The sequence below is a fragment of the Streptomyces sp. NPDC037013 genome (assembly GCF_055607265.1).
Map to the genome: position 1 here is coordinate 560,398 of NZ_JBVJRV010000001.1, position 115,343 is coordinate 675,740.

At 72.2% G+C, this 115,343-nt stretch carries 90 protein-coding genes, 1 tRNA gene and 1 riboswitch (2 of these 92 only partly in view); of the genes, 45 read left to right on the forward strand and 46 right to left on the reverse strand.

Going from position 1 to position 115,343, the window contains the following annotated elements; translation table 11 throughout:
* The 4 genes from ACZ7DY_RS02275 to ACZ7DY_RS02290 form a co-directional block, all read left to right on the forward strand.
* Positions 1-3,665: the final stretch of an SDR family NAD(P)-dependent oxidoreductase gene (locus ACZ7DY_RS02275; protein ID WP_471128896.1), read on the forward strand. Its footprint begins 8,461 nt before the window's first position; only the last 3,665 of its 12,126 coding nucleotides appear in the window; its start codon lies off the left edge, out of view; its stop codon occupies positions 3,663-3,665.
* 17 nt (positions 3,666-3,682) lie between these two features.
* A complete protein-coding gene (locus tag ACZ7DY_RS02280) occupies positions 3,683-8,833 on the forward strand; it encodes a type I polyketide synthase (protein WP_471128899.1) in 5,151 nt (1,716 codons plus the stop codon).
* A gap of 80 nt (positions 8,834-8,913) precedes the next feature.
* Positions 8,914-11,865 carry a helix-turn-helix transcriptional regulator gene (locus ACZ7DY_RS02285; protein WP_471128902.1) on the forward strand — a complete coding sequence of 984 codons (2,952 nt, stop codon included), beginning with the start codon at positions 8,914-8,916 and terminating at the stop codon, positions 11,863-11,865.
* 84 nt (positions 11,866-11,949) lie between these two features.
* Positions 11,950-12,222 carry a DUF3253 domain-containing protein gene (locus ACZ7DY_RS02290; protein ID WP_471128905.1) on the forward strand — a complete coding sequence of 91 codons (273 nt, stop codon included), beginning with the start codon at positions 11,950-11,952 and terminating at the stop codon, positions 12,220-12,222.
* 102 nt (positions 12,223-12,324) lie between these two features.
* Here the strand turns inward: ACZ7DY_RS02290 and ACZ7DY_RS02295 are convergent, their stop codons facing one another.
* The 5 genes from ACZ7DY_RS02295 to ACZ7DY_RS02315 all read right to left on the reverse strand — a co-directional run bounded on the left by ACZ7DY_RS02295 (position 12,325) and on the right by ACZ7DY_RS02315 (position 30,923).
* Complete coding sequence (locus ACZ7DY_RS02295; RefSeq protein ID WP_471128908.1) at positions 12,325-13,770, reverse strand: NAD(P)/FAD-dependent oxidoreductase; 1,446 nt, start codon at positions 13,768-13,770, stop codon at positions 12,325-12,327.
* A complete protein-coding gene (locus ACZ7DY_RS02300; protein WP_471128909.1) occupies positions 13,767-14,243 on the reverse strand; it encodes a nuclear transport factor 2 family protein in 477 nt (158 codons plus the stop codon). Before ACZ7DY_RS02300 ends, ACZ7DY_RS02295 begins: the two co-directional genes overlap by 4 nt.
* A 36-nt stretch (positions 14,244-14,279) precedes the next feature.
* Positions 14,280-14,714 (reverse strand): nuclear transport factor 2 family protein, encoded by a 435-nt coding sequence (locus ACZ7DY_RS02305; RefSeq protein WP_471128912.1) that lies wholly within the window; start codon positions 14,712-14,714, stop codon positions 14,280-14,282.
* Positions 14,711-25,891, reverse strand: a complete 11,181-nt coding sequence (locus tag ACZ7DY_RS02310) for a type I polyketide synthase (RefSeq protein WP_471128914.1) — start codon at positions 25,889-25,891, stop codon at positions 14,711-14,713. The genes ACZ7DY_RS02305 and ACZ7DY_RS02310 overlap by 4 nt, the downstream gene beginning before the upstream one ends.
* 88 nt (positions 25,892-25,979) lie before the next feature.
* On the reverse strand, positions 25,980-30,923 hold the full coding sequence (locus tag ACZ7DY_RS02315; protein ID WP_471128916.1) for a type I polyketide synthase: 4,944 nt from the start codon (positions 30,921-30,923) through the stop codon (positions 25,980-25,982).
* Positions 30,924-31,237: 314 nt separating this feature from the next.
* Between ACZ7DY_RS02315 and ACZ7DY_RS02320 the strand changes: the two genes are divergently transcribed.
* A complete protein-coding gene (locus ACZ7DY_RS02320) occupies positions 31,238-32,488 on the forward strand; it encodes a cytochrome P450 (RefSeq protein WP_471128918.1) in 1,251 nt (416 codons plus the stop codon).
* A gap of 60 nt (positions 32,489-32,548) precedes the next feature.
* Here the strand turns inward: ACZ7DY_RS02320 and ACZ7DY_RS02325 are convergent, their stop codons facing one another.
* Positions 32,549-33,346: an AfsR/SARP family transcriptional regulator gene (locus ACZ7DY_RS02325; RefSeq protein WP_471128921.1), complete on the reverse strand. Its 798-nt coding sequence runs from the start codon at positions 33,344-33,346 to the stop codon at positions 32,549-32,551.
* On the reverse strand, positions 33,343-34,119 hold the full coding sequence (locus ACZ7DY_RS02330) for a thioesterase II family protein (RefSeq protein WP_471128923.1): 777 nt from the start codon (positions 34,117-34,119) through the stop codon (positions 33,343-33,345). The genes ACZ7DY_RS02325 and ACZ7DY_RS02330 overlap by 4 nt, the downstream gene beginning before the upstream one ends.
* Positions 34,120-35,082: 963 nt before the next feature.
* Here ACZ7DY_RS02330 and ACZ7DY_RS02335 point away from each other — a divergent pair.
* Positions 35,083-36,462, forward strand: coding sequence for a phenylacetate--CoA ligase family protein (locus ACZ7DY_RS02335; RefSeq protein ID WP_471128925.1), 1,380 nt, complete (start codon positions 35,083-35,085; stop codon positions 36,460-36,462).
* A gap of 2 nt (positions 36,463-36,464) precedes the next feature.
* On the opposite strand, the gene ACZ7DY_RS02340 is transcribed toward ACZ7DY_RS02335, so the two are convergent.
* The 9 genes from ACZ7DY_RS02340 to ACZ7DY_RS02380 form a co-directional block, all read right to left on the reverse strand.
* The gene (locus tag ACZ7DY_RS02340; RefSeq protein ID WP_471128927.1) at positions 36,465-37,457 is read right to left on the reverse strand and encodes an esterase/lipase family protein; all 993 of its coding nucleotides are present in this window, start codon (positions 37,455-37,457) and stop codon (positions 36,465-36,467) included.
* A gap of 75 nt (positions 37,458-37,532) precedes the next feature.
* A complete protein-coding gene (locus ACZ7DY_RS02345) occupies positions 37,533-38,129 on the reverse strand; it encodes a GNAT family N-acetyltransferase (protein WP_471128929.1) in 597 nt (198 codons plus the stop codon).
* 73 nt (positions 38,130-38,202) lie between these two features.
* Entirely contained in the window at positions 38,203-38,700 is a 498-nt protein-coding gene (locus tag ACZ7DY_RS02350) for a DinB family protein (RefSeq protein WP_471130195.1), read from the reverse strand.
* Between the two features lie 71 nt (positions 38,701-38,771).
* Positions 38,772-39,416, reverse strand: a complete 645-nt coding sequence (locus ACZ7DY_RS02355) for a class I SAM-dependent methyltransferase (protein ID WP_471128931.1) — start codon at positions 39,414-39,416, stop codon at positions 38,772-38,774.
* Positions 39,417-39,533: 117 nt separating this feature from the next.
* Positions 39,534-42,101, reverse strand: a complete 2,568-nt coding sequence (locus tag ACZ7DY_RS02360) for an ABC transporter permease (RefSeq protein WP_471128934.1) — start codon at positions 42,099-42,101, stop codon at positions 39,534-39,536.
* A 93-nt stretch (positions 42,102-42,194) separates the two neighbouring features.
* Positions 42,195-42,983 carry an ABC transporter ATP-binding protein gene (locus ACZ7DY_RS02365; protein ID WP_471128936.1) on the reverse strand — a complete coding sequence of 263 codons (789 nt, stop codon included), beginning with the start codon at positions 42,981-42,983 and terminating at the stop codon, positions 42,195-42,197.
* A gap of 306 nt (positions 42,984-43,289) precedes the next feature.
* The gene (locus ACZ7DY_RS02370) at positions 43,290-43,967 is read right to left on the reverse strand and encodes a response regulator (protein ID WP_471128939.1); all 678 of its coding nucleotides are present in this window, start codon (positions 43,965-43,967) and stop codon (positions 43,290-43,292) included.
* On the reverse strand, positions 43,964-45,595 hold the full coding sequence (locus ACZ7DY_RS02375; RefSeq protein WP_471128941.1) for a sensor histidine kinase: 1,632 nt from the start codon (positions 45,593-45,595) through the stop codon (positions 43,964-43,966). The genes ACZ7DY_RS02370 and ACZ7DY_RS02375 overlap by 4 nt, the downstream gene beginning before the upstream one ends.
* A 168-nt stretch (positions 45,596-45,763) precedes the next feature.
* Positions 45,764-46,393 carry an SUKH-4 family immunity protein gene (locus ACZ7DY_RS02380; protein WP_471128943.1) on the reverse strand — a complete coding sequence of 210 codons (630 nt, stop codon included), beginning with the start codon at positions 46,391-46,393 and terminating at the stop codon, positions 45,764-45,766.
* 307 nt (positions 46,394-46,700) lie between these two features.
* Between ACZ7DY_RS02380 and ACZ7DY_RS02385 the strand changes: the two genes are divergently transcribed.
* Complete coding sequence (locus ACZ7DY_RS02385) at positions 46,701-47,612, forward strand: glutaminase (protein ID WP_471128945.1); 912 nt, start codon at positions 46,701-46,703, stop codon at positions 47,610-47,612.
* 52 nt (positions 47,613-47,664) lie between these two features.
* On the opposite strand, the gene ACZ7DY_RS02390 is transcribed toward ACZ7DY_RS02385, so the two are convergent.
* Positions 47,665-48,225: a hypothetical protein gene (locus ACZ7DY_RS02390; RefSeq protein ID WP_471128947.1), complete on the reverse strand. Its 561-nt coding sequence runs from the start codon at positions 48,223-48,225 to the stop codon at positions 47,665-47,667.
* A 327-nt stretch (positions 48,226-48,552) separates the two neighbouring features.
* Here ACZ7DY_RS02390 and ACZ7DY_RS02395 point away from each other — a divergent pair, with 327 nt between their 5' ends.
* Both ACZ7DY_RS02395 and ACZ7DY_RS02400 read left to right on the forward strand, forming a co-directional pair.
* Positions 48,553-48,960, forward strand: coding sequence for a YciI family protein (locus tag ACZ7DY_RS02395; RefSeq protein ID WP_471128948.1), 408 nt, complete (start codon positions 48,553-48,555; stop codon positions 48,958-48,960).
* A gap of 364 nt (positions 48,961-49,324) precedes the next feature.
* Positions 49,325-50,032 carry an HNH endonuclease family protein gene (locus ACZ7DY_RS02400; RefSeq protein ID WP_471130197.1) on the forward strand — a complete coding sequence of 236 codons (708 nt, stop codon included), beginning with the start codon at positions 49,325-49,327 and terminating at the stop codon, positions 50,030-50,032.
* Between the two features lie 701 nt (positions 50,033-50,733).
* Here the strand turns inward: ACZ7DY_RS02400 and ACZ7DY_RS02405 are convergent.
* Positions 50,734-51,615, reverse strand: a complete 882-nt coding sequence (locus ACZ7DY_RS02405; RefSeq protein WP_471128951.1) for an NmrA family NAD(P)-binding protein — start codon at positions 51,613-51,615, stop codon at positions 50,734-50,736.
* Between the two features lie 105 nt (positions 51,616-51,720).
* On the opposite strand from ACZ7DY_RS02405, the gene ACZ7DY_RS02410 reads away from it, so the two are divergent.
* Entirely contained in the window at positions 51,721-52,458 is a 738-nt protein-coding gene (locus ACZ7DY_RS02410; RefSeq protein WP_471128953.1) for a TetR/AcrR family transcriptional regulator, read from the forward strand.
* Here ACZ7DY_RS02410 and ACZ7DY_RS02415 read toward each other — a convergent pair.
* A complete protein-coding gene (locus tag ACZ7DY_RS02415; protein ID WP_471128956.1) occupies positions 52,455-53,105 on the reverse strand; it encodes an NADPH-dependent F420 reductase in 651 nt (216 codons plus the stop codon). The two genes, ACZ7DY_RS02410 and ACZ7DY_RS02415, sit on opposite strands and share 4 nt — an antisense overlap.
* 73 nt (positions 53,106-53,178) lie before the next feature.
* Between ACZ7DY_RS02415 and ACZ7DY_RS02420 the strand changes: the two genes are divergently transcribed.
* Both ACZ7DY_RS02420 and ACZ7DY_RS02425 read left to right on the forward strand, forming a co-directional pair.
* Positions 53,179-53,574 carry a winged helix-turn-helix transcriptional regulator gene (locus tag ACZ7DY_RS02420; RefSeq protein WP_471128957.1) on the forward strand — a complete coding sequence of 132 codons (396 nt, stop codon included), beginning with the start codon at positions 53,179-53,181 and terminating at the stop codon, positions 53,572-53,574.
* Positions 53,575-53,863: 289 nt separating this feature from the next.
* Positions 53,864-55,495: an amidase gene (locus ACZ7DY_RS02425; protein ID WP_471128959.1), complete on the forward strand. Its 1,632-nt coding sequence runs from the start codon at positions 53,864-53,866 to the stop codon at positions 55,493-55,495.
* A 33-nt stretch (positions 55,496-55,528) separates the two neighbouring features.
* On the opposite strand, the gene ACZ7DY_RS02430 is transcribed toward ACZ7DY_RS02425, so the two are convergent.
* Entirely contained in the window at positions 55,529-56,692 is a 1,164-nt protein-coding gene (locus ACZ7DY_RS02430) for an FUSC family protein (RefSeq protein ID WP_471128961.1), read from the reverse strand.
* Between the two features lie 207 nt (positions 56,693-56,899).
* The gene (locus tag ACZ7DY_RS02435; RefSeq protein ID WP_471128963.1) at positions 56,900-57,763 is read right to left on the reverse strand and encodes a SigB/SigF/SigG family RNA polymerase sigma factor; all 864 of its coding nucleotides are present in this window, start codon (positions 57,761-57,763) and stop codon (positions 56,900-56,902) included.
* A gap of 198 nt (positions 57,764-57,961) precedes the next feature.
* Here ACZ7DY_RS02435 and ACZ7DY_RS02440 point away from each other — a divergent pair, with 198 nt between their 5' ends.
* Positions 57,962-58,135, forward strand: coding sequence for a CsbD family protein (locus ACZ7DY_RS02440; protein WP_471128965.1), 174 nt, complete (start codon positions 57,962-57,964; stop codon positions 58,133-58,135).
* 76 nt (positions 58,136-58,211) lie between these two features.
* Here the strand turns inward: ACZ7DY_RS02440 and ACZ7DY_RS02445 are convergent, their stop codons facing one another.
* Together ACZ7DY_RS02445 and ACZ7DY_RS02450 are read right to left on the reverse strand one after the other, a co-directional pair.
* On the reverse strand, positions 58,212-59,855 hold the full coding sequence (locus ACZ7DY_RS02445) for an ABC-F family ATP-binding cassette domain-containing protein (protein ID WP_471128966.1): 1,644 nt from the start codon (positions 59,853-59,855) through the stop codon (positions 58,212-58,214).
* Positions 59,856-59,931: 76 nt separating this feature from the next.
* Positions 59,932-61,581: an ABC-F family ATP-binding cassette domain-containing protein gene (locus ACZ7DY_RS02450; protein ID WP_471128967.1), complete on the reverse strand. Its 1,650-nt coding sequence runs from the start codon at positions 61,579-61,581 to the stop codon at positions 59,932-59,934.
* A 353-nt stretch (positions 61,582-61,934) separates the two neighbouring features.
* Here ACZ7DY_RS02450 and lipB point away from each other — a divergent pair, with 353 nt between their 5' ends.
* Positions 61,935-62,588, forward strand: a complete 654-nt coding sequence (lipB, locus tag ACZ7DY_RS02455) for a lipoyl(octanoyl) transferase LipB (protein WP_471128969.1) — start codon at positions 61,935-61,937, stop codon at positions 62,586-62,588.
* 84 nt (positions 62,589-62,672) lie between these two features.
* Here the strand turns inward: lipB and ACZ7DY_RS02460 are convergent, their stop codons facing one another.
* Both ACZ7DY_RS02460 and ACZ7DY_RS02465 read right to left on the reverse strand, forming a co-directional pair.
* Complete coding sequence (locus tag ACZ7DY_RS02460; RefSeq protein ID WP_471128971.1) at positions 62,673-63,599, reverse strand: cation diffusion facilitator family transporter; 927 nt, start codon at positions 63,597-63,599, stop codon at positions 62,673-62,675.
* Positions 63,600-63,699: 100 nt separating this feature from the next.
* Positions 63,700-64,791, reverse strand: a complete 1,092-nt coding sequence (locus tag ACZ7DY_RS02465; RefSeq protein WP_471128974.1) for a mechanosensitive ion channel family protein — start codon at positions 64,789-64,791, stop codon at positions 63,700-63,702.
* A 441-nt stretch (positions 64,792-65,232) separates the two neighbouring features.
* Here ACZ7DY_RS02465 and ACZ7DY_RS02470 point away from each other — a divergent pair, with 441 nt between their 5' ends.
* The 12 genes from ACZ7DY_RS02470 to ACZ7DY_RS02525 all read left to right on the forward strand — a co-directional run bounded on the left by ACZ7DY_RS02470 (position 65,233) and on the right by ACZ7DY_RS02525 (position 77,053).
* Positions 65,233-66,366, forward strand: coding sequence for an ROK family transcriptional regulator (locus ACZ7DY_RS02470; protein ID WP_471128976.1), 1,134 nt, complete (start codon positions 65,233-65,235; stop codon positions 66,364-66,366).
* 68 nt (positions 66,367-66,434) lie between these two features.
* Entirely contained in the window at positions 66,435-67,691 is a 1,257-nt protein-coding gene (locus ACZ7DY_RS02475) for an ABC transporter substrate-binding protein (RefSeq protein WP_471128979.1), read from the forward strand.
* Positions 67,688-68,632 (forward strand): carbohydrate ABC transporter permease, encoded by a 945-nt coding sequence (locus ACZ7DY_RS02480; protein ID WP_471128980.1) that lies wholly within the window; start codon positions 67,688-67,690, stop codon positions 68,630-68,632. Before ACZ7DY_RS02475 ends, ACZ7DY_RS02480 begins: the two co-directional genes overlap by 4 nt.
* Complete coding sequence (locus ACZ7DY_RS02485; RefSeq protein WP_471128983.1) at positions 68,625-69,482, forward strand: carbohydrate ABC transporter permease; 858 nt, start codon at positions 68,625-68,627, stop codon at positions 69,480-69,482. Before ACZ7DY_RS02480 ends, ACZ7DY_RS02485 begins: the two co-directional genes overlap by 8 nt.
* Positions 69,483-69,518: 36 nt before the next feature.
* Positions 69,519-70,535, forward strand: a complete 1,017-nt coding sequence (locus ACZ7DY_RS02490) for a Gfo/Idh/MocA family protein (protein ID WP_471128986.1) — start codon at positions 69,519-69,521, stop codon at positions 70,533-70,535.
* On the forward strand, positions 70,532-71,563 hold the full coding sequence (locus ACZ7DY_RS02495; protein ID WP_471128987.1) for a Gfo/Idh/MocA family protein: 1,032 nt from the start codon (positions 70,532-70,534) through the stop codon (positions 71,561-71,563). Before ACZ7DY_RS02490 ends, ACZ7DY_RS02495 begins: the two co-directional genes overlap by 4 nt.
* A 123-nt stretch (positions 71,564-71,686) precedes the next feature.
* Positions 71,687-73,213 carry an MFS transporter gene (locus ACZ7DY_RS02500; RefSeq protein ID WP_471128990.1) on the forward strand — a complete coding sequence of 509 codons (1,527 nt, stop codon included), beginning with the start codon at positions 71,687-71,689 and terminating at the stop codon, positions 73,211-73,213.
* A gap of 11 nt (positions 73,214-73,224) precedes the next feature.
* A complete protein-coding gene (locus ACZ7DY_RS02505; RefSeq protein ID WP_471128993.1) occupies positions 73,225-73,587 on the forward strand; it encodes a MarR family winged helix-turn-helix transcriptional regulator in 363 nt (120 codons plus the stop codon).
* A gap of 106 nt (positions 73,588-73,693) precedes the next feature.
* Positions 73,694-75,052, forward strand: coding sequence for a radical SAM protein (locus ACZ7DY_RS02510; protein WP_471128996.1), 1,359 nt, complete (start codon positions 73,694-73,696; stop codon positions 75,050-75,052).
* A gap of 78 nt (positions 75,053-75,130) precedes the next feature.
* Positions 75,131-75,240: riboswitch (SAM riboswitch) on the forward strand.
* Between the two features lie 45 nt (positions 75,241-75,285).
* The gene (locus ACZ7DY_RS02515) at positions 75,286-75,594 is read left to right on the forward strand and encodes a hypothetical protein (protein WP_471128998.1); all 309 of its coding nucleotides are present in this window, start codon (positions 75,286-75,288) and stop codon (positions 75,592-75,594) included.
* A 136-nt stretch (positions 75,595-75,730) separates the two neighbouring features.
* Positions 75,731-76,465: an SDR family oxidoreductase gene (locus tag ACZ7DY_RS02520; RefSeq protein WP_471129000.1), complete on the forward strand. Its 735-nt coding sequence runs from the start codon at positions 75,731-75,733 to the stop codon at positions 76,463-76,465.
* Positions 76,466-76,498: 33 nt separating this feature from the next.
* A complete protein-coding gene (locus tag ACZ7DY_RS02525) occupies positions 76,499-77,053 on the forward strand; it encodes a GNAT family N-acetyltransferase (RefSeq protein WP_471129003.1) in 555 nt (184 codons plus the stop codon).
* Positions 77,054-77,071: 18 nt separating this feature from the next.
* On the opposite strand, the gene ACZ7DY_RS02530 is transcribed toward ACZ7DY_RS02525, so the two are convergent.
* Positions 77,072-78,598, reverse strand: coding sequence for an amino acid permease (locus ACZ7DY_RS02530; RefSeq protein ID WP_471129006.1), 1,527 nt, complete (start codon positions 78,596-78,598; stop codon positions 77,072-77,074).
* A gap of 85 nt (positions 78,599-78,683) precedes the next feature.
* Complete coding sequence (locus tag ACZ7DY_RS02535; protein WP_471129007.1) at positions 78,684-79,676, reverse strand: hypothetical protein; 993 nt, start codon at positions 79,674-79,676, stop codon at positions 78,684-78,686.
* Positions 79,677-79,922: 246 nt separating this feature from the next.
* Here ACZ7DY_RS02535 and ACZ7DY_RS02540 point away from each other — a divergent pair, with 246 nt between their 5' ends.
* Genes ACZ7DY_RS02540 through ACZ7DY_RS02550 form a run of 3 tightly spaced genes read left to right on the forward strand, consistent with a single transcriptional unit; the run spans position 79,923 to position 84,015 of the window.
* A complete protein-coding gene (locus ACZ7DY_RS02540) occupies positions 79,923-81,383 on the forward strand; it encodes an FGGY family carbohydrate kinase (RefSeq protein ID WP_471129009.1) in 1,461 nt (486 codons plus the stop codon).
* A complete protein-coding gene (locus ACZ7DY_RS02545; RefSeq protein WP_471129011.1) occupies positions 81,383-82,798 on the forward strand; it encodes an FAD-dependent oxidoreductase in 1,416 nt (471 codons plus the stop codon). The genes ACZ7DY_RS02540 and ACZ7DY_RS02545 overlap by 1 nt, the downstream gene beginning before the upstream one ends.
* Positions 82,795-84,015: an NAD(P)/FAD-dependent oxidoreductase gene (locus ACZ7DY_RS02550; protein WP_471129014.1), complete on the forward strand. Its 1,221-nt coding sequence runs from the start codon at positions 82,795-82,797 to the stop codon at positions 84,013-84,015. Before ACZ7DY_RS02545 ends, ACZ7DY_RS02550 begins: the two co-directional genes overlap by 4 nt.
* Here the strand turns inward: ACZ7DY_RS02550 and gap are convergent.
* Positions 84,012-85,016: a type I glyceraldehyde-3-phosphate dehydrogenase gene (gene gap / locus ACZ7DY_RS02555; protein ID WP_471129016.1), complete on the reverse strand. Its 1,005-nt coding sequence runs from the start codon at positions 85,014-85,016 to the stop codon at positions 84,012-84,014. The genes ACZ7DY_RS02550 and gap overlap by 4 nt on opposite strands.
* A 110-nt stretch (positions 85,017-85,126) precedes the next feature.
* Here gap and ACZ7DY_RS02560 point away from each other — a divergent pair, with 110 nt between their 5' ends.
* The 3 genes from ACZ7DY_RS02560 (at position 85,127) to ACZ7DY_RS02570 (ending at position 88,711) form a co-directional block, all read left to right on the forward strand.
* A complete protein-coding gene (locus tag ACZ7DY_RS02560) occupies positions 85,127-85,588 on the forward strand; it encodes a MarR family winged helix-turn-helix transcriptional regulator (protein WP_471129019.1) in 462 nt (153 codons plus the stop codon).
* 204 nt (positions 85,589-85,792) lie between these two features.
* A complete protein-coding gene (locus ACZ7DY_RS02565; RefSeq protein WP_471129020.1) occupies positions 85,793-86,980 on the forward strand; it encodes a thiolase family protein in 1,188 nt (395 codons plus the stop codon).
* Positions 86,981-87,193: 213 nt separating this feature from the next.
* Complete coding sequence (locus ACZ7DY_RS02570) at positions 87,194-88,711, forward strand: long-chain-fatty-acid--CoA ligase (RefSeq protein ID WP_471129023.1); 1,518 nt, start codon at positions 87,194-87,196, stop codon at positions 88,709-88,711.
* A 37-nt stretch (positions 88,712-88,748) separates the two neighbouring features.
* Here the strand turns inward: ACZ7DY_RS02570 and ACZ7DY_RS02575 are convergent, their stop codons facing one another.
* Together ACZ7DY_RS02575 and ACZ7DY_RS02580 are read right to left on the reverse strand one after the other, a co-directional pair.
* Positions 88,749-90,851 carry an MDR family MFS transporter gene (locus ACZ7DY_RS02575; RefSeq protein ID WP_471129025.1) on the reverse strand — a complete coding sequence of 701 codons (2,103 nt, stop codon included), beginning with the start codon at positions 90,849-90,851 and terminating at the stop codon, positions 88,749-88,751.
* 122 nt (positions 90,852-90,973) lie between these two features.
* Positions 90,974-91,504, reverse strand: coding sequence for a DUF309 domain-containing protein (locus ACZ7DY_RS02580; RefSeq protein ID WP_471129027.1), 531 nt, complete (start codon positions 91,502-91,504; stop codon positions 90,974-90,976).
* A gap of 108 nt (positions 91,505-91,612) precedes the next feature.
* On the opposite strand from ACZ7DY_RS02580, the gene ACZ7DY_RS02585 reads away from it, so the two are divergent.
* Positions 91,613-91,686: transfer RNA gene (locus ACZ7DY_RS02585), tRNA-Pro, on the forward strand.
* Between the two features lie 67 nt (positions 91,687-91,753).
* Here ACZ7DY_RS02585 and ACZ7DY_RS02590 read toward each other — a convergent pair.
* Complete coding sequence (locus ACZ7DY_RS02590; protein WP_471130200.1) at positions 91,754-92,662, reverse strand: GlxA family transcriptional regulator; 909 nt, start codon at positions 92,660-92,662, stop codon at positions 91,754-91,756.
* Between the two features lie 153 nt (positions 92,663-92,815).
* Between ACZ7DY_RS02590 and ACZ7DY_RS02595 the strand changes: the two genes are divergently transcribed.
* Positions 92,816-93,409 (forward strand): MBL fold metallo-hydrolase, encoded by a 594-nt coding sequence (locus tag ACZ7DY_RS02595; protein ID WP_471129029.1) that lies wholly within the window; start codon positions 92,816-92,818, stop codon positions 93,407-93,409.
* 34 nt (positions 93,410-93,443) lie between these two features.
* Here ACZ7DY_RS02595 and ACZ7DY_RS02600 read toward each other — a convergent pair whose 3' ends face one another.
* From ACZ7DY_RS02600 to ACZ7DY_RS02625, 6 genes are all read right to left on the reverse strand, one after another.
* Positions 93,444-94,208, reverse strand: a complete 765-nt coding sequence (locus ACZ7DY_RS02600) for a metallophosphoesterase family protein (protein WP_471129032.1) — start codon at positions 94,206-94,208, stop codon at positions 93,444-93,446.
* Positions 94,205-94,459: a hypothetical protein gene (locus ACZ7DY_RS02605; protein WP_471129034.1), complete on the reverse strand. Its 255-nt coding sequence runs from the start codon at positions 94,457-94,459 to the stop codon at positions 94,205-94,207. The genes ACZ7DY_RS02600 and ACZ7DY_RS02605 overlap by 4 nt, the downstream gene beginning before the upstream one ends.
* Entirely contained in the window at positions 94,456-95,142 is a 687-nt protein-coding gene (locus tag ACZ7DY_RS02610) for a nucleotidyltransferase family protein (protein ID WP_471129036.1), read from the reverse strand. Before ACZ7DY_RS02610 ends, ACZ7DY_RS02605 begins: the two co-directional genes overlap by 4 nt.
* Before the next feature lie 211 nt (positions 95,143-95,353).
* Positions 95,354-96,163 carry an SDR family oxidoreductase gene (locus tag ACZ7DY_RS02615; protein WP_471129038.1) on the reverse strand — a complete coding sequence of 270 codons (810 nt, stop codon included), beginning with the start codon at positions 96,161-96,163 and terminating at the stop codon, positions 95,354-95,356.
* A gap of 154 nt (positions 96,164-96,317) precedes the next feature.
* Positions 96,318-96,806, reverse strand: a complete 489-nt coding sequence (locus tag ACZ7DY_RS02620) for a DUF5709 domain-containing protein (RefSeq protein ID WP_471129040.1) — start codon at positions 96,804-96,806, stop codon at positions 96,318-96,320.
* Between the two features lie 137 nt (positions 96,807-96,943).
* Positions 96,944-98,092, reverse strand: coding sequence for a glutamate--cysteine ligase 2 (locus ACZ7DY_RS02625; protein WP_471129043.1), 1,149 nt, complete (start codon positions 98,090-98,092; stop codon positions 96,944-96,946).
* Between the two features lie 127 nt (positions 98,093-98,219).
* On the opposite strand from ACZ7DY_RS02625, the gene ACZ7DY_RS02630 reads away from it, so the two are divergent.
* The 4 genes from ACZ7DY_RS02630 to ACZ7DY_RS02645 all read left to right on the forward strand — a co-directional run bounded on the left by ACZ7DY_RS02630 (position 98,220) and on the right by ACZ7DY_RS02645 (position 100,980).
* Positions 98,220-99,185 (forward strand): LLM class F420-dependent oxidoreductase, encoded by a 966-nt coding sequence (locus ACZ7DY_RS02630; protein ID WP_471129045.1) that lies wholly within the window; start codon positions 98,220-98,222, stop codon positions 99,183-99,185.
* A 37-nt stretch (positions 99,186-99,222) separates the two neighbouring features.
* Positions 99,223-99,651 carry a hypothetical protein gene (locus tag ACZ7DY_RS02635; protein WP_471129047.1) on the forward strand — a complete coding sequence of 143 codons (429 nt, stop codon included), beginning with the start codon at positions 99,223-99,225 and terminating at the stop codon, positions 99,649-99,651.
* A 176-nt stretch (positions 99,652-99,827) separates the two neighbouring features.
* Positions 99,828-100,211: a hypothetical protein gene (locus ACZ7DY_RS02640; RefSeq protein WP_471129048.1), complete on the forward strand. Its 384-nt coding sequence runs from the start codon at positions 99,828-99,830 to the stop codon at positions 100,209-100,211.
* An 82-nt stretch (positions 100,212-100,293) separates the two neighbouring features.
* Positions 100,294-100,980: a DUF6766 family protein gene (locus ACZ7DY_RS02645; RefSeq protein WP_471129051.1), complete on the forward strand. Its 687-nt coding sequence runs from the start codon at positions 100,294-100,296 to the stop codon at positions 100,978-100,980.
* Position 100,981: 1 nt separating this feature from the next.
* On the opposite strand, the gene ACZ7DY_RS02650 is transcribed toward ACZ7DY_RS02645, so the two are convergent.
* The 7 genes from ACZ7DY_RS02650 to ACZ7DY_RS02680 form a co-directional block, all read right to left on the reverse strand.
* Complete coding sequence (locus ACZ7DY_RS02650; RefSeq protein ID WP_471129053.1) at positions 100,982-102,034, reverse strand: iron-containing redox enzyme family protein; 1,053 nt, start codon at positions 102,032-102,034, stop codon at positions 100,982-100,984.
* Positions 102,031-102,300: a CDGSH iron-sulfur domain-containing protein gene (locus tag ACZ7DY_RS02655; RefSeq protein ID WP_471129055.1), complete on the reverse strand. Its 270-nt coding sequence runs from the start codon at positions 102,298-102,300 to the stop codon at positions 102,031-102,033. Before ACZ7DY_RS02655 ends, ACZ7DY_RS02650 begins: the two co-directional genes overlap by 4 nt.
* Positions 102,284-102,985 carry a HemK2/MTQ2 family protein methyltransferase gene (locus ACZ7DY_RS02660; RefSeq protein ID WP_471129057.1) on the reverse strand — a complete coding sequence of 234 codons (702 nt, stop codon included), beginning with the start codon at positions 102,983-102,985 and terminating at the stop codon, positions 102,284-102,286. Before ACZ7DY_RS02660 ends, ACZ7DY_RS02655 begins: the two co-directional genes overlap by 17 nt.
* 254 nt (positions 102,986-103,239) lie before the next feature.
* Positions 103,240-103,761, reverse strand: coding sequence for a DUF6328 family protein (locus tag ACZ7DY_RS02665; protein ID WP_471129059.1), 522 nt, complete (start codon positions 103,759-103,761; stop codon positions 103,240-103,242).
* 50 nt (positions 103,762-103,811) lie between these two features.
* Positions 103,812-105,209, reverse strand: coding sequence for an NADP-dependent succinic semialdehyde dehydrogenase (locus ACZ7DY_RS02670; protein ID WP_471129060.1), 1,398 nt, complete (start codon positions 105,207-105,209; stop codon positions 103,812-103,814).
* A 170-nt stretch (positions 105,210-105,379) separates the two neighbouring features.
* Positions 105,380-105,796 carry a CBS domain-containing protein gene (locus ACZ7DY_RS02675; RefSeq protein WP_471129062.1) on the reverse strand — a complete coding sequence of 139 codons (417 nt, stop codon included), beginning with the start codon at positions 105,794-105,796 and terminating at the stop codon, positions 105,380-105,382.
* Positions 105,797-105,921: 125 nt separating this feature from the next.
* Positions 105,922-106,395 (reverse strand): nuclear transport factor 2 family protein, encoded by a 474-nt coding sequence (locus tag ACZ7DY_RS02680; RefSeq protein ID WP_471129064.1) that lies wholly within the window; start codon positions 106,393-106,395, stop codon positions 105,922-105,924.
* Positions 106,396-106,573: 178 nt separating this feature from the next.
* On the opposite strand from ACZ7DY_RS02680, the gene ACZ7DY_RS02685 reads away from it, so the two are divergent.
* Together ACZ7DY_RS02685 and ACZ7DY_RS02690 are read left to right on the forward strand one after the other, a co-directional pair.
* On the forward strand, positions 106,574-107,125 hold the full coding sequence (locus tag ACZ7DY_RS02685; RefSeq protein WP_471129066.1) for a TetR/AcrR family transcriptional regulator: 552 nt from the start codon (positions 106,574-106,576) through the stop codon (positions 107,123-107,125).
* A 29-nt stretch (positions 107,126-107,154) separates the two neighbouring features.
* Positions 107,155-107,592 carry a nitroreductase/quinone reductase family protein gene (locus tag ACZ7DY_RS02690; RefSeq protein WP_471129069.1) on the forward strand — a complete coding sequence of 146 codons (438 nt, stop codon included), beginning with the start codon at positions 107,155-107,157 and terminating at the stop codon, positions 107,590-107,592.
* Positions 107,593-107,653: 61 nt separating this feature from the next.
* Here ACZ7DY_RS02690 and ACZ7DY_RS02695 read toward each other — a convergent pair whose 3' ends face one another.
* The gene (locus tag ACZ7DY_RS02695) at positions 107,654-108,544 is read right to left on the reverse strand and encodes a glycoside hydrolase family 19 protein (RefSeq protein ID WP_471129071.1); all 891 of its coding nucleotides are present in this window, start codon (positions 108,542-108,544) and stop codon (positions 107,654-107,656) included.
* 221 nt (positions 108,545-108,765) lie between these two features.
* Between ACZ7DY_RS02695 and ACZ7DY_RS02700 the strand changes: the two genes are divergently transcribed.
* The 5 genes from ACZ7DY_RS02700 to ACZ7DY_RS02720 all read left to right on the forward strand — a co-directional run bounded on the left by ACZ7DY_RS02700 (position 108,766) and on the right by ACZ7DY_RS02720 (position 115,116).
* A complete protein-coding gene (locus tag ACZ7DY_RS02700; protein ID WP_471129073.1) occupies positions 108,766-109,566 on the forward strand; it encodes a FadR/GntR family transcriptional regulator in 801 nt (266 codons plus the stop codon).
* The gene (locus ACZ7DY_RS02705) at positions 109,559-110,848 is read left to right on the forward strand and encodes a CynX/NimT family MFS transporter (RefSeq protein WP_471129076.1); all 1,290 of its coding nucleotides are present in this window, start codon (positions 109,559-109,561) and stop codon (positions 110,846-110,848) included. The genes ACZ7DY_RS02700 and ACZ7DY_RS02705 overlap by 8 nt, the downstream gene beginning before the upstream one ends.
* A gap of 72 nt (positions 110,849-110,920) precedes the next feature.
* The gene (locus tag ACZ7DY_RS02710) at positions 110,921-111,778 is read left to right on the forward strand and encodes a GNAT family N-acetyltransferase (RefSeq protein WP_471129079.1); all 858 of its coding nucleotides are present in this window, start codon (positions 110,921-110,923) and stop codon (positions 111,776-111,778) included.
* A 125-nt stretch (positions 111,779-111,903) separates the two neighbouring features.
* Positions 111,904-113,805 carry an ABC transporter ATP-binding protein gene (locus ACZ7DY_RS02715; RefSeq protein ID WP_471129081.1) on the forward strand — a complete coding sequence of 634 codons (1,902 nt, stop codon included), beginning with the start codon at positions 111,904-111,906 and terminating at the stop codon, positions 113,803-113,805.
* Positions 113,806-113,898: 93 nt separating this feature from the next.
* Positions 113,899-115,116 carry a metallophosphoesterase gene (locus ACZ7DY_RS02720; protein WP_471129083.1) on the forward strand — a complete coding sequence of 406 codons (1,218 nt, stop codon included), beginning with the start codon at positions 113,899-113,901 and terminating at the stop codon, positions 115,114-115,116.
* Positions 115,117-115,151: 35 nt separating this feature from the next.
* Here the strand turns inward: ACZ7DY_RS02720 and ACZ7DY_RS02725 are convergent, their stop codons facing one another.
* A protein-coding gene (locus ACZ7DY_RS02725; RefSeq protein ID WP_471129085.1) for a hypothetical protein crosses the window boundary here: on the reverse strand, positions 115,152-115,343 show its 3' portion. It continues 21 nt past the right edge of the window; the window shows 192 of its 213 coding nt (coding positions 22-213); its start codon lies off the right edge, out of view; its stop codon occupies positions 115,152-115,154.

The window sequence follows — 115,343 nt, forward strand, 5'->3', positions numbered from 1 at the left end:
CCGGACTTCGCGTGCAGGTCGTCGTCGATGAAGCCGATGACCAGGGCCGTCGCGGGGTGCAGATCTATACCCGCCCCGACGGGGACACCACAGACGGCGATGACACGTGGGTCTGCCACGCCACCGGAACCCTCACTCCCGAAGTCGACGCAGCAGAAACTGAGTTGACGGGTGTCTGGCCGCCCGTCGATGCCGAACCCGTGGGCATCGAGGACTTCTACGAGCGCGTGGCCGACGCGGGCTACGCGTACGGCCCCGCGTTCCGAGGCCTGCGCGCGGCATGGCGGCACGGCCAGGACCTGCTGGCGGAAGTGGAACTGCCGGAGGTCGCGGGGACCCACGACGGTTACGGCATCCACCCCGCCCTCCTGGACGCCGTCCTCCACCCGGCCCTGCTGCTCGACTGGCCCGGCCAACCGCAGGAGGACGACGGCAGGATCTGGCTGCCGTTCACCTGGAACCAGGTCGCCCTGTGGGCGGCCGGCGCCGGCACCGTACGCGTACGTCTGTCGCCCGGCGAGCACGACGAGGCCGAACGGGAGGTACGGGTCCAGGTGACCGATGGCGTCGGCGCCCAGGTCCTGACCGTGGGTTCGCTGACGCTGCGTCCCGCCGACCTCACACAGCTCCAGGCCGAACAGGCGCACGAAAAGGGGCTGTTCGCTCTCGAATGGACAGCTCTCCCGCTGCCCCAGCCGTCGAAGGCCGCAGCCGAGACCGAGGCCGGGGCCGTGGCCAGGGACGGCTGGGTCACGCTGACGGAGGATGTCGGTCTGTCGGAGGTGGCGCGGGCCGCCGAAGACGAGGCGCCATGGGCGGTCCTCGCTCCCGTCGACGGCCTCGCCGGGCGTGGAGTGGACGTCGTCCAAGGGGCCTTGGAGCTCATACAGGAGTTCCTGGCCTTGCCGGAACTGTCGGAGTCCCGCCTGCTGTTCGTGACCCACCGAGCGGTGACCACCGACAGCGACGGTCGCCTGCACGGAGACGTGGACGCGACCGCGGCAGCCGTATGGGGCCTGGTGCGCAGCGCCCAATCGGAGAACCCGGGCCGCTTCGTGCTGCTCGACGTCGAGCCTGACGTCGAGAGCGACACCGTCGCGGGAGGCCCCGAGGAGGGGCTGCCCGAGGCCCTCCTGCGGCAAGCCGCCGAGCACCTCGACGAACCCCAACTCGCCCTGCGCAACGGCCACATACTGGTGCCCCGACTCGTCCGTGCGGCGGCCGGACTGCTGGCCGCGGTGCCCGACGCACGCGCCTGGCGCCTCGACAAGGGGGCCGCGGAGACGCTGGAGAGCGTGACCCCGGTCGCCTACCCGGAGCTCCTGGAACCGCTCGGCCCCGGTCAGGTACGGCTCGACGTCCACTCCGCGGGCATCAACTTCCGTGACGTCCTGGTCAGTCTCGGCATGGTGCCGGGTCAGATCGGCCTCGGCGGCGAAGGCGCCGGCGTGGTGACGGAGGTCGGCCCGGGTGTGACGCACCTGTCGGTCGGTGACCGCGTCATGGGCGTACTGCACGGCTCCTTCGGCCCCATGGCCGTGGCGGACACGCGGATGGTCGCGCCGGTCCCACAGGGCTGGGACATGCGTCAGGCGGCCGGCATGCCCGTCGCGTATCTGACGGCTTGGTACGGGTTGGTGGAGCTGGCCGGCCTCAAGGCGGGGGAGAGGGTGCTGATCCACGCCGGTACGGGTGGTGTGGGCATGGCGGCGATTCAGATTGCCCAACACCTGGGGGCGGAGGTATTCGCGACGGCGAGCCCGGCCAAGCACGCGGTGCTGGAAGAGATGGGAATCGACGCCGCTCATCGTGCCTCCTCCAGGGATCTCGCCTTCGAGGACACGATCCGGGCAGCGACCGGCGGCCAGGGCGTCGACGTCGTACTGAACAGCCTGACGGGTGAGTTCATCGACGCGTCGCTGCGACTGCTCGGTGAGGGCGGCCGGTTCCTGGAGATGGGCAAGACCGATCTCCGTACCCCCGAGGACGTGACCGCCGAACACCCGGGCGTGGCGTACACCGTGTACGACCTCGTCACCGATGCCGGGCCGGACCGGATCCAGGCCATGATGCGGGAGCTGGGGGAGAAGTTCGCGTCCGCCGCACTCGACCCGCTGCCCGTCCGCGCCTGGCCGCTGGACAAGGCGCGGGAGGCGTTCCGGTTCATGAGCCAGGCGAAGCACACCGGCAAGCTGGTGCTGGAAATTCCCCCCGCTCTCGACCGGGACGGCACGGTGTTGATCACCGGTGGTACGGGTGCGTTGGGCCAGGTGGTGGCGGAGCATCTCGTGCGTGAGTGGGGTGTGCGTCATCTTCTGCTGGCCAGCCGCCGCGGTCCTGCCGCTCCTGGTGCTGAGGAACTGGTGGCCCGGCTCGGCGAGTTGGGTGCTGAGGTGCAGATCGTGGCCGCTGATGTCGGTGATCTGGCGTCGGTGGTGGAGCTGGTCGGCAAGACCGACCCCTCCCATCCGCTGACCGGTGTCGTACATGCGGCGGGTGTCCTGGAGGATGCCGTGGTCACCGCGCAGACGCGTGAGGGTCTGGGGCGGGTGTGGGCGGCGAAGGCCGCTGCCGCGGAAAATCTGCATGAGGCGACGCGTGGGATGCGGCTGGGCCTGTTCGTGGTCTTCTCGTCCGCGGCGGCCACTCTCGGCAGCCCGGGTCAGGCCAACTACGCGGCAGCCAACGCCTATTGCGACGGTTTGATGCGTCACCGTCGTGCCACGGGTCTGGCGGGGCTGTCCGTGGGCTGGGGGCTGTGGCAGGACACGGCGGCAGCGACCGACCAGACGGCCGACGCGACCAACGGGGCCGTCGGCGGGATGACGGGCGGGCTCAGCGGCACCGACCTGGCTCGCATGAGCCGTATCGGCGTCAAGGCCATGACCAACGAACACGGCCTGGCCCTCCTGGACGCCGCCCACCGCTACGGTCACGCCCACCTCGTGGCCGCCGACCTCAACACCCGCATCCTGGCGGGCCAGGAGGCCGCCGCCCTGCCCGCCCTGCTGCGGGGCTTCGGTGGCGGCCGGGGTGCCGCGCGGCCGACCGCCGCCACCGTCCGGCAGGACATCGACTGGGCCGGCAAGCTGTCCGTGCTGACCGCCGACGATCAACACCGCACACTCCTCGACCTGGTGCGGACACACGCGGCGGCGGTCCTCGGACACACCGGTACCGACGCCGTGCGCGCCGACGCCCCCTTCCAGGACCTCGGCTTCGACTCCCTCACCGCCGTCGAACTGCGCAACAGGCTGTCGGCCGCCACCGGCCTGCGCCTGCCGTCCACGTTCATCTTCCGGCACCCCACCCCGTCGGCCATCGCCGCCGAGCTGCGGACGCGGCTCTGCCCGGCCGGCGCGGATCCGTCGGCGCCGCTCTTCGGCGAGCTGGACAAGCTGGAGACGGCGATCACGGGACAGGCGCACGACGAGGACACCCGCAACCGGCTGACGGCCCGCCTGCAGAACCTGCTGTGGCGGCTGGACGACGCCGCCCTCGGCAGCGGCCCAACGGGCGCCGCGAACGGCGGCTCGGCCATGAACGGAGCGGCCGGCACGCACGGCGAGGGTGGGGCCGACGGCGAGGCCGTCCCGAACGGAGACCTCGAGTCCGCGTCGGACGACGAGCTCTTCGAACTGATCGACCGAGAACTGCCTTCTTGATCAGGAGTGGAGAAGACATGCCGGGCACGCAGGACACACCGGGTACGGAGGACAAGCTCCGCCACTACCTGAAGCGAGTGACGGCGGATCTCGGGCAGACCCGTCAGCGCCTGCGCGACATGGAGGAACGGCAGCGGGAACCGGTGGCCATCGTCGCGATGGCCTGCCGGTACCCCGGCGGCGTGGCCTCGCCGGAGCAGCTGTGGGACCTGGTCGCCTCGGGCGGCGACGCCATCGAGGAGTTCCCCGCCGACCGCGGCTGGGACCTCGACGGCCTCTACCACCCCGACCCCGACCACCCGGGGACGACCTACGTGAGGGAGGCCGGGTTCCTGCGGGACGCGGCCCGCTTCGACGCCGACTTCTTCGGCGTCAATCCGCGGGAGGCACTCGCCGCCGACCCCCAGCAGCGGGTGCTCCTGGAGGTCGCCTGGGAACTGTTCGAGCGGGCGGGCATCGACCCCGCCACGCTCAAGGACACGCTGACCGGCGTGTACGCGGGCGTGTCGAGCCAGGACCACATGTCGGGCGAGCAGGTGCCGCGCGAGGTCGAGGGGTACGCCACCACGGGCACCCTGTCGAGCGTCATCTCCGGCCGCATCGCCTACACCTTCGGTCTCGCGGGCCCCGCGGTGACCCTGGACACCGCGTGCTCGGCCTCACTGGTGGCGATCCACCTGGCCTGCCAGGCGCTGCGGCAGGGCGACTGCACCCTGGCACTCGCCGGCGGAGTGACCGTACTCTCCACGCCCACCGCCTTCGTGGAGTTCTCCCGCCAGCGCGGCCTGGCGCCGGACGGCCGCTGCAAGCCGTTCGCCGAGGCCGCCGACGGCACCGGTTTCTCCGAGGGAGTCGGCCTGATCCTCCTGGAACGCCTCTCCGACGCGCGCCGCAACGGCCACCGGATACTCGGTGTCGTACGCGGATCAGCGGTCAACCAGGACGGCGCGAGCAACGGCCTGACCGCCCCCAACGACGTCTCCCAGGAACGGGTGATCCGCCAGGCCCTCACCAACGCCCGCGTCACCCCCGACACCGTCGACGCCGTGGAGGCGCACGGCACCGGCACCACGCTCGGCGACCCGATCGAGGGCAACGCGCTCCTCGCCACCTACGGAACGGAGAGGCCCGCCGACCGGCCGCTCTGGCTCGGCTCCGTGAAGTCCAACATCGGTCACACGCAGGCCGCCGCGGGTGTCGCGGGCGTCATCAAGATGGTGATGGCGATGCGCCACGGCGAGCTGCCGGCCTCCCTGCACATCGACCGGCCCACGCCCCACGTGGACTGGGAGGGCGGGGGAGTGCGCCTGCTCACGGAACCGGTCCCGTGGCCGAGCTCCGACCGCCCGCGCCGGGCAGGTGTCTCCTCCTTCGGCATCAGCGGTACGAACGCGCACCTGATCGTGGAACAAGCACCAGGCCATGCCGGAGCCGACGAGCCATCCCACCCGCCGACGCCCCCGGAACTCACGGAGGCATCGGACTCCTCCGACAGCCGGGTGGTGCCGTGGCTGGTCTCCGCCCGCAGCCAGGAGGCGCTGCGCGCGCAGGCCGCCGCCCTGGCCGAACGCACCGGTAGCGGCGGGCCGTTGGCCGCCTCGGCCACGACCACCGACATCGGCTGGTCCCTGCTGAACACACGCGCGCTGCACGAACACCGTGCAGTGGTCGTCGGCGACCGGCGCGCCGACCTGGTGGCGGGCCTGGAGGCACTGGCGGCGGGAGACCTGCACCCTTCCCTCGTCGGACCGTCTCCGGCGCGGGCCGGCACGGCGAGTGACGTGGTGTGGTTGTTCAGCGGTCAGGGGAGTCAGCTGGTGGGGATGGGGGCTGGTCTGTATGAGCGGTTCCCGGTGTTCGCCGAGGCCTTTGACGAGGTGTGTGGCCTGCTGGATGCGGAGCTTGGGGCTTCGCTGAAGGATGTTGTTTTCGGTGGTCCGCGTGAGTTGTTGGATCACACGATGTGGGCGCAGGCCGGGTTGTTTGCGTTGCAGGTGGCTCTGGCCCGGCTTTGGGAGTCGGTCGGGGTGCGCCCCGATGTGGTCGTGGGCCACTCGATCGGGGAGATTGCCGCTGCTTATGTGGCGGGTGTATTCGGGCTGGAGGATGCGTGCCGGGTGGTCGGAGCGCGGGCTCGGTTGATGGGTGCGTTGCCTGAGGGCGGGGCGATGTGCGCGGTGCAGGCCACGCCGGCCGAGCTGGCGGCGGATGTGGACGGCACGGGAGTAAGTATTGCGGCGGTCAATACTCCTGATTCGACGGTGATTTCGGGTCCGGCGGATGAGGTGGAGGCGGTTGCGGGTCGGTGGCGGGAGCAGGGCAGGAAGACCAAGGCCCTCTCGGTGAGTCACGCTTTCCATTCCGCGCTGATGGAGCCGATGCTCGATGAGTTCACCGAAGCACTGCGGGAAGTTGAATTCCGTCAGCCGTCGATTCCGTTGTTGAGCAATGTCTCGGGTGAGCGTGCCGGTGAGGAGATCACGCGGCCGGAGTACTGGGCGCGGCACGTGCGGCAGGCGGTGCTGTTCCAGCCCGCGATAGCCCACGTGGCGGAGCGTGCGGGCGTGTTCGTGGAGCTGGGTCCCGCCCCGGTTCTGGTGACCGCTGCCCAGCACACCCTCGACAGCACGGGCGATCTGTCGGACGGCGGTGGGCCAGAGCCCGTCTTCGCCGCCTCTCTCGACTCCGCGAAGCCGGACGACGTCGCCTTCGCGCAAGCCATGGCCCGTCTGCACACGGCGGGGGTCCGGGTGGACTGGTCGCCGTACTTCCCGGCCGACCCCGCGCCCCGTGCCGTCGACCTGCCCACCTACGCCTTCCAGGGGCGGCGCTTCTGGCTGGCCGATCACGCGACGACCTCGGCCGTCTCGCGGGTGGACAGTGAGGAGGCCGGGTTCTGGGCCGCGGTCGACGGTGCGGACATCCAGGCGCTCTGCGACACCCTGCACCTCAAGGAGGACGAGCACCGGGCCGCTCTGGAGACGGTGTTCCCCGCGCTGTCCGGGTGGCGGCGCGAGCGGCGTGACCGGTCGATCGTCGACTCCTGGCGTTACCGCGTCGACTGGCAGCGTGTCGCGCTCCCCCAACACGCCTTGACCCCATCGGTGGCGCCCGAGGACGCCCCGGGTGGAAAGGCGTGGCTGGTCGTGGCTCCCGACGACGGGGCGTCCGTCTGGCAGGAGGCGTGTGTCCGGGCGCTGGAGGAAGCCGGGGCCTCGGTGACAGTCGTCCAGGTCGGCCCGGACTCCAGCCGGGCCGACCTGGCGGACCTCCTCCGATCGCGGCACGCCACGACTACGGAGGGCGCGCCGCTCCCCGAGGACGTGCCGCTCGCCGGAGTGCTCTCCCTGCTCGCGCTCGACACCTCATCGGACGACACCTCGGCCACCCGCGGCCTGACCGACACGCTGACGTTGGTGCAGGGCCTCCTGGACGCGGGTCTGGAGGCGCCTCTGTGGTGTGCCACGCGCGGCGCCGTGGCGTGCGGCGACGCCGACCCGGTCGTCGCTCCGGCGCAGGCGCCGGTCTGGGGGCTCGGGCGGGTCGCCGCACTGGAACACCCGGAGCTGTGGGGCGGGTTGGTGGATCTGCCCGCCGATCCTTCGGAGCTCGACCCGGGCGCGCTGTACGCGGTGCTGTGCGGCGACAGCGGCGAGGACCAGGTGGCGCTGCGCCGGGGCGGGGTCCTCGGCCGCCGTCTGGTGCCGGAAGCGGCCGGTGACGACGGGGCCACGGGGGAGTGGCGGCCGCAGGGTGCCGTCCTGGTCACGGGCGGCGTCGGCCACCTGGCCGATCAGGTCGTACAGTGGCTTGCCGCGTCCGGCGCCGACCATGTCGTACTCCTGGACACCGACCCGGATTCCGGTCTCGACCCCGATCTCGGCCCCGCCCCCGACTCCGTCAGCGACCGCATCAACCGCCTGACGCGGGAAGTCGCCGAGCACGGCGCCCAGTTGACGGTACTCGTGGGTGACCCCGGCGCCGAGGGCGCGGAGGCCGTCGCGCGGGCACTGCGCGAGCTGCCGGACCTGCCGATACGGACCGTCATCCACACGTCGCTGCCCGGCCGGCTCGCACCGCTGGCGGAGGTCACGCCCGCCGAGCTCGGTGCGGTGACCTCCGCCGCCATGGAACTGGGCCGACTGGCGCCCACCGGCCCGGAAGCGGTCGGCGACGGGCAGGGGCAGGGGCAGGCGGAGGGGGACAGCGCGCGGACCGTTCTGTACTTCTCCTCCGTGGCCGCCTCCCTCGGCAGCAGGGAACACGGCGCCTACGCCGCCGCCAACGCCTATCTCGACGCCCTGGCCCAGGGAAGCGACGCCGAGGGCGTCCGCACCGTATCCATCGGGTGGGGCATCTGGGACCTGCCGGACGACGGAGACGTGGCACGGGGCGCCGCCGGGCTCTCGCGGCGGCAGGGACTGCCGCCGCTGGAACCGCAGTTGGCGCTCGGCGCGCTGCGGACCGTGCTCGACGGCGGCAAGGGGCACACGCTGGTCGCCGACATCGAGTGGGACCGGTTCGCGTCGCTGTTCACGCTGGCCCGCCCCAGCCGTCTGCTCGACGGGGTCCCTGAGGCCCGGCGGGTCCTCGACGCCGCATCCGACACCGCCGGGGGAGCGGAGAAGGCCGAGGCACTCCGGCGCGACCTGGCTCCCCTGCCGCCGCGCGAGCGCGTCGGTGCGCTGCTGGACGTCGTGCGCGAACAGGTGGCCGCCGTCCTGCGGTACGAGCCGGGGCAGGAGGTGGAACCGGAGAAGGCGTTCAAGGACCTGGGTTTCGACTCCCTCGTCGTCGTCGAGCTGCGCAACCGGCTGCGTGCCGCGACCGGGCTCCGCCTGCCCGCCACGATGGTCTACGACTATCCGACGCCGCGCGCCCTCGCGGAACACCTCTTGGAGAGGGTTCTGCCCGACGGTGGCGCGGGCGAACTGCCGGTCGCCGGCCATCTGGACGACCTGGAGGCCGCCCTCGCCGGACTGGCGGCGGACGACCCGCGCCGCAAGGGTCTGATCCGGCGCCTCCAGACGCTGCTGTGGAAGCAGCCGGAGGCGAGCGGCGCGCCGGTGCCCGCGGAGGAGGACGCGCCGGACGGGACGGCGGATCTGGCGGCCGCCAGCGCCGACGACATGTTCGCGCTGATCGACCGCGAGTGGGGCACACCGTGACGTGTGTCTCCGGCCACGGCGGAGAGGTCGGGGTCGCGGGAGTTCCGAATACGGCAGGCGATCACGGAGGGGAGCAGGCGATGGACCTGGTGGAACGGAACGACGAACTCACCACCCTCCAGGACGCCTTCGACGGCTCCACGCCGGAGGGGCGCGGCAGCCTGGTGGTGATCAGCGGCGCGGTGGGCACCGGAAAGACGGCGCTGCTGCGTGCGTGGACGCAGCGCCTCTGCTCCGACGCGCTGGTGCTGACGGCCACCGCATGCCGCGCCGAGCGCGACCTGCCGCTGGGCGTCCTGGAGCAGCTGCTGCACAGCCCCGGCCTGCCGGCCGCGAACGCCGCACGCGCACTGGCGTGGATCGGCGCGGCCGCCCCCGCTGCCCCGGGCCCAGCGGTCACGTCCCTCGCGGTCCCGGCCCCGGCGGTCACGAACCCGCCGGTCACCGACCTCGCGCTCACGCGCCCCGCCGTCCCGAACCCCACGGTCCCGGGCCCTGCCGTCCCGAGCCTCACGGTCCTGGGCCCTGCCGTCCCGAACCCCACGGTCCCGCACCCCTCCCAAACGGACCCCGCCCTCCCGAGCCCCGCCCTCCCGGACGCACCCGCCCCAGTCCCACCAGCGCCGACCGGTGCGCCCCCGCAGCCCGCCCCCGACCTCCTGCCCCCCGCGCCCGTCCTACGCGGACTCTGCGGCGAGCTGCGGGAGTTGCTCCATGGACGGCCCGTCGTCATCGCCGTCGATGACGCGCACCACGCCGACGCGGCCTCTCTGCGGTGCCTGCTGTACATGGTGCGCCGGCTGCGGTCGGCGCGGCTGCACGTGGTGTTCACCGAGTACGCGCAGCAGAAGGCGTCGAACGCCCTGCTCGGCAGCGAGTTCCCGCACGAGCCCGGTCTGTGCCGGATCCGCCTGGAGCCGCTGTCGAAGGCCGGTGTGCAGGCCATGCTCGTACGGGAACTCGACGAACCCACGGCCCATGCCCTCGCGCCCGTCGTTCACGGCATGAGTGCCGGATACCCGCTCCTCGTACGGGCATTGGTGGACGACCACCGCGCGGCGGGCGGTGCCGGGGAGGCGTACGGACGGGCCGTGCTCGGCTTTCTGTACCGCCACGAAGCGCCGGTGGGTCAGGTCGCGCGGGCCCTCGCGGTGCTGGGCGAGCGCGGCGACCCGACGCTGGTCGGGCGGCTCCTGGACGTGGACACGGTGTCCGTCGCGCATGCCCTGCGCCGGCTGACCGCCGCGGAAGTGGTGCACGAGGGCCGTCTGTGCCACCCGGCGTTCGGTGCGGCGGTCCTGGACGGCATGGAGCCCGGCGAACGCGGCGTACTGCACGGACGGGTGGCCACCCTCCTGTACGAGGAAGGCGCACCGGCGACCGAGGTGGCCGCCCACCTCGTGGCCGCCGACCGGCCGGACGCCCCCTGGGCGGTACCGGTCTTCCAGGAGGCCGCCCGGCTCGCCCTGGAGGAAGACCGGGTGGAGACGGCCATCGGATATCTGCGCGCCGCCCACGGGCGGTGCCGGAGTGCCGAGCAGCGGACGGAGGTGGTCGGCGCGCTCGCCGACGCGGAGTGGCGGCTCGACCCCGCGAAGGTGCTGAGGCACCTGCCCGTCCCCGGCGCCGCGGCGGCGGAAGCCGGACCCGTGCCACCGCTGCCGGCCCACCTGCTGTGGCACGGCCGGGTCGAAGAGGGCCTCGACGCCATCGGAACCCTCACCGGACCGAACCCGGGCGGTACGCCGCCGATGAACGCCGCCGACCTCGACACCCCCTGGCTGTGGGGCGCCTACCTCTACCCCGGGCACGTCAAGGAACATCTGGGCTCCGGCGTCCTGTCCTCGCAGCGGTCGGCCCCGCCCGCGCTCACCCCGGAACTGCAGGGCGCCGGCACCCTCCTGAACGACCTGCTGCACGGGACCGGACGGGACGCCGCCGACGCCGCCGAGCGCACCCTGAACCGGTACCGGCTCGGCCCCCGCACGGTCGCCGTCCAGACGGCCGCCCTGGCCACCCTGACCTACCACGACCGGCCGCACCGGGCGGCCGCCTGGTGCGACGGGCTCCTCGCGCAGGCCGACGAGCGCGACAGCCCCACCTGGCAGGCGCTGTTCACCGCATGGCGCGCCCTGATCCACCTGCGCCAGGGCGACCCGGCCGCCGCCGACCGGTGCGCCGGCCGCGCGCTCGCCCTGCTCGGGCCCAAGGGCTGGGGCGCCGCGATCGGCCTGCCCCTCGCGGCCGCCGTACAGGCGAAGTCGGCGCTGGGTGACGTGGACGGAGCGGCCGAACTGCTCGAACGCCCCGTACCGGCCGCGGTGTTCCAGACCCGGCCGGGGCTGCACTACCTGGCGGCGCGGGGCCGCTACCACCTGGCCACCGGCTGCCACTACGCGGCGCTGTGCGACTTCTACGCCTGCGGTACGCGGATGAGCGGCTGGGGCGTCGACCTGCCCGCCATCGAACCATGGCGCCTGGGCGCCGCCGAAGCGTACGTGGCGCTCGGGGAGACGCTGTTGGCCCGCGGACTCGTTGACCGACAGCTGGCGTTGCCCACCCCGGAAGGCGGCCGCACCCACGGCATGACGCTGCGCCTGCGGGCGGCCACGTCCCCCGCGCCGGAGCGGACCGCGCTCCTCGACGAGGCGGTCGCGGTACTCCAGGAGTGCGGTGACACCTTCGAGCTGGCCCGCGCCGTCGCGGACCAGAGCGCGGCCGTACGCGAGGACGGCGAGGCGGAACGCGCCCGGCTCCTCGCTCGCAGGGCCCAGCTCCTCGCGCGGCGCTGGGGCAGCACGCCCGCCCCCGCCACCGCCGAAGAGACGCCGGAGCCGCCCGGGGGCGCCGACCAGGACCCGGGGCTGACCGGCGCGGAACGCCGGGTGGCGGAGCTGGCCGCGGACGGGTTCACCAACCGGGAGATCTCCCGGAAACTGTGCGTCACGGTCAGCACCGTCGAGCAGCACCTGACCCGGATCTACCGGAAACTCGACGTCAAGCGGGTGGACCTGCAAGCGGCCCTCGGCTGACGGAGGCCGGAGCGGCCCCGCGTCTTCCGCGCCGCCCGGCCGTGCCGGAGCGGTCCGGGCCGTCCCCGGTGCGAGACTGGCGCGGTGACGAACGACGACCCCGAGACGGACCGGCGCCTGGAGCGAACCATCCTGGAGCTCCTCGAGCACCGTGATCCCACGGCGACGATCTGCCCGTCGGACGCCGCGCGGGCGGTGTACGAAGGCGACGGTGACGGCTGGCGCGCGCTGATGGAACCGGCCCGTCGCGCGGCCCGGCGCCTGGTCGCGGCCGGCGAGGTCGAGATCACCCAGTCCGGCCGCCCCGTCGACCCGGCCCAGGCCCGAGGGCCGATCCGCATCCGCCGCGTGCGCTGACCACGACCTCCGGTGCCCGGCCACACGGGCGCGGCGCCGGCCACACACGCACCACACCGCCCCGGCCCTTCACGGCACCGGGGCGGGGCGGAGTGCGTCACCTCAGGAACGTACGGCCTCCGGAGTGATCGCGGCGGCGTCCAGGTTCACCACGGCCAGCTCGTCCGGGTGGAACGGGGGAGCGGTCAGCGCCGGAAGGCGCTCGTCGGCGCGCATCGCCATCAGGAAACGGTTGGAGCCCAGCTCGGACTGCGGCGCGTTCAGACTCATCACGTCGGTGACGATCTCGGACGCCTTCGGGGAACGGATCGACGCCGCCGTGATCGCTTCCGCGAACCGCAGGCGCTGCTCGGTGTCCATGCCGATGAGCCGCGGATCCGTCGCGGAGACACGGCAGTTGACGTAGTCGATGTCCTTGGTGGCGGCCAGGATCCACGGGTCGTCGACCGCCGCTCCGACGGCCTTCTGCAAGGTGAGCGCGGAGCCCGGTCCGCCGTACGGCCGCCGCGTGAACTCGCGGTCGATCGTGTCGGCGCAGCGCGCGGCCGAGCTCATGCCGTGCCCGTAGATCGGGTTGAAGGCGGTCAGCGAGTCGCCGATGACGACGAGACCGTCGGGCCACCGCTCCAGCCGTTCCGGGTACAGGCGGCGGTTGGCGCCGGAGCGGGAGCCGTAGACGGGGGTGAGGGGCTCGGCGTCCCGGAGCAGCTCGGCGATGACGGGGTGGTTGAGCTTCTCCGCGAACGGTATGAACTCGTCCTCGGTGCTCGGGAGTTGGGCGCCGCGTGTGCAGGAGAGCGTGGCGAGCCAGCGGCCGCCCTCGATGGGGTAGACCACGCCGAAGCGGCCGGGCTCGCGCACCTTGTCGTCGGCGGCGATGTTCACGGCCGGGAAGTGCTTGGTCGCGCCGGGCGGGGCCTGGAAGAGCCGGGTGGCGTAGGCGACGCCCGCGTCCACGACGTCTTCCTCCAGCGCGGGCACGCCGAGCGCCGCGAGCCACTGCTTGAGGCGTGAGCCGCGGCCGGTGGCGTCGATCACCAGGTCGGCCTCCAGGGTCTCCTGCCGCCCGCTCTCGACCTCGCGGACCACGACACCGGTCACCCGGCGGTCGTCGCCGGTCAGTTCGACGGCCTCGGTGCGCTGCCGGACGGTGACGTTGTCTGCCGCGAACGCCTGTTGACGTACCGTCAGGTCGAGCAGGGGCCGGCTGGCGACCAGTGCGAACTGCGTGGCCGGGAAGCGGTGCTGCCAGCCCTGCCCGGTCAGCGTCACCAGGTCCTCGGGGAAGCCGAGACGGCGGGCGCCGGCCGCGAGGAGCCGCTCGGTGGTGCCGGGCAGCATCTCCTCGATGAGGCGGGCCCCGTTGGACCACAGCAGGTGCGCGTGGCGGCCCTGCGGTACGCCCTTGCGGTGCAGGGGCTCCTCGGGCAGCGCGTCGCGCTCGACGACGGTGACGGCGTCCACGTGGCGGGCCAGGACGTGGGCGGTGAGGGCGCCTGCCATGCTGGCGCCCAGGACGACGGCGTGTGCGGGTCGGGTGGTGGTCACGCGCGGATCCCTTCGGGGTGAGTGGTGTCGGCGGGCCCGGACGCCCCGTCCGTCCCGGTCGGCTCGGCCGCCGCGCCCTGCGGACCGGCCCCGGCGGGCCCGTCCATGGTCACGTCCGTCACTCCCCAGAACGCCTGCACCCGGCGGCCGAGGCCGTTCTCGTCGAGTTCGACGATGCCGACGATGCGGAAGGTCATGGGCCGGGGGCGTTGCACGGTGACCGTGGTCGGCGTCACCACGAACCGGTCGTCCATGGACGTCATCGGCGGGTCGGGCACCTCGTGCGTACCGCAGGAGACGGCCAGTTCGAGATGGCGGCGCAGATCGTCCTTGCCCACCATCGGCGGCCGGCCCACCGGATCCTCGAAGACGATGTCGTCCGTGAACAGGTCGAGGACGCCCTCGATGTCACCGGCGTTGATCCGCTGGGCGTAGTCGACGGCCATCTGCTTGCGCGCGGCCTCGTCGGGCATGGCACCTCCAGGAAGGGTGGGGTCGGGGCCGGCGGTTCAGCCGAGGACCGTGAGATCGGATGTGCCCCAGTACGACTTCAGATGCCGGATGAGGCCGGACGCGTCCATGCGGATGACGAGCATCGCCGTCCGCCGGACGCGCGCCGTCCCGGGGTCGTCGGGGGCCTTGAGCCAGCCGCGCTCCGCGTACACCGGCCCCACGGGCAGGTAGTCCATGACGGAGGTGACCTGAATCAGCGCGTGCGTCGCGTCCTGCCCGGCGACCGGCTCGGCCGCCTCCTCCCGCAGGCCCGCGGAGAGGAGCGGCCCGTAGTGGGCGCGCAGCGCGTCGTGCCCGACGACGGGCGGCAGGCCGACCGGGTCCTCCAGGACGGCGTCGGGCGCGTACAGCTCGACGATCGCGTCCAGATCACCGGCGTTGACGCGCCTGCTGTGCTCCTGGGCGCGCTTCTTGCGGGCGAACTCGTTCATCGCTGTCCCTCCACTGCCGGTCCTTCCGCTGCCTGTCCGTTGCCGTTGCCCGTGCCGCTGCCCTTGCCGAGGTCCCGGTCGATGAACGCGAAGATCTCGTCGGCCGACGCGTCCTGGATACGGGCGGCGACCCCCGCCTCCTCGGCCGTCCGTGCCGGCACGTCGAGCCGGGCCAGCGTGGCCCGCAGCCGCCCGGCCAGCTCCGTCCGTGCCGTGCCGTCCTTCGCGGAGACCGAGAGGAGCGAGTTCTCGAGCCGCTCGAACTCGGCGAGGACGTCGGCGAGCGGATCGGCGGCCCGCGGCGTCAGCTCCTGCCCCAGATGCGCGGCGAGCTCCGCCGGGTTGGGGTGGTCGAAGACGAACGTGGCGGGCAGTTTCAGGCCGGTCGCGGAGGAGAGCCGGTTGCGCAGTTCCACCGCGGTCAGCGAGTCGAAGCCGAGCTCCCGCAGCCCCTGCGTGGCGTTCACCGGTGTCGCCGCGTCGTAGCCGAGGACCGCCGCGACATGCGTGCACACCAGGTCGAGGAGGGCCTCCTCCCGCTCCGTCTCCGACATGCCGCCGAGCGCCTTGAGCAGCGCGGACGCCCCGGCCGAACCGGATCCGCCGCCCTTGCCCGTGCCGCGCACCAGGTCCTGCAGGAGCGCCGGGGCGGGATGGGTCCCGGCCTGCCGGCGCATCCTGGCCAGGTCGAGGCGGACCGGCGCGAACAGCGGCAGCCCGCCGGCCCACGCGATGTCGAGGAGGGCGAGCCCCTCGTCGGCGCCGAGCCCGATGACACCGGCGCGGGCGTGCCGGGCCCGGTCGGCGTCGGTGAGCCGCCCCGACATGCCGCTCTCCAGGTCCCAGTACCCCCAGGCCAGCGAGGTCGCCGCCGCCCCGCCGCCGTGCCGGTGCCCGGCCAGCGCGTCGAGGAAGGCGTTGGCGGCCGTGTAGCTGCCCTGCCCGGGACCGCCGAGCAGCCCGGCGACCGAGGAGTACAGGACGAACGCGGACAGGTCCGCGTCCCGCGTCAGCTCGTGCAGGTTCCAGGCGGCGTCCGCCTTCACGCGCATCACCTCCTCGACCTGTGCGGTCGTGAGGTTCTGCACGACGGCGTCGTTCACGGTGCCCGCGCAGTGGAAGACGGCGGTGAGCGGATGCTCGTCGGGCACCGAGTCGAGGAGGGCGACGGCCGCGTCCCGGTCACCCGGGTCGCAGGCGGCGAAGGTGACCCGCGCGCCGAGCGCGGAGAGGTCGGCAGCGAGCTCCAGGGCCCCCGGCGCGTCCGCCCCACGCCTGCTGGACAGCAGCAGGTGGCGTGCGCCGTACCGGCTCACCAGGTGACGCGCCGTCAGCGCTCCCAGGGCCCCGGTGCCGCCCGTGATCAGCACGGTGCCCTCGGGTTCGAAGGCGACGGGCAGCGTGAACACGATCCTGCGGCCGATGGACGGCGCGGCCAGGGCCGCGGGGGCCTGCCGGACGTCCCAGACGGCGACGTCGAGCGGCGCCGGGAAGCCGTCCCCGTCTTCTCGCGCCAGCTCGGCGAGTATGTCCCGCACCCGGCCCGAGTCGGGCGGCGCGACCACCTGCCCCGCCTCCGGGCCGCCCGCGCGACGGACCACCAGAGACCCCGCGCCGGCCCCGGCCGCGTCCGTCCTGCCGATGACCACGTCGGCACCCGGCCCATCGCCCGGTCCGGCGGCCGACGAGGCACCGTCGACAACGTCCACCCGCCAACGCCCTGCCAGACTCCGCACGGCCGAGCCGACAGGACCGACCCCCTCCTCGACGAGCAGCGTCTGCCCGCCCCGCACCGCGACGACATCCGCCAGGACGTGGTAGGCCGCCACATGCGCCCCCACGGAGCCGGCCGCCTGCGCCCAGCTCCACCCGGCGGGCACCGGGGCGAGCAGCCCGGCCTCGGTGACGGCCACCGGCCCCACCACGTCGAACAGACCCATCACCCGGTCACCGACGGCCACCCCGCCGGCCTCAGCACCGACCTCGGTCACCACACCGGCGCCCTCGACCCGGCCCGCACCGAGCGGACCGGCGTCCGACGCGGCGGCCCGCAGCGCCACCCGCACCTCGTTCGGCTCCAGCGCCCGCCCGGCCTCCGGCGCGTCCACGAGCGCCAACTCCCGCCCGGAACCGCCCTCTTGGGCCAGACGCCAGGTGAGCGACCCGACCGGCGGCGCGAGCCGCGTGGAGGCATCGTCACGCACGAGCCGCGGCACGTACTCCCGTCCGTCCCGCAGTGCCGACTCCGGTTCCCCGGACGCCAGTACGTCCGGCAGCGCGGCGAGAGAAGCCTCGCTGTCGTCCACGTCGAGCAACGTGAGACGACCAGGGTTCTCGGCCTGCGCACTGCGCACCAGACCCCACAATGACGCGCCCGGCAGATCGTCGGCACCCTCACCGGGCCGCACGGCGACCGCGCCCCGGGTGACGACGACGAGACGGCTCGCGGCGAACAACGGGTCGTCCACCCACTCCTTCAGCAGCGACAGCAGTGAGACTGCCGCCCGCCGCGCCTCCCCGGCCAGGTCACCGGCGGCGCCGCCTTCTCCGGCGGACGTGGCACCCACGGCGAGTACGACATCGGGCGCCTCGCCCTCGGCCACCACCCCGGCCCGCAGCTCCGCGAACGTGTCCCGCACCGGGGCATCGGGCAACGCACCGGCCAGGGCAGCGGTCAGCGGCTCCCGGGCGTCCGCGACGACAGCGCACCGCTCGGCACCACGCTGCTCCTCACCCCGGTGATCCTCGCCCCGTGCGCCCGCCGGCTTCCAGTCGAGCTGGAAGAGCGCGTCACGGTCCGCCGCACGGGCACCCGCGATCTGGTGGGCGGCCACCGGCCGCACGGTCAGCGACTCCAGCGTCAGGACCGGCGCCCCAGCCCCGTCCACGGCGGTCAGCGCCAACTGGTCCTGCCCGGTCCGCGCGATACGGACCCGCAGCCTGTCCGCACCCGCCGCATGCACCCGCAGCCCGCCCCAGGAGAACGGCAGCAGCACCTGGTCGGTGTCGGCGGACGAGGTGACCGCGTCCAGGATCAACGCGTGCAGCGTGGCGTCGAGAAGCACCGGGTGCACCTGATAGCGTCCCGCCCCGCCGCTCTCCGCATCGGGGAGCGCGACCTCGGCGAACATGTCCTCACCCAGCCGCCAGGCCGCCACGAGTCCCTGGGAACTCGGGCCGAAGTCGTAGCCGTACGAGGCGAGTTCCGCATACGGATCCTGCCCGCCGACCGGCTCGGCGCCGGGCGGCGGCCAGGCCCCGTCGAACGAGGCGTCCACGGCATCGGCCCCTGGGCCATCGGCCGCATCCGCGACCACACCCGCGGCGTGCCGGGTCCACACGGCGTCCTCGCCGTCACCCACGGACCGCGAATAGACGGACACGGGACGCCGGCCGTCCTCGCCCACCGGGCCGACCGCCACCTGCAGATCGACCGCACCCGAACCCTCGTCCCCGAAGGCGAGCGGGGTGTGCAGCGTCAGCTCCGCGAGCTCTTCGCAGCCGGTACGCACGGCCGCCTGCATCGCCAGCTCGACAAAGGCCGAACCCGGCAGCAGCACGGTGTCCATCACCCGGTGTTCCGCCAGCCACGCCTGATCCTTCGGCGAGATCCGCCCGGTCAGCAGATGACTGCTGCCGTCCGCGAGTTCCACGGCGGCCCCGAGCAGCGGATGCCCGGCGGACGCGAGACCGAGCCCCGCCGGATCCCCGGCGACCCCCCTGCGCCCCTCCAGCCAGAACCGCTCCCGCTGGAAGGCGTACGTCGGCAGATCCACCACCCGCGGCAACGGAACCGCCGGGAACCATCCCGTCCAGTCGATGTCGGCGCCGGCGGTGAAGGCGTGGGCGGCGGCGCGGGTGAGCTGGGTGGTGTCGCCGTGGTCGCGGCGCAGGGTGGGGATGACGGTGGCGGGGATGTCGGCTTGTTCGATGGTTTCTTCCATGCCGAGGTTGAGGACGGGGTGGGGGCTGGCTTCGATGAAGAGCCGGTAGCCGTCGGCGAGGAGGGTTTCGATGGTGTCGGCGAAGCGGACCGGTTGGCGGAGGTTGGTGACCCAGTACTCGGTGTCCAGGGCGGTGGTGTCGTCGAGACGTTCGGCCGTGACGGTCGAGTAGAAGGCGACGTCGGTACGGGAGGGGGTGATGTCGGAAAGGCGCTCGGTCAGCAGGTCGCGGAGTTCGTCGATCTGGGGGCCGTGGGAGGCGTAGCCGACGTCGATGACCCGGGCGCGGAGACCACGCGCTTCGGCGTCAGCGACCACGGAAGCCACGTGCTCCGGCGGGCCCGAAATGACGGTGGAGGACGGCCCGTTGACAGCCGCGACACAGACACCCGGCCGGTCGCCGATGAGCTCGGCAGCCTCCTCGGCCCCCGTCCCGAGCGAGGCCATGTCGCCGTGACCTTGAAGCTGCCTGAGCGCGTCACTGCGCACCGCGACGATCCGTGCCGCATCCTCCAGCGACAGCGCCCCGGCCACACACGCGGCCGCCATCTCACCCTGCGAGTGCCCGATGACGGCGGCCGGCTTGATCCCGTAGTCCTCCCACACCGCAGCCAGGGACACCATCACCGCCCACAGCACGGGCTGGACGACCTCGACCCGGGACAGCTCGGCGCCATCCCCCCGCAGCACGTCCGTCAGTGACCAGTTCACGTACGCCGAAAGCGCTCGCTCACATTCAGCGATCCGTTCCGCGAACACCGGCGACTCATCCAGCAGTTGGGCACCCATGCCCACCCACTGCGACCCCTGCCCGGGGAAAACCAGCACCGGCCCGGCCCCGGAGGCGCCCTGGACCGTGCCTTCGACGATGTCCGGAGAGGGCTCGCCCGCCGCCAGTGACCGCAGCCCGGCGAGGAGCGTTTCGCGGTCCTTGCCGACCACCACGGCCCGGTCCTCGAACACCGACCGCGTGGTCACCAGCGACCAGCCCACGTCAAGGGGGGAGGCGAGCCGCGGATCGGCCGTCGCGCGCTCGGCCAGCCGAGCGGCCTGGGCCCGGAGCGCGTCCGCGCCCCGCGCCGACACCACCCACGGCACCACTCCGGACGGCGCGTCGTCCATCCGCGAGTCACCAGGGCTGGCGGGGGCCACCGGCTCCGGGGCGTCGGGTGCCTGGTCGTCGGGGGCCTGCTCCAGGATGACGTGCGCGTTCGTGCCCGAGATGCCGAAGGCGGACACGCCCGCGCGGCGCGGGCGCTCGCCGCGCGGCCAGGCGACCGGCTCGGAGAGCAGCTGTACGCCGCTGCCCTCCCACTCCACGTGCGGGGTGGGGGCGTCAATGTGCAGGGAGGCGGGCAGCTGCTCGTTGCGCAGGGCCATCACCATCTTGATGACGCCGGCGACACCTGCCGAGGCCTGGGCGTGGCCGATGTTCGACTTGATGGAACCGAGCCACAGCGGCCGGTCCTCCGGCCGCTCCTTGCCGTACGTGGCGACGAGCGCACTGGCCTCGATGGGGTCGCCGAGCATCGTGCCCGTGCCGTGCGCCTCCACCGCGTCGACGTCCTCGGCCGACAGCCGGGCATTGGCGAGGGCCTGCCGGATCACCCGCTGCTGCGCCTGCCCGTTGGGTGCCGTCAGCCCGTTGCTCGTACCGTCCTGGTTGATGGCCGAACCCCGGATCACGGCAAGGACGTTGTGGCCGTTGCGGCGGGCCTCCGAGAGCCGTTCGAGGACGACGAGGCCGATTCCCTCGGCCCAGCCGGTGCCGTCCGCGGCAGCCGCGAACGGCTTGCACCGGCCGTCCTTGGCGAGCCCGCGCTGCAGGGAGAACTCGACGAACGCGCCCGGCGTGGCCATCACGGTCGCGCCGCCCGCGAGGGCGAGCGAGCACTCGCCCTGCCGCAGGGCGTGCGCCGCTTGGTGGATGGCGACCAGGGACGACGAACATCCGGTGTCGATCGTCATCGCCGGGCCCTCGAGGCCGAGTACGTACGACACCCGGCCGGAGGCGACACAGCCGAGGTTGCCGGTGCCGATGTACCCCTCGACCTCGGTGGGGCGTTCGCCGACGAGCGCCAGGTAATCGAAGATCGTCAGTCCCGTGAACACGCCGGCGTTGCTGCCCTTGAGGGCCTCCCGGTCAAGCCCCGCGCGTTCGATCGCCTCCCAGGCGGTCTCCAACAGCAGCCGCTGCTGCGGGTCCATCGCGATGGCCTCGCGCGGGCTGATGCCGAAGAAGGCGGCGTCGAAGTCGGCGGCGTCGTAAAGGAATCCGCCCTCGCGGACATAGCTGGTCCCGCGGCTCTCCGGGTCCGGGTCGTAGAGGGTCTCCAGGTCCCAGCCCCGGTCGTCGGGGAAGTCGCCCATGGCGTCCTTGCGGGCCATGACCAGGTCCCACAGGTCCTCGGCGGAGCGGACGTCCCCCGGATACCGGCAGGCCATGCCGACGATGGCGATCGGCTCGTCGTCGGCTGCCGCCGTCGCCGCCCGCGCCGTGTCGGCCGTCGCCGTGTCCCCGGACAGCTCGGCCAGCAGGACGTCGGCGAGCGAGTCGGGCGTGGGGTGGTCGAAGACGACCGTGGTCGGCAGCGTCAGACCGGTGCTCTTGTTGAGCTTGTTGCGCAGCTCCACCGCCGTCAGCGAGTCGAAGCCCAGCTCCTGGAACGGCTTCGTCGCGGGCACGGCGTCGACGTCCGAGTGACCCAGGGTGGCCGCGGCCTGCGCGCGCACGTGCTGCAGCAGCAACTGCCGCTGCTGCGCGGGCTTCGCCTCGGTCAGCTCCTGGTGCAGCGAGGATGCCTCGCCGGTCTCCTCGGGGGCGTCCGGTGTGCTCGCCCGCCGGTTCTCGGGCAGGTCGGCGAGGAGCGGGCTGGGCCGCTGCGCGGTGAACGTCGACGTGAACTGCGCCCAGTCGAAGTTCGCGACCGTCAACGTCGTCTCTCCGGCGTCGAGCGCCTGGTGCAGCGCCTTGACGCAGAGGTCGGGCGCCAGCGGGTGGAGGCCGAAGCGGCTGAAGAACGTGAGCGCGGCCTGATCCGATGCCATGCCGGCCTCGGCCCACGGCCCCCAGGCGATGGAGGTGGCGGCCAGCCCCAGAGTGCGGCGGTGTTCGGCGAGGGCGTCGAGGAAGTGGTTGGCGGCTCCGTAGGCGCCCTGTTGTCCGCTTCCCCACACACCGGCGCCGGAGGAGAACATCACGAACGCCGAGAGATCCAGCTCCCGCGTCAGCTCGTGAAGGTTCAGCGCCGCGAGCGCCTTGGGCCGCAGCACCTCGTCAAGCTCCGCGCCCGACACTTCGCCGAGACCGATGTAGTTCGGTACTCCGGCCGCATGGATCACGGCCCTGAGCGGGTGTTCGGCGGGCACGCCGTCGACGAGCGCACGCACCTGCTCGCGGTCGCCCACATCGCAGGAGGTGATGGTGACGGTGGAACCCAACTCCGTCAGTTCCGCGGCGAGGTCCCGGGCGCCGGGCGCATCGGGGCCGCGGCGGCTGGTCAGGAGCAGATGGGGGGCACCCTCACGGGCGAGCCAGCGGGCGAGGACGGCACCGATGCCGCCCGTACCACCCGTGATGAGGGTGGTGCCCTCGGGCCGCCACGGCACACCGCCGGTCTGCGCCGCGGCGGGCGCGTGGGTGAGCCGGCGGGCGTGGACACCGCCGGGCCGGACGGCGATCTGGTCCTCGTCCTGAGGGGCCAGCGCGGCGGCGAGCCGGGCGAGCGCCTGGTGGTCGATGCGGCCGGGCAGATCGACGAGCCCGCCCCACAGCCGGGGATACTCCAGCGCGGCGACGCGACCCAGCCCCCACACCTGTGCCTGCACGGGATGGGTCAGCCCATCGGTGGCGCTGGTCGAGACGGCCCCCTGCGTCAGGGTGCGTACGGCGATGTCGGCGCCGGTGTCACCCAGGGCCTGGACGAGCGTGGTGGTGGCGGCGAGCCCGGCGGGGACGGCCGGATGCTCGGGATGCGGCTCCTCGTCCAACGCGAGCAGGTTGACGATCCCGGAGAAGGCGACCCCGCCGTCCATCAGGGACCGCAGTTCCTGGGTCAGCCCGGCCCGCTCGACGGTGCGCGTGTCGACCAGGTGGCGTCGTACGTCGCCACCGTGCGCGGCCAGTGTCTGGGCGGTCGCGAGGACGGCGGGGTGGTCGGCATGCGCGGAGGGCGCGAGGAGCAGCCACGTTCCGCCCAGCTCCGGTGTGGGGCCGTCGGGCAGGTGCTTCCACGTGACGTGGTAACGCCAGGAGTCGACCGTGGTCCGCTCCCGGTGCCGGCGGCGCCACGCGGAGAGGACGGGCAGCGCGGGCTCCAGCGCCCGGACGGTCTCGGCCTGCCCGTCGATGTCCAGACTGCCCGCGAGGGCATCGATGTCCTGGTCCTCGATCGCCTGCCACACCCGGGCCTCGACCGGATCATGACCACCGCCCGTGGGCACGCCTGCCGCAGGCGGCTCCACCCAGTAGTGCCGGTGCTGGAAGGCGTACGTGGGCAGGCCGACGGTACGAGGGGTGGGGTCGGCCGGGAACCAACGCCGCCAGTCGACCTCGGCACCGACGGCGAACGCCTGCGCGGCGGCATGCGTGAGCTGAACACTGCCGCCGTGATCGCGGCGCAGGGTCGGGATGGTGTGCGCGGTGACGCCGGTCTGTTCGAGGGTTTCCTGGATGCCGAGGTTGAGGACGGGGTGGGGGCTGGCTTCGATGAAGAGCCGGTAGCCGTCGGCGAGTAGGGTTTCGATGGTGTCGGCGAAACGCACCGGCTGACGGAGGTTGGTGACCCAGTACTCGGTGTCCAGGGCAGTGGTGTCGGCGAGGCGCTCGGCCGTGACGGTCGAGTAGAAAGCCACGTCAGTGCTCGACGGCTGAATGTCGGCCAGGCGCTCGGTCAGCAGGTCGCGGAGTTCGTCGATCTGGGGGCCATGGGAGGCATAACCGACGTCGATGACGCGGGCGCGCAGGCCCCGCGCCTCCGCGTCAGCGACGACCGCCGCGACATGCTCCGGCGGACCCGAAATGACCGTGGACGAGGGCCCGTTGACGGCCGCCACGCACACCCCCGGCCGGTCGCCGATGAGCTCGGCGGCCTCCTCGGCACTGGTACCGAGCGAGGCCATGTCGCCGTGCCCCTGAAGCTGCCGGAGCGCATCACTGCGCACCGCGACGATCCGCGCCGCATCCTCCAGCGACAACGCCCCGGCCACACACGCGGCAGCCATCTCACCCTGCGAGTGCCCGATGACGGCAGCCGGCTTGATCCCGTAGTCCTCCCAGACCGCAGCCAGGGACACCATCACCGCCCACAACACCGGCTGGACGACCTCGACCCGGGACAGCTCACCGCCATCCCCGCGCAGCACATCCGTCAGTGACCAGTCCACGTACGCCGAAAGCGCCTGCTCACACTCAGCGATCCGCCCCGCGAACACCGGCGACTCATCCAGCAGTTGGGCACCCATGCCCACCCACTGCGACCCCTGCCCGGGAAAGACCAGCACCGGCCCTGGCCCCACATCCCCGGCCACCCCCGACACCACGTCTGCCGACGCCTCACCCGCAGCGAGAGACCCCAGGCCTGCCGTCAGCGCGTCCCGGTCGCGGCCCACGACGACGGCCCGGTGCTCGAACAGCGGCCGCGTCGCGGTCAGGGACCAGCCGAGCTCGTCCGACGAGGCGGCCGTGTCCCCGGCGGTGAACTCACGCAGCCGCCGCGCCTGTTCGCGCAAGGCTGCCCCGGTCCGCCCGGACACGACCCAAGGGACCACACCCGCACCCGCACCTGCACCCGCGCCCGGCGACACCGCGCCCGACGAGGATGTCTCCTCCGCAGGGACCTCCGGGTCCGTCACCTCCTCCGGCGCCTCCTCCAGGATCAGATGCGCGTTCGTCCCCGAGATGCCGAACGCCGAGATGCCCGCCCGTCGCGTGCGCTCCGCCGGCCATGCGACGGACTCGGAGAGGAGGCGTACACCGCCCTGGTCCCATTGGACGTGGGGTGAGGGTGCGTCGATGTGGAGGGAGGTCGGCAGGAGGCCGTGGCGCAGGGCCATCACCATCTTGATGACGCCCGCGACGCCCGCGGCGGCCTGCGTGTGACCGATGTTCGACTTGACCGAGCCGAGCCACAACGGCCGTTCCTCGGGCCGCCCTTGGCCGTACGTGGCCAGCAGCGCCTGCGCCTCGATGGGGTCGCCGAGCGTGGTGCCCGTGCCGTGGGCCTCCACCGCGTCGACGTCCTCAGGCGAGAGGCGGGCGTTGGCGAGGGCGGCGCGGATGACGCGTTCCTGCGAGGGGCCGTTGGGCGCGGCGAGGCCGTTGCTCGTACCGTCCTGGTTGATGGCCGAACCGCGGACGACCGCGAGGACCTGATGGCCGCGGCGGCGTGCGTCGGAGAGCAGTTCGAGCGCCACCATGCCGGAGCCCTCGCCCCAGCCGGTGCCGTCCGCGGCGGCCGCGAACGGCTTGCACCGCCCGTCGGGCGCGAGCCCGCGCTGCCGCGAGAACTCGGTGAACGAGCCGGGCGTCGCCATCACCGTCGAGCCACCGGCCAGCGCGAAGGAGCACTCGCCCTGACGCAGCGCCTGGCTCGCCATGTGGATCGCGACCAGGGACGACGAACAGGCCGTGTCGACCGTCACGGCGGGACCTTCGAGGCCCAGCGTGTACGAGATCCGGCCCGACACCACGCTGCCGAGGTTGCCGGTGCCGATGTACCCCTCCACGTCACTCGCCGTCTGGCTGATCAGCGTCAGGTAGTCGTGGGCGCTCACGCCGGTGAAGACCCCGGTGTCGCTGCCCCGCAGTGACTGCGGGTTGAGCCCCGCGTGCTCGATCGCCTCCCAGGCGGTCTCCAGGAGCAGCCGCTGCTGCGGGTCCATCGCCACGGCCTCGCGCGGGCTGATCCCGAAGAACTCGGCGTCGAAGTCGCCCGCGTCGTACAGGAACGCACCGTCCCGCACATAGCTGGTGCCCGGGTGCTCCGGGTCCGGGTGGTACAGGGATTCGAGGTCCCAGCCCCGGTCGTCGGGGAAGGCCGAGACCGCGTCGCCGCCGTCGCGCACCAACTGCCACAGGTCCTCGGCGGACCGCGTGCCGCCGGGGAAACGGCAGGCCATGCCCACGATCGCGACCGGCTCCGCCGACTCCTTGTCGCGGAGCTTCTGGCGGGCCTCGCGCAGCTCCGCGGTGACCCACTTGAGGTGATCGAGAAGTTTCTCCTCGTTCGACATCTGACCCAGGCTCCTTGGCGCTACGTGGTGACGGGGAACGTACGAGTGACGGGAGAGGCGGGGACGGGGGTAGGGATGAGGGCGGGGATCAGGACTTCCCGAACTCGTTGGAGATGAGGTCGAAGATGTCGTCCGCGCTCGCCGCCTCCAGGTCGGCGTGGGCGGACTCGGCCCCCTCCGGGCCGTCCTGGGCGGGACTCCACTTCGAGACCAGCACCTGCAGCCGGCCCACGATGCGACGGCGCGCGGCCTCATCCACTTCGGCCGAGCCGTACGCGGCGTCCCACTTGTCGAGCGCCGCGAGCACGTTGCCCTCGCCGACGGCCCCGTCCTCGTCGCCCAGCCGCCCGCGCAGCTCGGTGGCGAGGGCCTCGGACGTCGGATGGTCGAAGATGACGGTGGCGGGCAGCGTCAATCCGGTCGTGGCGTTGAGCTGGTTACGCAGTTGGACGGCGGTGAGCGAGTCGAAGCCCAGTTCCTGGAACGGCTTCGATGCGGGGATGTCCTCCACCGTTCTGCCGAGCGTGGCGGCCGCGTACGTCCGGACTTGCTGGACGAGGAAGCCGAGCCGCTGTGACGCGGGCGTCTTCGCGAACTCCGTGCGGAAGGCGCTGCTCTCCGCCGCGGACCCGGTCTGCTCCGCCTCCCGGCGGTTCTCCGGGATGTCGTCCAGGAAGGGGCTGGGCCGCTGCGCGGTGAACGTCGGCGTGAACAGCTGCCAGTCGAAGTCGGCCACGGTCAGGGTCGTGTCGCCCGCGTCGACCGCCTGATGGAGCGCCTTGACGCACAGGTCGGGCCGGATCGGCAGCAGACCGAAGCGCTTGAAGTACGTCAGTGACTCCTGGTCGGCCGACATGCCGGCTTCGGCCCATGGCCCCCAGGCGATGGAGGTGGCGGCCAGCCCCAGGGTGCGGCGGTGTTCGGCGAGGGCGTCGAGGAAGTGGTTGGCGGCTCCGTAGGCGCCCTGTTGTCCGCTTCCCCACACACCGGCGCCGGAGGAGAACATCACGAACGCCGAGAGATCCAGCTCCCGCGTCAGCTCGTGCAGCGTCCAGGCCGCGTCGGACTTGGAACCGAGCACCTGTCCCAGACGCTCGGACGTCAGATCACCGATCGAGGTCAGATCGGTGATCCCCGCGGCATGGATGACGGCGGACAGGGGGTGGTCGGCGGGAACCTCCTCGACGAGACGACGGAGCTGTTCGCGGTCGCTGACGTCGCAGGCGGTGATGGTGACGGCCGTCCCGAGCCGGGTCAGCTCGTCGGCCAGCTCGCGGGCGCCGGGGGCATCTAGACCGCGCCGGCTGGTCAGGTGCAGGCGGGGTGCGCCCCGGTGGGCGAGCCAGCGGGCGAGGACGGCACCGATGCCGCCGGTGCCGCCCGTGATGAGGGTGGTGCCCCGGGGCTGCCAGGCGGGCTCGATCCGGTGGGTGCCGGGGGTGGTGGGGGCGTGGGTCAGGCGCCGGGTGTGGGTGCCGGTGGCGCGGACGGCGGTCTGGTCCTCGTCCTGGGGGAGGAGAGCGGCGGCGAGCCGGGTGAGGGTCTTCCGGTCGACGCGGGACGGCAGGTCGATCAACCCGGCCCACAGACGCGGGTGTTCGAGGGCGGCGACGCGCCCGAGCCCCCACACGTGTGCCTGCAAAGGGTGGGTGAGGGGATCGGTGGCGCTCGTGGAGACGGCGCCCTGCGTGACCGTGTGGAGGGGCGCGGTCGTGCCGTTGTCGGCGAGGGCCTGGATGAGAGCGGTGGTCGCGGCGAGCCCGGCGGGTACGGCCGGATGCTCGGGATGCGGCTCCTCGTCCAGCGCCAGCAGGTTGACGATCCCGGCGAGGCCGTCGGTCTCCACCGAGGCCAGGTCCTCGCGGGACGCCCGACCGGTCTCGACCGGATGCAGCCGGACATCGGAGGCCCCGTGCCCGGCCAGCGCCTCGGCCGTCGCCCGTACGGCGGGGTGCTCGGACAGCGCCGAGGGTACGAACAGCAGCCACTCCCCGCCCAGTTCCGGCGGGGGACCGTCGTCCTGATGCCTCCACGTGACCCGGTAGCGCCACGAGTCGACGACCGCCTGGTCCCGGTGCCGCCGGCGCCACCCCTGAAGCACCGGCAACGCGGGCTCCAGCGCACGGACCGCCTCTTCGCTGCCCTCCTCCGAGCCCAGCGTCTCGGCGAGCAGCCCGAGGTCGAGATCCTCGACGGCCCGCCACAACTGCGCCTCGGCGGCCCCCTGCTCCCCGTCGCCGCCCGCCACGGGTGACGCGGACGGTTCGAGCCAGTAGTGGCGTCGCTGGAAGGCGTAGGTGGGCAGGTCGACGGTACGGGGGGTGGGGTCGGCCGGGAACCAACGCCGCCAGTCGACCTCGGCACCGGCGGTGAAGGCGTGGGCGGCGGCGCGAGTGAGCTGGATGGTGTCGCCGTGATCGCGGCGCAGGGTGGGCACGACGGTGGCGGGGATGTCGGCACGCTCGATGGTTTCTTCCATGCCGAGGTTGAGGACGGGGTGCGGGCTGGCTTCGATGAAGAGCCGGTAGCCGTCGGCGAGGAGGGCTTCGATGGTGTCGGCGAAGCGGACCGGTTGGCGGAGGTTGGTGACCCAGTACTCGGTGTCCAGGGCGGTGGTGTCGTCGAGACGCTCGGCCGTGACCGTCGAGTAGAAGGCGACATCAGTACGGGAGGGGGTGATGTCGGAAAGGCGCTCGGTCAGCAGGTCGCGCAGCTCGTCGATCTGCGGGCCGTGCGAGGCATAGCCGACATCGATGACCCGGGCCCGCAGACCACGCGCCTCCGCATCGGCGACAACCGCCGCGACATGCTCCGGCGGACCCGAAATGACCGTGGACGAGGGACCGTTGACGGCCGCGACACAGACTCCCGGCCGGTCGCCGATGAGCTCGGCAGCCTCCTCGGCCCCCGTCCCCAGCGACGCCATGTCGCCATGTCCCTGAAGCTGCCGGAGCGCATCACTGCGCACCGCAACAATCCGAGCCGCATCCTCCAGCGACAGCGCCCCGGCCACACACGCGGCAGCCATCTCCCCCTGCGAGTGCCCGATGACGGCAGCCGGCTTGATCCCGTAGTCCTCCCAGACGGCGGCCAGGGACACCATCACCGCCCACAGCACCGGCTGGACGACCTCGACCCGGGACAGCTCATGGCCGTCCCCGCGCAACACCTCGGTCAGTGACCAGTCCACGTACGCCGAAAGCGCCCGCTCACACTCCGCGATCCGTTCCGCGAACACCGGCGACTCATCCAACAGTTGAGCACCCATGCCCACCCACTGCGACCCCTGCCCGGGGAAGACCAGCACCGGCCCCGCCCCCGCAGAAGTCGCCGCACCGGACACGACATCCGCGCACGCGTCGCCCGCCGCCAGCGACCGCAGCCCGGCCCTCAACTCGTCCCGGTCGCGGCCCACGACGACGGCCCGCTGCTCGAACACGGACCGGCTCATCACCAGCGACCAGCCGACCTCGTCCACCGTGGAGTCAGAGTCCCGTGAGGTGAACTCGTCCAGCCGCCGCGCCTGTTCACGCAACGCGTCGAACGAGCGCCCGGACACCACCCACGGCACCACACCCGCCCCGGGCGCAACCGCGCCACCCGAAGCAGCCTCCTCGGAAGAGACCTCCCCCGAAGGCACCTCCGCCGGCGCCTCCTCCAGGATCAGATGCGCATTCGTCCCCGAGAACCCGAACGAGGAGACCCCCGCCCTGCGCGGGCGCTCGCCGCGCGGCCACTTCACGGGCTCGGTGAGCAGGCGCAGCCCGCTGCCGTCCCATTCGACGTGGGGCGAGGGGGAGTCGACGTGCAGGATGGCGGGCAGCAGCTCGTTCTGGAGGGCCAGGACCATCTTGATGACGCCCGCCACGCCCGCGGCGATCTGCGTGTGGCCGATGTTGGACTTCACCGCTCCCACCCAGAGGGGGCGTTCCGCGGGCCGTTCCTGTCCGTAGGCGGAGATGAGGGCCCCGGCCTCGATGGGGTCGCCGAGGGTCGTGCCGGTGCCGTGGGCCTCCACGGCGTCGATGTCCTCGGCGGTGAGGCGGGCATTGGCGAGCGCGGCGCGGATGACGCGTTCCTGGGCGGGGCCGTTGGGCGCGGTCAGGCCGTTGCTCGCGCCGTCCTGGTTGACGGCGGAGCCCCGTATCACCGCAAGGACCTTGTGGCCGTTGCGGCGGGCGTCGGAGAGGCGTTCCAGGAGCACCACGCCGGTGCCCTCGGCCATGCCCATGCCGTCGCTGCCCGCCGAGAACGGCTTGCACCGGCCGTCGGGGGCGAGGCCGCGCAGCTCGCTGAAGCCGATCAGCGGGGCCGGCGAGGACATCACGTACGTACCGCCGGCGAGGGCCAGCGAGCACTCCTGGGTGCGCAGGGCCTGGGCGGCGAGGTGGAGGGAGACGAGCGACGAGGAGCACGCGGTGTCGATCGTGACCGCCTGGCCCTCGAGGCCCAGCGTGTAGGCGACGCGGCCCGAGGTGACGCTGCCGGAGTTGCCGATGGTGAAGTAGCCGGCGGTGCCCTCGGGCACCTCGGAGGCGCCCAGCGCGTAGTCGAGTCCGTCGCAGCCGATGAAGGTGCTGGTGGCGCTGGCGCGGAGGGAGAGCGGGTCGATGCCGGCGCGTTCGATGGCCTCCCACGCCGTCTCCAGGGCGAGCCGCTGCTGCGGCGCCATGGCGAGGGCCTCACTCGGTCCGATGCCGAAGAACGTGGAGTCGAAGTCGCCGGCGTCGTAGACGAATCCGCCTTCGCGGACGTAGCTGGTGCCGGTGCTCTCCGGGTCCGGGTCGTAGAGGGAGTCGAGGTCCCAGTTGCGGTTGCCGGGCAGGGGGGCGACGGCGTCGCCGCCCGTGGAGATCAGTTCCCAGAATTCTTCGGGGGACCGGACTCCGCCCGGCAGCCGGCAGGCCATGCCGATGACGGCGATCGGCTCGTGGCCCGCCGACTCGACGTCCTGCAACCGGCGTTCCGTCTGACGCAGGTCCGCAGTGACCCGCTTGAGGTACTCAAGAAGCTTCTCTTCGGTGTGCGCCATCCCGGTGACAACCGCTCCTCTCCGCGAGAACGGCCGGACCCCTGACCCGACGGCCGGACAGCCGTGGGATCGGCGTGAGCGTCGGGCAGGCGGGGCCCCGCCGGTCCGCAGACTCGTCGACGCCGCTAAAGCCCTCCTAATACTCGGCTCTGTACGCCGCCCACCCGGCTCTGTGGGGCCCCGTTCGCGTGCCGTCGCCCCTGGTCGCGGGGGTGGGCGGGTGGAGGAGGGGTTTCTTAGGGACACTTAAGCGGTGCCTGCCAAGGTGATCCGGTCTCAGGTCGTCACGCTCTGATCACGCGAAGCGAGGCATCGTGCCCATCACGGACAGCAAGCCGGCCGCCACACTCCCCGACCTGGTCGACCCGTCGTTCTGGGCGCGGCCGCACGAGGAACGTGTGGCGTTGTTCGAGGAGTTGCGCAGGCTGCCGCATCCGGCGTTCATCCGGCAGAACATGCCGGGCGTGCCCTGGACGTTCGGCTACCACGCGCTGGTCAAGTACGCCGACATCGTGGAGGTGAGCCGGCGGCCGCAGGACTTCTCCTCGAACGGCGCGACCACCATCATCGGCCTGCCGCCCGAGCTGGACGAGTACTACGGTTCGATGATCAACATGGACAACCCGGAACACTCCCGGCTGCGCCGCATCGTCTCGCGCTCCTTCGGCCGCAACATGATCCCCGAGTTCGAGGCCGTGGCGACCCGCACCGCCCGCCGCATCATCCGCGAACTCGTCGAGCGCGGACCCGGGGACTTCATCAGGCCCGTCGCCGCGGAGATGCCGATCGCGGTGCTCAGCGACATGATGGGCATCCCCGAGGAGGACTACGACTTCCTCTTCGAGCGGTCCAACACGATCGTGGGCCCCCTCGACCCGGACTACGTGCCCGACCGCGCCGACTCCGAACGCGCGGTCATCGAGGCGTCCAAGGAACTCGGCGACTACATCGCGGGCCTGCGCGAGGAGCGGCTGGCCGCCCCCGGCAAAGACCTGATCACCAAGCTGGTGCAAGTGCGGCCCGATGGCGAGCAGTTGACCCGCCAGGAGCTCGTCTCGTTCTTCATCCTGCTGGTCATCGCCGGGATGGAGACCACCCGCAACGCCATCTCGCACGCCCTGGTGCTGCTGACCGAGCACCCCGAGCAGAAGCAGCTGCTCGTCTCGGACTTCGACACGTACGCGAAGGGCGCGGTCGAGGAGATCCTGCGGGTCTCCACGCCCATCAACTGGATGCGCCGGGTCGCCACCCGGGACTGCGACATGAACGGGCACAGGTTCCGCAGGGGTGACCGGATCTTCATGTTCTACTGGTCCGGCAACCGGGACGAGAACGTCTTCCCCGACCCGTACCGTTTCGACATCACACGTGGCGCGAACGCGCACGTCACCTTCGGCGCGGTGGGCCCGCACGTCTGTCTCGGGGCCCACCTCGCCCGGATGGAGATCACCGCCCTGTACCGGGAACTGCTGGCCGAGCTGCCGCAGATCCATGCCGTGGGCCGGCCCAGGCGGCTCGACTCCAGCTTCATCGAGGGCATCAAGCACCTGCGCTGCGCCTTCTGACGGCGCTGCCGGATCGCGGGCGTATGCCTCCTCCGTGAGCGTACGCCCGCGATGGTCCGGTCAGCTGCCGGAGAGGGCCAGTGGCGGTGTCATCAGCTGCATGTCGCCGGAGAGTATGGCCCGTTGCAGATCCTGCAGCGGGCGCCCCGGTTCGAGGCCCAGTTCGTCGTTGAGCGTCTTGCGGACGGCCTGGTACACCTTCAGCGCGTCGGCCTGCCGCTCGGACCGGTAGAGCGCCAGCATGAGCTGCCGGTAGAACGCCTCGCACATGGGGTTCTCGGCGGTGAGCGCGTACAGCATGCCCACGGCCTCCCGGTGGCGGCCCAGTTGGAGCTGGCACTCGACGAGCATCTCCTGGCACTCCAGGCGGATCTCGGACAGCCATGTCGAGAACCCGTCGATGATCGGGCCGTTGGCGAGTGTTCCGTTGCCGCCCTGTCCGAGGATCGGGCCGCGCCACAGCGCCAGCGCCTGACCGAACCGCTCGGCCGCCTCCTCGTACCGCTTCTCCCGGAGCAGCGACCGGCCCTCGTCGACCAGTTCGGGGAAGACCTGGGCGTCGATCCGGTCGTTCCCGGTGCGCAGCACGTAACCCGGCGCCCGGGTCTCCACCGGATTGCCGGCCTGGCCGGGGACCTTCAGGAACTTGCGGAGCTGGGAGATGTAGACGTGCAGCCCCGCGGTGGCGCGGCGCGGCAGGTCCTCGCCCCAGATCTCCCTCATGAGCTGCTCCAGGGAGACCAGTTGGTCCGCGCGGATCAGGAGCACGGTGAGGACGATCTCCACCTTCTGCGCGTTGATGGTGGAGTACTTGTTGCCGTTCTGGATGCGGAGGGGTCCCAGTATCTCGTACCTCATCGGGTCGTCCCCCTTGCCGTCGCGGGCTGTCGTGCGGTGTCCGTCAGGGCCTTGGAGATGATCTCGGAGACACCTTTCTGGTGGGTGTTGAGGTAGAAGTGGCCGCCGGGGAAGACCCTGAGGTCGAAGGGGCCCTCCGTGTGCTCGCGCCAGGCCGCCACGTCGTCGCGGGTGGCTTGTGCGTCCCGGTCGCCCACCAGCGCGGTGACGGGGCACGCCAGTGGGGGTGCCGGACTCCACCGGTACAGCTCGACCGCCCGGTAGTCGTTGCGGACGACCGGGAGGATCTCCGCGAGCAGCTCCGGGTCGTCGAGGAACATGGGGTCCGTGCCGCCGGCCCGGCGCAGTTCGGCGGCGAGTTCGGGGTCGCTCATGAGGTGCACGGTGCCGGGCCGGAAGCGGGAGGGGGCGCGGCGCCCCGACGCGAACAGGTGGCGGGGCTCCTGGCCCCGGTCGCCCAGGCGCCGGGCGACCTCGTAGGCGAGCACGGCGCCCATGCTGTGGCCGAAGAGGGCCAACGGCCGGTCCTCGTACGGGGTGAGCGCCTCGGTGATCAGGTCGGCGAGCTCGGGGATGTCGTCCACGAGCCGCTCCCTGCGCCGGTCCTGGCGCCCGGGGTACTGGACCGCGAGGACCTCGGCGTCGGGCAGCAGGGTGGGGGATTGCGCGAGGGGGTGGTAGTAGGTGGCCGAGCCACCCGCGTGGGGGAAGCAGACCAGGCGGACGTCGGCTTCCGGCCGGGGCCGGAAACGACGTATCCATGAGTCCGACATATCGGGTGTGGGGGAGGCAGGCAAGATATTTCCCTTCGCCAGGAACGCTGACAACGGTGTCGTCGCATCACTTAGCCGCTCCTGATCATGCGCAGCTCGAAGTTTAAAGGGCAACGTCGGTTGGGCCACGACAGGGCGGAATGAGACATTCCCTTCTCTTTATGTGCGGCATTGCTGAATGATCGAATCCAGGACGGCAAGTTTGAAGTACGTTCTGTGTGAATGCTTCGGGGGGAAGCGGGTAATGCGCGGGCCGCTGCAACGCCCCGCACGGCCGGGCGGTCGCGGGCCCCGGCGGGTATCGGCTGGTCAGTCGAGTGGCGTGGATGGCGAAGGTCCATGGGGCGCGCTTGAGTCCCGCTTGAGTCCTCCTGGAATTGAGCGCCGCCCGAACGTGAGCGCATCTTTGCGGGAATATTACGTCCCCCTGGTTTGCCGATCGCTGCCACCCGTTGGCCTGCGAAATTTCCTCCCCCTCTCCTTTACTCAAGGGAAAGGGTCCGCTTTCCGTATGTGGTGGTCGGCCCGATTGCCCCGTACGCGATTGTGGCCGGTTGTTTCTCGCCGGGGCCCCGGGACGGGGCCGGTGCGCGCCGGCGGGGGTCGACCGAGGAGGGCCCGGTATGCCTTCGAGGCGGGGTTGTCACCTTTTGGGGTGACTATGTCGCGTTCAAGGGCCCCTGGCCGGTGGGGTATCCGCGATCGTCGTGCCATGGGTGAAGAGCGCGAGCCGCGGGAACACGGTCGGTCGGGGGCCGGCCCCGCCCGAGGCCGGCCACCTCACCCGAGTCCGTCGGAGCGGCCGGCCGGGCCGAACGGCCCCACGCCCGCCCACCGGCCCACCGCCACGACGGACCGCCACCCCCCGACACCAGCGGCGAGGAAGACGCCTGGGCGTGACTCCCCGCCGCCCTCCGGCGAACCGGCCATCGGCCGGCCCCGCCACCGAAGGAGCACGAGACGATGAGCGAGAGCGAGAGCATGTCGTGGCTGATGCGGGACATCCGCCGGACCCGCAAACAGGGTGCGGACGCGGTCGCGCGGCGCCGAGGTGACCGGCTGGCCGACCTGGTCGCCTACGCCCGCTCCGCCTCTCCGTACTACCGGGGCCTCTACCAGGGGCTGCCCGAACGCGTCGAGGATCCGACGCTGCTGCCCGTCACCGACAAGAAGCAGCTGATGGACCACTTCGACGACTGGACGACGGACCGGGACATCACCTTCGAGAAAGTACGGGCGTTCACCGACGACCCCGAACTGATCGGCCGGCGCTTCCTCGGCCGCTACCTGGTCGCCACCACTTCGGGCACCAGCGGCAGGCGCGGCCTCTTCGTGCTCGACGACCGGTACATGAACGTGTCCTCCGCCGTCTCCTCCCAGGTGCTCGCCTCCTGGCTCGGCCCCCTCGGCATCGCCAGGGCCATCGCCCACGGCGGCCGCTTCGCCCAACTCGTCGCCACCGAAGGGCATTACGTCGGCTTCGCCGGCTACTCCCGGATGGAGCTGGAGGGCGGCGGCCGCAGCAAACTCCTGCGCGCCCTCTCCGTGCACGAGCCGATGGAGAAGCTGGTGGCCGAACTCAACGACTACCGCCCGGCGTTCGTCATCGGCTACGCCAGTACGATCATGCTGCTCACCGCCGAACAGGAAGCGGGCCGCCTGCACATCGACCCGGTGCTCGTCGAGCCCGCCGGCGAGACGATGAGCGAGAGCGACACCGACCGCATCGCGAAGGCCTTCGACGCCAAGGTGCGCACGATGTACAGCGCCACGGAGTGCACCTACCTCAGCCACGGCTGCGTGGAGGGCTGGTACCACGTCAACGACGACTGGGCCGTGCTCGAACCGGTCGACGCCGACCTACAGCCGACGCCGCCCGGCGAGTTCTCCCACACCGTCCTGATCAGCAACCTCGCCAACCGCGTACAGCCGTTCCTCCGGTACGACCTCGGCGACAGCGTCATGCTCCGCCCCGACCCCTGCCCCTGCGGCGCCACCTCACCCGCGATCCGCGTCCAGGGCCGGGCCGGCGACATCCTCACGTTCCCCTCCGGCCGCGGCGACGACGTCAGGCTCGCCCCGCTGGCCTTCAGCAGCCTCTTCGACCGCATGCCGGGAGTGGAACTCTTCCAGATCGAGCAGACGGAACCGTCGACCCTGCGCGTACGCATGGTCCGGGCGCCCGGCGCCGACGCGGACCGCGTGTGGCAGCGCGCCCACGACGGGCTGTCCCGCCTGCTCGCCGACAACAAACTCGACAACGTCAAGGTGGAACGGGCCGAGGAACCGCCGCGCCAGGGGTCGGGCGGCAAGTACCGGACGATCATCCCGCACGCCGCCTGACCTCACCGGGCGTAGTCGCGCAGCTCCGGTTCCCGGTCCGCCCACGGCTGGCTGTGGAGGATCAGCTCGATCGGGTAATTGAGCAGGCCGGGCAGGGCGTTGACGGCCTCCTCGCTGTTGAGCGGCATGATCGGCTTGGCGCAGTGCGCGCGGTCGATCCGCCCGGAATCGGCCGGACCCGGGTGCTCGATCGCGTCGTCGACCAGGTCGTAGGTGACCTGGTCGACGACCATGGTGATGTGCTCGGGCCAGGGCCGCCCCGGGCAGATGTCCTGGACCCCGATACGGTGCGCGCCCGGCAGCGAGGGGGCCTGGCCGTCGGCGATCACGGACTCGTCGGCGTACGAGTAGATCGTGGTGTACGACGGTCCCGCGGGCATGGGCGTGCCGCCGTCGGCGAGCGCCTTGGTCCAGTTCGAGTCACGGGCGAACTGCAGCACGGCGGCGGGGCAGCGGGCGATCTCGGCGATCGGCCGGCAGGGGCTGGCGAGCCGGGTCCCCTGGAAGGGCGAGCCGAGCGTCACCACGTCGTCGACCTTCTCCGTCAGGTCCGGCCAGAAACGCAGCGCCCACGCCGCGAGCAGCCCGCCCTGGCTGTGCCCGACCAGGTCGACCTTGCGCCCTGTGTGCTCCTGGACGGTGCGCGCCGCGTACACCACGTACTCGACGGACTCCTGCATGTCCCGCAGCCCGCGCCCGGGGGAGTCCACCCAACAGGACTGGTAGCCCTTCTTCTTGAGCTCGGCCATGTAGTTCCAGGCGTAGTTCTCCTCGCCCTTGAGCCCGGTGCCCGGCACGAAGATGACGGTCGGCCTGTCGTCGCCCGCGCGCATGTCGTCCAGGTCCGTCTGGCAGTGCAGCGCCTTGGCGAGTTCGGCCGCGGGAATCTCCAGCGGCGGGGACGGATCGGCGGCCGCGGCCGCGGTGGAGGCCGGTAAGACGGACAGGGTCAGCACGGCCGCCGCGAGGCCGCCGAGCCATGAGGACAAACGCACTGTGACCTCCGCGAGACAGAGTGGGGGAGCCCCCACGGAAGGGGCCCTCATCGTGATGCGCCGTCCCGCCGTACGTCAACAGCCCCTGGGGTCACGGTAGTTGAGGCCAGTACCATATGCGCCAACCTCACCGCCCACACGGTCCCCGGCCGTGAGCGCCCACCGCTCGTGGTCCCGCCACGCGCCACCCACGAACTGGAACGCCACGGAGTATCCCTCCCGCCGGAACCCCAGACGCCTGACGAGATTCAGCGACGAGACGTTGTCGGGCTGGATGTTGGCCTCCAGCCGGTGGAGCCCCAGCCGCCCGAAGGCGTACTCGACGACGAGCCGCACCCCTTCCGTCAGGTAACCGCGCCCCGTGGTGGAGGCGTACGCGGTGTAGCCCAGCGTGCCGCTCTGCAGCGAGCCCCGGACGATGTTGTTGATGTTGACGCCTCCCACGATCGCGCCCGTCTCCAAGAGGCAGACCACGAAGCCCTCGTGGGTGGGCCGCTCGAACCGTTCGAGGGACTCCTGGAACGCCTCCACCGTGGTTGCGCGGGCGCCGAGCCAGCGGTCGAGCATCTCCGCGCTCTCCTCGCGCAGCCGGGTGATCTCCTCGTAGTCCTCGCGGCGGATGCGGCGGATGGCCACGCGGGGGCCGTGCGAGACGTGGTCGGGGGCAGTCATCCCGGGATCTTACGGCGGCCGCCGGTAGGAGCGAGCCGCGGGACGCCCCGTCGCGAGAGACGGGTGGCGCGCCTCAGCGGCCCGTGCTGCCGTCGATCAGTTCACGGAGGATGTCCGCGTGCCCGGCGTGACGGCCGGTCTCCTCGATCAGATGGGTCAGTGCCCAGCGCACGCTGGGCGCCGGGCCCGCGCGTCCCGGACGGGGAAGCGGCTCGCCGAGGTCCGTGCAGGTGTCGAGCACCTGGTTCGCCCGCTCGACGGTGGAGCGGTAGCGCGCAACGACGTCGGCGACACCGTCCTTCGGCGCCGCGTGGAACGTCGCCTGCCAGTCGGTGACCCTCTCACCGAGGAACGTGGCGCCCTCGACGGCGGTGAGGTGGTCGAGGAGGCCGAGCAGATTCGTCCCCGAGGGCACGGCGGCGGTCCTGACCTGAGGTTCAGCCGCGCCTTCGACCTTCGCCGCGACCGATTCCCGCAAGTAGTCGAGGAAGCCGCGCAGGACGTCGGCCTCGGTGTTCGCGGTGCGGGGCGGAGGGGCGTCCTTGCGGCGCGGGGTGCGGGCGGTGGCCATGGGGTGCTCCTTCTCCTCTTCCTTCTTCTTCACCGACGCGAGTCCGGCTCAGTGCTCGTCGGAGCGGCGGCTCACCGGTTGCGGCGGACGAGCAGCACGTGGTCGATGACCTCGGCCGTGGTCCCGTCGGGGCCGACCGCGGTCCGGCGCGGCATGTCCGCGCGCTCGACGGTCCACTGCGCGGGAGAGAGCCGCAGCTGCTCCGCGACCTCGTGGGGGGTGGGGAACCGCACGTCGGGGTCCTGGTTCCACGACCACGGCGCCGTCGACCCGTGATCGACGACCAGGAGCCGCCCGCCCGGCCGCAGCAGCAGGGCGGCCGAGCGCAGGACGGCAGCCCTGTCCTGCTCGTACGGCGCGTGGAAGTAGTGGGCGGTGACCAGATCGCACTCCAGCTCGGGCAGCGCGGCGCGTACGTCGTACTGCCGGGCGGTGATCCGGTCGCCCAGGCCGCGCGAGCGGGCCAGTCGGGTCAGCCGCGTGGTCGCCACGGCCGAGACGTCGAGAGCCGTCACCCGCCAGCCGAGCCCGGCGAGCCACAACGCGTCGCCGCCGCCCCCGCAGCCGATGTCCAGCGCGTCGCCGGGCGCCAGTGTCTCCCCCGAGGGGAGCGCGGTCACCGTCTCGACGAGCCGGGCGTTCGGCTGCGGATCGGCGGGCGCGGGCAGCTCCGCGTAGAACTTGTCCCAGTAGGTCGCGGCGTCCGTGAGCTCCATCGGGTTCCTTCCCCTCGGTTTCCGTGGGGCCAGTCTCGGCGGGGCTCGCGCGCATGGCATCTCTCGTTGCCGTTCCGGCAAAACCGGCGAGGTGCGGGGGAGGCGGGGCCCCGCGCCTCAGGCGTCCGTGACGGCTCGCAGGGGGCTGAGGGCGGCGGCGCGTCGGGCGGGCAGCGCGGCGGCGACCGCGCCCGTGGTGAGGGAGAGGACGATCACGAGGGCGAGGGTGCCCCAGGGCAGGGAGAAGGAGTACTGGGGGATCGCCCCGTTGGCCAGGCCGCTGACCTTCCACGCCCCGAACAGCCCGCCCGCCACCCCGAGCAGGGTGCCGAAGGCGGCGACGCCGACAGCCTCGAGCCGGATCATGCGGCGGACACCGGAGCGGTCCATGCCGATGGCGCGCAGGACGCCGATCTCACGCGTGCGTTCCGCGACCGACATGGCGAGGGTGTTGACCATGCCGAGGGCGGAGATCAGGACACCGATGCCGAGCAGCCCGAACACCATGGTCATCAACTCGCCCGCGACGCCCGCCTGTTCCCGGACGAGCTGGTCGCGGCTCTGGACCTTCAGGAGCGGGCTGTCGCTCACGGCGGACCGCAACCGGTCGGCCAGGTCCCGGGAGACCGTACCGTCGGTGGTGCGGACCAGGATGCGCTGGACGGAGGCGCGCAGATAGCCGTGGGCCTGCACGTCGCCGCGGTAGCCGAGGACGTCCTGGGCCGTGGGGTTGTCCTGGTAGACGCCGACGACGGTGTACGGGCGGTCGCGGTCCCCGGTGCCGGGGCCGATGCCCGCCTCGATCCGGTCGCCGGTCGTGACGTGATGGTCCCGGGCGAAGCTTCGGGAGACGGCGATCGTGCCGGGACGGAGGCGCTTCGCCGAGCCGCTGAGGAAGTCGAGCTTCATCACGTCGTCGACGGCCCGCGGATCCACTCCCGAGATCGACTTGGCCGAGGACCCGGCGGTGATGGTGGAGTCCGCCACGGCGGTGGCCGTCCGCACGCCCGGCACGTCGGCGACGCGCTCGACGGCGGCGGAGCCGACCCCGGTGGTGGTGCTGCGGGTGCTGATGACGTAGTCGGCGCTGAGCCCGGCGGCCGCCTGGGCGTCGAGGGCCTGATCGGTGGACCGGTCGATGACGGCGAGACCGGAGACCAGCGCGGTGCTGATCATCAGCGCGGCGGCGGTCGCGGCCGTACGGCGCGGGTCGCGCAGGGTGTTCTCGCGGGCGAGGTCCCCCACCACCCCGGCGCGGCCGGTGAAGCGGCTCAGGAAACGGATCACCGGCGAGGCGAGCAGCGGGGCCAGCACGATGAGGCCGACCACGAAGAGGGCCGCTCCGCCCATCGCCGACTGCACATTGGCGTCGGAGGCGCTGGTCGCACCGCTCAGCGACAGCAGCAGACCCGCCCCGGAACCGGCCATGACCAGGCCGAGGATGCCGCGGACGCGGGAGGCCGCCGCGGAGGGCTGCCGCTCGGCCGTACGCATCGCCTCGACGGGCGCGATCCGCGCCGCGCGGCGCGAGGGCAGCCAGGCGGCGACCACGGTGACGCCGACCCCGACGACGAGCGAGGCGAGCACCGTGGCCGGGCCGATCACCAGCGGTCCGCTGGGCAGCAGGTCACCGGAGGTGTCCAGCACACCGGGCAGCGCCGCGGCGACCCCGAGGCCCAGGACGAAGCCGAGTACGGACGCGGCGAGTCCGACGAGGGCGGCCTCGGCGAGCACGGAGCGGACCACCTGGCGCCGGGTGGCACCGATGGCGCGCAGCAGCGCGATCTCGTGCCGGCGGCGCGCCACGAGCATGGTGAAGGTGTTGACGACGAGGAACGTGCCGATGAACAGCGAGACCGCGGCGAACATCATGGGCAGCCGCTCGTAGCTGTGGGTCTTGGTGCCGATGAAGGCGGACTGCTGATCGGCCTGGGCCGCCCCGGTGACGGTTTCGGCCCGCTCGCCCGGCAGCACGGCGGTGACGCGTCCGGCCAGCTCGGCCTGGCCGGTGCCCGGCGTGGCGGTGAGGTCGATCTGGTTGTAGCGGCCGGGAGCGGCGAAGAGCTTCTGCGCGGTGGCCTTGTCGAACACCGCGAGGGTGCCGCCGGACCTCACCCGGCTGTCCTCGGTGGAAACCAGGCCCACCAGACGCTTCTTGAGGACCGGCCCGTTCTTGGTGAGCGTGACGCTGTCCCCCAGGGAGTATCCGGCGGCGGACGCGGTCCCGCCGTCCAGCGCCACCTCGCGGTCGTTGCGGGGCGCGCGGCCGGACGTCAGCGGGTAACGGCTGTCCTCGCCGTCGGGACCGGGCGTGTACGCCGCGCCGAACTTGCCCATCATGCTGTCGGCCCTCATCGGCGTGCCGTCCTTGGCGGCCAGGGTGACCGACCCGTCCGCCACCGGCCGTACGGAGGCGACGCCCGGAAGTCCGGAGAGCTTGCGCACCAGGGCATCGTCCAGCGCGCCGTACTGCTTCGCGGCAGAGGTCCCGGGAGGGGACTTCGGCGTCACGCTCACGTCGATGCCCGCGTAGTTCCGGGACATGGAGGCGCGGTAGGCGGCGGCGGTCGAGTCGGCGAAGACCAGGGAGCCGGTGATGAACGCGACACCGAGACAGACCGCGAGGACGGTCATGAGCAGACGGGCTTTGTGCGCAAGGACGTTGCGCAGGGCTGTTCGCAGCATGGGGTGCTTTCGGAGGGGGTTGGACGGGGTGGAGGGGGTGAACCGCACAGACAGCGGGCGGCAGAGGCGCAGCCGGTCAGGCGACGCACCCGGTCAGGCGGCGCGGCCCCGCCCGTCGAAGGCGAGCATCCGGTCGAGTACGGCATCGGCGCTCGGCTCGTGCAGCTCGTCCACGAGACGGCCGTCGGCGAGGAAGACGACGCGGTCCGCGTAGGCGGCCGCCACCGGGTCGTGGGTCACCATCACCACGGTCTGGCCCAGTTCCCGTACCGAGTCGCGCAGAAAGCCCAGCACCTCCGCGCCGGAACGCGAGTCGAGATTGCCGGTCGGTTCGTCGGCGAAGACGATCTCCGGCCGCGATACGAGGGCCCGGGCCACCGCGACGCGCTGCTGCTGGCCGCCGGAGAGCTGGGCCGGGCGGTGCGCGAGCCGGTCCGCGAGGCCGACGGTGGCGACCACGGTGTCCAGCCATGCCGGGTCCGGGCGCCGGCCGGCCAGCCGCAGTGGCAGGACGATGTTCTCCAGCGCGGTCAGCGTGGGCAGCAGGTTGAACCCCTGGAAGACGAAGCCGACCTTCTCCCGCCGCAGCTCGGTCAGCTGACGGTCATTCAGAGAGGACAGTTCGACGCCACCGATCCGGGTGGAGCCCGACGAGACCGGGTCCAGGCCCGCCATGCAGTGCATCAGCGTGGACTTGCCGGAGCCGGAGGGGCCCATGACGGCCGTGAAACGGCCCCGCGCGAACTCCACCGACACCGCGTCCAGCGCGGTCACCCTCGTCTCTCCCTTCCCGTAGGTCTTGGTCAGGCCATGGGCCCGGGCGGCCGGTTCCGTAAGGGGCGCGCTGGAGGACGCGTGGGAGGAAGGGAACGTCTGTGACATGGCAGCTCCGCATGGCGTGCGAGGGCCCGCGAGAGGCCGCGAACCCGGGGGACGCATCCATCCTCACGGCCCTGAGCTGCGAAAACGTCGTGCTGTGGGCGGGAGTTGACCTCTGTCGAAGGACCGACGTCCGCTGCCCGTCCTCTACCGGAGGACAGAGACCGGCGGCGACCGGACAGAGAGCGGCGGCGACCGGACAGAGCCGACCGGCGACGGCCGAGCCAGGAGATCGGCGGTGCCTGGGCAGGAGGCCGGTCGCGACGAGGTCAAGAGACCGGCCGGCCCCCGGTCAGGAAGCCAGCCCGGTCAGGAGGCCAGCCCGGCCCGGTGGGCCAGCAGCGCGGCCTGCACGCGGCTCGCCGAGCCGGTTTTGTCCAGGATGGCGCCCACATGGGTCTTGACCGTGCCGACGCCGATGCCGAGCCGCCCGGCGATGTCCTGGTTGGAAAGCCCCTCGCCGAGCATCGCGAGGACCTCCCGCTCCCGGCCGGTGAGCCGGTCGAGCCGCTCGTCCGCCGGCCCCTCCCCGGCGTCCCGCGAGGCACCGGAGCGCAGCATCCGGGAGATCACCGTCCCGGTCACCCCCGGCGAGAGCACGGCGTCCCCCGCGGCGGCCGCCCGGACCGCGCTGATCAGCTCCTGCGGGCCCTCGTCCTTGAGCAGGAACCCGGCGGCTCCCTCCCGCAGCGCCCGTACGACGTTGTCGTCGTCGCCGAAGGTCGTCAGCATCACCACCCGGGGCGCGGGTTCGAGGGCGAGCAGCGGCGCGATGGCGGCCAGTCCGTCGCACCGCGGCATCCGGATGTCCACCAGCGCCACGTCCGGGTGGTGCGCCGCGGCCTCCGCGACCGCCGCGTGTCCGTCGGCGGCTTCGGCGACCACGTCGATGTCCCCGGCGTGCCGCAGGATCAGGCGGACCCCGTGCCGGATCATCGCCTCGTCGTCGGCGAGCAGCACGCGGATCGGGTCGGTGGGGCGGGTCATGAGGTCTCCCAGGGCGGGGCGTCCCGCAGGGTCGGAACGGTGAAGCGGTCGATGGAGATGAGGCGTTGCGAGGCGTCGAAGCAGTAGCGGGTGATCGTGAAGGTGCCGGGGCGGGGGTCGGGGCCCGCGGGCGGGTAGACACAGCCCACCGCGCCGGCGGGCCGCGGCGGCTCGTGCCCGGTCGCCGCGGCCCGCACCGCCGGACTGTCGTAGATGCCCTTCAGTTCCCGGTACGTCATGCCGAGGCGCGGCCGCGTCGGCGGTTCCGCGCCCCTCGGCTGGCTGTAGACCATGCTGACCGCGAGCGTCATCAGCACCCAGAGCGCCGCCGCCCCGAGGACGAACATCAGCGCCCTGGCGGTCAGCGGGCCGCACGGCAGCGCCGCGTCCTCGTCGGACCCGTCCGGCGGGGAGGCCGCCGTGCCGGCCGCGGCCGGTTCCCTGGTGACGGTGTCGGCGGGTTCCGTCGGGACGGTCGCCGCCACCTGGAACCCGCCGGACGGGGGCGTACTCGTCTCGAAGGTGCCGCCCAGCAACTCGACCCGCTCCCGCAGACCCGCCAGACCGCGCCCCGACCCGACCTCGTGCCCCGCCCCCGCCTGGGGCCGCGTGCCGACTGCCGCCGCCGTGGTGGACGCGCCGTTGCGGACCGTGACCCGTACCGTCCCGTCGCCGTGCGCCACCCGCACGGTGACGTGGGAGGACGGCGCGTACCGGTGCACGTTCGTGAGGGCCTCCCGTACCACCCGGTGCACCGCGCGCCGCACCTGGGGCTGGCACACGTCGAGGTCGGGGCCGCTCCACTCCAGGCGTACCGCGATCCCCCCGTCACGGGACTCGGCGACCAGGGCCTCGACGTCGGAACGGGTGCCGGTGGCGTCGGTGAGCGCGTCCGGCCCGGTGTCCCGGCCGAGCGGGCCGAGCACCCCGAGCGCCTGCCGCAGCTCGCGCATCGCGTCCCCGGTGGTGCGCCGGACCAGGACGGCCTCCTCGCGCAGCTCGGGGTCGGCCTGGCCGAGGGCGAGTTCGAGACCGCCGGCGTGCAGCGAGATGAGACTGAGCCGGTGGCCCACCAGGTCGTGCATCTCGGCGGCGATCCGGGACCGCTCGTGGGTGCGGGCCTCACTGTCCGCGGACCGGCGGGCCCGCTCGGCCGCGTCGCCGCGTTCACGGAGCGCCCACAGCAGCCGGTCCTGCTGTCCGGCGACCGTGCCGACCAGGCCGGGTACGACCACGGCGGTGACGGCCATGACCACGCCGAGTTCCAGGCCGTAGGCGGTCGAGCCGGGGCCGGTCGAGGGGCCGGCCGCGGTCGCGGCGGCCAGGGTCAGCAGGCTCGCGCCGCCCAGCAGCCGGAACCGGCGGCGCGAGCGGACCGTGCCGATCGCCACGGTGTACGCGGCGGCGGCCGTCACCGGGCCGACGACGGGCGCCGCCCCGGCCAGGACGGCGAGGACGAGGAGTACAACGCCTGGCCCGAGCCGCCGCAGCGCGAACAGGACGACGGCGACCGGGACCGCGAGCAGCTGGAACCCGGCGTACGGAAGATCCCACAGCCGCACGGCGACCGCCCACAGGCACAGCGCGGCCACGGCGACTCCGCCCGCCTCGGCGACGGCCCGGGCCACCGCTCCCGGACGTGTCTGAGCGTCCCGCCCGGACGGGACGCGACGGAGAAAACGGCAGATGAGAGACACACCGCCAGTATCGACCGGGCCGAGCGGACGGCCGTGGACCTCAGGGTCGATCCGGGCCTCTGTCTTTCGGCAGAGACGGGCGAAGGCCTGCCGTCCCGCTCATCCGTAGAGGGAGTGGGCTCCCGGGCTGTCGCCCCGAAAGCGCTGGCCCGCGGCGATCTCGTCGCCGACCACCGACCAGAGGGTCTCGTCGTCCTTGAAGGGGAGGGGGTCGACGCTGCTCGTCGCTTGACGGATCCGCTCGACCTCGCCCTCCAGCCGCTCGAAGTCGGCGTCCTCGTCGCCGTCCGCGTCCTCGTCGCCGCCGCTGAAGGGGAACTCGTCGAGCAGGCGCTGGAACCGGGCGGTGACGTGGACGAGGGAGGAGACATCCGTGTGGGTCTCCCGCACGGTCTCCTCGTCGGGGTCGAAGGCGTGCACCGTGCCGGATACGGGATCGAGGGCGAGGTGGGCGTTGAGCAGCCAGCCGATGACGGGCCACACCTCCGCGCCCGCCGGGGCGTCCTCGAACTCCTCGGTGTCGACGACATCCCGGACGAGAGGCAGCCGACCGGTCTCCCCGTCGGGCTCGCGCAGCGAGAGCGTCCCGGTGGGGAGGCCGACGGTCCGCAGAAGGCGTGCGCCCTCGGTGTCCGCGGCGAGCGGCGGGAACGCGGTGGCGGGCAGGGTCGCGAGCCGGCCCTCGCCGAAGATGCCGGCGAGCTCGCCGCGGGTGACGTCGAAAAGCACTGCGGGACTCCGAACTGGGTGGCGGCACGGGCGCCGTGAGACGCGCGGCGAACCAAAACGGCCACCACCATAGCGGCGCGGATCACAGCACTCTCCCCGAGTCCGATTCCCCGGAGCGGCGAACACCACCCCGCAGACTCACCTGTCACCCGTCATCCGTCACGCGCCGCAGCCCGTACGGGGATGATCCCGGCCAGACGTTATCCTGTCGACGCGGCCGCAGACATAGCCCGTAACCAGCGGCTTTTCAGGATGAAGCGGCCTTTCAGGACGAACGGCCGCATCGTAGAAGCAGAAAGCTCAGGTTGTGGACTACCAGGCCGTTCTCGAGGAAGTCGCCGCCTTCGCCCGGCCGTTGGTGGGCCGCGGTCAGGTGGCGCAGTACATCCCGGCGCTCGCGGACGTGGACGCCGAGCGCTTCGGCATCGCGGTCGCCGACGTCAACGGCGAGGTGCACGGCGTCGGGGACTGGCAGGAGCCCTTCTCCGTCCAGTCCATCTCCAAGGCCTTCAGCCTCGCGCTCGTCCTCGCGGAGGGCGGCGAGCGCATCTGGGACCGGGTCGGCACGGAGCCGTCCGGCAACCCCTTCAACTCGCTGGTCCAGCTCGAGTACGAGAACGGCATCCCGCGCAACCCGTTCATCAACGCCGGCGCACTGGTCGTCACGGACCGGTTGCAGAGCCTCACGGGAGACGCCGGGACGACGATGCTGGAGTTCCTGCGCGAGGAGAGCGGCAACCCCGACCTCGCCTTCGATCCGGTGGTGGCGGCCTCCGAGGCCGAGCACGGCGACCGCAACGCGGCCCTCGCGCACTTCATGGCGAGCTACGGCAACCTCGACAATCCCGTGGCCACGGTCCTGGAGCACTACTTCCGGCAGTGCGCGATCCGCATGAGCTGCCGGGACCTCGCCCTCGCGGGCGCCTTCCTGGCCCGGCACGGGCTGCGCCGCGACGGCACGCGCCTGCTGCCCGCGCGCGAGGCCAAGCAGGTCAACGCGGTCATGCTCACCTGCGGGACGTACGACGCGGCGGGCAGCTTCGCCTACCGCGTCGGCCTGCCGGGCAAGAGCGGCGTCGGCGGGGGCATCGTCGCGGTGATCCCGGGCCGCTGCACCCTGTGCGTCTGGAGCCCGGGCCTGGACTCGTACGGCAACTCCGTGGCGGGCGTGGCGGCACTCGACCACTTCACGACGGTGACGGGTTGGTCGGTGTTCTGAGAGCGCGCGGCGCGAGCGGGGGGCTCCGCCCGCACGCGCGTGGGCGGATGCTTTAGCGCGGTCGACCCTTATTCTTGCTGCCGTCATCTTCTATAGCTTGCTGTGCAGCGGAAGTAAAGGACTCCAAGTCGCGGTACACCACATCTGCAACCGAATCGAGCAGTGCGAAACCTTCGTATATCTCGTCAGTAATTCTCTGCCGTGACTCTGGAGAGTCGCCGTCTTCGGTACTCCCGGCGCGTGAAGCCCTGTACATGGCGGATCTAATGCGCAGGCTGCTTTCTCTGAGAGAATTAGCCGGTGCGAGGACGTAAGCGGGGCCGAGGAGGGAGATCTCTACCCACTGGGCCCTGACCTCGGTTTCCAGTGCGCGGGCGGCTTGGAACGCGTCGTCGCCTGTTTCCCGTGACCGTGCGATTTCGGCCAACTCGGCACAGGCTGAAGAAAACGCCTTGTAGGCATCGTAGCGAGGCTGACGCTGTTCCTTCTTATGGTCGGCCCGTACGGCAATTTGGGCGCTCTCGCGCTGCCACCAGCCGGCTGCAAGCGATGCACCGATAGTGCCGAGGGAACCCGCCAAAGCGCCGCACACGGCGGCTAGTCCTGCGTCCATGTGGCGAGTTTACCTTCCTGCGGTGTTAATCGGCGCCGGTTGGGATATGGGGCGCAAATCACCTCTCAATTCGCTGCAGTTTAAGGCTGGCGAGGCCATTCTTGCGCCTATATCGCAAGGGCCGCTGAAGCGCATAAGTGGTCAAGGAGAGTCGCGCCGTAGACCGTGCGCGGAACGTCACGATCCAGCTCCGGCCCGCGCCCTGACCGACTGACCGCCACGCGGAGGTCAAAAAGAGTTGGACGGCGATGTCGAGAACCCCCGAGCGGCTCCGTCCCCGTAGTGAGCGCGGCCAGAACGGGTCGCACAGCACCGAGGAGAACGACGATGGCGAAGTACCTGCTGCTCAAGCACTACCGCGGCGCCCCGGCTCCGGTGAACGACGTGCGGATGGACCAGTGGACACCCGAAGAGGTCTCGGCGCACATCCAGTACATGCACGACTTCGCGGCCACGCTGGAGAAGACCGGCGAGTTCGTCGACGGCCAGGCACTGGCGCCCGAGGGCGCGTGGGTCCGGTACGACGGGGAGGGGCGTCCGCCGGTCACCGATGGTCCGTTCGCGGAGACCAAGGACCTCATCGCCGGGTGGATGGTGATCGACGTCGACAGTTACGAGCGGGCCATCGAGCTGGCCGGTGAACTGTCGGCCGCCCCCGGAGCCGGTGGCAAGCCGATCCACGAGTGGCTGGAGGTGCGCCCGTTCATGGGGTGCCCTCCCACCGTCACGGAGTGACCCGGCCACCGCGCCGCGATCGCCCCGCAGCCGGGGTGGGACTCGACTCTTTCGCGTCTCGCCCCAGGGGGGCGACGCATGAGTGACCGGCCTCGCGGCGGATCCCGACGCGGTGTGGTGGCTTGCCTCGGCCGTTGCCGGGGCCGCTACAACGTCCGTGGGGTTCATGGCAGTTCATGGTGGCCGACACGGGAACCGGCACCGCTCAAGGGGACTTGCGTTGTGTCCGGCCCGGGGTGGCTGCGGCCGGGCGTCCGGTACGACTGTTCCCTCCCCCCGAGTGACATCCGCCCGATGCGCCGCCCACACGGTCACCGGAACCGATACGACTGCCTGCGTGACCTACGTGACTATGGCGACCTGCATGACCAACGCGACCTGCGTGACCAAAGCGAGCGCACGCGTCCTGACGACAGCAGTCTTCGCCCTGCTGCCCCTGACGGCTCCGGCCGGCCCCGCCGCAGCCGTTCCGCCCGCCGTCCCCCAGCCGGGCCACCTGACCCTGACCGACGCGATCGGCCGGCTCCCCGTGGCCGAGGAGAACCATGACGGGTACGTGCGTACCGCGTTCAAGTACTGGGTGGACGACGACCACGACGACTGCTCCACCCGCGCCGAGGTCCTCATCGCCGAGTCCCGCACGGACCCGGTCGTCGAGGACTCCTGCCGGATCGCTTCGGGCACGTGGTACTCGTACTACGACGGGAAGACCGTCACCCAGCCGCGCGCGCTGGACGTCGATCACGTGGTGCCGCTCGCGGAGGCGTGGGACTCCGGGGCCGCGCACTGGAGTTCCGCTCGCCGCGAGGACTACGCCAACGACCTCGACGCCGAACGCAGTTTGGTCGCGGTTACCGCGGCGACCAAGAGGGACAAGGGTGAGCAGGACCCCGCCGAATGGCTGCCCCCGCTCGCCGACGCCCGCTGCACCTACGCCGCCGACTGGATCGCCACCAAACTGCGCTGGTCCCTGACCGCCGACCGCGCCGAGATCTCGGCACTCCGTGAACTCGCCGACGGCTGCGGCCACCAGGGCCTGGACGACGTGGCGCCCGCCCCGGAGGGCAGGTAACGGCGTCGGGGCCCGCCCTGTCCACGTACCACTCTGGTTTACTCCTGCTACCGCAGGAGTTGAGGGGCAGGTACCCCCGTGGTTTGACGCTTCGGCGTCGATGGCGCGCCTAAGGTCGCTTCTGTCCGCCTGACCAGCGGACATGGACCTCGCTCACCCGGGGCCAGGGCCCCGGCCATGTGCGTCGTGTCAGGGACCTCGTCGAGGAACTCGACCTGGGGTGGGTCCACCGACACGACAGAGCGGTCCGCCTGGTTCCCCCACGGCGGACCGCTCATTTTGTGTGCGTGTTGCATGACCAGGACACCTCCGACAAGGGCGGGAAGGCCTGCCAAACCGCACCCCTGTCAAGGACTTCCGCACGATTGATGTGAACTCTTATTGAGCTTCGCGCGGCGTGGCGCAAGCCTTTGAACAGGTAAAACGACCCCGGTAGGACCGCTCACGGGGATTCCTGCAAGATCCACAACCGTAAAGCGGGGGCATCATGGGGGCCGCGAATCCGCGCCGCCTCGTGAGGAGTCCTGATGGCAACCAAGCTGGAACACCGACCGGCTCCGCAGTTCGAACTTCGATGCGGCGGACTGCACTTGACGATTCAGCGCGTGCCCGGATGGCTGGTGGCGGCTCTCGCCACGGCCACGGGTAGCGGGTTCGCAGCGTGGCTCACGTCGCGGTGACACAGGTTCTCAGGATGCCGCTCAGGTCGTGACGGTGGGCCTCAGTACCTCCTCGCACCACTGCCGGAAGTCGGTCGGCGCGGCCGAGGTCGTGGCCTTCTGCTCGGCCTCATGATCGTAGATGCCGTCGTTCTGGGCGGCGGCCATGTCGACCAGGCCCTGCGCCCAGGCAGGGCTCATGCCGTACTGCGTCATCGTTGCCCGGTACTCCCGCCCGTCGACCTGCCGATAGCGGACGGGTCGCTCCAGCACCTCGGACAGGACTCGCGCCATGTCGTGCGGGGAGAGGGTGTCGCCGATCAGGGGGACAGTAGACCGGCCGGTCCAGGAGCCATCGGCCAGCAGCGCGGCGGCAGTTGAGGCTATGTCGCGGGTGGCGACGGTCGCCAGCGGGCGGTCGGCGGTGTTGGGCATGGAGAACGTCCCCCGGGTCTTGATCGCTTCGGCCTGGTTGAGGAGGTTCTCCATGAAGAACGGCATCGCCAGGGCCCGGTAGTGGACGCCGGTCCGCTCGATCATGTCGTCCATCGCGAACGCGGGGGACAGGAGCCCGGCGTGCCGGCCGTAACCCCGGCCCAGGCTGGTCACGCCGACGACGCGCTCGATGCGCTGGGCCTCGAAAGCCTCGCAGGCAGGGCGGGTGAAGCCGAGGTAGTGCTCGTGGATGTCATCGGCCTGAAGGTTCGGTGGCACCAGCCACAGGACGCTGTCGGCGCCGCGGAACGCCGCGGCGAGGGCCGCGGGGTCACTGTGCGAGCCCTGCACGACCTCGGCGCGTTCGCGTGTCCGCGGGGTCAGCCTCGAGGGGTCGCGGGCGATCACCCGGACGGACTGCCCGCCGTCGAGCAGTACGTCTAGGACCTGGTGGCCGATCTGGCCGGTGGGCGCGGTGACGACGATCACGGGAGCCTCCTGGAGGGGGTCGGGTGGGTGGTGTTTCCATCGTTAACGTACGCGCGTTTCCGGTGATACGCAAAGCGATAACGAGTTACTGTTATCGTTGGTAACATGGACGTCGAACCCTCCGCCGTGCCGGAGAGCAACCGTGACCGGATCACCGCCGCCGCCACCCGGCTGCTCGCGGAGGGCGGCCGCGAAGCGGTGTCGACCCGGGCGGTCAGTGGCGCGGCAGGCGTCCAGGCGCCGACCATCTACCGGCTCTTCGGCGACAAACAGGGCTTGCTCGACGCGGTCGCCGCGCACGGGTTCGCGACGCACCTCGGGACGAAGGCCGCCCTCGAACCGTCGGGAGACCCCGTCGAGGACCTGCGCACCGGCTGGAACCTCAACCTGGAATTCGGCCTCGCCAACCCGGCCCTATACACCCTCATGTACGCCGAGCCCCGCCCCGGCACCATGCCGCCCGCCGCCTCCGCCGCGCTGGAGATCCTCGCGGACCACATCCACCGGATCGCCGAGGCGGGCCGCCTCCGGGTCGACGAGGCGCGCGCCGCCCAGCTGGTCCATGCGGTCGGCGGCGGCGTCACCCTCGCGCTCATCGCCACCCCCGAGGACCGCCGGGACGTCACCGTGTCCCACCTGGCGAGGGAAGCGGTCATCGCCGCGATCACCACCGACGCGCCCGCCCCGGCGCCGCCGGGCCCCGCCGGAGCGGCGCTCGCGCTCCAGGCGCTCCTGCCGCAGACCGACGTACTGACCCCGGGCGAGCAAGGCCTGCTCACCGAACTGCTCACCCGCATCGCCCGACGCACACCGCCCACCACCGTCGTGCCGCCCCCTTCCTAGTGGCCCGGTCCGGTCGCGTATGCCAGGGGAGGGGCGATCGCCTGGGCGTCCGCTCCCTCGCCGACCCATAGGGCGATGAACAGCGCGGCGGTCGCTTCCAGGAGTCCGGCACGGTTGAGGCCGCCGCCGGCCACGGCTTCACAGCCCACGTCCCGTACCAACTCATTCACCCGCGCGAGGGCACTCTCATCGTCTCCGCAGACCGGAACAGCCAGTGCTCGCCCGTCGAAGACGGGCGGCCGCATGCGCCATACGCCCTCGTGGCAGAGGTTGAAAGCCTTGACCACGTGGGCACGCGGTGCTGCCGCAGCCAGTTGTTGCGCGGCGGAGGGGCCTCCTTCCGTCAGAAGCCGGAAGCCCGGCCCGACCAGATTGGAGCAGTCGATCAGCACCTTGCCCTCCAGGGCCGCGTGCAGGTCCCGCACCGTGTCCACCCCCGCCCCGAAGGGCAGCGCGGCCAACACCACTTGACCGAACTCCGCCGCCGCGCGCAGACCGGCAGGCTTCGCGCCCCCGCCGATGCGTGTCGCGAGCCGCTCCGCCTTGTGTGCGTCCCGTCCCCCGATGGTCACCTCGTGCCCGGCCCGCACCCAGTGGGTGGCGAGCGCGTCGGCCATGTTGCCGGCTCCCAGTACACCGATTCTCATGACGCGTCCCCTCTCCGTTCCTGCTTTGACCTTCACATCGACGCTAGAAGGCCGCCGGGGCACCATTTGGTACGTGACGACCGACACCTTCCTCGCCGACTGCCGCGCCCGCCTCGCCTTCGACCTGCTCTCCAACACCTGGAACGCCGTGGTGCTCTGGGCACTGCGCGACGGCCCCAGCCGCCCGGTCGAACTACGGGAGAGGCTCGGGGGCATCAGCTCCAAGGTCCTCACCGAGACTCTGCGGCGGCTGCAGTTCAATGGGCTGGTCGCCCGGCAGGCAGACCCCGACGCACCCTCACGGGTCGAGTACCGACTCACGCCGCTGGGACGGACCTTGCTGGCACCCATCGACGCCGTCGGAGCGTGGGCCTTCGAACACGGGGATGAGGTCATGGCCGCCCAGGAAGCAGCATCCAGCCCCGCCTCACGGACCCCTCGTCCGACGCCGGTCACGGCCACTGGTTGAGGCCGGGCGGCGGGCGCGTCACAAGGGAGGGGTCACTTCGTCGGGGGGACCCACGCGTTCGTCGCGGGCGGCGCCGTGGCAGGAGTATCCGGCCCATCAGTCGATCAACCATGCCACCTGTCCTCGTGCGGCCGGCGTGGGAAGTGTGACCGCCACCCCACCACCCCGCCCAGGCACGCAACACGTGCCCATAAGTGCAGTGTTCACCAGCCGCGCGGCCCCATACCCTTGCGCCGGACACCGCCCCTGTAGTCGGCTGATCCGCATGGGGAAGAAGAGCATTGTCGCAATGACCGCCGCCCTCGTCGCGGGGTCCCTTCTGACGGGCCTACCTACTGCCGGTGCGCAAGCCGCCGAGTACGGTAAGGAGCGGGGCAAGGAGTACGGCACGGAGCGTGGTTCCGCGCCCGCGCCCGCGCGCGATGTCGGTGATCCGTCGACGCTCACCGGATTACCCCGCTCCACCGGGGTCGACCTGGACACCGTGACGATTCCCGAGCTCCAGGCGCGCATGGCGGACGGGTCGCTGTCCTCGTCGCTGCTGACCCGCACCTACCTGCGGCGCATCGAGGAGATCGATCCCAAGATCCACGCGGTGCTGCGCACCAGCCCGACGGCGCTGCGCCAGGCGGCCGCAAGCGACGCCAGACACCGGCAGGGCAAGACCCTCGGACCGCTCGACGGCATACCCGTGCTGCTCAAGGACAACGTGAACACCCGTGACATGCCGACGACGGCCGGATCCCTCGCGCTCGCCGGCAGCCCGCCCGAGACCGACGCCGTGCTGGTGACGCGGTTGCGGAAGGCGGGGGCGGTCATCCTCGGCAAGACCAACCTCTCCGAGTGGGCCAACTTCCGGGCCGCGAAGCCGACGTCCGGGTGGTCGGCGGTGGGCGGGCAGACCAACAACCCGTACGTCCTCGACCGCAATCCGTGCGGCTCGTCGTCAGGTTCCGGCGCGGCCCTCGCCGCGTCGCTGTCGCAAGTGGCGATCGGCACCGAGACGGACGGTTCCATCGTCTGCCCGGCCGGGATGAACGGCGTCGTCGGCCACAAGCCCAGCCTCGGTCTGGTCAGCCAGTCCGGTGTGGTCCCGATCTCCGCCGAGCAGGACACGGCAGGACCCATGGCGCGGAACGTGACCGACACCGCGCTCACCCTCTCCGTCCTGAGCGAGAACTCGCGTGGTGTTCGGGCCGACGCGGGCTCGGGCAAGTCGGGGACCAGCCTCCGCGGGAAGCGGATCGGCTTGTGGCGCCTGCCCTCGCTCGGGGCCGACGTGGACGCGGTGATGACCCGTACGGCGAAGAAGCTGCGCAAGGCCGGAGCCGTCGTCGTGGAGGTGACGCCCCCGTACCAGGAGCGGCTCGCCGAGCTCGAATTCCCGGCGCTGCTCAGCGAGTTCCACCGGGACATCGACGCCTACCTCGGCACGCGCCAAGGGCCCCGCGACCTCGCCGGTCTGATCGAGTTCAACCGCACCCACCCGCAGGAGCAGTCCTGCTTCGCCGGCCAGGAGCTGTTCGAGCAGGCCCTCGCGGCGCCGCCCACCACCGACCCCAAGTACCGGGCGATGCGCGCCGAGCTGAAGGATCTCTCCCGGCGCTCCCTGGACGAGACGATGGCCGACCACCACCTCGATGCCATCGCCGCGCCCACGAACCCGCCCGCCTGGACGACCGATTGCGCGCGCGGCGACAACGACGTGATCCCGTCCTCCACGCCGGCCGCCGTCGCCGGATACCCCTCGCTCTCGGTGCCCGCGGGCACCGTGAACGAACTGCCGGTCGGCGTGCTCCTGATGGCCGGTGACCACCAGGACGGCAAGCTCTTGGCGCTGGGCGCCGCGGTGGAGAACCGGCTGCAGGCCTGGCGGGCGCCCCGCTACCTGCCGACGGTCGGGTCCGCCGCGACACGTTGAGCACAGACACCCGGACCAGGACACGGCCGCCGCTCAGGCGTCGGCCGTGTCCTGGAGTACGTCGCAGGTGTGCTGGAACTCCTCCATCAGGCGCGTGGCCTCGACGACGAGGACCCCGTACGGCCGGGCGGCGTTGGCCAGGGGCAGCTCGTTCTCCTGCGCCGTGTTCAGCACGTTCTGGAGCTCCTCCTGGGCGACGGTCGCCAGTTTGCGCATCTCGTCGGCCTGCTCGGTGAGGGTGTCGCTGTCGAGCTCCGCGAGCACGTGCGTGATGTCGCGCAGCCGGAGGGCGAATTCGGCGTATGCCTCCAGTACGGGCGCGTACGTGTAGGTGTCCTCCGTCTCCCGCCACCGGGCGAGGCTGCGGGTGAGCGAGGCCAGCTGGTAGACGGCGCGCTCCAGTGCGTCGATGGCCTGCCGGTAACGGGTGAAGGAGAGGTAGGCGCGGTGTGCGGGCAGCAGCTTGCGCGGGTTGAAGGGCAGGCTGTTCTCCGCCGCGTTCAGGCCGGCCCGCGCCTGCGCGACCGCGCTCTGGACGCGTTCTCCCGCCGTACGCCACTGCTCGGCGCGCTCCGCGTCGACGTCTCCGCTGCACAGACCGTCGGCCATGTCGTCCAGCAGGCTCTCCATCTCGGAGGCCAGGAGGTGCAGGCCCTGTTCGGCGCTGCGGTAGCGCAGTGGGGGAGCGATGCACAGGTTGACGAGCAGCCCGATGCCGCAGCCGATGACGACGAGAAGGATGATCTGCCCGAGCTGTAGGGCCCGGTCGGCGTTGGTGGTCGTCGTCGCGTAGGTGGAGAACGCGAAGAACGCCGCCGTGCCGACCTGGGAGCGCTGCTCTCCCAGCGCCGGCCACTGGGCGAGCACCAGCGCGATGACGGCGACGATGACGAACGCGAACAGGTCGGGGCCCGCCGTGAAGCCGATCGCCGACTGCACCGCCACCCCGACGATGACCGCGGCCGTGTACCGCAGCGTCTGCCACAGCGACGTGTAGATCGTTACGCTCATGGTCAGCACCGCCGAGAACGGTGCGAACGCCGGCGACGTCGCGTTCAGCAGATCGTGGGCGACCCACCACGCGAGCGTCGCCGCCAACACGCTCTTGCCGACGAGGAGGCAGGTGTGCCGCTCGTATCCGGACGAACTCCACGCGCGCGCCATCCACGCCCAACCGCTCCGCACCCGTTCCACCACGCGATCCGACTGTCCTCTCCGTGCCGGGCCCCGCGAGCCGGGGACCGGGACAGGACACGTAACCACAGCGGGCCCGGTGAAACCGGGATGCACCTGGTTGCCCTCCCGTGTCAGCGGACATGGGCCGCGGACGCAAGCCGTCCCCGCACTCTTCCGAGTACGGGGACGGCTTCGGTGGTCCGGCGGGCGGGGGAGCCTACTCGGTGCCTACTCGGTGGTCAGCAGGCCGGCGCGGAGCTTGGCCACGACGCGGCTGATCAGCCGGGAGACGTGCATCTGCGAGCAGCCGAGCGCGTCGGCGATCTGCTGCTGGGTCTGCTCCTCGACGAAACGGAGGTGGATGAGCGTACGGTCCCGTTCGTCGAGGCCCGCGATGAGCGGGGCGAGCGAGTGGAAGTTCTCGACCAGTTCGAAGGAGTGCTCGTCGACGCCGATGAAGTCGGCGAGCAGCGTGTCGGACTCGTCGTCGGAGCTGTTGACCGCGGCGTCGAGGGAGACCGCGTTGTAGCCGTTGGACGCCTTCTGCGCCTCGGTGACCTCGGCCGGGTCGAGCTGCATCAGCTCCGCGAGCTCGGCCGTGGTGGGCAGGCGGCCCAGGCGGGTACGCAGCTCCTCGGTGGCCTTGGACAGTTCGATACGGGCTTCCTGCAGGCGGCGCGGCACGTGCACGGCCCAGGACGTGTCGCGGAAGAAACGCTTGATCTCCCCGGTGATGTAGGGGACGGCGAAAGAGGTGAACTCGACCTCACGGGTGAGCTCGAACCGGTCGATCGCCTTGATCAGGCCGATGGTGCCGACCTGGACGATGTCCTCCATCTCCTGCGGGCCGCGGTGCCGGAACCGGGAGGCCGCGTACTGCACGAGGGAGAGATTCATCTCGATCAGGCAATTGCGTACGTACTGGTAGTCGTGCGTGCCCTCCTCAAGGCCGGCCAGACGGTCGAAGAGCCGCTTGCCGACCTCCCGCGCATCCTTCGGCGCAATGGAGGAGGGGTCCGTGTACGCGCGCTCCACGAGTTCTTCCGCGGCCTTCTCGGCCTGGCCCTGTTCCCGCGCCGTCACGGTGATCATTGGGTCCCGCCCCTTCGAAATCGAATTTGGCTGTCTTCCCCCGTAGCGCGCCGGTTACCCGGGAAACAGCCGTACACACCTGCGACTCTCACAGATCCTTCAGATCTTGATGAACGTCGTGATGATGTTTGAGGACCGAGTGAGCGGCCAGGCGTACTGACAGCACATGATGTCGATGCCAAGGAGCGTGAGCGGAAGATGAGCGCCAACGAGAAGGCCAAGGCCAAGGTCGAGCAGACCACCGGTGCCGCCGCCGAGGCCGCGGGACGCGCCGTGGGCAACGAGAGCCTCACCGCCAAGGGCCGTGCCCAGCAGATGAAGGGCGACGCGCGCCAGGCCAAGGAGAAGACCAAGGACATCGGCAAGCACTGACCAGAGCGCCAGGGACATACTGCTGGGGCGGCCCCGGAATGGGGCCGCCCCAGCGGCGTGTGCGGGGGGACGCGTCCTACGGGTCGAGTCGCGCACCAAGCCGTCCATCGAGCCGCATGTGCCGCCCCTGCCAGCGCGCCCGGAGCCAGCGGTCGTGACTGGCCAGGACGACGGCCCCGGGGCCGGGACCGAGCGCGTCCTCCAGTTCGTCGCACAGGCGCGGCGAAAGGTGGTTGGTGGGCTCGTCGAGCAGCAGCAGCTGCGGCGGGCGCGCCACCAGCAGGGCCAGGGAGAGCCGCCGCCGCTGTCCCACCGAGACGCTGCCGACCGGCTTGTCCAGGTCCGCCGCGTGCAGCAGCCCCAGGGAGCCGAGCGGTACCGCCTCGGCCCGCTCGGCACCCAGCGCCAGCCGGTAGGTCTCGCGCACCGACCGGCCGGGCCGGGCGAACACGGTGTCCTGGGCCAGCATCGCCACGGTCAGCCCGGGGCGCCGCCGTACCTCGCCCTCGGGCGTGAGCCGTCCGGCGAGCACGGCCAGCAGGGTCGACTTCCCGGCCCCGTTGGCGCCGGTGACCAGCAGCCGGTCGGTCTCCGTCACCTCCGTGCTCACGGGCGCGAGCCGGCCGGGCACTTGTACGTCGTGCAGGGAGACCAGCGGCCCCCGCTCGCCGGCCCCGTCGGCGGCGATCCGGGGGACGGCGAACCGCAGCGGCCGCGGTGGCTCGGCGACTCCGGAGCGCTCCAGTTCCTCCAGTCGGCGGGTGGCGTTGCGCACGCGGCGGGAGATCTGGCTCTGCACCCGGCCGGCCCGGTGGCCGTACCCCATCTTCTCGTTGTCGCGCGGGCCGCGGTCCGGGGCGAGGCGGTGCGCGGTGACGCCCGCGGACTCCCGCAGCGCCGCCAGCTCCTCCTGCTGCTTGGCCCACCGCCGTGCCCAGCGGCTCTGCTCGGCACGTTTCTCTGCGAGATAGGCGCTGTAGTTGCCGCCGTAGCGGACCGGGCCGTCCATCGAAGGGTCGAGGTCGACGAGGTCCGTGCAGACCGCGTCGAGAAACGCCCGGTCGTGGCTGGCCACGACGACCGCGCCGGGCAGGGCGCGCACCTGCTCCTCGACGAAGGCGGCGGCAGTGTCGTCGAGGTGGTTGGTCGGCTCGTCGAGGAGGAGGGCGGCGGGCCGCCGGACCAGCAGTGCGGCCAGCGCGAGCCGGCCACGCTGGCCGCCGGAGAGCGAACCGAGTCTCCGGCCGGGGTCCAGGGCGCCGAGTCCCAGGCCGTCGAGGACGAGCGCGGCGCGCCGGTCGGCGTCCCACGCCTCACGGTCCTGGGCCCGCTGGAGCCGGACACCGTACGCGTCGAGCAGGTCCGGGTATCCGGGTGTGTCGTCGGCGGTCCTGGCGAGCTCGTCGGCGAGCCGTTCCAGTTCGGCGAGGTCGGCCCTGACCTCGCGCAGCGCGTCGTCGAGCACGCCGGCGACGGTCGTCTCCGCGGCGTAGGGCATCTCCTGTCGCAGCAGGCCGAGATCGGGCGGGCGCGTGACGCTGCCGGCGTCGGGCTCGTCGACTCCCGCCAGCAGTCTCAGGAGTGTCGACTTGCCGGCGCCGTTCTCACCGATGAGCCCGATGCGGTGGCCGGGCGACGCGGTCAGGGAGAAGTCGTCCAGTACGCGCCGTCCGCCGTAGGTGCGGATGAGGTCGTGGGCGAGCAGGGCGGGTCGGGGCATGAAAGGTCCTTCCGGCGTGTTCGGCTGGGCCCGCCGGGCGCGAGGCCTCGGGCGCGGGCCGGGTCGGCACGGCGGCTCAGGCTTCGGGCGCCCCGGTCTCCGTGAGCTCGCCGTCGGCCAGCCGCAGCCACCGGGTCACGCCGATCTCGCGCAGGAACCGCTGGTCGTGGCTGACGACCACGAAGGCGCCCCGGTAGGAGTCGAGGGCGCTCTCCAACTGCCCGACGCTGACCAGGTCGAGATTGTTGGTCGGCTCGTCCAGGAGCAGCAGGTGCGGAGCCGGTTCCGCGCAGAGCACGCAGGCCAGGGTGGCGCGCAGCCGCTCGCCGCCCGAGAGCACCCCGACGGGCAGGTGGGCGCGGGCGCCCCGGAACAGGAATCGGGCGAGCAGGTTCATCCGCTCGGCCTCCGGCCGCTCCGGCGCGTACGCGGCGAAGTTCTCGGCGACCGTCCGGTCCTCGTCCAGCAGGTCGAGGCGCTGCGAGAGGTGGGCGACGCGGCCGTCGGCCCGCTTGACCTGCCCCAGGACGGCGCCGTCCTCCTCCACCGTCAGATCGCCGTTGAGCAGACGCAGCAGCGTGGACTTGCCGGCGCCGTTGGGGCCGGTCAGCGCGATGCGCTCGGGCCCGCGGACCGTCAGGTCGACGCCCTGGCCCGCGAACACGTCCTTCTCCCCGAGGCGGACGCGCAGGCCCTCGCCGAGGAAGAGGGTGCGCCCGGCGGGCACCTGGGTCTCCGGCAGGTCGATGGTGATTCGCTGCTCGTCACGGAGCGCCCGCCCGGCCTCGTCGAGCCTGGCCTTCGCCTCGCTGATCCGGCCCGCGTGCACCTGGCCCGCGCGGCCCGCCGACTCCTGTGCGCCGCGCTTCATGTTGCCGGCGAAGATGCGGGGGAGGCCCGCGCTCTTCAGGTTGCGGGCGGCGTTGCTCTGGCGGCGCTCGGCGCGCTCGCGGGCCTGCTGCATCTCCCGCTTCTCCCGCTTGAGTTGCTGCTCGGCGCTGCGGACGTTCTTCTCGGCGGCCTCCTGCTCGGTCCGGACGCTCTCCTCGTACTCCGTGAAGTTCCCGCCGTAGAAGCGCAGTTCACCGCCGTCGAGTTCGGCGATGCGGGCCATCCGGTCGAGCAGGTCGCGGTCGTGGCTGACGAGGAAGAGGCAGCCGGTGAAGTCTTCCAGCGCGGCGTACAGCTTGTGCCGCGCTTCCGTGTCGAGGTTGTTGGTGGGTTCGTCGAGCAGCAGGACGTCGGGCCTGCGAAGCAGCTGGGCGGCGAGCCCGAGGGAGACGATCTGGCCGCCGCTGAGCGTGTGCAGGCGCCGGTCGAGGGTGAGGTCGGCCAGGCCGAGGCGGTCGAGCTGGGCGCGGGTGCGTTCCTCGATGTCCCAGTCGTCGCCGATGGCGGTGAAGTGTTCCTCGGCGACGTCCCCGGACTCCACGGCGTCGATGGCGCGGATGATCGCGGCGACGCCGAGCACCTCGGCGACGGTGAGGTCACCGGTGAGGGGGAGGCTCTGCGGGAGGTGGCCGAGGGTGCCGGTCACGGAGACGGACCCCGCGCGGGGCTTCAGTTCACCGGCGATGAGCTTGAGCAGTGTGCTCTTGCCGGTGCCGTTGGGGGCGACGAGGGCGGTGCGGCCCGGGCCGACGGTGAAGGACAGGTCCTGGAAGACGGGGGTGTCGTCGGGCCAGGCGAAGGAGAGGTTCGAGCACACGATGGACGCGTCGGACATGGAGGTGACCTCGTGGGAGGGGGGCAGGCAAGACAGACTTCTGCCCCGGTGGCAGACAGGAAGAGGGGACGACTGCGAGGCCACATCGGCGGCGCTTCCACGCACCGTCCGGTGGCCTGCCGGGTCCGGGTATCACCCGGAGATGTCGTCGTCCACCACCATGTCTGGGCTCCTCGTCAAACGATCAACGTCATCCCCACCATAACCGATGGCCCGGCGACGGGGACGGCGAACGGGCGAGGGAATGCTTACCCGCGCTCGCCTGTTGCGCCCGAAGGGCGGCCGCGACCCCGTGCGAGCGGGCGGACAGCGGCCGGCCCCCGCGCGAGAGGGCGAACAGAGGAGGCGGCGCCGTGGGTGCCCGGGAGCTGGAGCGGATCGATCTGGGCGAGGTCCCCTACCTCGACGCCATGGAAGAGATGCGGGGCTGGGTCGAGCGGCGCCGCGCCGGGACCATCGGCGACCGGCTCGTCCTCCTCACCCACCCGCCCGTCATCACCTACGGCACCCGCACCCCGCCCGGCGAACTGCCGCGGGCGGATTCGCCGATCCCACTGGTCGAGGTCGACCGCGGCGGCCAGGCCACCTACCACGGCCCCGGCCAGCTCGTCGGCTACCTCGTCCTGAACCTGCGCGAGCGCGGCCCCGGCGACATCGTGCGGCAGGTCGAGAACGGGCTGATCGACGCCGTCGGCTCCCTCGGCTTCGAGGCCGTGCGCCGCGACACCCCGCCCGGCGCGCAGAGCCTCGTCGGGGTATGGACCCCGCGCCACGACAAGCTGGCGTCGATCGGCATGCGCATCCGGGGCGGGGTCACCAGCCACGGCTTCGCGCTCAACATCGCCCCGGACCTGGACGAGTTCACCCGCTTCACCGCGTGCGGGCTGCCCGACGTGGCGATGACCTCCCTCGCCGAGATGGCCGCCGAACGCGGTGTCGAGGGGCCCGGCGAGGCGGCCGTCCGGGACGCGGTGGCCCGGGCCTTCGGCGCGCACCCCGCGACCTGAGCCGGACCGCGCGCCGGTGCGGCACCCGGGGCAGACCGGGCGGCCCGCTGGATGCTCTTACGTGTGGAGAACCGCGTACTCCTCTTACGTGTGGAGCGCCCCGTACTCCTCCACATGCCCCTCGGGCTCCAGCTGGATCGTCGAGTGGGCCACGTCGAAGGGGCCGCCGACACACCGTTGCAGGCGGCCCAGCAGCTCCCCGTAGCCGTCCGCCAGAGCCGCGTCCGTGACGACCACGTGGGCGGTGAGCACCGGCATCCCCGAGGTGACCGTCCACCCGTGCAGGTCGTGCACGGCGACCACGCCCGGCTCCTCCATCAGGTGGCGTCGCACCTCGCCGAGGTCGACGTCCTGCGGGGTCGCCTCCAGCAGGACGTGCACGGAGTCCCGCAGGAGGCCGTACGCGCGCGGCACGATCAGCAGCCCGATGACGATCGAGGCGATCGGGTCGGCGGCCTGCCAGCCGGTGAGCAGGATGATCAGGCCGCCCACGATCACGGCGACCGAGCCGAGCGCGTCCCCGAGGACCTCCAGGTACGCGCCGCGCAGGTTGAGGCTCTTCTCCTTGGCGTCCCGCAGCAGCCACAGCCCGACGAGGTTGGCGAGCAGGCCGCCGACGGCGACCACGAACATCAGGCCGCCCTTGACCTCCACCGGCTCGCTGAACCGGCCGATCGCCGACCACAGGACCCAGACGAAGATCGCGACGAGGAGCAGCGCGTTCAGGACCGCGGAGAAGATCTCCACCCGGTAGAACCCGAAGGTGCGCCGGGGGGTCGGTGCGCGCTGGGCGAGGGTGATGGCGCCGAGGGCGAGCGAGACGCCCACGGCGTCGGTCAGGCTGTGCGCGGCGTCGGCGAGGAGCGCGAGGCTGCCGGAGAGGAGCGCGCCGACCACCTGGATGACGGTGATCGTGCCGCTGATGCCGATGGTCCACAGCAGCCGGTTGCGGTACGTCCCGCTGAGAGTGCCGCCCGCCGTCGCCGCGGCCGGGCCGTGGTCGTGCCCCATGTCCGCGAGTGGATCATGTGGGGTTGCGGGCCGCCACCGCATGGTCGGCCACTCGGCTCAGTGCGGCGGGCGGTGCTCCGGGGAGCCGGTCCCGCCGCTCTCAGTGGATCCGCGGCGACACCGACGTGTCGCGCTGGTGCGGGATGCCGAGGGGCGGGGGCAGTTCGCCCTGCTGAACGGTGACCGTGCGGGCCGGGGCGGGGACCCGGATGCCCTCGGCGCGGTAGCGCCGGTGCAGGCGCTTGATGAACTCGTGCTTGATCCGGTACTGGTCGCTGAACTCGCCGACGCCGAGGATCACCGTGAAACTGATCCGCGAGTCGCCGAAGGTGTGGAAGCGGATCGCCGCCTCGTGGTCGGGGATCGCCCCGGTGATGTCGGTCATCACCTCGTCCACCACCTCGGTCGTGACCCGTTCGACGTGGTCCAGGTCGCTGTCGTAGGCCACCCCGACCTGCACCGTGATCGACAGCTCCTGCTCGGGGCGGGTGAAGTTGGTCATGTTGGTGCCGGCCAGCTTGGCGTTGGGGATGATCACCAGGTTGTTGGAGAGCTGCCGGACCACGGTGTTGCGCCAGTTGATGTCGACGACGTAGCCCTCCTCACCGCTGCTGAGCCGGATGTAGTCGCCGGGCTGCACGGTCTTCGCCGCCAGGATGTGCACGCCCGCGAAGAGGTTGGCGAGCGTGTCCTGCAGCGCGAGGGCGACGGCGAGACCGCCCACGCCGAGCGCGGTGAGCAGCGGCGCGATGGAGATGCCGAGGGTCTGCAGGACGACCAGGAAGCCCATCGCCAGCACCACGACACGTGTGATGTTGACGAAGATGGTCGCCGATCCCGCGACGCCGGAGCGGGACTGCGCGACGGCCCTGACCAGGCCGGTGACGATCCGGGCCGCGGTGAGCGTGGCCGCGAGGATGAGCAGCGCGGTCAGCGTCATGGTGACGTTGCGTCCGGTGCGCGGCGTGAGCGGCAGCGCGCCCGCCGCGGCGGCGAGTCCCGCGGTGATGGCGGCGCAGGGGACGAGGGTGCGCAGGGCGTCGACGATGACGTCGTCACCGTTCCACCGGGTGCGGCTGGCCCGTTCGCCCAGCCACCGCAGGAGGGTACGGAGCAGGAGCCCGGCCAGGACGCCGGCGGCCACCGCGATGCCGGCGACCATCCAGTCGTGGAGGGTGAGCGCACGGGTCATCGGCCGGCTCCCGTCGGACGGGACGAGGGGGAGTACGACGAGTGCCGGGTACGGGACGCGTCTTCCGTCGTACGGCCGGGCGATCGGTCCGCGACGCGGCGTATGTGATGTGTCGTCACCTTGTGATACCTGCTCGATTCCGGGAGTGCGATCACGGCGGGTCGGGGTGCCGGCCCGGCGCGGACGTCATCCTGCCCCATCCGGGCACGGCAGGCGCACGTACCCCCACCTGGATCTTCACGGATCGGGTGGCTCTGTAAACCGGCACCGGCGAGAACCGGCCGACCGTGCCGCGCCCGCCGGGCGGTCGAGGAGATGTGCGGTCGTGGGGGTTCCCGGGCCGCGCGTGTTATGCAAGTCTCCTTTCCAATTCCGGTGGGACGGGGGACATCACGGCCCGTCAAGCGGGCCGCCCTCGCACGGATACGGGGTGAAGCACTGATGCGGAACAGCGCGCGCGGGCACGACCTGGTCGCGTTGCGGCGGCTCAACACCACCGTCGTGCTCCGCGCCCTGCACCGCCGCAGCCCGCGCACCCTCGCCGAACTCGCCGCGGGCACCGGGCTGTCCAGGCCCACCGTGGAAGCCGCCGTCGAGGAGCTCGCCGAACGCGGGCTCGTCGGCGAGTCTGCCGAGGACACCGGCGAGCGCGCGCCGGGACGCCCCGCACGCCGCTTCCGCTTCCGCACCGAGGCCGGGTACGTGCTCGGCGCCGACATAGGGCTGCACAAGATGGTCCTGCTCCTCGCCGACCTCGGTGGCACCGTCCTCGCCGCCCACCGCGGCGCCGTCGACCCGCGGCTCGGCGGCAGCGCGCGGCTCGACCTGCTGCGCGACGCGACGGAGACCTTCCTGGCCGCCCACGCGCCGCCCCGGGCCGCCGTCCTCGCCCGCTGCGTGGGGGTGCCCGGCATGGTGGACGCGGGCGGAGTCGTCACCTCCGTGGTGGTGCCCGAGTGGTCCGGCGTCGACCTCGGCCGGCTTCTGAAGGACGGCGGGCCGGGGCACACCCTCGTCGAGAACGACGTGAACCTCGCGGTCCTCGCCGAACGCTGGCAGGGCGCCGCCACCCTCGCCGCCGACGTCGTCTGCGTCCTCACCGGGCACCGCGTCTCGTGCAGCCTCACCATCGGCGGCCGGCTCCACCGGGGCAGGCGCGGCGGCGCCGGTGAGCTCGGCATGCTGCCGCTGCTCGGCATGAGCACCGCGCAGGAGGCCCTGCGCTGGCCGGAGGAGAGGCGGGACGGCGAGTCCGAGGTGGCGGCGCTCGCCCGCGCCGCGGACGCCGCGGACCCCCGCGCGCTGGCCGCCGTCGCCGAGTTCGCGGACCGGCTCGCGCCCGGCATCGCCGCCCTCTCCCTCGCCGTCGACCCCGAACTGATCGTGCTGACCGGCGGGGCGACCCCGGTCGGCCGGCATCTCGTGCCGCTCCTCGAGGAGCGGCTGCGCCCCATGACCCTGCACGTCCCGCGCGTCGCGCTGAGTTCGCTCGGCGAGCGGGGCGTGGCCCTCGGCGCCGTACGCAAGGCGCTCGACCACGTGGAGGAGGAACTGCTCGCGGACACGGCGTCCTGACGGCGCGCCCCGACGCGGGGCGCGGTCCGCGGCGGCGCCCGACGACTTCCTGGGAGGCGAAGGCGCACATGCGCAGAAGGACACTGCTCGGCGGGGCGCTGGCGGCCCCTCTGCTCGCCGCCTGCTCCGACGGGGGCGACGGCTCGGGCGGCGGGGGCAGGACGACGCTCTCGTACGGCATGTGGGACCCGGCGCAGGTGCCGGGCATGGAGCAGATCATCGCCGCGTTCGAGAGGGAGAACCCGCGGATCTCCGTACGCATCGAGCTGACGCCGTGGGCCAGTTACTGGACCACGCTCAAGACGTCGATGCGCGGCGGCACCGCCCCCGACGTGTTCTGGATGAACGCCGTCAACTTCCAGCTGTACGCGTCCGGCGGCGTCCTCGAACCCCTCTCCGGCCACATCAAGGCGGACGCCACCCCGCTGGACCGCCACCCCGAAGCCCTCGTGAAGCTCTACTCCTACCGGGGCACGCAGTACGGCCTCCCCAAGGACTTCGACACCATCGGCCTCTGGTACAACAAGCGGCTCTTCGACAAGGCGGGCATCTCCTACCCGGACGCGAGCTGGACGTGGGACGACGTGCGCGACGCGGCGGCCGAACTCACCGACCCCCACGAGCGCGTGCACGGTTTCGCCGCCGAGATGGACCGGCAGGGCAAGATCTACCCGGCCGTCAGCGCCGCGGGCGGCTACGTCATCGAGGACGGCCGCTCCGGCTTCGGCGACGAGCGGTCCATCGAGGGCCTGCGCTTTCTGACCGACCTGGTCGACCGGGGCTGGTCGCCGCCGCAGAGCGCGATGGTCGAGTCCATCGGCCGGGTGCGCTACTGGTCGGAGAAGATCGCCATGAACTACGACCTGTCCGCGATGGCCGGCCAGATGTACGCCGTGCCCGCGCTCAAGGACCACGGCGGCGTCGCCGTCCTGCCCAAGGGCCGGCGCCGGGCCACCATCATCCACGGCCTCGCCAACGTCATCTCCGCCAAGAGCCGCAAGAAGGCGGCGGCCTGGAAGTTCGTGCACTTCATGGCGGGCCGTGAGGCCGCCGAGATCCAGGCGAAGGCGGGCGTCACCATCTCCTCGTACGAAGGAACCCAGGACGCCTGGCTGAAGTCGATGCCGGAATTCGACCTGAAGCACTTCATCGAGATGCAGAAGTACGCCGTGCCCTACCCCAGCTCCAAGAACACCGCCGTCTGGGAGAACCTCCAATACCCGCTGCTCGGCGCCGCGTTCAGCGGCAAGGGCGGCATCGAGAGCGCCGCCCGCACGCTCGGCGAGCAGATGGACCGGGTCCTGAAGGAGGAACGCGCCTCATGAGTGTCTTTCCCGCCACGGCGGCCGCGAAGGCGGCCGGGCGCCGCGCCGCCGCCTCGGGCACCCGCCCCCGGCCGCGCAACCAGAAGGCCGCGTACTGGTTCATCGCGCCGCTCGGCATCGGCTTCGCCGTCTTCTACTTCTGGCCGCTGCTCCAGACGTTCTACTTCAGCTTCACCGAATTCGGCGCCTTCGGCGGCCACACGTTCATCGGCACCGACAACTACGTCCGCGTCGTCAAGGACGTCACCGTCTGGCAGGCGCTCGGCAACACCCTGATCTACACCCTCATCGGACTCACGGCGCTGCCGATCGCGATCGTCGTCGCCTCCCTCCTGAACCGGCGCGGACTGCGCGGCGTATCGCTCTACCGCGCCCTGTACTTCGTGCCGTTCGTGACGCTGCCCGTCGCCGTGGGCCTGGTCTGGAACTGGCTCTACAACGGCGACTTCGGGCTGCTCAACGAGATCCTCGGCTGGTTCGGGGTGGACCGCAACTACTGGGTGTCGGACCCCTCGACGGCCGTCTACGCGATCGGCGCCGTCATCGTCTGGTCGACCACCGGCTACTACTTGATCATCTTCATGGCGGGCATCAAGGCGATCCCCCGGGACTACTACGAGGCCGCCGAACTCGACGGGGCCGGGGCGCTGCGCAGATTCTTCACGATCACCCTCCCGCTGCTCAGCCCCACCATCTTCTTCGCCTCCGTCATCTGCATGATCAATTCACTGCAGACCTTCGACCTCATCTACATCATGATGGCCGAGAAGAACCCCGCGATCGGGGACACCCAGTCGATCGTCGGCCTCTTCTACAAATGGGCGTTCGTGGAGAACGCGCAGGGCGCCGCCGCCGCGCTCGCCTTCCTGCTCATGCTCGTCATCGCCGGCCTGACGTTCCTGCAGTTCCGTCTCCAGAAGAGGTGGGTGCACTATGCCTGAGCAGCAGACCGGCGCGGAGAAGACCCGGCGGCGCGTGGACGCCGGCTCCCTCGCCACCCACGCCGCCCTCTCGCTCGGCGCGCTCGTGATGGTCTTCCCCTTCCTCTGGCAGCTGCTCACCGCGCTCAAGACCCTCGCGGAGACCTCACGGGTGCCCCCCACGTTCCTGCCCGACGACTGGAACTGGTCGAGCTTCGACGAGGTCTTCACCGCGCTGCCGTTCCGGGAGATGCTCACCAACAGCCTGATCAACACCGTCGGACGCACCCTCGGCCAGCTCGTCTTCTGCTCGCTCGCCGCCTACGCGTTCGCCCGCATGCGCTTCCGCGGCCGCAACGCGCTGTTCGCGCTCTTCCTCTCCGTCCTGATGGTGCCGAGCTCCCTGCTGGTGCTCCCGCAGTACGACATCGTCCAGTGGCTCGGCCTGCTCAACAGTGCCCCCGCGCTCTTCCTGCCCGGCATGTTCAGCGCGTTCGGCACCTTCATGCTGCGCCAGTTCTTCCTCTCCCTGCCCGCGGAGCTGGAAGAGGCGGCCCGCATCGACGGGGCCGGCTCGTTCCGCGTCTTCTGGTCGATCATGCTGCCGCTGATCCGGCCCGCGCTGGCCGCCCTCGCCGTCATCACCGCCATGTGGTCCTGGAACGACCTGCTGTGGCCGCTGATCGTCAACACCGACCCGCGCGAGATGCCGATCAGCGCGGGACTCACCTCGCTGGAAGGGCAGTACGAGACCAACTACCCGGTGATGATGGCCGGTTCGCTCATCGCCAGCCTGCCGATGCTGCTCGTCTACGTCTTCCTGCAGCGGCACTTCGTGCAGAGCGTCGCCCTGTCCGGCTCCAGGAGCTGACCCGCACCGACCCCGCAAGGAAAGGCGGCCCGTTCCATGCCACCGCTTCACATCGGCCTGCTCGGCGCCGGCGGCATCGCCCGCGCCCATCTGCCCGGCTGGCTGGCGCTCGGCGCCCGGGTGAGCGTGCACACCGTCGACGGCTCCGCGGAGAAGCTCGCCGCCGAGTACGCCGGACTCGGGCACGACGTCCGTGCCGTCGAGAACCTGGCCGCCCTCCTCGCAGGCGCGCACGCCGTCGACGTATGCACCCCGACCCCCACCCACAAGGAACTCGCCCTCGCCGGGATCGCCGCCGGCCGGCACGTCGTCTGCGAGAAACCCCTCGCCCTCACCGCCCGCGACGCCGAGCAGATGGCCGCCGCCGCCGAAGCGGCGGGCGTCCGACTCCACCCCGCCCACGTCGTGCGCTACTTCCCGGCATACGCCGCCCTGCGCCGGGCCGTCGCCCGCGGCGACCTCGGCGAACCCGCCGTGCTGCGCTTCACGCGCGGCGGCGCCCGGCCCCGGTGGGCGCCGTGGTTCGGCGACCCGGCCCAGTCCGGGGGCGTGATCATGGACCTGATGGTCCACGACATCGACATCGCCCGCTGGCTTGCGGGCGACGTGGTCCGCGTGCACGCACGGACCCGCGGCGTCGAGCAGGCCACCGGCACCCCGCCCGAGGTCGTCACCGCGAGCGCCGTCCTCACCCACGCGTCCGGCGCCGTCAGCCACATCAGCGGACTCTGGGGCCTGCCCGACCAGCGGTTCCGCACGACGTTCCGGGTCGCGGGCGCCGACGGCCTCCTGCACCACGACTCCACCGCCGCCCCCGGCTTCCGCATCACCGCACGGGGCGCCAGGGCCCCCGACGAGGCCATCCCGACCAGCCCCATGACCGAGAGCCCCTTCCTCACCGAACTCCGCGAGTTCGCCGCGTCCTGGCAGCCGGGCGGGCCCGCGCCCCGGGTCAGCGCACGCGACGGCGTGGAGGCGGTGCGGATAGCCGAGGCCGCGGTGGAGTCCAGCCGGACCGGCCGGGTCATCGAGATCGAGGAGGCAGCGCGATGAAGGTCGCCGTCCTGTCGTTCGCCCACGTCCACGCCGCCGGCTATCTGCGGCTGCTCGCCCGCATGCCGGGCATCGAGGTCCTCGGCAGCGACCCGGACACCATGTTCGCGGCCCCCGGTGAGGTGCGGGGCCGCACCGTCGCCGAGCGGGCGGGAGCCGGGTACGCGCAGACGTACGAGGAGGCGTTCGCCTGGGGTCCCGACGCGGTGATCGTCTGCTCCGAGAACGCCCGGCACCGCCCCCTCGTGGAACTCGCCGCCGCGCACGGCGTGCCCGTCCTCTGCGAGAAACCGCTGGCCGCCACCGTGGCGGACGGCGAGGCCATGGTGGCGGCCTGCCGCGCCGCTGGAGTGCGGCTCGCGGTCGCCTTCCCGGTCCGCTTCAGCCCGGCGTACGCCGCCGTGAAGGCGGCCGTCGCCTCCGGGCAGGCGGGGGAGATCCTCGCGGTCTCCGGCGCGAACAACGGCTCCATGCCGACCCGCGAGCGCCGCTGGTTCGCCGAGCCCGAACTCTCCGGCGGCGGTGCCCTGATGGACCACACCGTGCACATCGCCGACCTGCTCGACGACCTCTTCGGCGAGGCCCGGCCGGTCGAGGTGTACGCGCAGACCAACAACCTCCTGTACGCCGGTGAGGTCACCGCCGAGACCAGCGGCCTGGTCAGCGTCGCCTACTCCAACGGCACCGTCGCCACCATCGACTGCAGCTGGTCCCACCCCCGCTCGCACCCCTCCTGGGGCGGCCTGGAACTCACCGTCGTCGGCGAACGGGCCACCTTGGAGATGGACGCCTTCGACCAGAAGGTGCACGGCTTCAGCGAGCGCCACGGGCGCGGCACCGAGGTCCCCTTCGGCGTCGACCTGGACGAGCTGATGCTGCGCGCCTTCCTCCACGGACCGGCGCAGGGCGGCATGACCGTCGCCGACGGGGAGGGCGGTCTGCGCACGCTGCGCATCGTGGAGGCGGGGTACGCATCGGCCCGTACCGGGGTCCCGGTGCCTCTGGAGGGGAGCCCGGACCGGGTCTGAGGGCTGCCTGGAAGACCTTCGCGGACCGGTTCTCCGCGTACACGAACCGTGCGTGACAACACCCTCATTTTAGTTATAGCCTCATAATGGTTGTGACAACACAAATAAATGAGGAGTCCCGTCATGCCGGACGCCACCGCCCCACGGCGGCCCTGGCTCGTGCTCGCCATCTGCTGCATGAGCATGCTCATCGTCAGTCTCGACAACACCATCCTGAACATCGCTCTGCCCTCGATCCGAGGTGACCTGCACACCTCGGTCTCCGGACTCCAGTGGACCGTCGACGCCTACACGCTGGTCCTCGCCGCCCTGCTGATGCTCTCCGGGTCGACGGCCGACCGCGTGGGCCGCCGCCGCACCCTCCAGGCCGGGCTCGCCGTCTTCACCTCCGCCTCCCTGCTCTGCGGCCTGGCGCCGGGGCTCGGCTGGCTCGTCGCCGCCCGGATCCTCCAGGCGGTCGGCGGATCGATGCTCAACCCCGTCGCCATGTCGATCATCAGCAACACCTTCACCGACCCACGTCAACGCGCCCGCGCCATCGGCGTGTGGAGCGGCGTCGTCGGCATCAGCATGGCCGCAGGGCCGATCATCGGGGGAGCGCTGGTCGAGTCGGCGGGCTGGCGGTCGATCTTCTGGATCAACGTGCCGATCGGCCTGGCGGCGCTCTTCCTGACCCGCAGGTTCGTGCCGGAGTCACGGGCGCCGCGGCCCCGCCGCGTGGACCCCGTCGGCCAGGTGCTCGTCGTCGTCCTGCTCCTCGCCCTCACCTACGCCATCATCGAATCGCCGGGCCGCGGCTGGACCTCACCCGTCGTCGCCGGCAGCGCGCTCGCGGCGCTGTGCGCGCTGCTGGGGCTGCTCCGCTACGAGCCGAGGCGCACCGACCCCCTCATCGACCTGCGGTTCTTCCGTTCCGCGCCGTTCACGGGCGCCACCGTGATCGCGGTGGCCACCTTCGCCGGACTCGGCGGCTTCCTCTTCGTCAGCACCCTCTACCTACAGGACGTACGAGGGCTCGACCCGCTGCACGCCGGGCTGTACATGCTGCCCATGGCGGTCATGGCGCTGCTGACCGCGCCGCTCTCCGGCCGCATGGTGGCCTCGCGCGGGCCACGCAGGCCCCTTCTCCTCGCCGGGGCCGCCATGTGCGCGAGCGCCGTGCTCCAGGCGCTCACCTACTCCGCCCACCTCCCGGCACCCCTGCTGATCGTCGCCTACCTGCTCTTCGGCACCGGCTTCGGGCTGGTCAACGCTCCCATCACCAACACCGCCGTCTCGGGGATGCCCCGCGCCCAGGCGGGCGTCGCGGCCGCGGTGGCCTCCACCAGCCGGCAGGTCGGGCAGACCCTCGGCGTGGCCGTCATCGGCGCCCTCATGGCGGGCGCCGCGCACCGCGACACCGCCGCCTTCACCGATGCGAGCCGGACGGCCTGGTGGATCATCGCCGGCTGCGGGGCCGCCGTCCTGGTCACGGGTACGCTCACCTCCGGGCGCTGGGCCCGGGCGACGGCGCGGCGCACGGCCGCCGGGCTCGCCGCCGAGGAGACGAAGGAGACGGGGAACGCCCGATGGAGCGCCCATACGACCAAGAGCCGCACCGAGGGGACGACGCGACCGCCGCAACGGCTGCCCGAGTCTGGCAGGGACTGAACACGCTCCTGATGGAGCGTCACAACCGCCGCAAGACGGTCGCCGAGAGCCTCGGGATGAGCTTCAGCCGCATCAGGGCGCTGCGCCGCCTCACCGGCGGCCCGATCACCCTGCGGGAACTGACCGAGCGGCTCGGCGCCGACCCGCCGTACACCACCGTCATCGTCGACGACCTCGTCCGGCGCGGCCTCGCCGCACGCATCGCCAACCCCGACGACCGCCGGTCCAAGCTGGTCCACCTCACCGAGGAGGGCCGGGCGGCGGCCGCCCGCGCCACCGAGATCCTCACCACACCGCCGGACGCCCTGCTCGACCTGCCGCCGGACGACATCGAGGCGCTCGACCGCGTCGTGACGAAGCTCCTGGAAGCATAGACCCGGGCTCCGGACGCCCCGAGACCGGAGCCGGATCCGGAACGGATGGGCAGGGTATTAGCGTGGACGGAACAGATCGAACGACAGGATCCGAGGTGCCCGGCCCATGCCAAGCCGCAGCGAGAGCCGTACCGAACTCATCGAGTCACTCATGGAACGGTTCCCGCACGTGCCGCGGGAAGCCGTCATCAAGGAGGATCTGCTGCGCGGCGGCATCGCCTTCGACGAGTCGGCGCTGAGCGACAACGAAGGCGGCGAGGTCAAGCCGAAGTCGTACTTCATCTTCTCCTTCGACCACGGCACGCTCCCGGAGCTCGGCGCCGCCGCGCTGCGCCGCCCGCCGGAGGAGATCGTCCTGACGGGCGGCCCCTACGAGCTGCGCCGCACCGTCGTCTCGGTGCGTGTGAACCCGAGCTCGCCCTACCGGGTCGCCGCCGACGACAACGGCGTGCTCGGCCTCTACCTGGACGGCGCCCGCATCTCGGACGTCGGCCTGCCGCCGATGCCGGACTACTACCGGCACACGCTGGAGAACGGCAAGTCCGTCATGGAGGTGGCGCCCACCATCCAGTGGGGCTACCTGATCTACCTGACGGTCTTCCGGGTCTGCCAGTACTTCGGCGCCAAGGAGGAGTGCCAGTACTGCGACATCAACCACAACTGGCGTCAGCAGAAGGCGGCGGGCCGTCCCTACACGGGCGTGAAGCCGATGGACGAGGTCCTCGAAGCCCTCGCCATCATCGACAAGTACGACACCGCGAAGGCCTCCACCGCGTACACGCTCACCGGTGGCGCCATCACCACGCAGCTCCAGGGCAAGGACGAGGCCGACTTCTACGGCCAGTACGCGAAGGCCATCGAGGAGCGCTTCCCCGGCCGCTGGATCGGCAAGGTCGTCGCCCAGGCGCTGCCCAAGGCCGACGTCCAGCGCTTCCACGACTACGGCGTGCGGATCTACCACCCCAACTACGAGGTGTGGGACCCCTACCTGTTCGAGCGGTACTGCCCCGGCAAGGAGCGCTACGTCGGCCGGGACGAGTGGCACCGCCGGATCCTGGACTCCGCCGAGGTCTTCGGCCCGCGCAACGTCATCCCCAACTTCGTGGCGGGCGTGGAGATGGCCGAGCCGTTCGGCTTCAAGACCGTCGACGAGGCCATCGACTCGACCGTCGAGGGACTCCAGTACTTCATGTCGCGCGGCATCACGCCCCGCTTCACCACTTGGTGCCCCGAGCCGACGACGCCGCTCGGCAAGGCGAACCCGCAGGGCGCGCCCCTGGAGTACCACGTGCGGCTCCTGGAGGCCTACCGCGCCACGATGGAGGCCAACGGCCTGACCTCGCCGCCCGGTTACGGCCCGGCGGGACCCGGCAACGCCGTGTTCTCGGTCAGCTCGTTCATGGACAGCCTGCCCGCGGGGAAGGCCGCACCGGAGGACGCCGTCACCCCGGCGCCGGCCCAGTAGGTCCTGTCCGGAGAGGGCCTGCCCCGGGCCGGAAAAACCCCGGGCAGGCCTCCGGAAGGCCGTGTTACGGTCGGGACGGGTCACGAGTTCCAGCGCCAAGCCCCGGCTCGCTGGACGGCACCCCGCTCCGTCGCGGGTGCCCCGGGTGACGACCCGCCCCGTGCGGCGCGCACGGGGAACGGCGGATCACCGGGGTCGGCGACACCGGGGTCCACGACTCCGGAAGGCGCACCATGACGCACCCGTACGACACCCGCACCCCCGGCCACGCGACCGACCCCGGCACGGTGATCGACGTGCTCCTGTCCTCGCACGATGTCGCGGACGACGGCCGGATCACCCTCCATCTGCTCGGCCCGACCCGCGGCGTACCCGCGGAGCTGTGGACGCACGACCCGCGGCGGCTGCGCGCCCTCCTGCGCGACCACACGGGCCCCGCCCAGTGGCAGCCGAGCCGGAACGTACTGCGGCTGCGGCGCGGCATCGCGGGGAGCACGCCGGTGGGCGTGGCCCTGCGGGCGGCCGGCCTCTCCGGGGTCTGAACCCCGCGGCGTCCACCGGCTGGAACGGGCCGCCGACGAAGATCACCGGTTCGTAGGATGACGAGGTGATCCGGGCGCGGGCGATCCCCGCACCCGGGCGGCGCGACAATCAGCCACCCACAGCCGGAGGTCCCTCGTGCAGAACCACCCCGTCACCGTCGTCACCGGCGGCAGCCGCGGTATCGGCGCAGCTGTCGTCGCCCGTCTCGCCGAGGACGGCCACGACGTCCTCATCGGCTACCGCTCGAACGAGGAGGCGGCCGAGGAGGCCGCGGGAACGGTACGCGCGGCCGGCCGCCGCTGCGTCACCGTCCGGGTCGACACCGCCGACGAGGCGGACGTCGACCGTCTCTTCGACACCGCCGCGGCCGAGCTCGGCCCGGTCACCGGCCTGGTCAACAACGCCGGCGTCGGCGGCCCCGTCGGACCCCTCGCCGACGCCGACGTGGCGGGCATGCGCCGGACACTGGAGGTGAACGTCCTCGGCTATCTGCTCTGCGCCCGGCGCGCCGTGCGGGACATGAAGACCAACGGCGGCGGCGCGATCGTGAACGTCTCGTCCGTCGCGGCCACCCTCGGCGGCCCCGGCGAGTACGTCCACTACGCGGCCACCAAGGGCGCCGTCGACACGATGACGGTCGGCCTGGCCAAGGAGGTCGCCGCGGACGGCATCCGCGTCAACGCCGTTGCCCCCGGCGTCATCTGGACCGAGTTCCACACCGACCCGGAGCGCCCCGCCAAGCTCGCGGCGGGCATCCCCATGGGACGCTCCGGGGAGCCCGCGGAGGTCGCGGCCGCCGTCTCCTGGCTGATGTCGCGGGACGCCTCGTACGCGACGGGCACGATCCTGAAGGTGGCGGGCGGCCGCTGACGCCGGACGGGCGGCCCCTCGTACGCTGAGGGCATGATCAGTGGAGAGGCCGCCCTCACGGACGATGTCACCATCCGGCCCGTCTCGCCGGACGACGCGGAGGCGCTCGCGCGCGCGTACCGGCGCAACCGCGAGCACCTCGACCCCTGGGACCCGGTCAGGCCCGCCTCCTTCTACACGGCGCGGGGCCAGGCCGAGCGGGTCCGCGGGCAGGTGGAGGACGGCAGGGCGGGCCGGTCCGCGCACTGGGTGCTCGTCCGCGGCGACGAGATCGTCGGGCACGCCGCCCTGTCGAACATCGTGCTGGGACCGGCGCGCAGCGGGAACCTCGGCTACTGGATCGACGCGGAACAGGTGGGCCGCGGCCTCGCCTCCGCCGCGGCGCGGCACGTCTGCGCGGCGGCGGACGGTGCCCTCGGTCTGCACCGGGTCGAGGCGGGCACCCTGCTGCACAACACCGCGTCGCAGCGCGTGCTCACGAAGTGCGGCTTCGAGGAGTACGGCATCGCGCCGCGCTACCTGTACATCAAGGGCGCGTGGCGCGATCACCGGCTCTTCCAGAAGATCCTCAACGACCGCCCGGCGTAGGGCGGTCCGGGCCGGGGTTCAGACGATGTTCTCCGCGACCTCGGCCTGCTCGCGGTCGGAGCCGTACGCCTGCGGAGTGCTGTAGGAGCGGCGTGCCACGAACCACCACACGGTGGCCAGGAGCAGCACCGCGGCGAGCGCGATCGAGGCGTAGTTCATCGAGCTGACCGTCACCGGCGAGGCCTGCGGCAGGCAGAACAGCACCGTCACGAACACCACCCAGAGCACCGCGATCCAGCCGATCGGCTTGCTCCAGCGGCCCAGGTTCCAGGGGCCGGGACGGAAGCGGTCGCCGGCGCGCAGCCGCAGGTAGATCGGGATGGCGTACGCGGGGGTGATGCCGATGACGTTGATGGCCGTGACAGCCGTGTACGCGGTCGCCGAGTACAGGGAGGGCAGGGCGATGACCGCGGCCAGGCCAACCGACAGCCACACCGCGGGCACCGGCACCTGGGTGCGGGAGCTGACCTTGCGCCAGATCGCCGAGCCGGGCAGCGCGTTGTCGCGGCTGAACGCGAACACCATGCGGCTGGCCGCGGCCGTCTCGGCGTTGCCGCAGAACAGCTGCGCCACGATGACGATGAGCAGCAGCGCCGTCGCGCCGGACTCGCCGATCGCGTCGATCATGATCTGCGCGGGCGGTACGCCGGTCGCGCTCTCCTGGGCGCCCACGTAGTCCTGGATGGCGAAGGTCAGCCCGGCGAGCAGGATGAAACCGGCGATCCACGACGCCCAGATGGCGCGCACGATGCCGCGGGCCGCGGACACCGACGCGTTGGAGGTCTCCTCCGACAGGTGCGCGGACGCGTCGTATCCGCAGAACGTGTACTGGGCGAGGAGCAGGCCGATCGCCGTCACGTAGAGCGGGTTGTCCCAGCCCGTGCCGTTCACGAACTCGCCGAAGACGAACGACGGCGACTGGTGGTGGTCGGGCACGATCGCGAGGACGCCGACGATCACGGTGACGCCGGCCACGTGCCACCACACGCTGATCGAGTTGAGCAGGCTGACCAGCCGCACGTTGAACAGGTTCAGGACGGCGTGCAGGAGCAGGATGCCCAGGAAGATCAGGAAGGTCTTCTCGGGGGTCGGCGTGAAGCCGAACTTCAGGTTGAGGAACGCGCCGGTGAAGAGCGCGGCGCCGTAATCGATGCCCGCTATCGCGCCGAGCAGCCCCAGGAGGTTCAGCCAGCCGGTGTACCAGCCCCACCGGCGTCCGCCGAGCCGGTCGGCCATGTAGTACAGGGCGCCCGACGTCGGATAGGCGCTGGTCACCTCCGCCAGCGCCATGCCCACGCAGAGCACGAAGAGGCCGACGCCGGCCCAGCCCCATAGCATCACGGCGGGGCCGCCGGTGTTCAGGCCGAAGCCGTACAGCGTCATGCAGCCGGACAGGATGGAGATGACGGAGAAACTGATGGCGAAGTTGCCGAAGCCGCCCATGCGGCGGGCCAGGACGGGCTGGTAGCCGAGTTCTCTGAGCCGTTCTTCCTCGTCCTGGGGTGGCGCCGGGACGGTGCTCGACGACCAGGTGGTGCGGGACACGGTGGAACCTCCGGGGGGAGCGCGGTCGGGTACGGGGGGGGGAAGGGCGGGTGGGGCCGCCGGTGACAGGAGGGGCCCGCGGGGGTCAGCCCGGACCGCGGGAGGCGCTGAAGCAGCGGGCGCGGGCCTGGACGAAGACCTCGGTGGCGGCGTCCACATCACCGGGGGAGTGGGTGCGGTACGTCCAGGGGACCGTGGTGAAGAACGGATCCAGGGCCCGGAAGACCCGTGACGCGTCATGGAACTGGTGGGCGCCCCACAGCGCGTGCGCCAGGTGGTTGAGGTCGACGAGCGAAGTGGCGGCCGGCGCCGCGTGGTCGAACCACAGCTGCAGGGCCACCAATGCGGCACGCGTGGCGTCCTCGGAGATCCAGTGCAGGTCGAGGGCCTGCTCCTGCCCGGACTCCCGGCGGTACCGCTCGACGCGCACGTACAGCGGCAGCAGGTGCAGCGCGGAGCCGGCAGGGGCCGAGGCAGACGCCCACTGCACGAAGTTGTACGCCTCGGTGAGCGGGCCCCGCGCGCGCCGCCCGTACACGAACTGGAGCATGCGGTGGTACGCCTCGCGGTTGCCCGGGTCCCGCTTGTCCGCCTCCGCGAGCAGCTGCCAGGGGCCGGGGAAGAGCATCGGCTCCGGCGGCGCCACCCGGTGCTCGTCCCACCGCTGGGCCACGTCGAGCTGAGCCAGGGCGAGCAGGCAGATCCACGGCACGGGGTCCTCGGGCGACAGGGCGGAGGCCTCGCCGCACGCGGTGACGGCCTCGCGCCACAGGTCGTTGGTGCGCCGGTGGTCCGAGCGGTGGGCGCGCAGCGCCCGCTCCACCAGGACCCGGGCGTGCAGGACGGCGGCCGACGCGCTGCGCGGTTCCTCGGCGCGCCAGGCGCGCACCACGTCGGAACCGGCGACAGCGGCCCCCAGGATCTGCGTGCGCTGCGTCCACAGCCCCCAGTCGGGGGTCTCGGTCAGCAGATTGCGCGTGGAGACCCAGCGACCGGTCCTGAGGTCCTGGAGCACCGCGCGCAGCGCTTCGTCGTGGCCTGCCGGGTGGTAGACCGGGCGGCCCAACGGCATGGGCATGAGTCCTCTGTTGGGGGGCGAGGGCGGAGGGGCGGGTAATCGAGGTGTTTGTTACGGGAGTTGACAATGTGACACGGCGGTCAGTGTAGATCCGGCCTTCCCGGTTGCAGGCCGATTCGTGGATGTTTTGTGACCTCGAATTGTCAACACGGCTCGCCGTTCGGTCATTTAGTGATCGGTCAGTGGGCAGTCGCAGTCATTTCAGGTCCCTTGACGGCCTCCCGGCCGCTGTAGCACGCTGCCGCGGTGATCACCTATGAGCGGTCCTCGGCGCAGCGGCCCGTGCTCGCCGTCGACCAGGGCACGTCCGGGACGAAGGCCCTCGTCGTCTGCCCCGAGCGCGGCGTGCTCGGCACCGGCACCGCGCCGGTGCGTCCCCGCTTCCTCCCCGGCGGCCTGGTGGAGGCCGACCCCGCCGAGCTGCTCTCCTCCGTCGTAGAGGCCGGCCGCCGGGCACTCGCCGACGCGGGCGAACCGGTCGCCGCCGTGGGCCTCGCCAACCAGGGTGAGACGGTCCTCGCCTGGGACCCGGACAGCGGCGAGCCCCTCACCGACGCGCTCGTCTGGCAGGACCGGCGCGCGGAGTCGGTCTGCGCCGGACTCGCCGACCACGCCGAGGAGTTGCGGCACCTCACCGGTCTGCCGCTCGACCCCTACTTCGCCGCCCCCAAGATGGCGTGGATACGCCGTCACCGCACCCGGCGCGGCGTGGTCACCACCAGCGACGCCTGGCTCGTCCACCGGCTCACCGGCGCCTACGTCACGGACGCCGCGACGGCCGGCCGCACCCAGCTCCTCGACCTCGACACCGTCGCGTGGTCGCCGCGGGCCCTGGAGCTCTACGGACTCGGCGACGAGCGGCTGCCCGAAGTCGTCGACGCGGCCGGGCAGTACGGGACGACCACCGCCTTCGGTCCCGAACTCCCCGTCACCGGACTCCTCGTCGACCAGCAGGCGGCCCTGCTCGCCCAGGACGTGACCGCGCCGGGCAGCGCCAAGTGCACCTACGGCACCGGGGCGTTCCTCCTCGCGCAGACCGGCACCCGGCCCCGGCGCGGCGACTCGGGACTCGTCAGCTGCGTCGCCTGGCGGCTCGCGGGGGAGAGCAGCTACTGCCTCGACGGACAGGTCTACACGGTCGCGTCCGCCGTCCGCTGGCTCACCGACCTCGGCGTGATCGCCGGCGCGGAGGAGATCGACCCCGTCGGCTCCGCCGTACCGGACGCGGGCGGCGTCACCTTCGTGCCCGCGCTCGCCGGGCTCGCGGCCCCCTGGTGGCGCGGCGACCTGCGCGGATCGCTCACCGGCCTCGGCCTCGACACCACCGCGGGCCACCTGGTGCGGGCCCTGTGTGAGGGCATCGCGGCGCAGGTCGTCGCACTCGCCGACGCGGTCGCCGCCGACCTGGGCGAACCGCTGACCGGTCTGCGTGTCGACGGCGGCCTGACCCGCTCCGCGCTGCTCATGCAGACCCAGGCCGACCTGCTCCAACTCCCCGTCGAGGTCTCGGCGTTGCCCGACGTCACTGCCCTGGGCGCCGCGGCCGTGGCCCGCATCGGCCTGGACCCCTCCCTCGCGGTCGCCGACGCCGTCCCGGCATGGCGGCCGTCCACCGTCTACGAACCGCGGATCGGCCCGGAGCTGGCGGCCGAACGCCTCGCCGGCTTCGGTTCCGCGGTGACGGCGCTCCTGGAACGTACGCCCTGATGGCCGTGGTCAGGCGCGGCACGCCACCGGATGTGACGTACGACGTGGCCGTCATCGGCGCGGGAGTGGTCGGCGCGGCGATCGCCCGCGAACTGGCCCGCCGCCCGGGCGTGCGCATCGCCTTGATCGAGGCCGCGGACGACGTCGGCGAGGGCACGTCGAAGGCGAACACCGCGATCCTGCACACCGGTTTCGACGCGGTGCCCGGCTCTCTGGAAGCCCGGCTGGTCCGCGAGGGACAGCGGCTGCTCACCGCGTACGCCGCCGAGGCCGGCATCCCCGTGGAGCCCGTGGGCGCGCTGCTGGTCGCGTGGGACGACGAGCAACTCGGCGCTCTGCCAGGCCTGTCGGCTAAGGCGGAGCGCAACGGCTACGCCGCGGCACGCATCATCGGCCCCGCCGAGCTGTACGACCGCGAACCCCACCTCGGCCCCGGCGCCCTCGGCGCGCTCGACGTCCCCGGCGAGAGCATCATCTGCCCCTGGACCACCACCCTCGCGTACGCCACCCAGGCCGTACGGGCGGGCGTCGACCTCCTCCTCAACTGCCGCGTGGAACAGGTCGACGCGTCGGGCGACCCCCACCTCCTGACGACCGGCCGCGGCACCGTCCGCGCCCGGTACCTCGTCAACGCCGCTGGCCTGCACGCCGACACCGTCGACCGGCTCCTCGGCCACACCGACTTCACCGTCACCCCGCGCCGCGGACAGCTCCTCGTCTTCGACAAGCTCGCCCGCGACCTCGTGCGCCACATCCTGCTGCCCGTCCCCACGGCGCTCGGCAAGGGCGTCCTGGTGGCCCCGACCGTCTACGGCAACGTCCTCCTCGGACCCACCGCCGAGGGCCTGGACGACAAGACGGCCACCGGGTCGACCGCCGACGGCATCGCCGTCCTGCGCGAGCAGGGGCGGCGGATCCTCCCGGGCCTCCTCGACGAGGAGGTCACCGCGGTCTACGCCGGGCTGCGCGCCGCCACCGAGCACGACGACTACCGCATCAGCGCCCACAAGGAGCAGCGATACGTCACCGTCGGAGGCATCCGCTCCACCGGCCTCACCGCCTCCCTGGCCATCGCGGCCCACGTCACCGACGTGCTCGGCACCACGGGACTCGATGTCTCCGCCGTCCGCGAACTGCCGCCCGTCCGGATGCCCAACCTCGGCGAGGCCTCCCCCCGCCCGTACCTGCGGGCCGACCTCATCGCCGCCGACCCCGCCTACGGAGACGTGGTCTGCCACTGCGAGCGGGTGACGCGCGGGGAGATCCGCGACGCCCTCGCGTCGAGCGTCCCGCCCGGCTCACCGGACGGCCTGCGGCGCCGTACCCGGGCCCGGGGCGGACGCTGCCAGGGCTTCTACTGTGGTGCTGCCGTCCGGGAACTCTACGAAAAGGGTGCGGAGTTGGGGAACGGATGAGGCGAGAGCGCATCGTCGACGTCCTGGTCGTCGGCGCCGGCCCCGCCGGACTCGCCACCGCCACCGGACTCGCCGCGGCAGGCGTCGGCGAGGTCGAGGTGGTGGAACGGGAGCCGCAGGCCGGCGGCGTCCCCCGGCACTGCCCGCACGGCGGCTTCGGGCGCCCGGGGATGACGGGACCGCAGTACGCGGAGCGCTGGGTGGCGGCGGCCGTGGGCACCGGCGCGGTGCTGCGGACCGGCGTCACCGTGACGGGCTGGGCCGCCCCGCGCACCCTGGACACGACGAGCCCGCGCGGCCTGGAACGGATCACCGCCCGCGCCGTCGTCCTCGCCACCGGCGCCCGCGAACGGCCGCGCGCCGCACGGCTGGTGCCGGGGACGCGGCCCGCGGGGATCTACACCACGGGCGAGCTCCAGCGGGCCGTCCACCTCCACGGGCAGCACATCGGCACGCGGGCCGTCGTGGTCGGCGCCGAACCGGTGAGCTTCACGGCGCTGGACACCCTGCGGCGGGCCGGGGTCACCGTCGCCGCCCTGGTCACCCCGTACCCGCGCCACCAGGCGCCGCGGGCCCGCGCCCTCGACGCGAGGCTGCGGCGCGGCGTGCCCCTGCTCACCGATGCCACGGTGACCGCACTCCACGGCCGCGGCCGCCTGTCGGGGGTGGCGCTGCGGCACCGCGACGGCAGGACGGCACACCTCGCCTGCGACACGGTCGTCTTCACCGGCGACTTCGTCCCCGACCACGAACTGGCCCGGCGCGGCGGCCTCTTGATGGACCCCGGCACGCGGGGGCCGGCGGTCGACAGCGCCTTCCGCACCGACGCGCGCGGCGTCTTCGCCGTGGGCAATCTGCTGCACGCCGCGGAGCCGGCCCGCGCGGTGGCGCGCGAAGGAACCCTGGCGGCGCTGGCGGTGCGGCGCCATCTCTCCGACGGCGACTGGCCCTCGGCATCGGTGCCGCTGCGCGTCACCGCGCCACTCGCCTGGGTCGCCCCGAACCGGCTGACCCCGGACCCGCCGGGCGACGGATTCACGCTGCGGGCAACGGAGTTCGTGCCGCGCCCGACCCTCGTGATCACGCAGGCCGGCCGGACGCTGTACCGCGCGCGCCCGCGCCGCCCGGCCGTCCCCAGCCGGCCGCTCCGCCTCTCTAGCGGGTGGACGGCACGGGTGGACGCCGGGGGCGGCCCGGTGCGGATCGAGCTCGCCTAGAGGGAGGCGCCGACCAGCTGCGCGAGGTCGATCAGACGGTTGGAGTAACCCCATTCGTTGTCGTACCAGCCGACCACCTTGACCTGGGAGCCCGAGACGCGGGTGAGCCCGGCGTCGAAGACGCAGGACGCCGGGTCGGTGACGATGTCGGTGCTGACGAGGGGTGCTTCGCTGTAGGAGAGCAGCCCCTTGTACGGTCCCGCGGCCGCCTCGGCGTACGCCTCGTTGATCTCCTCCACCGTCGTGGGGCGCCGAGGGATGACGGTCAGGTCGGTGACCGAACCGGTGGGGACGGGCACGCGCAGGGCGAACGCGTCGAGACGGCCCGCCAGTTCGGGCAGGACGAGGCCGATGGCCTTGGCGGCGCCGCTGGAGGTGGGCACGATGTTGAGGCCCGCGGCCCTGGCCCGGCGCAGGTCCTTGTGCGGCGCGTCCTGGAGGTTCTGGTCCTGGGTGTAGGCGTGGACGGTGGTCATCATCCCGGAGTCGATGCCCACGGCGTCGTGCAGCACCTTCGCGAGGACGCCCAGGCAGTTGGTGGTGCACGAGGCGTTGGAGATGATGGTGTGGCGCTCGGGGTCGTAGGCGTCGTCGTTCACGCCGAGGACGATCGTGACGTCCTCGCCGCTCGCGGGCGCCGCTATGACGACCTTCTTCGCGCCGCCCTCGACGTGCGCGCGGGCCCGGGCGGCATCGGTGAAGACGCCCGTCGACTCGATGACCACGTCCACGCCGAGATCGCCCCACGGCAGGGCGGCGGGATCGCGCTCGGCGAGCACCGCGATCGTCCGGTCGCCCGCCCGGATCGCGCCCGGTTCGGCGGTGACCTCGCCGGGGAAGCGGCCGAGCACCGAGTCGTAGGCGAGCAGGTGCGCCATGGTGGCCACATCGCCGAGGTCGTTGACGGCGACGATCTCCAGATCCGCCTCGCGGGCGAGGGCCGCGCGGAAGACGTTGCGCCCGATCCGCCCGAAGCCGTTGATGCCGATACGCACTGTCATGGAAGTCTCTCCTTGCGCCGGTGTGGCCTGCACGAGAACTATATAAGCAGCTTACATAAGTGCGCGAAGTAATGTGTTCGCGAAGTAATTCCCTTCGGAGAGTGGCCGACATGCACGACGACGACCGCGACCATGAGCTGGACGTGGACGCCTTCACCGCGGCGATCGAGAACTTCAACCGCTTCTACATCCGGCTCCCGGCGCTGGAGAAGCTGCCGTTCACGACGCTGTCGGTGCTGGACACCCTCGCCTTCGGCGGCAGTCCCAAGCGGCTCACCGAACTGGCCAGGACCGAGCAGGTCAGCCAGCCCGGCGTCACCCAGCTGGTCACGCGCCTGGAGCGGGACGGCCTGGTCGAGCGCCGGCCCGACCCCAGCGACGGGCGTGCCGTCCTCGTCCACATCACGGAGGAGGGCAGGCGGATCGGCCGCGCGCGCCACGCGGACCGCACGCGCCATCTCGCGCCGCTCGTCGAGCAGTTGACGCCGGGGCAGCGCAAGGCGCTGGCGGACGCGCTGCCGGCCCTCGCCCGGCTGGCGGAACTCGGCAGGGGCGCCGCCAAAGGGGAGTGACCGGCCCCTGCCGGAAGATAGGCCGGATCCCGGGGCCGGGGGGTGCCGGGATCCTGCTCGGGGACCCTTCCCTTGGCCCCCGCCTCCCGCATAGACTCCAAAACTAGCAGCGCTAATTTACGTGGCGCGAGCCCCGCACAGCACGCAGCGAGACCCGCAAGAACCGAAGCAGCGAGACCCCGCAGAACGATCCGGAGCCGTATCGTGCGCACCGTCCACTTCGCCGCCGCCCGCCGCACCCCCATCGGCAGACTCCGCGGCGCCCTCTCCTCAGTCCGCCCCGACGACCTCGCGGCGGGCGTCGTGCGGGGACTCCTCGCCGACATCCCGCAGCTGGATCCCGCCAGGATCGACGACATCTACTGGGGCGCCGCCAACCAGGCGGGCGAGGACAACCGCAACGTCGCCCGGATGGCCGCCCTCCTCGCCGGGCTCCCGGAGTCCGTCCCCGGCGCCACCGTGAACCGGCTCTGCGCCTCGGGCCTCGAAGCCGTCACCACCGCCGCGCGCACCGTCGCCGCCGGCGAGGCGGACATCGTCCTCGCGGGCGGCTCCGAATCCATGAGCCGGGCCCCCTTCGTGCTGCCCCGCCCGGACGAGGCGCTGCCGCACCGCATGGAGACCGCCGACACCCGCCTCGGCTGGCGCCTGACGAACCCGGCCATGAAGGACCTGCACGGCGTCCTCGCGATGGGGGAGACGGCCGAGGAGGTCGCCGAACGCCACGGCGTCTCGCGCGAGCGCCAGGACGCCTTCGCGCTCCGCAGCCACCAGCGCGCCGCGGCCGCCCGCAAGAACGGCCACTTCGACGACGAACTCCTCCCCGTCACCCGGCCCGACGGCACCGTCGTCGACACGGACGAATGCGTGCGGGAGGACACCTCGTACGAGAAGCTCAGCGGTCTGCGGCCCGTCTTCCGCAAGGACGGCACCGTCACCGCGGGCAACGCCTCGCCGATGAACGACGGAGCCGCCGGACTGCTGCTCGTCAGCGAGGAGGCGCTCAACGACCTCGGTCTCGAATCCCTCGGCCGGTACACGGCCGGCGCCTCCGCGGGCGTGCACCCGGATGTCATGGGCATCGGGCCGGTCCCCGCCACGCGCAAGGTGCTCGACCGCGTCGGCTGGACCATCGACGACGTCCACGAGGCCGAGTTCAACGAGGCGTTCGCCGCGCAGGCCCTGGCCTGCGTCGACGCCCTCGGCATCGACCCCGAGCTGGTCAACCCGTCCGGCGGCGCCATCGCCCTCGGTCACCCGCTGGGCTGCTCCGGCGCCCGCATCCTGACCACGCTGCTGCACCGCATGCGCCGCACGGGCGCCACGCGCGGCCTCGCCACCATGTGCGTGGGAGTGGGGCAGGGCAGCGCGCTCCTGGTCGAGCGCGACTGACCGGACGCGGGCGAGCGACCGACGGTGGCGGGTGCGTGCCGCCGCCGTCGGCCGGCCGCCCGCACCACCGCCCGCATGGCCCCCGTCGGGTCGGGCACCCGCACCCCCGCCGTCGGGCACCCGCCGCAGGCCCGATGTCTCATGCTCATGCCCCCGCAGGCCTCACACGGCCCGCGGGCCCCGCATGCCCACGGAAACGGAGCACTCTCCCTCATGGCCACGCTCTCCCTCGCCGCGATCCTCGCCGAGCCCGCCCGCCGCCACCCCGACCGCATCGCGCTCGTCGAGGGCGAACGCCGGTTCTCGTTCCGGGAGTTGTGGCACCGGGCCCGCGCCCAGGGCGCCGCGCTCACGGAGCTCGGCGTCCGGCCGGGGGACCGGGTGGCGCTGATGGCCCCCAACACCGCCGAGTTCCCGATGGCGTACTACGCCGTCCTGGCCGCCGGTGGCGTCGTCGTCCCCGTCCATCTGCTGCTCTCCGCCGAGGAGGTCGAGCACGTCCTGCGGGACAGCGGCGCGACCCTGCTGCTCTGTCACCCGGGCCAGGCGGCGACGGGCGCAGCCGCCGCCGAGGCCACCGGCGCACGCATGCTCCGGCTCGGCGACGAGGGCGAGTTGGACACCCTGGCGCGCGCCACCGAGCCCCTCGCCACCTACGCCACCCGCGACGCGGACGACCCCGCCGTCATCTTCTACACCAGTGGCACCACGGGCGTCCCCAAGGGCGCCGTGCTCAGCCACTTCAACCTGGTGATGAACGCGACGGTCAACGCCTTCGACGCCAACGACATCCGCCCCGACGACATCGCCCTCGGCGCACTGCCGCTCTTCCACGCCTTCGGCCAGACCGTCTCCATGAACTCGACCTGGCGCGCGGGCGCGACCCTCGTCCTGCTGCCGCGCTTCGACGCGGCACGGGCCATCGAGCTGATGGTCGCCGAGGACGTCAACACCTTCCACGGCGTACCCACCATGTTCGTGGCCCTGGTGGCCGCGGCCGGGGCCGCCGAGCGGCTGCCCCGGCTGCGCATCTGCATCTCGGGCGGCGCCTCCCTGCCGGTCGCCGTGCTCGAAAGCTTCGAGAAGGCCTTCGGGACACCGGTGTACGAGGGGTACGGGCTCTCCGAGACCTCCCCGACCGCGTCCGTGAACCAGCCCGACTTCGGCACCAGGCCGGGCAGCGTCGGCCACGCGCCGTGGGGCGTCGACGTGGAGATCGCCCGCGCCGACGTCGACGACCGCATCGAACTCCTGCCCACCGGCGAACTCGGTGAGGTCGTCATCCGCGGCCACAACGTCTTCTCCGGCTACCTCGGCCGCCCCGAGGCGACCGCGGACGCCCTCGTCGACGGCTGGTTCCGCAGCGGCGACCTGGGCACCAAGGACGCCGACGGCTTCCTGACCATCGTCGACCGCAAGAAGGACGTCATCATCCGGGGCGGCTTCAACGTCTACCCGCGCGAGGTCGAAGAGGTCCTGACGCGCCACCCGGCCGTCGCCCAGACCGCGGTGATCGGCCTGCCCGACCCCGTGCACGGCGAGGAGATCTGCGCGGTCGTCGTCCCGGCCGCCGACGCGACGCCGGAGACGGCGGCGGCGATCATCGAGTGGTCCAAGGGACACCTGGGCCGCCACAAGTACCCGCGCCTCATCGAGTTCATCGACGCGTTCCCGCTCGGCCCCAGCATGAAGGTGCTCAAGCGGGAGCTGCGCGCGCACTACGGCGCGTAAGAACCCGCCCCACGGCGTTCGACCCGCCCCGCGGGGTTCAGCGCACGCCGGCCGGGGTCGCCCCGGCCGGCTCGGGCGCGGGGGTCGCGGGGGAGAGGCCGTGCTGCAGGTCCTCCGCGAGCAGCCGCTTGGCGATCGAGTCGACCGCCGCGGCGAGCTCCTTGTCCGGCGGCCGGCCGATGTCCTTCTCGATCTCCTCGCCCAGCCACGCGGCCCACGCCCGGGAGATGACCTCCGCCTCGCGCTCACCGGCGGCGGTGTGCGAGAAGTACGTGCCCGTACGCGTCAGATAGCCCTCCTCGACCATGCGGTCGAAGACGGGCACCAGCACCTCGGGCGGAATCCGGTGCCGGGAGGCGATCAGCCCCAGGGAGGCGTGCCCGACCATCCGGGTGAAGAGCGAGACCTGCATGACGGCCCAGGCCCCCGCGACGTCCAGGCGGGTGTCGGAGTCCCGGACGATGCCGCGCCCGGTGTTCACGCCGACGTTGCGGATGATGTGCGCCACCCCGCGCTCCAGGAGGTGGCCGGAGTCACCGCTCATCGGCTGCGCGAAGCCCTCGCCCATGTCGGGCGCGCCCATCCGCGCGCTGTCGCGCAGCTCGACCTGTTTGAGGAAGAGCGCCACCAGGAACCCGATGAGCGCGACGGGGACGGTCCACAGGAAGACGGTGTGCAGGGTGTCCGCGTACGCCTCCACGATCGGCCGGGCGGCGGCCGCGGGCAGCTCGTGCACCCCGGCCGGGCTCTGCGCCGCGCGGCCGAGCGCGGCCGGATCGCCGCCGCCCGCCCGGGCCGCCGCGGCCACCCCGTCCTCCAGGTTCGGCGCGAGGGTGTTGGCGTAGATCGTCCCGAACACGGCGGTGCCGAAGGAACTGCCCAGCGTGCGGAAGAAGGTGACGCCGGAGGTCGCGGTGCCCAGGTCCGCGTATGCGACGGTGTTCTGCACGGCGATCGTCAGGACCTGCATGCACAGACCGATGCCGGCGCCCAGCACGAACATGTACAGCGACTCCAGCCACGTGCTGGTGGCGCTGCCCATCAGCGAGAGCAGATAGAGCCCGAGCGCCATCACCAGCGCGCCGACGATCGGGAAGATGCGGTACGTGCCGGTCTTGCTCACCACGTTGCCGCTGAAGATGGAGGCGATGAGCAGCCCGATGACCATGGGCAGCGTCCGCACGCCCGAGATGGTGGCCGAGTCCCCGTCGACGTACTGGAGGTAGGTCGGCAGGAACGTCATCGCGCCGAGCATCGCGAAGCCCACGATGAAGCTGAGGATCGAGCAGACCGTGAAGACCGGGTTGGCGAACAGCCGCATCGGCAGCATCGGTTCGGCGGCCCGCGTCTCGACGACGCAGAACAGCGCCAGCGCGATCAGGCCGCCGACGAACAGGCCGATGATGGTCGGCGAGCCCCACGCGTACTGGTTGCCGCCCCAACTCGTCGCCAGGATGAGCGCGCTGGCGCCGACGGCGACGAGCGCGATGCCCAGGTAGTCGATGACCGGCCGCACCGCCGACTTCACCACCGGGATCGTGCGGGCGGCGGCGAGGACCACGACGATCGCGATGGGCACGTTGACGTAGAACGCCCAGCGCCAGCTCAGGTGGTCCGTGAAGAGCCCGCCGAGCAGCGGCCCGATCACCGTGGAGACACCGAACACGGCCCCGATCGCACCCTGGTACTTGCCCCGCTCGCGCAGCGGGATCACATCGGCGATGAGCGCCATGGAGGTGACCATCAGGCCGCCCGCACCGATGCCCTGCATGGCCCGCCAGGCGATGAGCAGCGTCATGTTCGTCGACAGGCCGCACAGGAACGACCCGGTGATGAAGATGACCGCCGAGACCTGGAAGACGACCTTCCGGCCGAACAGGTCACCGAACTTGCCGACGAGCACCGTGGCGACCGTCTCCGCGAGCAGATAGGACGTGACGACCCACGACATGTGCTCGGCCCCGCCCAGATCCGACACGATCGTGGGCAGCGCGGTGCCGACGATGGTCTGGTCGAGGGCGGCGAGCAGCATCCCCAGCATGATCGTCACGAAGACGACGTTGCGGCGCCGCCGGTCGAGGACGGGCGGCGCCTGCGCCTCGGTGGGCGCGGGAGCGGCCGGCTGTTCGGTGGTGGTCACACGGCCACCCTCACACCGCCGCCGGGCCCGTGCATGCGGGGCGAGGCCGGTTCGGTGACGGGAGCCCGGCGAGGGAGGGCCCCGAGACGGTGCAGGCGGGCCGGACACCTGCCCGCCCGCGCCTACCCCGGCTCTGCGGTGCGCAGCCGCGGCGCGTGGGCCGCCGCGTCCACCGCGGCCCCCTCGCGCTCCAGGAGCTGTGCCAACCCCTCCGCCCAGCCGACCAGTTCCGCGACGCCCACCCCGTACGGCCGGTCCTGGCCGGTCTCCGCGCTCCAGGCGGAGATGGCCCCGGCCCCGCGCAGCAGCAGCCGTGCCCCGCCCACGGTGTTGCCGCGGGCCGAGTGGGTCAGGCCGACGGCGAGCTGCGCCAGGCCTTTCCACAGGCCGCGCTCCGAATCGGGTCCCGACTTCCATGCGTCCTCGAAGACCTCGTGCGCGTGGAAGGGGCGGCCCGCGTCCAGGAGCGCCTGTGCCTCGGCGACGGACTCCTCGGGCGCGCGGACGACGCCCTCCGGCTGCCGCGGCACTCCCTCGGCGCCATAGGGCAGCGGTCGACCCAGACCGTCGCGGGGCCGCTGGTTGCGGGCCCGTCCCTCCTCGTCGCGATCGCGTCGAGGGCCACTGTCATCCGGTGCGGGTGCGGTGCTCATACGGTCGATTGTCGCGCGTGGCTGACGGCGGTCACCGGAGAACGGAGCACCCTCCTACGTGGGGTAGAGTTCTACCTGTGATCACGCGGGACACCGCGCCGAACACAACGGGACGTGGCGCAGCTTGGTAGCGCACTTGACTGGGGGTCAAGGGGTCGCAGGTTCAAATCCTGTCGTCCCGACTCGAAAGAGTCGTGATTCGAGGGGCCGTTTCAGAGACATCTGAAACGGCCCCTCGAACGTTTCCCGTCACGGAGTACCGGCGAAGGCGCGGCGGTAGGAGCGGGGCGGCACCCCTCGGCGGCGCACGAACTGTTCGCGCAGGACGGCGGCGCTCCCGTACCCGACCCGGCGCGCGATCTCCTCGACGGGCAGCCGCGAGGTCTCGAGGAGTTCCTCGGCGGCGCTGAGCCGCAGACCCGTCACCCAGGCGTGCGGGGTCGTCCCGGTCGCGGCGGCGAAGCGGCGGGCGAAGGAGCGCTTGCTCATCACGGCACGCCGGGCCAGCTCCGCGACGGGCAGCGGCTCGTGCAGGTTCTCCCGGGCCCACGCGAGCACCCCGGCCAGCCGCTCGTCGTCACCGTCCTCGGGGACGGGCGCCGCCAGGTACTGCGCCTGGCCGCCGTCCCGGTGGGAGGGCAGCACCACGTCCCTGGCCACCGCGTTGGCCGCGGCCGCCCCGTGTTCCCTGCGCAGCAGGTGCAGGCACATGTCGAACCCCGCCGCGGCTCCCGCGCCGGTCACCAGGCGGCCCTCGTCGACGTAGAGGGCATCGGGCTCGACGGAGATCTCGGGGTGGCGGCGGGCGAGCAGATCGGCGAAGCGCCAGTGGGTGGTGGCCCGCAGACCGTCGAGCAGCCCGGCGGCGGCGAGCGCGAACGCGCCGACGCAGTGGGCCGCGACGACGGCGCCGCGTTCGTGCGCCGACGACAGCGCGGCGAGCACCGGGTCCGGGGGCGGTGTGCGGAAGTCGGCCCAGGGCAGGGCGATCACGAGGTCGGCGGCGGCGAGGCGGTCCAGGCCGTGCGTGACGGGGAGCGGCAGGCCGAGGTCGGTGGCGACGGGGCCGGGCCGCTCGGTGCAGAGGGCGAAGTCGAAGTCGGGCACCTTCTTGCCCTGCGGTCCGAACATCTCGGTGACGATGCCGAGGGCGAGCAGGCCGACGCCGGGCGGGACGTACGCGGCGACGGTCCTGAAGGGCGGTCGCAAGGGATGTCTGAAGGGAGGCACACGCCAGTGTGGCACCAATCCTGCGATCACCGGCAGATGTGCCACTCGTACCCGCTCGTCACGGCCGGAAAGATGATGGTCATGACAGACGCACCGCTCGCACGCAGCGCCTCCTACACCGTCCTGACCACCGGATACGTCGGCTCCACCGGACCCGGAGTCGCCGCCACCGTCTCCTACGTGTCGGACGCCGGCCGGCACGTGATCTTCGATCCCGGCATGGTGGAGCACCGGGACCGCATCCTCGCCCCGCTCGCCGAGCTGGGGCTCGGCCCCGACGACATCACCGACGTGGTGCTCAGCCACCACCACCCCGACAACACCATGAACGTGGGCCTGTTCGGGCAGGCCCGGGTCCACGACCACAAGGTCGAGTACGCCGGTCACCAGTGGCGCAACCGGGACGCCGAGGGGTACGAACTCACGCCCTCGCTCCGGCTGATCCGGACCCCGGGCCACAGCGCCGAGGACATCACGCTGCTGGCGGGCACCGAATCGGGCGTCGTGGCCTTCGCCGGTGACCTGTGGTGGCACGCCGACGGTCCGGCCGACGACCCGGTCGCCCCCGACCGCGAGGTGCTGCGCGACTCCCGGCTGCGGGTGATCGCCGCCGCCGACCTGATCGTGCCGGGCCACGGCGCCCCGTTCAGGCCCGACGGGAACACGCCGCGCTAGCTCCGGGCGTCACGACTGCTCGGATCCGCGCCGTCTACGCGGTGCCGCGGGCGGCCTCCGCGGGCTCCGCCGGGCGGTGCCCATGCAGGTGATACACGTTGAACGCCTTGCGGATCACCGGCTGTGCCACATTGCGCACCGGTACGCCGCCGCTGGTCATCCCGTGCTCGGTGCCCGCGTGGGCGTGACCGTGCACGGCCAGCTCCGCGCCCGCCGCGTCGACCGCCTCCGCCAGCAGGTAGCTGCCGAGGAACGGATAGATCTCCAGGGGCTCGCCCGCGAGCGTGTCCGGCACGGGCGCGAAGTGCGTCAGCGCCACCCGCGTGTCGCAGCCCTGCTCGGCCAGCTCCTCCAGCGAGGTCCGCAGCCCGTCGGCGCAGCGGCGGGTGTAGCGGATGAACTCCTTCATCAGGGGTTCGCCGAACTCGCTGCCGCTGCGCCCGACGAAGCCCCCGCCGAAGCCCTTGGTGCCCGCGATGCCCACCCGGTCCCCGTCGACCTCGACGACCGTGCCCTCCCCTTCGAGGACGCGGACGCCCGCTTCGCGGAGGACGGCGGTGACCTCGTCGGGCTGTTCGCCGTGGTGGTCGTGGTTGCCGAGCACGGCCACGACCGGCACCGGCAGCCCCGACACCTCCTCGGCGACCACCCGGGCCTCCTCCGGCGTGCCGTGCCGGGTCAGGTCGCCGGCGAGGAGCAGCACGTCCGCGCAGTCGTCGAGCGTCTCGAAGGCGGGCCGGAACAGTCCCTTGCTGTCCAGGCCCATGTGGATGTCCCCCACGGCCGCGATGCGGATCATGAGACTTCCTCCGGGTGGTCCGGGGCCGTCGCGTCGGCCACCGCGACATCGAAGTGGACCGTCTGGCCGGCCAGTTCCTCGTTCACGGTGCGCAGCAGTTCCTCGCGGCACTGCGTCGTCGGCACGGTGCCGACGACGACCACGGACGAACCGCGGGACTCGACACGGATGCCCAGCTCGCCCAGTTCCTCCGCGGCGAGCCGCTCCTTGAGATGGGCGATGCGGTACTCGACGTTGGCTCGGTCGTTCATCGGTCTCCTTCTCGTGGCGCGATGACCTCCAGGCGTTCCAGCAGGAAGAGGAAGGCGGCCGGCATCGGCGCGTCCCCGTACTCGTCACGCAACGCCTCCCAGTCGACCATCTCGCGCAGCTGCCGCGCGATCGGGAGCACGGCGCCGAAGTCGCAGTGGTGCTCGGAGAAGGCGGCGAGCAGGGCCCGTACGAGATCGGTCGGCGACAGCACCGGCATGTGCACCGAGTCCACCGACAGGTTCGTGGCGCGGTCCAGGAGTTCCGCGGTGACCGGCTGGTTGGCCAGCTGGAAGATGAGGTCGATGTCCTGGCCGAGGCACTTGGCCTTGAGCAGCCAGTCCTCGGGCGGCGCGAAGACCGGCAGACCGGCCTCCTCCAGCGAGGCCGCCACCGCCTCGGCGTCCTCCGGTTTGATGCAGAAGTCCGCGTCGTGCTGGAGGTTGCCGGTGCCGCCGTGGGCGTAGACGGCGACGCTGCCCGCCAGGGCGAAGTCGTGCTCACGCCGCTTCAGGATGGCGGCGACCTGCTTGGTCGCCTCCAGGATGGCCTGGTTGAGGTCGGGTGGCAGCTCCTCCGCGCACACCTCGTGGTGCGGGGAACCCCCGGCGGGCGCTCCCGTCGGACGCAGCTCCGTGACCGGCTTCCGTGCGTCGGGAGTGATGTCTTCTGCGTTCGGCGTCACCTGCTGCTCCGTTCCCGGACGCCGGCTGCCGCACGGGGCGTGCAGGAAGGCGGCCTCCGACGATCCCTGCTCCAGGTAGCACCGGTACCCGGACCGCCGGGTTCGACACGGGCCGGTTGCCGCCGGACTTCCCTTATACCGCAGGGCGCACCGGGTCACCTCTTCGCGCGGAACGGCGCCCCGCACACCGCATGGGCGCCTGCGGAGTCCCTCACGGACGCCGCCACGCGTCGCTCTTCAGGTGCGATCCCGCCTGGGGCCCCATCCGCACCATGCCGCCGTCGGCGACCCAGGAGGCGCCCGTCACGTACGAGGAATCGGGCCCCGCCAGGAAGGCGATGACGGCGGCGATCTCCCGGGCGTCGCCGGGGCGCCCGAGCGGGATGCCGGGCCGCCGCTCCTCGTGTACGTCCGTGTCCTCCTGGCCCGTCATGGGCGTGGCGATCTCACCCGGCGCGACGGAGTTCACGGTGATGCCGTGCTCCGCCAGTTCCAGGGCCATCACCTGGGTGAGCAGTCCGAGCCCGCCCTTGGCCGCGCAGTACGGGGCGGCGCCCACGCGGGGCTGGTGCTCGTGCACCGACGTCACATTGACGATGCGGCCGCCGTCGCCCTGCCGGATCATGCGGCGCGCGGCACGCTGACCGCACAGGAAGGGGCCGATGAGGTCCACGTCGACGACGCGCCGGACATCGGCGTGGTCCAGGTCGACGAAGGGGGTCGCGGTGCCTGTGCCGGCGTTGTTGACCAGGACGTCGACGCGGCCGAGGCGCTCCGCGAGGTCGTCGATGACGTCCGCGGCGTCGGGCAGCCGGGTCAGGTCCATCCGGGCGATGGCCGCGCGCCGCCCGTGCCGGCCCACTTCCTCGGCGGTCTCCTTCGCGCCCTCCTCGTCGCTGTGCCAGGTGATGCCGATGTCCATGCCGGCGGCCGCGAGCCGGACGGCGGTGGCCCGGCCGATGCCGGAATCGGCACCGGTGACGATGGCGACGCCGGGGGCGGACGTGGTCGGGTCGGTCATGGAGCTCTCCTGTTCGTCGGACGGCCGGCGCGTGCGCCGGACGGACCGCGCACGCCTCGGTCCCATGGTTGGCGCGGGGCGGCGGGGCCGCGACTCGCTCGGGGCCGGGGCGGGACCGACGCCCGGCCCCGCCCCGGCCCCAGGCCCGGCACCCTCAGACCCGGTCCTCCGGGTCCGCCGGCAGGCCCTCTTCGGCGACGACGTGCACCGCGGCCTCCTCGGCCGCCGCCGCGCCGCCGTCGATGCCGCGGTCCGAGGCCACCGCCTCCTTGGTGGTGTCGGGGTGGGCGCCCTCGTCCGGGGCGACGAGACGGCCGGCGCGGACCTCTCCCGCCTCGGGGTCCGTCGGCTCGCCCTCGCCGTCCGGCAGGTCGCCGATGCCGTCCCCGTCGGGCACCTCCGTGTCCGGCACCTCCTGCCGGAGCCGCTCGTCGAGGGACTCGCCCTCGTGCTGCTCCGCGGCCGTCGTGCCGGTCTTGGTGACGCCCAGCGGCTTCTCCGGCGGCGAGTAGCCCTCGTCGAGCATGTCGTCGTACGTGCGCTCGTCCACCGCGTCCTGGAGGTCCAGCGGTGCCGCGTCCTCCTGCTCCTCGTTGGTGCCGGTGGGCTGGTAGGCGTCGTCCGCCATGTTCTGGTCGCTCATGACTACCTCGTGCGTCGGGTCCGGGGGGTGATCGCGCTCGCGTTCCGATGGTCGCGCGTCGGCCCATCGATGTGCCCGCGACACACGCCCCCAAACGATCTGACCGCGCTCCTTGCTCCGCGCGGGCGTGGCACTTTTCACGTCGCCTGGGTGCGCCGCACACACTCCGCGACCACGTCGCCCAGGCTGCCCGTGCGCTCCAGGAGCTCCCGCTGGATCCGGGCGCCGTTGCCGCGTTTCAGCAGGTCGGCGCTGGTCCTGCGGACCAGGTCCAGGTCCCCGCTGTCCTCCAGGGCGTCCCGTACATGGTCGACGAGCGCCGCCAGGACCTCCCGGCCCGGGGTGGGCCGCATGGTCAGCGGATGGAGCAGGGGGCCGCCGCCGTCGTCCTCGAGGCCGGAGCGCGCGGCCCGCCAGGCGGAGAGCCGCAGCAGACCGACCGCGTGCGGCACCGGTGGCTTCCCCGCCCGCCACTCGCGCGCCGCCGTCTCGACGAGCGCCCGCGCCAGGGCGGCGATCAGGATCGTCGTGGTGGCCTCCAGGCAGACGTCGGCCACCCGGATCTCCACGGTGGGGTAGCGGTGGGAGAGCCGGGCGTCGAAATAGACCATGCCTCGGTCGCGGAGCACGCCGGTGGCGACCATGTCGCGGACCTGCTCCTCGTACCGCTCGGCGGAGCCGAAGATCTCGGTGGGGCCCGCCATCGGCCAGCGGCCCCACACCCGGCTCCGGTAGCTGTTGTAGAGGGTGTCGTGCCCCTGCCAGAAAGGCGAGTTGGCGCTCAGGGCGACCAGGAGCGGGAGCCAGGGCCGGATCCGGTCGATGACGGCCACGCCCTCCTCGTCCGACTCGACGGACACGTGGACGTGGCAGCCGCAGGTCAGCTGCTCCTGCGTGGTCAGCCCGAACTGCTCCTCCATCCACTGGAACCGTTTGCCCGTATTGACCGCGGGGCTTACGGGCAGGGGGGAAGTGGCGAGGGCGGCGACGGAGGCGCCCACGTCCCCGGCGTGCCGGGCCGCGTCGGCGCGCCAGCGGACGACCTCTTCCGTGAGGCTGTCCATGTCCGTGCGCGGCTGGGTGGCGAACTCGAGCTGCTGGCCGTGGAGTTCCCTCTCGAACGCCTCGTCCTCGGGCTCGCGGTAGTCGTCCGCCTGCTTCTCGGTGTCCGGGTTCTCCGCGGTGTCCCTGGCCGCGCGGGCCAGGACGGCCGAGGAGAGCGCGCGGGGCTCCCCGCTGTTGCGGTCGATCAGGAGGAGTTCTTCCTCCACTCCTACGGTGCGCAAAGGAGCCTGCCTCTCTCTGTCCGTGACTGTGGGTTCCCCACTACCCCCGGACCGGGACCACAGCCCTCCGGCGGCGGAACGATCCGCCGGAGGTTTCAGCGGAGGTCATTCGGCAAAACGATCACTTATGGTGCAAATCGGCTACACAATGATGACCGAGCAGGCGGGACCGCGCGCGCTCGTGGACGATCTGGTCGCGGCGGAGCGCGCGGGCTTCGACTTCTCCGTCACCTCCGACCACTACTTCCCGTGGCTCGACTCCCAGGGGCACTCCCCGTACGCGTGGAGCGTGCTCGGCGCGGCGGCCCAGGCCACCTCCCGCATTCCCCTCATGACGTACGTGACCTGCCCGACGACCCGCTACCACCCCGCGGTGGTGGCGCAGAAGGCCGCGACCATGCAGCTGCTCTCCGAGGGCCGCTTCCGGCTCGGTCTCGGCTCCGGGGAGAACCTCAACGAACACGTCGTCGGCGGTGGCTGGCCCTCCGCGCGCGTACGCCTCGACATGTTCGAGGAGGCGGTCGGCATCATCAGGGCGCTCTTCACCGGCGACAACGTCAACCACGAGGGCACCCACTTCGACGTGTCCAACGCCCGCCTGTGGGACCTCCCCGACGAGCTGCCGCCCATCGGCATCGCCGTCTCCGGCGAGCGGTCCTGCGCGCTGGCCGGCCGCCTCGCCGACCTCGTCATCGCCACCGAGCCCAAGGCCGAGCTGGTCGACTCCTTCGAGCGGCACGGCGGCCAGGGGAAGCCGCGGGTCGGCCAGCTGCCCGTCTGCTTCGACACCGACAAGGACGCGGCGATCGCCCGCGCCCACGACCAGTTCCGCTGGTCCGTCGGGGGCTGGCCGGTCAACGCCGAACTGCCGGGGCCCGCCGCCTTCGCCGGTGCCACGCAGTTCGTCACCCCGCAGGACATGGCGGGGCAGATCCCCTGCGGCGACGACGTCGACGAGTTCGTCGACGCCGTACGCCCCTTCGTCGACGCGGGCTTCACGGAGGTCGCCCTTGTCCAGGTGGGCGGCGACCACCAGCGTCCCTTCATCGAATGGGCCGAGAAGAAGCTGCTGCCCGCACTGCGCGAGCTGTGACACACCGGGTGTCAGCGACCCGACGGAAGGAGACACCGTGAACGACCCGTCCCGCACGGCCACCACCCAGCACCCGCAGGAGTCCCCGGACCTCGTCCAGGTGGTCCTCGGAGAGTGCTCCGTGGCCGACGCGGACACCGTCTTCAACGTCCTGCGCGCCCACTTCCCGTCCGACCGCGGTGCCGACGCGCCACGCCAGACCGGCCGGACCGGGCAGTCCGGCCCCGAAGTCTGGACCGGCGGCTTCATCGCCGCCCAGAGCCCCGGCACCGTCCCCGGCGTCCTGCTGGCCGGCCCCGTCACCGCCGACCTCCAGGGCGGTCCGGTCCCGGTGGCCCGGGTCCGCGACGTCCTCCGGTCGGCCTTCGTCGTATCGGCCGTCGGCACCGCGTCCGGCGACCAGGAGGTCGAGATGCAGCTCCGCCTGACCGCCCCCGAACACGGCGCGCCGCCCACGGACGGCTGATCGGGTGCGCTCCGAAGGGGGCGTACGCCCGCGTGTCGGCGCTCCGGGTCCCGGCCACCGGGGCCCGGTGCGGCATCGTCGAGGGACCCGTACCCGCGCGGAGCACCGTCGCGGAGCGGCCAGGAACCGACGGACCGCGAAGGAGCACAGGACCGGTGCGCGGAACAAGGTGGAGCGTGACCGCGGCACTGCTGTGCTGCGCTCTCGCCGGCTGCGGTGGCACCGAGGCACGGGAGGCCGCCGCGCGGCGTGCCGTCGACCGCTTCGAGGAGAGCCTGCGCACCTCGGACGCCGTGCGCGGTTGCGCGGAACTCGCCCCCGGCACCCTCGACGAACTGGAGCAGTCCGCCGAACTGCCCTGCGCGCGGGCCCTGACCGACGCGGGACTGCCCCCGCCCGCCGCGGTGCGCCGCGTCGACGTGTACGGACGCCAGGCGCGCGTCGTCACCGATCGCGACACGCTCTTCCTGTCGTCCTTCCCGCAGGGCTGGAAGGTCACCGCCGCCGGCTGCACGCCGCGGCCGGAGAAGCCGTATCAGTGTCTGATCAAGGGCGGTTGACGGTGCGGACGATGTTCACGCTGTATCTGCTGGTGGTGGCCGCGGGACTGGCCTACTGCCTGGCGCTGGGGCTGATGCACCGGTGAGCCGGGCACGGCGCTTCCTGCGCGAGAACAGCCTGACCCTCGCGTTCGGCCTCGGGTTCCTCCTCACCCTGGCCGGACAGGCGATCGCCGGGCACGCCGACTTCAACAACCAGCTCGCCGCCGAGGACCTGGCCCCGATGACCTTCGGCAGCTACGTCCTGACCTCCGACTTCGCCGTCGACGTGACGGAGAACTGGCAATCGGAGTACCTGCAGTTCTTCCTCTACATCTTCGGCACGGTCTGGCTGCTCCAGCGCGGCTCACCCGAATCCAAGGAACTGGACAAGGCCGGCCCCGAATCCGACGCCCAGCAGAAGGTCGGGGCACACGCGAAGCCCGACTCGCCCGGCTGGGCCTCGGTGGGCGGCCTGCGACAGGCCTGGTACTCCCGGTCGCTCGGCATCCTCATGTGCACGCTGTTCCTGCTCTCCTGGCTGGCCCAGTCCGTGTCCGGCGCGGCCGCGTACAACGAAGAGCACCTGCGGGAACTCCAGGCGCCCATCAGCTGGTTCCAGTACCTCGGGGCCGCCGACTTCTGGGGCCGCACCCTGCAGAACTGGCAGTCCGAACTCCTCGCCGTCGGGTCGATGGCGATCTTCTCCGTCTATCTGCGCCAGCGCGGCTCACCGGAGTCGAAGCCGGTCGGCTCGGCCCACGACGCGACGGGCGTCGAGGGCGGCTGACTCACCCCGGCAGGCCGCCCGGCGGGTCGGCGAGCGGGACGCGCAGGGCGCTGTCCCCCGCACGCCACGACGCCAGCAGCCGGGCGCCGAGCCGGTCCTCCAGGAAGCCGGTGGCGCGCACACCGAAGGCGATGTCGGCCGAGAGACCGGGTTCGGCGGCCAGCAGGCCGCCGACGACGTCACGGCGCACCACCTGCTCGTGCACGGCGTCCGCCTCCACGTGCTCGTCGTAGAACCGCTGCGCGGCAGGCCCCGCCCCGATCCTGCGCAGCGCCGCCGCCATCCGCCGCGACCCCGGCGACGAGGTCACCTCCACGGAGGCGAAATGGCCGACCAGCGCCCCGCGATGGGCGCGGTGCAGACCGAAGAGGGACATCAGGTTCACGGTGGCGAGGGCCTCGGCGGGCGCGGCGTCGAGATAGTGGCCGTAGGCCGTCTCCAGGCCCAGATCGGCCATCAGATCGGCGAAGAGCCGCGCGTGGATCTCCTCGGCCCGGCCGGCGCCGAACTCGTCGTACTCGATGGCGACCATCGCCGCCTTGGCCCGGCCGTGCAGCCGCGGGATGACCCAGGCGTGCGGGTCGGCCTCCTTGAGGTGGTACAGGGAGCGCAGCGCCGCGTACTCCCGCAGCTGCCAGGTCTCCCCGTCGCGCTGCAGGTGGTGGCTGACGCTCGCCGGGTCGTGCCCGACGGGCTCCACGAGCAGCTCGGCCAAAGCCTCCTCCGCTTCCTCGCACCGGGGCACGTCGGCGCGCAGGGCGGCCAGGAAGCGCCGCTCCAGCGCGCGTCGCAGGGCGAGCAGCCCCGGGTCCCACTCCCACTCGTCGGCCACCTCGCGAAAGCCCTGGTAGTGGAGTTCGTAGAGGACGTAGAGGGCGAGCTGGAGGTCGTCGCCGTACGCGTCGGCGTGCTCGGCCTCCGACGGGTCGGGGGGCGGACCCTCGCCGCGCAGGGCGGCGAGGACGCCGCGGGACAGGTCGCCGCGGGGCCGCGGGAGTTCCGGGCTGTCGCGGCGCGACTCGGCGGGCGAGACGGTTTCGGCGGGGGCGGTCATGACGAGGCCTCCGGCTCCTCGGTGTCGGTCGCGGGCGGTCGTTCCGCCGCGGACGGCTGCTCTTCGTGGCGCTTCACCCGCTTGCGGTGGCTCGTGTCGCACCACGGGTACGTACGGCTGCGGCGGCAGGTGCAGATCGCCACCTCGAAACGGCGCGAGACGGCTACGGTCCCGTCGTCACGGACCACCTCGACGGGACCCTCCACCAAGAGCGGTCCGTCGGGGTCGACGGTGACACGGCGCGGGCGTTCAGCGGCGGACGGCACGGACCACCACCAACTCCTCGCTCGTCGCGTCCTCGTCGAGCAGATCGCGGCGGCGCAGCCACGCCTCACGGGAGCGCATCACGGGACCGAAGGGCACGTGCCTGCGGTCGGTGACGTCGGCGTCCATGCCCTGCAACGTGAGGCGGTCCAGAGTGGTGTCCACGTCGCACAGCGCGGAGTGCACCATCAACAGGACGCCACCGGGCCGCAGAGCCCGCGGAGCCGTGTCGCAGACGCGGTCCACGACGAGGCGCCCGGCGGGCCCGGCGTCCCAGGCGCGGGCCGCGCCGCGCCGGGGCAGCAGCGGCGAAGGGGAGGGCACATAGGGCGGGTTGCTGACCAGCAGGTCGTACGGGCCCGCCGGTACGCCGGTGCTCAGGTCGCCGTGGCGCACGGTCACCGACTGCCCGCTGAGGCGCGCGTTGAGCCTAGCGGTCAGCACCGCTCTCCAGGAGATGTCGAGGGCCGTCACCCGTGCGCCGCGTCGGGCGGCCGCCACGGCGAGCGCGCCGGAACCGGTTCCCAGATCCAGTACGGAGGTGTCCGCTCCGATGTCCTCGCGGCGCATCGCCAGGGCCAGCAGTCCCGTGTCGTGCTGGGGCGCGTACACACCCGGCAGGGTGAGCAGCGGTGCCCGGCGGGTCGGCGTCGGCGTAGGCATCGGTGTCCGTGTGTGCGTGGTCATGCGGCACCTCCCGTCTGGGGGAACTCCACGAAGGCGCTCCTCCTTCCACGCTCCGTCGGTTCACGGCCCACCACCACTCGAACGGTGACAGGTGGTGACTTTTCATGAACAGAGCGGATTCGCTGGCTGCTTCGGTCCTGGATCTGGGTGCCCCGGGCGGCGTGATCCACACCTGGCCGCACAGCAGCCACAGGAAGGGCGGGACGCACCGTCCGCCGTACGGCGTGGCGGGCGCCCGGCGGGGGCGGGCGGCGTCAGTCCGCCGTGGTGTGCCGGTGGCGGGCCCACGCGGGCAGCACGAACCAGCACAGCAGGTACCAGGCGACGACCCCGGCCACCAGCCACGGCACGACGTCGTTGTCGGTGGCGACCCGCAGGATCAGCAGGAGCGCCGCCGTCAGCGTGCCCAGTAGGAGGAGCAGGCCGATGAAGGTCAGCCGGGACGCCCACACCACGGCCTGCGGCTTGATCCTGCGTCCGGAGACGATGCGGTGGAAGGAGACCGGGCCGATCAGCGCGCCGGTCGCCGTCGAGCCGAGGATCACCGTCACGACGTAGATCGTCCGGTCGGTGTCGCCGAGCTGCGCGAACCGGGGCGTGAAGACGACCGTCAGGAGGAAGCCGAAGAGGATCTGCACGCCGGTCTGTGCGACCCGGACCTCCTGGATGAGCTCGCCCCAGCGGCGGTCGGCACGCTCGGTCTCGGTCTCGCGGCGGTCGTCTGCCCGGGCCGGTGTCCCCGGCCCGTCCCCGGCCCCTCTGTTCGACGCGTTCACATCACGAGTCTGCCCACGAACCTCCCGGCTGTACAAACGGAGGGACCTGCTCAGTCCTGCACGCCGTACCAGACGGTCGTCGCGTTGCAGAACTCGCGGATGCCGTGGCCCGCGAGCTCCCGACCGTAGCCGGAGCGCTTGATGCCGCCGAAGGGCAGGCCGGGGTGGGAGGCGGTCATGCCGTTGAAGAAGACGCCGCCCGCCTGCAGGTCCCGTGCGCACCGCTCGATCTCGGCCTCGTCCCTGGTCCACACGTTCGAACTCAGGCCGAACGGTGTGTCGTTGGCCAGTTCCACGGCCTCGTCCAGGTCGGCGACCCGGTAGAGCGTGGCCACCGGGCCGAACGTCTCCTCCCGGTGGATCCGCATCTTCGGGGTGATGTCCGCGAGGACCGTCGGGGAGTAGTACCAGCCCCGCTCCTGGCCCTCGGGCCGCGAGCCGCCGCAGAGCGCGGTGGCGCCCTGGGCCAGCGCGTCCTCGACGAGTTCTTCCAGGTCGTCGCGGCCCTGCTCGGTGGAGAGCGGGCCCACGTCGGTGTCCTCGTCCATCGGGTCGCCCACCGTCAACTCCCGCATGCCGGCGACGAATCGCTCGCGGAACGCGTCGTAGACGTCGGTGTGCACGATGAAACGCTTGGCGGCGATGCAGGACTGGCCGTTGTTCTGCACGCGGGCGGTGACGGCGGTGGCGGCGGCCCGTTCGACGTCGGCGCTCGGCAGCACCAGGTAGGGGTCGCTGCCGCCCAGTTCGAGAACGGTCTTCTTGATCTCGTCGCCCGCGACGGAGGCGACCGAACGCCCCGCGGGTTCGCTGCCGGTGAGGGTCGCCGCGGCCACCCGCGGGTCGCGCAGGATCTCCTCGACGGCGTCCGAGCCGATCAGCAGCGTCTGGAAACAGCCGTCCGGATAGCCGGCGCGGGTGAAGAGGTCCTGGAGGTAGAGGGCCGTGCGGGGCACGTTCGACGCGTGCTTGAGCAGGGCCACGTTGCCCGCCATCAGGGCGGGGGCGGCGAAGCGCACGACCTGCCAGAGCGGGAAGTTCCACGGCATCACGGCCAGTACGACACCGAGCGGCCGGTAACGGACGACCGCGCGGGAGGCACCCGAGTCGGTCACGTCCTCCTGCGCGGGGTGTTCGTCGGCGAGCAGCTCCTCGGCGTGCTCGGCGTACCAGCGCATGGCCTTGACGCACTTGGCGGCCTCGGCCCGCGCCGCCTTCACCGGCTTGCCCATCTCCGTGGTCATGGTGCGGGCGATGTCGGGGGTGTCCTCTTCCAGCAGATCGGCGGCGCGCCGCAGCAGGCGGGCGCGCTCGGCGAAGTCGCTGGTGCGGTGGCGGGCGTACGCCGTCTCGGCCACCGCGAGACGGCGCCGGATCTCGTCGGGCGGGAGCGGGTCGAAGGTCTCGATGGTCTCACCGGTGGCCGGGTCGACCGTTGCGATGGGCATGCGGTGCCTCCTCGGGGATTTCCTCGGTGCCCCGGACTCGGCGCGGCTCGGGAAGATCTTCAGCGTAGGCCGACCCGGTCGAAGGGGCATGCGGGGAGCGGACGCCCTGCCGCCGTGGGAGGGGGCGCACCCCTCCCACGGCGGCAGATCGGTCGCGTGCCGCGAACCGGTCACTCCGTGGAGAGCGCCTCCAGGAGCTGGCCGGCCTTGGGGTCGTGCAGGGCGCGGGCGGCGTCGGCGAGCGCGACCATGCCCACCAGGGAGTGGCCGTCGATGACGGGAAGCCGCCGCACCTTGTGCGCGGTCATGGTCGCGAAGATCTCGTCGGCGCTGTCGTCCGCGCCGATGGTCACCGCTTCGTCCTGGGCGAGCTCGCCCACCAGGACCTTGGATGGGTCCTTGCCCTTGCCGAGCACCTTGACCACGATGTCCCGGTCGGTGATGACGCCCTTGAGGCGGTTGTCGGTCCCGCAGATGGGCAGGGCACCGACGTCGAGCTCGGTGAGCTTGGCGGCCGCCTGGAGGACGGTCTCCTCGGCTCCGGCGCACTCCGCGCCCGGAGTCATGATCTCGCGTGCGGTGGTCATGTGTGCTCCTTGCCGGTCGGTGTGCGGTGGCCCGTGCGGTCCGCTCGGCGGACCCGGGCCGCTGTCGCCGTCCGGGTGCCCAGTGTGCGCGGGGGAAACACTCGTGGCCGGGGCGTCTTCGCGGCTCAGAGTCCGAGGTCGGTGAGGCCCGGGTGGTCGTCGGGGCGCCGGCCGAGCGGCCAGTGGTAGAGGCGGTCCGCGTCCTCGATGGGCATGTCGTTGATGCTGGCGTGCCGGACGCGCATCAGACCGTTCTCGTCGAACTCCCAGTTCTCGTTGCCGTACGAGCGGAACCAGTGGCCGGAGTCGTCGTGCCACTCGTAGGCGAAGCGCACCGCGATGCGGTGGCCGTCGTGCGCCCACAGCTCCTTGATCAGCCGGTAGTCGAGTTCGCGGGCCCACTTGCGGGAGAGGAGGCCGACGATGGCCGCACGGCCGGTGACGAACTCCGCGCGGTTGCGCCAGCGGGAGTCCTCGCTGTAGGCGAGGGCCACCTTCTCGGGATCGCGGCTGTTCCAGCCGTCCTCGGCCAGGCGGACCTTCTCGATCGCGGTCTCCCGGGTGAACGGCGGGACGGGGGCGCGGGTGGCGGTGGTCATGGAGTGCTCCTGGTGACTCGAAGAGGGGCGCGGCGGCTTGCAGAGCGAGACCGAGAACGTGCGTTCTCCGCCGCTGTCCGAACCTTAGGAGAACGGCCGTTCTCGCGCAACGGTGCGCGCGCGACGCGGACGTAGTAGCGTAGGAGAACGTACGTTCTCACGGTGGGCGGGAGCCTTCATGGATCAGGCAGAGGCGCAGGTCAGACTCCTGGATGCCGCAGAGGCGCTGTTCTACGAGCGCGGCATTCAGGCCGTCGGCATGGACCAGGTCCGTGCCGCCTCGGGCGTCTCGCTCAAGCGGCTCTATCAGCTCTACCCCTCCAAGTCGGAGCTGGTGCGGGCCTGCCTGGAGCGCCGCGACAGCCGCTGGCGCGCGCGGCTCGCCGCGTATGTGGCCGGCCGGCCGGACGGCGAGAACCGCGTCCTCGCGGTCTACGACTGGCTGTACGAGTGGTTCGCCGAACCGGACTTCCGCGGCTGCGCCTTCGTGAACTCCTTCGGTGAACTCGGCGCCGTCGACCCGGCCGTGGCCGACACCGTGCGGGCCCACAAGAGCGCCTTCCGGGAGTACATGGCCGGCCTGGTGGCCGACGCGGGCGGCCCGCGGGAGGCCATCGGCCCGCTGGTCCTGCTCGCCGAGGGGGCCATGACGGCCGCCGCCATCGCGGGCTCCCCGGAACCGGCACGTCAAGCCCGCGGCGGCGCCGCACAGTTGATGGCCACGCCGTAAGCTCCGACCGTTCGATCAATGGAGGGGCAATGGCGAAGACGTACCGCGTGACGTTCGGGACGCGCGTGATCAACCGGGTGTTCCACACGATGACAGGGCTCGGAATCGGCAAGGGGTACCGGCACAACCTGAGCGTGCCCGGCCGGAAGTCGGGCCGGATGTACTCCACGCCGGTCGACGTCATGTCCGCCGGCGGTGAGCGCTGGGTCGTCGCCGCCTACGGGGTGGGGGACTGGGTGCGCAACGCGCGCGCGGCCGGACGCATCGGTCTGAGCCGGGGCGGCAGGTCGGAGAGTGTGGGGGTGGTCGAGCTCGGGCCCGCGGAGAGCGTGCCGGTGCTCCGTCAGTACCTGCACGAAGTGCCCGTGACGCGGGCGTACTTCGACGTGACGGCGGACTCGACGGACGAGGAGTTCGCCGCCGAGTCCGCGCGGCATCCGGTGTTCCGGCTGGTGCCGCAGGAGTGATGCCGTCGGGCGGGCCCGTGTGCCGGGCCCGCCCGGAGGGGTCTGCGGATGAACTGCCGCGTCAACAGCTGAGGTTCGAGCCCGGTGTGGTGCCCAGGATCTGGGTGAACGCCTTGTAGCGGTCGATGCGGCTCTGGACCTGGGCGGGGTTGCCGCCGTTGCACTCCAGGGTGCCGTTGATGGCGCGGATGGTCTCGCCGAAGCCCGCGCCGTTGACCATGGCGTTGTGCGGGGTCATGGTGCCGGGGCCGCTCTGGGTGTTCCAGTACCAGAGGCCCGTCTGCCAGGCGACGGCCGGGTCCCGCTCCACCAGGTAGGGGTTGTTGAGGAGGTCGATGCCGAGCGCGTCGCCCGCGGCCTTGTAGTTGAAGTTCCAGCTCAGCTGGATGGGGCCGCGCCCGTAGTAGGCGGCCTGCCCCGCCGGACACCCGTAGGGCCGGCTCTGGTCGCAGTAGTGGGGGTAGTTGCTCTGGTTCTGCTCGACCACGTACACCAGACCGCCCGTCTCGTGGCTGACGTTGGCGAGGAACGCCGCCGCCTCCTGGCGCCGCACCGTGTCGCTGCCGGTGTTGGCGAAGGCCGGGTACGACTTGAGCGCGTCGGTCAGCCCCCTGTACGTGTAGAACGAATTCCGGTTCGGGAACATCTGGTTGAACTGCGCCTCGCTGACGACGAACCCGGACGGGTCGGGGTCGCCCGGGCCGGTTCCGCCGCCGCAGGTGCCCTGGTCGGCCCAGACGTCGAAGCGTCCCGGGGTCTCGTTCTGGGTCCACCACTTCGCGGTCCAGTTGTGCCCGTTGTACGAGGCTGACTTGCCGCCCGTGTAAACGGAAGCGGAGTTCCACGGCGCGGCGCACTCGGCCGCCGAGGCGGTGGCGGCGCCCGGACCGAGGACGAGCATCGCGCCGAGCGCGGCGAGCGCGGCCGCGAAGCCGGTGAGGCGTCTGATCATGCCAACTCTCCTTACGGGCGGGGCAGTTTGGGGCCTGCGCCGCCATGGGGGTGTCGCGACTCAAGCGAAATGGTCTGAACCTGTCAAGGTCTAGACCAAAGCTGGAAAGTAAAACGTCATTTGACAGCGGAAACATGGGATGTTCCCATCTATGGAGAAACATGGGATGTTCCCGTGTGTGGCGTCCGCAGAGATGACCGCAGAGAGAAGGTGTGCCGACCGTGCCCTTGCGCAGTGCCGCCCGGACCAGCCTCGTCGACCTCGTCATCGCCCAGATGGAGAGCCTCATCGCCGACGGCGAATGGCGGGTGGGGGAGAAGATCCCCGCCGAGCCGCTCCTCGTGGAGCAGCTCGCCGTGGGCCGCAACACGGTGCGGGAGGCGGTCCGCGCCCTCGTCCACACCGGCATGCTGGAGCCCCGCCAGGGCGACGGCACCTATGTGCGGGCGAGCAGCGACTTCGGCGCGGCCGTGCAGCGCAGGCTGCGCAGGGCGGGCGTCCTCGAGGCGTACGAGGTCCGCGCCAGCCTGGAGCGGGATGCCGCCCGGTATGCCGCGCAGCGCCGTACCGACGAGGACCTCGCGACCCTGCGGGCCGCTCTTGCCGAGCGCAACCTCGCCTGGGAGAGCGGGAACACGGCCGCCTTCGTCGACGCGGATATGGCCTTCCACCGCACGGTCGCGGAAGCGGCGCACAACAGCGTCCTCGCCGAGCTGTACGGACACCTCAGTGACGCCCTGCGGTCCACGGTGCAGTCCGTGCTCGGCGCGCCGGTCCCGGACTCCGTCCGCCATCAGCTCGCGGCGCACGAGGCGATCGTCGACGCCATCGAGGCGCGGGACGCGGAGGCCGCGGAGGCGGTGGTGCTCGCCCATCTCGCGGAGGGCATGGCCGCCCTGCGCGAGCAGCCGGAGGACGACACCGGTCACACCGACGACGGTGACGACGGCGGCGACAGGGGTGAAGCGGGTGCCACGCAGAAAACCGAACCAGCACGTGAAGCGGGAGCAGTACATGAGTGAGACAGCGGCACCGGCCGCCCCCGAGGCCGTACGAGACGGCGCCGCCGACGATCCCGCGACCCCGGGGCCGGACCAGGCGTCCGCGCGCTCCTCCTCGGTGGCCGGGCGCCGCGGGCTCTACCTCGCCCTCGGTGTCGTCCTGCTCGCCCTCAACCTCCGCCCGGCCCTCGTCGCCGTCTCCCCGCTCGCCGACGCCATCCGCGACGACAGCGGCATGTCGGCCGCCGCGACCAGCCTGCTCACCGCGCTCCCGCTGCTCTGCTTCGGCCTGCTCGCCCCCGTCGCGCCACGCCTCGGCCGGCGGTTCGGCATGGAGCGGTCGCTGCTCGGGACCATGGCGCTGATCTGCGCGGGCACCGCCCTGCGCCTGCTCGATTCGGTGGCCGCGCTCTTCGCGGGGACCGTCGTCATCGGTGCGGGCATAGCCGTCGCCAACGTCCTGCTCCCTGGCCTGATCAAGCGCGACTTCCCCGCCAGGGCGGGCCTGATGACCGGCCTGTACTCGATGTCGCTGTTCGGCGGCGCGGCCCTCGCGGCCGGCGTCACCCTGCCGGTGCAGCACGCCAGCGGCATGAACTGGCGCACCACGCTCGCGTGTTGGGGTGCTCTCGCGGTCGTCGCCCTGCTCGTATGGCTGCCGCAGATCCGGTCGCGCACCCGCGTCGGCGCGGAGACCGTGCGGCAGGCGGCACATCCCGTGCGAGGCCTGTGGCGTTCCCCGCTGGCCTGGCAAGTCACCGCGTACATGGGCCTGCAGTCCCTCAACTACTACGCGGCGGCTGCCTGGTTGCCGACCGTCTTCCAGGACGCGGGGATGTCCGCCGGTGACGCCGGCTGGATGCTCTCCTTCTCCTCGCTGCTCGGCATCGCGGGCTCCTTCCTCGCCCCCGTGATCGTCGGCCGCAGGCTGCGTCCGGGCACGCTGGCCGCGCTCGGCGCGGGGCTCTGCGCGCTCGGCTTCGGCGGCCTGCTCGCCGCACCGGTCGGCGGCGCCTACCTGTGGATGACGCTGCTCGGGCTCGGCCAGGGCGCGGCCATCAGCCTGGCGCTCCTGTTCATCGTGCAGCGGGCCCCCGACGCCCGGCACGCGGCGCAACTCTCCAGCATGGCCCAGTGCTTCGGTTACATCCTCGCGGCCACCGGGCCGACGCTCCTCGGCGCCGTCCACGACCTTTCGCACAGCTGGACCGTCCCGCTCGTCCTGTTGCTCGTCCTGCTCGTGCCGCAGGTCGTCGTCGGCTTCGGTGCCGCACGCGACCGGCACGTGGCCGGCATCGGCTGACGCCCGGTCGGGCAGGATGCACCCGGTGCGGTTCTCCACGACGCACCATGTCGGATCGAGAAGGGTGCAGCGATGACGGATTCGGCCCTCGGGCAGCTCGCGATCTCACGGGCGACGCTCGACGACTGGCGAGTGGTGACGGGCTGGGCGGCGGACGAGGGCTGGAACCCCGGTGTCGGCGACGCCGCCTCGTTCTTCGCCCAGGACCCCGAGGGCTTCTTCCTCGGACGCGTCGACGGCGAACCGGTCTCCGCGATCTCCGTGGTCAACTACGGGGACGACTACGCCTTCCTCGGCTTCTATCTCGTCCGCCCCGACCGGCGGGGCCACGGCCTAGGCCTCGCCACCTGGCGCGCGGGCCTCGCCCACGCCGGGGACAGGGTCGTCGGCCTGGACGGCGTACCGGCCCAGCAGGACAACTACCGCCGCTCCGGCTTCGAACGGGAGCACGGCACACTGCGCTACATCGGCCCGCTGCCCGCGGTCGACGTGCCCGACCGGCACGTACGCCCCGTCGAGGCGGCGGGCCTGCGGGCGCTCCTGGCGTACGACGGCGCGTGCCTGCCCGCCGACCGTCCCCGCTTCCTGCGGTCCTGGCTCGCCGCGCCGGGGCACCGCGCCCTGGCCCGCATCGTCGACGGCAGGCTGACCGGGTACGGGGTGCTCCGCCCCGGCCGTGACGCCCGCCGGGTCGGTCCGCTCTTCGCGGACACCCGCGCGGACGCCGAGGCACTCCTCGACGCGCTGGCCGCCGAGGCCGACGGGGAGCCCATCGCGATGGACGTGCCCGAGAACAACCCGGAGGCGGTGGCGCTCGCGGAGGCGCGCGGCATGAAACCGACGTTCGACACGGCCCGCATGTACACGGGGCCGGTCAGGGCGTACACGCGCGAGCGGGTCTTCGGCGTCACCTCGCTCGAACTCGGCTGACGCCGCCCGGAGATCGCCACGAGCGGGAGGTGAGCCCGGCGCCCCGGCGCGCGGCGGGGGCGCGGGGGTGAAAGTGCCGGGCTTCCCTTGACCTCAACTTTAGTTGAGGTCATAACGTTCTCCGCATGAGCATGGAAACAACGGCATGGACGCAGATGTACAGCGTCATGCACGCCCAGCAGGACCGCCGCCCCTTCGCCCGCGCCACACTGCGCCGCATCGGCGTCTTCGCCCGGCCCCACCGCCGACGCATCTGGCAGTTCGTGCTGCTCAGCGTCCTGACCGCACTGCTCGCCGTCGCGACACCCGTCCTCGCCGGGTACGTCGTCACCGCCATCGTCTCGGGCGACGACTCCTCGGTCGTCGTGCGCTACGCCCTGCTCATCGCCGGCATCGCGCTCGCCGAGGCCGGCCTCGGACTGCTCAGCCGCTGGCTTTCGGCGAACCTCGGCGAAGGGCTCATCCTGGACCTGCGGACCGCTGTCTTCGACCACGTGCAGCGCATGCCCGTCGCCTTCTTCACCCGCACCCGCACGGGCGCCCTGGTCAGCCGCCTCAACAACGACGTGGTCGGCGCGCAGCGGGCGTTCAGCAACACGCTGTCCGGCGTCGTCGGGAACATCGTCACGCTGCTGCTGACCCTCGTCGTCATGCTGACGCTCTCCTGGCAGATCACCCTGCTCGCCCTTGTGCTGCTGCCGGTCTTCGTCGTGCCCGCCCGCCGGATGGGCTCCCGGATGGCCCGCCTCCAGCGCGAGGCCGCGCACCACAACGCCGCCATGGGGACGCGGATGACCGAGCGGTTCTCCGCGCCCGGCGCCACCCTCATCAAGCTCTTCGGCCGGCCCGGCGACGAGTCCGCGGAGTTCGCCGAGCGCGCCCGCCGGGTGCGGGACATCGGCGTACGCACCGCCATGGCGCAGTCCGCGTTCATCACCGCCCTCACCCTCGTCTCCGCCCTGGCCCTGGCCCTCGTCTATGGCCTCGGCGGGTACTTCGCGCTGGAAGGCAGCCTGAAGGCGGGCGCCGTCGTCTCGCTGGCGCTGCTGCTCACCCGGCTCTACGCCCCGCTGACCTCGCTGGCCGGCGCGCGCGTCGAGGTGATGAGCGCCCTCGTCAGCTTCGAGCGGGTCTTCGAGGTGCTCGACCTGAAGCCGCTCATCGAGGAGAAGAAGGAGCCGGTGCCGGTTCCCGACGGGCCCGTCGCCGTCGAATTCGACGACGTGCGGTTCGCCTACCCCTCCGCCGACAAGGTCTCCCTCGCCTCCCTCGAAGAGGTCGCCACCCTCGACACCCGGGGCGGCGACGAAGTCCTGCACGGCGTCTCCTTCCGCGCCGAGCCCGGCCAGACCGTGGCCCTCGTCGGCTCCTCCGGCGCGGGCAAGTCGACGATCGCGCAGCTCCTGCCCCGCCTGTACGACGCCGACGAAGGCGCCGTGCGCATCGGGGGCGTCGACGTCCGCGACCTCTCCGCCGAGTCGATGCGGGCCATCCTGGGAATGGTCACGCAGGACGGCCACCTCTTCCACGAGTCCGTCCGCGACAACCTGCTCCTCGCCCGGCCGGACGCGACCGAGGACGACCTGTGGGACGTGCTGCGGCGCGCCCGCCTCGAAGAGCTCGTGCGCTCCCTGCCCGACGGCCTCGACACCGTCGTCGGCGAGCGCGGCTACCGCCTCTCCGGCGGAGAACGGCAGCGGATGACCATCGCCCGGCTGCTCCTCGCCGGGCAGCGCGTCGTCATCCTCGACGAGGCGACGGCCCACCTCGACAACACCTCGGAGGCCGCCGTCCAGGAGGCGCTGAACGAGGCGCTCGAAGGCCGCACCGCCGTGGTGATCGCCCACCGCCTCTCCACGGTGCGCTCCGCCGACCAGATCCTCGTCGTCGAGGCGGGACGGATCGTGGAACGCGGGACGCACGACGAACTGCTCGCCCTCGACGGGCGGTACGCGGAGCTGTACCGCACGCAGTTCGCCAAGGGGACGGAGGCGGCCGGCGCACCGGACGTCGTGGAGGCGGCCTGAGCCGGCTCGCTGACCTGGAGACGTGGCCATTCGTCCACCAGGAGTTCATCGGTTCCCCACCATCGTCACGCCGTCCCGTGAGAGAAACCCTCCATGTGCGACGACGAGTTGATACCGCCGAGCGCGGATCTGACGGAAGATCAGTGGCTGCGGGCCGACCCCGCCCTGGCCGAGGGGCCGGTGGGGGAGCGGGTCAGGGAGATGCGGGCGCCGCGACGGCGGACCGTCCTGGGCGGCGTGGTGGCGGGAGCCGCCGCGCTGACCGTCCTGCCGGGCGGGGCGCAGGCCCCCGCCGCGGCCGCCGCCCGCACCGGCGGGTTCCCCCTCCCGAGCGGCCCGAACCGCTCCGGGGAGTACGCGGTGCTCCTCACCGGTGACGCCGGCACGGGCGAGGAGGCCCAGCGCGCGGTGGCGGCCGCGGCCCGCACGGTGTGCCGCGCCGAGGGTGTCGGACTCGCCGTCGGACTCGGCGACAACATCTACGAGAACGGCCCCGAGTCCGCCGACGACTCGGAGTTCCGCACCAAGTTCGAGGACCCCAACTCCGGTATCGACATACCGTGGTTGATGGTCCTCGGCAACCACGACTGCTCCGGCCTCATACCGGGCAGCGGCGGCGACCCCTCCCGCGGCGACCGCGAAGTCGCCTACGCCGCGAAGTCGCCCCGCTGGTACATGCCGAGCCGCTACTACAACGTCGCGCTGCCCGCCGCCGACGCCGACGGCGACCCGCTGGTGGAGTTCTTCGCCATCGACACCAACCCCGTCTCGTCGTACGTCGCCCAACTCGACCCGCACTACTGGTGGAACGGCCCCTACATGCGTGAGCAGCGCCGCTGGCTCGACGGCGCCCTCACGGCGTCGCGGGCCCGCTGGAAGATCGTGCTCGGCCACCACCCGTACCTGAACAACGGCAAGCACGGCAGCGCCGGTTCGTACGACGGCTTCGTGATCGGGAACTACACCAGCGGCATCCACCTCAAAGAGCTGTACGAGGAGGTGGTGTGCGGGCGGGCCGACCTGATCCTCTCCGGCCACGACCACACGCTGCAGATCCTGGAGCCCACGCCACGCACCGGCGGCACCCGGCAGATCGTCTGCGGCGCCGCGGGCAAGGCCGGTGACGGCACGGCCCACTTCGACCATCCGGCGGCCTGGCAGAACTTCTCGGACCATGGCTTCATGGTGCTGAAGATGTCCGAGCGGGCCATGACCGTGGAGGCGTACACGGTCGACGTCGCGACGCGCACGGCCCGGCTCGCGCACCGCACCCGCACGCCGCTGCGGAGCGGCCTCGCCGCTCCCCGCTGACCGGCAGGGGCTCCGGTCGGGCGGAGCCCGACGTACTACGCCGCCTCGTAGTGGTGGGCGCGGCCGCCGCGCCACATCACCCACGCCGGGTCGTCGAGCAGCTCCTCCGCCTCCGGCAGCCCGGCGCGGCGCAGGAACTCCACGACGTCGCGGTCGGAGTGGGCCAGCCCGAGGATCTGCCCCCGCACCGTCACCCGCCGGCCGCCCGAGGGGGACGGCCGGTGCAC

Excerpts from the sequence above, each read along its gene's own strand:
- ACZ7DY_RS02710 (WP_471129079.1), top strand. The coding sequence starts at position 110,921 with ATGACGGATTCGGCCCTCGGGCAGCTCGCGATCTCACGGGCGACGCTC.
- ACZ7DY_RS02360 (WP_471128934.1), bottom strand. The coding sequence starts at position 42,101 with ATGCTGCGAACAGCCCTGCGCAACGTCCTTGCGCACAAAGCCCGTCTG.
- ACZ7DY_RS02650 (WP_471129053.1), bottom strand. The coding sequence starts at position 102,034 with ATGACCGCCCCCGCCGAAACCGTCTCGCCCGCCGAGTCGCGCCGCGAC.
- ACZ7DY_RS02690 (WP_471129069.1), top strand. The coding sequence starts at position 107,155 with ATGGCGAAGACGTACCGCGTGACGTTCGGGACGCGCGTGATCAACCGG.
- ACZ7DY_RS02505 (WP_471128993.1), top strand. The coding sequence starts at position 73,225 with ATGGAGCGTCACAACCGCCGCAAGACGGTCGCCGAGAGCCTCGGGATG.
- ACZ7DY_RS02510 (WP_471128996.1), top strand. The coding sequence starts at position 73,694 with ATGCCAAGCCGCAGCGAGAGCCGTACCGAACTCATCGAGTCACTCATG.
- ACZ7DY_RS02535 (WP_471129007.1), bottom strand. The coding sequence starts at position 79,676 with ATGCCCATGCCGTTGGGCCGCCCGGTCTACCACCCGGCAGGCCACGAC.
- ACZ7DY_RS02390 (WP_471128947.1), bottom strand. The coding sequence starts at position 48,225 with ATGGACGCAGGACTAGCCGCCGTGTGCGGCGCTTTGGCGGGTTCCCTC.
- ACZ7DY_RS02410 (WP_471128953.1), top strand. The coding sequence starts at position 51,721 with ATGGACGTCGAACCCTCCGCCGTGCCGGAGAGCAACCGTGACCGGATC.
- ACZ7DY_RS02305 (WP_471128912.1), bottom strand. The coding sequence starts at position 14,714 with ATGAACGAGTTCGCCCGCAAGAAGCGCGCCCAGGAGCACAGCAGGCGC.
- ACZ7DY_RS02355 (WP_471128931.1), bottom strand. The coding sequence starts at position 39,416 with ATGGAGCTCACGGACGCCGCGACCTACTGGGACAAGTTCTACGCGGAG.
- ACZ7DY_RS02460 (WP_471128971.1), bottom strand. The coding sequence starts at position 63,599 with ATGGGGCACGACCACGGCCCGGCCGCGGCGACGGCGGGCGGCACTCTC.
- ACZ7DY_RS02620 (WP_471129040.1), bottom strand. The coding sequence starts at position 96,806 with ATGAGCGACCAGAACATGGCGGACGACGCCTACCAGCCCACCGGCACC.
- ACZ7DY_RS02490 (WP_471128986.1), top strand. The coding sequence starts at position 69,519 with ATGCCACCGCTTCACATCGGCCTGCTCGGCGCCGGCGGCATCGCCCGC.
- ACZ7DY_RS02660 (WP_471129057.1), bottom strand. The coding sequence starts at position 102,985 with ATGACCACGCACACACGGACACCGATGCCTACGCCGACGCCGACCCGC.
- ACZ7DY_RS02445 (WP_471128966.1), bottom strand. The coding sequence starts at position 59,855 with ATGCCCCGACCCGCCCTGCTCGCCCACGACCTCATCCGCACCTACGGC.
- ACZ7DY_RS02500 (WP_471128990.1), top strand. The coding sequence starts at position 71,687 with ATGCCGGACGCCACCGCCCCACGGCGGCCCTGGCTCGTGCTCGCCATC.
- ACZ7DY_RS02685 (WP_471129066.1), top strand. The coding sequence starts at position 106,574 with ATGGATCAGGCAGAGGCGCAGGTCAGACTCCTGGATGCCGCAGAGGCG.
- ACZ7DY_RS02560 (WP_471129019.1), top strand. The coding sequence starts at position 85,127 with ATGCACGACGACGACCGCGACCATGAGCTGGACGTGGACGCCTTCACC.
- ACZ7DY_RS02720 (WP_471129083.1), top strand. The coding sequence starts at position 113,899 with ATGTGCGACGACGAGTTGATACCGCCGAGCGCGGATCTGACGGAAGAT.
- ACZ7DY_RS02580 (WP_471129027.1), bottom strand. The coding sequence starts at position 91,504 with ATGAGCACCGCACCCGCACCGGATGACAGTGGCCCTCGACGCGATCGC.
- ACZ7DY_RS02350 (WP_471130195.1), bottom strand. The coding sequence starts at position 38,700 with ATGGCCACCGCCCGCACCCCGCGCCGCAAGGACGCCCCTCCGCCCCGC.
- ACZ7DY_RS02670 (WP_471129060.1), bottom strand. The coding sequence starts at position 105,209 with ATGCCCATCGCAACGGTCGACCCGGCCACCGGTGAGACCATCGAGACC.
- ACZ7DY_RS02370 (WP_471128939.1), bottom strand. The coding sequence starts at position 43,967 with ATGACCCGCCCCACCGACCCGATCCGCGTGCTGCTCGCCGACGACGAG.
- ACZ7DY_RS02680 (WP_471129064.1), bottom strand. The coding sequence starts at position 106,395 with ATGACCACCGCCACCCGCGCCCCCGTCCCGCCGTTCACCCGGGAGACC.
- ACZ7DY_RS02330 (WP_471128923.1), bottom strand. The coding sequence starts at position 34,119 with ATGTCGGACTCATGGATACGTCGTTTCCGGCCCCGGCCGGAAGCCGAC.
- ACZ7DY_RS02495 (WP_471128987.1), top strand. The coding sequence starts at position 70,532 with ATGAAGGTCGCCGTCCTGTCGTTCGCCCACGTCCACGCCGCCGGCTAT.
- ACZ7DY_RS02440 (WP_471128965.1), top strand. The coding sequence starts at position 57,962 with ATGAGCGCCAACGAGAAGGCCAAGGCCAAGGTCGAGCAGACCACCGGT.
- ACZ7DY_RS02470 (WP_471128976.1), top strand. The coding sequence starts at position 65,233 with ATGCGGAACAGCGCGCGCGGGCACGACCTGGTCGCGTTGCGGCGGCTC.
- gap (WP_471129016.1), bottom strand. The coding sequence starts at position 85,016 with ATGACAGTGCGTATCGGCATCAACGGCTTCGGGCGGATCGGGCGCAAC.
- ACZ7DY_RS02345 (WP_471128929.1), bottom strand. The coding sequence starts at position 38,129 with ATGACTGCCCCCGACCACGTCTCGCACGGCCCCCGCGTGGCCATCCGC.
- ACZ7DY_RS02600 (WP_471129032.1), bottom strand. The coding sequence starts at position 94,208 with ATGATCCGCATCGCGGCCGTGGGGGACATCCACATGGGCCTGGACAGC.
- ACZ7DY_RS02315 (WP_471128916.1), bottom strand. The coding sequence starts at position 30,923 with ATGGCGCACACCGAAGAGAAGCTTCTTGAGTACCTCAAGCGGGTCACT.
- ACZ7DY_RS02280 (WP_471128899.1), top strand. The coding sequence starts at position 3,683 with ATGCCGGGCACGCAGGACACACCGGGTACGGAGGACAAGCTCCGCCAC.
- ACZ7DY_RS02325 (WP_471128921.1), bottom strand. The coding sequence starts at position 33,346 with ATGAGGTACGAGATACTGGGACCCCTCCGCATCCAGAACGGCAACAAG.
- ACZ7DY_RS02365 (WP_471128936.1), bottom strand. The coding sequence starts at position 42,983 with ATGTCACAGACGTTCCCTTCCTCCCACGCGTCCTCCAGCGCGCCCCTT.
- ACZ7DY_RS02545 (WP_471129011.1), top strand. The coding sequence starts at position 81,383 with ATGGCCGTGGTCAGGCGCGGCACGCCACCGGATGTGACGTACGACGTG.
- ACZ7DY_RS02630 (WP_471129045.1), top strand. The coding sequence starts at position 98,220 with ATGGTGCAAATCGGCTACACAATGATGACCGAGCAGGCGGGACCGCGC.
- ACZ7DY_RS02335 (WP_471128925.1), top strand. The coding sequence starts at position 35,083 with ATGAGCGAGAGCGAGAGCATGTCGTGGCTGATGCGGGACATCCGCCGG.
- ACZ7DY_RS02605 (WP_471129034.1), bottom strand. The coding sequence starts at position 94,459 with ATGAACGACCGAGCCAACGTCGAGTACCGCATCGCCCATCTCAAGGAG.
- ACZ7DY_RS02615 (WP_471129038.1), bottom strand. The coding sequence starts at position 96,163 with ATGACCGACCCGACCACGTCCGCCCCCGGCGTCGCCATCGTCACCGGT.
- ACZ7DY_RS02465 (WP_471128974.1), bottom strand. The coding sequence starts at position 64,791 with ATGACCCGTGCGCTCACCCTCCACGACTGGATGGTCGCCGGCATCGCG.
- ACZ7DY_RS02515 (WP_471128998.1), top strand. The coding sequence starts at position 75,286 with ATGACGCACCCGTACGACACCCGCACCCCCGGCCACGCGACCGACCCC.
- ACZ7DY_RS02480 (WP_471128980.1), top strand. The coding sequence starts at position 67,688 with ATGAGTGTCTTTCCCGCCACGGCGGCCGCGAAGGCGGCCGGGCGCCGC.
- ACZ7DY_RS02300 (WP_471128909.1), bottom strand. The coding sequence starts at position 14,243 with ATGCCCGACGAGGCCGCGCGCAAGCAGATGGCCGTCGACTACGCCCAG.
- ACZ7DY_RS02705 (WP_471129076.1), top strand. The coding sequence starts at position 109,559 with ATGAGTGAGACAGCGGCACCGGCCGCCCCCGAGGCCGTACGAGACGGC.
- ACZ7DY_RS02435 (WP_471128963.1), bottom strand. The coding sequence starts at position 57,763 with ATGATCACCGTGACGGCGCGGGAACAGGGCCAGGCCGAGAAGGCCGCG.
- ACZ7DY_RS02570 (WP_471129023.1), top strand. The coding sequence starts at position 87,194 with ATGGCCACGCTCTCCCTCGCCGCGATCCTCGCCGAGCCCGCCCGCCGC.
- ACZ7DY_RS02450 (WP_471128967.1), bottom strand. The coding sequence starts at position 61,581 with ATGTCCGACGCGTCCATCGTGTGCTCGAACCTCTCCTTCGCCTGGCCC.
- ACZ7DY_RS02425 (WP_471128959.1), top strand. The coding sequence starts at position 53,864 with ATGACCGCCGCCCTCGTCGCGGGGTCCCTTCTGACGGGCCTACCTACT.
- ACZ7DY_RS02485 (WP_471128983.1), top strand. The coding sequence starts at position 68,625 with ATGCCTGAGCAGCAGACCGGCGCGGAGAAGACCCGGCGGCGCGTGGAC.
- ACZ7DY_RS02525 (WP_471129003.1), top strand. The coding sequence starts at position 76,499 with ATGATCAGTGGAGAGGCCGCCCTCACGGACGATGTCACCATCCGGCCC.
- ACZ7DY_RS02695 (WP_471129071.1), bottom strand. The coding sequence starts at position 108,544 with ATGATCAGACGCCTCACCGGCTTCGCGGCCGCGCTCGCCGCGCTCGGC.
- ACZ7DY_RS02395 (WP_471128948.1), top strand. The coding sequence starts at position 48,553 with ATGGCGAAGTACCTGCTGCTCAAGCACTACCGCGGCGCCCCGGCTCCG.
- ACZ7DY_RS02415 (WP_471128956.1), bottom strand. The coding sequence starts at position 53,105 with ATGAGAATCGGTGTACTGGGAGCCGGCAACATGGCCGACGCGCTCGCC.
- ACZ7DY_RS02675 (WP_471129062.1), bottom strand. The coding sequence starts at position 105,796 with ATGACCACCGCACGCGAGATCATGACTCCGGGCGCGGAGTGCGCCGGA.
- ACZ7DY_RS02310 (WP_471128914.1), bottom strand. The coding sequence starts at position 25,891 with ATGTCGAACGAGGAGAAACTTCTCGATCACCTCAAGTGGGTCACCGCG.
- ACZ7DY_RS02550 (WP_471129014.1), top strand. The coding sequence starts at position 82,795 with ATGAGGCGAGAGCGCATCGTCGACGTCCTGGTCGTCGGCGCCGGCCCC.
- ACZ7DY_RS02285 (WP_471128902.1), top strand. The coding sequence starts at position 8,914 with ATGGACCTGGTGGAACGGAACGACGAACTCACCACCCTCCAGGACGCC.
- ACZ7DY_RS02715 (WP_471129081.1), top strand. The coding sequence starts at position 111,904 with ATGAGCATGGAAACAACGGCATGGACGCAGATGTACAGCGTCATGCAC.
- ACZ7DY_RS02400 (WP_471130197.1), top strand. The coding sequence starts at position 49,325 with ATGACCAACGCGACCTGCGTGACCAAAGCGAGCGCACGCGTCCTGACG.
- ACZ7DY_RS02595 (WP_471129029.1), top strand. The coding sequence starts at position 92,816 with ATGACAGACGCACCGCTCGCACGCAGCGCCTCCTACACCGTCCTGACC.
- ACZ7DY_RS02475 (WP_471128979.1), top strand. The coding sequence starts at position 66,435 with ATGCGCAGAAGGACACTGCTCGGCGGGGCGCTGGCGGCCCCTCTGCTC.